Origin of the sequence: Pseudoalteromonas sp. T1lg10 (assembly GCF_002964545.1) — a bacterium.
Lineage (GTDB): Bacteria > Pseudomonadota > Gammaproteobacteria > Enterobacterales > Alteromonadaceae > Pseudoalteromonas.
Window position 1 is genome coordinate 362715 of record NZ_PQBV01000037.1, and the last position, 115343, is coordinate 478057.

The window sequence follows — 115343 nt, forward strand, 5'->3', positions numbered from 1 at the left end:
CACCGAGGCAGGTCTGCCAATACTCGAAGCGGGTAAAGCAGGAAACTAATCTGCTTTTGGGTGAATTGCTAAAACTAGGTAGTTTGTCCAAACTGCTGGATCTTGTCGCGGTGACGACGACACCCAACTAAGAAAACCGTTGCCGATGAGTTGCAACTCACTTACACAAAAAAGGATGCTCGGCGGCATCCTTTCCAGCACAAAGAAATATCAGGGTCGCCAAATAATCCCACAATGGGCTATGGTGCGCATCAAGGCGCGGCGGTAATGCACATTAAACAGCGCCAGGGCGAAGGGGCCACATAATCCGCCGAGTAGAGCCCAGCGCTTGGCTGGCATGCCTTTGGCGGTAGCAACAACAAATAATAAACTGGCAAACACGACGCTTAACAATAAAATCATAATCCCCCCTCATTCTCGGGCGGCGACTTTAACACAAAGCTGCTGCTTAATTAACCATACACCCCACCCTGTTTCTAGAATTCCTAGCTAGGTCATTGGTTAGTAAGTAAACTTTTTCAGTTGATTTTATTTCATCTAGAAGCCGATACGCGCCCAAAAGCCTGAGTACAAAAAAGCGCAGCATATTGCTGCGCTTTTCAATCATGTACTTAGGAGGAGATTAGCTGCGAGCCTGTTCCTTGTCTTGCTCCGCAGCGTCATCGGCAACGTCATCGGCAACGTCATCGGCAACGTCATCGGTAGCGTCCTCGGCAACGTCCTCGACAACGTCCTTGGCAACGTCCTCGGCTGGCTCTTCAGAATCAACAGCTTCGGACTCATCGGCGCTTCCAGCGTCGGCTTTGTCACTAGCCTCAGCCTTGTTCTCAGCTTCAACCTGCTCCTTTGTCTCAACCTCTTCCTCAGCTTCAACCTTGCTTGTAGCCTCGGCGGCCGCCTGCTCCTGCGGGTAATAACTTTCGCCCTGCTCGGCCATGGCCAGTAGGGCCGCCGCTGGGGCAAAACCGTCATTAAACTGCGCATAGGTTGCCAAGGTCGAGCACACTGCACCGGCGCCCAGTTTATCCATATAGCTAAATGGACCACCCAGGAACGGCGGGAAGCCAATGCCAAAGATGGCACCTATGTCGCCATCGCGGGCATTGCTGACGATGCCTTCTTCCAAACAACGAGCCGCTTCGTTGAGCATCTGCATAACACAGCGCTGGGCAATCTCTTCCTTGTTTAGTTTCGGGCTTAGGGTTACACCCAGGAATTCGTAAACCGACTCGTCTACCTTCTTCTGTTTCTTGCTGTAATCGTAGAAGCCTCGGCCCGACTTGCGACCTAGACGCTTGTCGTCGATTAGGCGATTAAACACCTCGGGCGCCTTAAAGCGCTCGCCCAGCTCGGCCTCAAGGATAGGGGCAATCTTAGAGCCGATATCAATTCCTACTTCATCGAGCAGCGCCAAGGGACCAACCGGGAAACCAAACTCCACCAGGGCCTGGTCTATTTTCTCCACAGGCTCACCGGCGAGTAACAGATTTGCCGCCTCGTTCACATAAGGAGCAAGAATACGGTTTACAAAGAAACCAGCCTTGTCTTTAACCACAATTGGCGTTTTACCTTGCTTGCGGGCAAAGCTCACGGTGCGGGCTATGGTTTGCTCACTGGTTTTCTCGTGGGGAATAATTTCCACCAGCGGCATTTTTTCTACCGGCGAGAAGTAGTGTAAACCAATGACATTTTCTGGACGCTGCGCCTGTGCGGCAATTTGCGCTATCGGCAACGAGCTAGTGTTGCTGGCAAAAATGGTGTGCTCTTGGGCGTATTGCTCAACATCGGCGACCATGGCCTGCTTCAAAGAAAGGTCTTCAAATACCGCTTCGATCACCATGTCCACATGCTTAAAACCGCTGTATTCCGTGGTGCCGGTAATGCGGTTCATCTGCTCTTGCAACTCGGCCAGAGACAAGATACGACGCTTACGCTTCTTCTCAAGAATTTTGTAGCTGTAGTTCATGGCACCGGCGATGCCTTGCTGCGCCACGTCTTTTACTCGGGTGCGCACACCCGCCTTAATGGCGCTGACATGGGTAATACCCGCGCCCATCAGGCCACCACCCAACACCGCAACCTTGTCGGTGCTTGGGGCATTATCGGCGCGCCACTCTTTTTTCATTTCCGTGGTGGCAAAGAAGATACCGCGCAGCTTTTTAGAGACATCGCTCATAACCAAGTCGGCAAAGCCTTCGGCCTCGGTCTTATAAGCCTTGAGTTGGTCCAGCTCAACACTGGCACGCACCGCCTTGATAATAAGCTCGGGCGCCGGGTAATGGCCGCCGGTTTTCTTGGCCACATTTTCGGCGGCTTTTTTGAAGATCAGGTTGCGGCCAAAGGGGTTAGACTCCAGCAGCGCCGACATTTTATCGAGCTGAGGTTTCGCCGCTTTCGCTTTGCCTTGTTGGGCAAACTGCACCGCCACATCCAACAAAATCGAGTGCGGCACGCAATCATTTACCAGACCGGCTTTTTTCGCCTGCTTGGCACGTACCTGCTTGCCGGTTAGCATCCATTCCAGAGCCTTCTGAATACCCACCAGCTTAGGCAGGCGCTGAGTACCGCCGCCGCCTGGTAAAAGACCTAGCTGAACTTCTGGCAGACCCATTTTGGTGATGTCGCTGTCGCCACATACACGGTAATCACAGGCCAAAGCAAACTCTAAACCGCCACCTAAAGCAGCGCCGTGAATGGCGGCCACCGTGGGATAAGGCAATTTAGCTAAATCAAAAAAGGCATCGTGACAGGTAGTCGACAGAGCCAGCGCTTCTTCGCGGGTATTGGCCTCATCCAACATGTTGATGTCGGCACCGGCAATAAAGTTATCCGGCTTGGCGCTGATAAATACCAGGCCTTTGACGTTATTTTCGTTGGCTGTGGTGATCACATCCTGCAACTGCTCGGCAAAACTGGCGCGTAATGTGTTCATCTTCTCGCCGGGCACATCTATGGTGACGATACCCACGCGCTCATCATTGAGCTCGAATGTAAATACTGATTCAGTCATTATGCGCTCTCCAATACAAAGGCAGCACCCAGGCCACCGGCGGCACAGGCCGTGGTTAATGCTAAACCACCACCGCGACGATTAAGTTCATGAATACTTTGAGTGATCAAACGCGCACCTGTGGCGGCGAAGGGGTGACCATAAGCCAGTGAGCCACCGTTAACATTGAATTTATCCATATTAATTTCACCAATGGCCTTGTCGCGGCCAAGCTGCTCCTTGGCAAACTTATCCGAGGCAAACATCTTCATATTGGCCAGGGTTTGCGCCGCAAAGGCCTCATGCATTTCAATCAGGTCAAGGTCGCCCAGGGTAATACCGGCACGATCAAGGGCCACAGGCGTTGAATGCGCCGGGCCCATTAGCATGTCCTCATGCACGCCGATGGCGGTAAAGGCATAGCTACGAATATAGCCCAGGATTTCATAACCCATGGCCTTGGCTTTGCTTTCATTCATCAACAGTACCGCCGCGGCACCATCGGTTAAAGGCGTCGCATTGGCGGCGGTAACGCTGCCGTATTTGCGATCGAACACCGGCTTTAACTTGGCGTAACTGGCCAGCTCTGAGTTAGCGCGGATATTGTTATCCTGCTCAATAAAGGACTTATAAGGCGGCACATGAGCGGTCATTACCTCCTGCGCCAGCTTACCCTCGGCCCAGGCCTGACCTGCCAAGGTGTGTGAGCGATGCGCCAAGGCATCCTGATCGGCGCGGCTGATATTATGGGTTTTAGCCATCTGCTCGGCGGTTTGCCCCATGGACAAGCCGGTGGAGTATTCGGCCACAGCTGGCGGCACCGGCAGTAAATCTTTTAGACCCAGCTTTGAGAAAATCTTTAGGCGCTGCGAGAAGGTGCGCGCTTTATTTAAATCGACCAGACTGCCCGCCAGTTTTTTGCTTACACCAATGGGCAAAACAGAGGATGAGTCGGCACCACCGGCAATACCTACTTGTGTGTGGCCGGCCATAATCGACTCGGCAACATTGGCGATGGCCTGGAAGCTGGTTGCACAGGCACGGGAGACCGAATAGGCATCGATATTCACCGGCATGCCGGTTCCGAGCACAATTTCACGAGCAATATTCGGCGCTTCGGGCATTTGTACCACCTGACCAAACACCAGCTGGTCGATTTCCTTGCGGTCGAAATCAAGACGCTCAAGCATTTCGTTAACCACCAGCTTGCCTAAATCCAATGCGGGTACATGATGAAAAGCGGTCGCTTGCTTTGCAAAAGGTGTACGCAGGCCGCTGACAATGGCGATGCGCTCCCCGTTTCGTGTTGTTAGTTTTGTTTGCCCAGACATATAAATGCTTCTCCTGTTGACAGGTCTGACCTGTTATATTTCCTCGATTCTAAAACAACCCTGGGCGCATTGCCAATAGGCTTGTCAAAATTTACCACCCAGCTACAACAATAGTTAACAACTTGAAGCAATTAAAATAAAAAACAAGACTTTAAAACTGAACAATTGTAAGTAAAATCGATCGAACTATTTGGCTGTAGCAATGCCTAACAGGCGTTGTTAGGCGTAACCAAATTATGACACGCGCCCTATTTTTCACTGCATTTAAATATGCCGGCAAGGACAAGTACACTTATGGCAGTTTCTAAGTTTGCACAATTAAAAACCTATTTAGATACCCAAATCATCGGTCAACACCAGCTCACTCAGTCCCTACTTATTGCCGTATTGGCGGACGGTCACCTGCTCGTTGAGGGCCCTCCCGGACTGGCCAAAACCCGCGCGGTAAACGCCCTGGCCAAAGGCCTTGAGGGCAGTTTTCAACGCATTCAGTTTACTCCGGATTTATTGCCGTCGGATGTCACCGGCACGGATATTTATCGCCAACAAACCAGCGAGTTTGTATTTGAGCCGGGCCCGCTGTTCCACAACCTGGTGCTGGCGGACGAAATAAACCGCGCCCCGGCCAAGGTGCAGTCGGCACTGCTGGAGGCCATGGCCGAGCGCCAAATCACAGTAGGCAAGAACACCTACCCACTGGAGCAGCTGTTTATGGTGATGGCGACACAGAACCCGCTGGAGCAAGAAGGCACCTACCCGCTGCCAGAAGCCCAACTTGACCGCTTTTTACTGCACCTCAATATCGATTACCCGGATGCCGAAGCTGAGCTGGCGATTTTACGTCTGACTCGTGGTGAAGCCCTGGCCGGTGAGCAGCTTACTATCGAGCCTATATCTCAGGCCGATTTGTTTGATGCCCGCCAACAGGTATTGGCACTGCATTTGGCCGAGCCGCTAGAACAATATCTGGTGCAGCTGGTCATAGCTACCCGCGATGGTTTGCGCTTTGATGATGAGCTGGCCAACTGGATTGAATACGGCGCCAGCCCAAGGGCCACCATAGCGCTGGACCGGACGGCGCGTGCCCATGCCTGGTTGAATGGCCGCGACTTTGTTAGCCCGGAAGATATTCAGGCGGTCTTTCATAATGTGCTGCGCCACCGCATCATCCTCAGCTACGAAGCCCAGGCCGAGGGGATCAGTAAAGATCAGGTGTTAACGCGCATCTTAGAGCGCGTGGCAGTGCCTTAATGGCTAAGTGGAAGTCAGCACTGAGTGTGCAGCAATGGCTACAGCAGTTACATAGCAACGGCCATAGCCTGGCTTTAAAAGAGCTCACTTATTACAAGAGTAAAACCCAATTGCTGGACTTAGCGGTGCGTAAACGCATTCGCAGCCCCCATAGTGGCCAGTATTTGGCGCCGCATAAGGGCCGAGGCATGGAATTTGCCGAAGTACGCCATTATCAAAGCGGCGATGATGTGCGCAGCATCGACTGGCGTGTCACCGCCCGTACCGGCGAGGCTCATACCAAGCTGTTTCAGGAAGAAAAGGAACGCCCGGTGCTAATGTTGGTGGACTTTAGTGCCAGCATGCAGTTTGGCTCTCAGTTGTTATTTAAATCTGTACAGGCGGCGCACCTTGCAGCCCTTATCGCCTGGTCTGCCTGTGCCCGGGGCGACAAACTCGGCGCCCTGGTTTTCAATGACCAACAACATCATGAGTTTCGCCCACAAAGCCGAGATAAAGCGGTATTAAGGGTGTTTCACGGCCTGCTCGACAGCCATAAACAACAACAGAACCTTATTGATAGCGCCGGTAGTAATGGCTCTGCCAATGCCCCCGCCAATGGTGCCCCCGCCAAGGGTGGCCCCGCCAACACAGGTTTACTGGCCCAGTTACAGCGCTTAAACCAGCTTGCCAAGCCCGGCTGCACCGTTTATCTGCTCAGTGACTTTGCGGTATTACAACAGGGTGACAGCCCGGCCATTGAGCGCGAACTGCAGCGCCTGGCTCGCCATTGTGAAGTGGTCGCCTGTGTGATCAGCGATCCCTTTGAGCAGCACCTGCCACACTATCCAGAAGCGGTGAATGTGCGCAGTCATCAGGGGCAATTTAGCCTGCCCCTGCACGACGCCGGCTTTCGCCGCCGCTTTAACCAGCAGGCACAGCAACTCGGCGCTTTGCGCCAGCAGAAGTTGGCCCGATATTGCCATTCCTTGGTAGAAATCACTGCCGCCAAGGCGCTGGAACAACAGTTTTATGAAGGGAGTTTGTAAATGCAGTCAGCCCCCACATTACCATTGGCCGATGTCATAGTTCCCACTGAGGTTTCCAGTTGGCCACCGGGTCCGGCCTGGTGGCTCTTAGGCGCCCTGCTGATACTCTTGGTTATAGCCGCCGTACTGGTTTATCGTCGCCAACAGCAACACTTGCGCGCCAAACGCCACGCCCTGCAATTGGCAGAGCAGGAAACGGCACTGGGCTTACATCAACTGCTAAAGCGCCTGTGCAAGCATTATTACGGCGCCAAGGTCAGTGCCCTGAGTGGCCAGCAATGGGCCTTAACCCTGTCTCAGTTGAGCGGCCTGAGCTTTAACGCCGATGAACTTAATGCCCTATATCAAGGGAGAAGCGCGCAACATGAGCTGGCGCAGAAACTAAAGCAGGCCCTGGTGCAGTTTAAAACCAAGGAGACTTTGGATGTTTGAGTTTTCCTGGCCCTGGCTGTTTATCCTTGTACCCCTGCCCTGGTTACTGGCCTGGGTGCAAAATAGCAAAAAAACGCACAGCAGCCTGTTGCTGCGTATCGACTCCCTGGCTTATCAGGCTAAGGCAAAAACCCAGACCACCGCCAACAAAAGCTGGCCGCATTGGCTGCTGGCTCTGGCCTGGTTGGCCCTGGTAAGCGCCTTAGCTAACCCCGTGTATCGTGGCGAGCCCATCACTTTAGCCAATGAAGGGCGAGATATTATGCTGGCGGTGGATTTGTCCGGCTCCATGCGCGAGCAGGATATGGCCTATCAAGGGCGCTATGTAGACCGCTTAAGTGTGGTTAAAAGCGTGCTTAGCGACTTTATTAGTGAGCGTCAGGGCGATCAGCTCGGCCTTATTCTTTTTGCCGATACCGCCTTTTTACAAACCCCCCTGACCCGGGATCTGGATACAGTGGCGCAAATGCTTAAAGAAGCGCAAATAGGCCTGGTGGGTCGCGCCACCGCCATCGGCGATGCCCTGGGTTTAGCGGGTAAACGCTTTAATGATAAATCCGCATCCAATAAGGTGGTGATCCTGCTCACCGACGGCCAAAACACCGCCGGCAACCTTACCCCGGAGGAAGCCTTGATACTGGCGAAGGATGCACAAGTGAAGGTGTACACCATAGGCGTCGGCTCCGACGGTAACTTTGGTGGTGGTTTGTTTTCCATGGGTGGTGGTGCGTCCTTGGATGAGCGCCTGCTCACTCATCTGGCCAAGGAAACCGGCGGCCGTTATTTTCGTGCCACCGACACCCGTAGTCTGGCCAATATTTACCGAGAGCTGGACGCCCTGGAGCCGTTAGCAAAAGAAGAGCAAACGGTGCGCCCGGAAGAAGCACTCTTCTACCTTCCCTTATTATTGAGTTTCTTAATACTCTTGTTAGCCACGGTTTGGCACCGCTTTGCATCTGCCCTACAACGTGTTGCAGGAGAGCAATTATGACCGAATTTATTTTCTTACGACCGCAACTATTATGGTTACTGCTACTGCCGGGCTTTTATCTGATCTGGCGCCTGCTTGCCGGTAAGGGCGAGCAACAGCAACAGCCCCTGATCGCCCCCCATTTGGCGGCACAAGTGATGCAAGAAGGCGCTGAGCAACGACAAAACAATGGCCTGCTCAACGCTCTGCTGCTGGCACTTATGGTGGTGGCCATAGCCGGCCCCAGCTTTAGCAAGCAAGAGCTGCCTGTGTATGAGGCGAAAATGGCACGGGTTATGGTGATGGACATGTCCCGCTCCATGTTTAGCACGGATATCAGCCCCAACCGACTGCAACAGGCCCGCTTTAAAGCCCTGGATATGGTGGAGCTGTTTAAAGAAGGTGAAACGGCGCTTATCGCCTATGCCGGCGACGCTTTTACCATTTCGCCGCTGACCTCGGACAGTCAAACCCTGACCAATCTTATCCCCAGCCTAAGCCCGGATATTATGCCGGAGCAAGGCAGTAATGTGATGGCGGCCTTGACCCTGGCACAGGAGCTGCTGGAGCAGGCCGACTACCCGCAAGGGGACATAATTCTTATCAGCGACGGCATAGATAGAGAAGAAGAAGACGATATCCGCTCTTGGCTCAGCAACAATGATTACCGTTTGCATATCTATGCCATCGGCAGTGAGCAAGGTGCTCCCATCAGCCTGCCTGATGGCGGCTTCTTAAAAGACAATCAGGGACAAATCGTCATTCCTAAAACTAACTTTGAGCGCCTGCAACGCCTAACGAGATTGGGAAGCGGTAAACTGATCCGTTATCAGCCAAGCAGTGAAAACCTTGGCGTATTGGCGGTTTCCAAAGGCGAAAAAATGACGCAACAGGCACAAAACCAGCAAACCCTTTGGCGAATCGACGCCGGCATCTATCTGGCGTTATTGGTTCTGCCCTTGCTGCTATGGCAACTGCAACGCCGCGCCATTATGCTATGCGCCGCCTTAGTGCTGATACCGCAAATATGGAGCCCGGCCTATGCCGCCAGCGGCCAGTCCTGGTTTAATAATGCCGAGCAAAACGCCCTGAATGCCTACCATGATAAGGCCTATGAACAGGCGGCACAGGCGCAAAATCCTTTGCTCAGTGGCGCCGCCAAATACCAGCAGCAGGATTACCAAGGTGCCTTGGCGGATTTTAACAAGGATAACTCGGCCACCGGCCTGTATAACCAAGGTAATGCCCTGGCGCAGCTGGGTGATATTGATGCGGCCCTGGAGCGCTATCAGCAGGCTTTGGAGAAAGACCCAAACCTGGAGGCCGCCAAGGCCAATAAGGCGACCCTGGAGCAGTTGAAAAAGCAGCAAGAGCAGCAACAAAATCAACAAGGTGATTCGGGGCAGGAGCAAGGCTCCCAAGACCAGGACTCGCAACAACAGCAGCAAGATGGCCAACAACAAGGTGACGGCCAGCAGCAAGGCACTGAGCAACAAGGTGAGTCGCAACAACAAGACGACTCCGAGCAACAAAATGGTGGCAGCAGCACGCAAAACGAGCGTAACAGCAATGAGCGCAACCGCCCGCAAAACAGCGCCCAAGCCGGAGAGCAATCAGAGCAAAACGAGCAACAAGAAGCGGATGAATCTTCGAGCGAGCAATCTAACGAGCAAGATGCCAAGCAAAAAAATAATGCCGCAGCATCGCCTAAGGAATCGCCCGAAGCCGATAGCTCACAAGAGCAAGAAGGCAAATTACAGCAGCAAGCGTTGAACGAACAAGAGCCTGGCGCCGAAAAGGGAGAGCAGGATGCTGAGCAACAGGCTGCCATGGCCAGTGCCGCACTTAGCCCAGAAGAGCGCGAAAAAGCGCAACAGCTCAATCAACTGCTACGGAAAATCCCCGACAATCCGGAAATCCTGCTGCGCAACAAGATGCAATTAGAAGCTCAGCAACGCCAAAGTCATCGCCGCCGCTTACCACAAGGAGTAGAGAAGTCATGGTAAGAAGTTTTTTATATATTTGCTTTATTTGCTTAAGCCTGCCGACCTTGGCCTTGTCGCAGCTTGAAGCCAGCGTCGATAAAAACCCTGTGTCCGCCGGTGAATACTTTATGCTGACCCTGAGCGCCGATGACACCATAACAGACAGCCAACCAGACACCCAGGTCCTGTTGCAAGACTTTGTGGTCGGCCCTACCTATCGCAGTACCAACACCCAGATCATCAATGGTGTGATCAGCCGTAAAACCAGCTGGCGGGTGGAATTGATGGCCCGTAACCCGGGCCAATATAAGATCCCGGCTTTCGAGATTAAAGGCATTAGCTCCACGCCCTTTACGCTCAATGTGGTCGAAGGTAATGAGGCGCAAGGTGATAGCAATAACGCCTTTATTAAAACCGAGCTCACTCCGGCAAGCTTATATGTGCAACAGGCGGCTATTTATACCGTCAAACTTTATGTTGGCGTCGACCTTATTGATGCGGCCATGTCAGCCCCAGCAATGGGTGACGCGAATGTGGCTCAGTTGGGCCGCGACAGCGAAAGCCAGGAAGTGATTGATGGCCGCCGCTATCGGGTGATCCAGCGCGAGTATCTGATCCAACCGCAAAAAAGCGGCACCTTTGAGCTGCAGGCACCGGTATTCGAAGGTAAAGTCCGTGTAAACTACCGACCAGTGGCCATCAGCGCCCGCGGTACGGATCAGTTAGTGGATATTAAGCCCACCCCGGCACAGTACAGCGGCGCCTGGCTGCCCAGCGAGTTGGTAGATTTAAGCGAGCAATGGCAAGGTCTGGAGCAAGAGGTAAAGGTTGGCACGCCGATCACCCGGACGCTCACGCTCACGGCGCTCAATGTTACCAAGGAGCAATTACCGGATCTAACCAGCACCGACATAGAGGCGGTGCGCAGCTATGCAGATCAATCCGAGCGCACTCATGTGGTTCGCAATGGCCGCATTATCGCCCAGACCAAAACCTCCATCGCCTATGTGCCGCAAAAACCGGGCACCTATACACTGCCGGCAATTTCAATTAACTGGTTTAATACCGTGACTGGGCGTGAGCAGGTGGCCAGTGTCCCCGAGCAAAAAATTACCGTAGTCGCTGCCGATGGCACTAAAGTCGCCGCAAATGAGCCGCCACAAACTGAGCAAACCACCACACCGGATATCGATATGAGTGCGGACGAAAATACCAGTGCAGCTCAAGAGCAACGCGGTTCACTGCCCTGGTGGCTGGCCTTACCCGGCTATCTTCTTTGGCTGGTAACTCTGCTGCTCTGGTGGTTTAGTCACAAGCGCAGCAAGGCACAAACTATAGCTCCAAGCCAGGAAACAGCCCCTATTGCACAGGCAAGTGTGCAATCTATCCAGAACGCCGCGGCTAAGAATGATGGTAAGGCCCTGTATCAGGCCATAGACACCTACGCCAAGTCCCACTATGGCAACATAGATGTTTGGCTTGCTCTGTGGCCACAGGATGCGGTGCAGGAATTTGCCAAGTTGCGCCAGTCCCTGTACAGCCCAAGTACAACCGAGGTTGACTACAGTGCTATCGCCAAGGCTGCAGCCTATACCCCGCGCCCAAGCCATAAACCACAGGCTGAACTAGACTCCTTGTATTAAAACCTTTTTCGCCTGGTTTGCGCTGCGTCGCAAGCCAGGTGCAAAAATTTCCCCTTTTACGAAATAATTTTTCGTCATTACAGGTCTTTATGGGCATGGCAGATAAACAAAAGCGCTATGAAGCGCTGGTGCAGGTCTACCACAAAGAGCTCTATCGTTTTGCCTTTTGGTTAAGCAAGGATGCCACTGTGGCGGAAGACCTGGTCCAAGAAACATTTTTAAGAGCGTGGCGATCGTTGGATTCCTTGCAGGATCAGGGCGCGGCTAAGTCGTGGCTGCTAACCATATTGCGCCGTGAAAACGCCCGCCGCTTTGAACGTAAACAGTTTGATTACAGCGATGTCGAGCAAGACACATTAGTCGATGAGCGCAATACCGCCCTCGATGATGATATGGAGCTCACCGTGCTGCAGCGACATATCATGGCCTTACCAGACGAATACCGGGAGCCCTTGATATTGCAGGTGATGGCCGGATGCAGTGGCGAGGAAATTGCCGACATCCTTAATCTCAACAAGAACACGGTAATGACGCGCTTATATCGGGCTCGCAACCAGCTAAAAGACGCATTAACTCGTAACCCTGACAAATTTAATGAGGCCCCCAATGGATGAACTCGAATTTCGCCGGCGCCTTTTAGCTCAGCCGCAGAATAAAGACAAAGAGCTGCTTGAGTACGCACAGCAAAACCCTGAGCGCATGAGTTTGGTCAATGAACTCAAAAGCTTTGATAAGGAGCTGCACCAAGCCATGAATGTGTCGGTGCCGGAAAACCTGGTCGATAAGATTATTTTTAGGCAAAGCATGAGCGATGATACGAGCGCGAATACCCACCCCCTAAAACGCTCCCCTAATCGTCCCTGGTATCTGGCGCTGGTTGCCAGTGTCGCCCTGGTGTTTACCTTTGCCTTGTATCAGCTTAATAGCCCGACCCTGAGCATAGGCGAGCATGCTCTGGCCCATGTGTACCACGAAATCGACTCGCTGGAGGCCCAAGACCGCCTGGATATGGCCACGGTCAATGCCCGCCTTGCCGAGCTAGGTGGCCAATTAAGCGCCCTGCCCGGTGAAGTGACCTTTGCTCGTTTTTGCCGCTTTAAGGGGCAAAAAAGTCTGCATCTGGTATTTAATTCTCAGTTTGGCCCCATGACGGTATTTATCGTCCCGACCAATAACCAATACCTGGGCGATGACTATTTTTCCGATCAGCGTTTTGCCGGACGGATTTCCCACTTTCCCAAGGGGGATGCCATCTTGGTAGCCGCCGCACAGGCGCCTATAGATGAATATCAAAGTCGCATAAACCAATCGCTGCAATGGCTATAAGGCGGCACTTCCCCAGATAGCAAAAAGCCACCCTTAGCGAACTAAGGGTGGCTTTTTTGTGTCTCTAAGCAAGCGATAAGCCCAGGCTTAATTTAGCTCCGCTTTCAGCGAAGCTTCTACTTCCTCAAAGGTAGCCACCAACTCTTCGCTTGGCTCTTTGGTTGCCAGCGACACCACAAAAATGGCAATACAAGAGAAGATAAAGCCAGGGACAATCTCGTAAATAAGACTGCTCAGGCTCTGACCGTTAATGCTAATTGGCGCATAAATCCAGAACAATACCGTGGCGGCACCCACCACCATACCGGCAATCGCACCTTGCAGGTTCATGCGTTTCCAGTACAGGCTAAACAAGACCAAAGGACCGAACGCAGCACCAAAGCCAGCCCAAGCATTACTAACCAGATCCAAAATAGAGCTGTCGCGGTCATAGGCAAGATAAATGGCACACAGGGCAACCAGCACTACGCTGATACGACCTATCAACACCAACTCTTTCTGTGACGCCTCACGACGCACATAGATGCGGTAGAAGTCCTCGGTCAGCGAGCTTGAGCACACCAACAACTGAGATGAAATGGTACTCATAATGGCCGCCAAAATCGCCGCCAGTAAGAAGCCAGCAATCAAGGGATGGAACAGCAGCTCGGCAAGCACCAGGAATATGGTTTCCTTATCATCGATAGGCATTTGGTTTTCCAGCATATAGGCGGCACCGAATAAACCGGTTAACACCGCACCTATGGCCGAGAGCGTCATCCAGGACATACCGATACGACGCATGGTAGGCATTACCTTCACCGAGCGTACCGACATAAAACGCACAATAATATGCGGCTGACCAAAATAACCTAGGCCCCAGGCCATGGCTGAAATAATGGCAATGGTTGAACCACCGGCAAACCAGTCCATCATATTCAGTGCATGCACTTCGCTGTCTTTGGGCGAGGACAACAGCAAGTCATAACTGGCGTTGCCTAGCGTTTCGAACACCGGCTGATCCAGCATGGTATAAGTGACTAGCGGTACCGCCAGTAAGGACACAAACATGATACAGCCTTGCACGAAGTCCGTCAGGCTCACTGCCAGGAAACCACCGAACAAGGTGTACAGCACCACCACACCGGTAGTCACATACAAGCCGGTTTCATAACTCATACCAAAGGAGTTCTCAAACAGCTTACCACCGGCAACCACGCCGGATGAGGTATAAAGGGTAAAGAAAACTATGATGACGATGGCGGAAATAACGCGAAGAATATTTTTGTTATCGGCGAAGCGATTGGCAAAGTAATCCGGGATGGTAATGGCGTCATTTGCTCTTTCTGTGTACACACGCAAACGCGGTGCAACCAGGAAGTAGTTAGCCCAGGCACCCAGTACCAGGCCTATGGCTATCCATACCTTGCTCAAGCCAAATAAATACATGGCTCCAGGCAAGCCCATAAGTAACCAACCACTCATATCTGAAGCCCCGGCGGACAGGGCGGCAACACTTGGCGACAGATTTCGACCACCGAGCATATAGCCCGACACATCATCCGTCGATTGTTTATAGGCGTACAAGCCTATGCCAAGCATGGCAATAAAATAAAGGGCGAGTGATATTATCGTACCTAATTCCAAACTAGCCTCCAACTTTAGCGCTAAATAGTGCGTGCCTTGGCCACTGGCTCAAAGCTATTTGTTATTGTCTTATTCGGCCATAAACCAAGACCGAGTCGCATACTATAGCATGGCGAGCGGGGGCAACTCCAATTAGTGCGTTTGTCGCCATAATTGCGATAACAAAAGTAAGTATGTTGTTTAAACGTAAAAAGTACTTTTCTGGGGTAACAAAAGTATATAGTACTGGGTGAAAGCCATTTCAATTTCTCATATATTGTTAGAAATACAATAGCTCTGTAATGGACTGGGCCCTAACTGATCAGCAACCGGTATGGATGTAATAAATGAATTTCTACGCTGCGCGACAACCTATTCTAGATAGAGACAAATCCCTGGTAGGCTATGAGCTCCTGTTTCGCGATGGTCTTGATAACGTTTTCCCCCAGATCAATGACGACCAAGCCACCTCACGGCTTATCGAAGGCAGTCAGTTTACTTTTGGTCTTGAAGAGTTAACCGGCAACAAGCCCGCCTATATTAATTTCTCCCTGGAAACCTTGGCCAAGGGCTATGCCACCACCATGGGCAGCGACGAAATCGTCGTGGAAATCCTCGAAACGGTGCAACCGAGCCTGCGCCTGCTGGCTCTGATCAAGGATTTGAAAGAGCGCGGTTATACCCTGGCACTGGATGACTACAAGCATCAAAATGAATGGCGTCACTTTTACCCCTATATCGACATTATAAAAATCGACTATTTGCAAACCCCTGTGGAGCAAATTGAGGAAGTGATTGAAACACTTAAGCCCTTCCCTCATATTAAACTGCTGGCGGAGAAGGTTGAAACCCATGAGCAATATCAACATGCCATGGACCTTGGTTTTAGCTTATTCCAAGGCTTTTTCTTCTCTAAACCGGAAATAGTGCAAAGCAAGGCGCTGCCGCCTTCTGAATTAACTTTGGCTGAGCTGCTTTATCAAACCTTGAACACAGAGTTGGATTTGGCCAAGATCACTGCGGTGTTCGAGCGCGACGTCAACCTTAGCTACAAATTGCTGCGCTATTCCAACTCGGCCATGTTTAAACGTCGTACGGAAATCACCAGTATTAATCAAGCCTTAGTGGTACTGGGTGACAAGGAAATCAAAAAGTTTCTCTCCCTCTTGTATACCGCCCAACTCTCATCGGATAAACCCGCCGAGCTTATACGCCTGTCTTTAACACGCGCTCGTTTTGCCGAGATATTGGCAAAGCAGCATGCGGAGCAAATCGACTCGGAGCGCGCCTTTTTAACGGCCATAATGTCGCTGCTTGATGCCATCTTAGATCTAAGCATGAATGAAGTAGTAGAGCGCTTACCTCTGGCTGACGATATCAAGGAGGCGCTGCTCGACGGCAAGGGGGAATTGGGCGATTACCTGGCCCTGGTTGAACAATACGAGCATGCCCAGTGGCAAGAAGCCAATGCCACCATAGATAAGATGAAGCTTGATGCTAAACGCGTGCCCGATGCTTACCATGAGGCCATTCTATGGGCTCAGGAGCAAATGAAGGCAATTATGTAAGCCACTATGAAGCAATAAAAAAGCCTGCTAAATGCAGGCTTTTTTATTGCTGATTTTTAGAGATTCTCTAGGAAGTCATCGTCGTATTCTTCCGCTTCCGGCTCTTCGACCAGCGGCGGATTACCATCGTGCAGCTCATACAGCTGACGCTGATAATAAACGTCTTTCACAAAAGTATAAGGGTCCAGTGACTCATTCAACAGACTCTCTTGAGGGATCAGGGAGGCACGGGTTTCTACCACTTTCAACACAAATACCAGGATGGTTTCCGGCGTACTCAGGGCGATTTCCGGCAACACAAAGTTATCCACCACATCGCCTGTGAGGTTGCGGGCCGTGCTCGGGCCCATACCCGGCAACATCAAATAGGCACCATCACCTATGCCCCAAACACCCAGGGTCTGACCGAAGTCTTCATCCACATGCTCTAGGCCAAGACTGCTGGCAATATCGAACAAACCACCAATGCCGACCGTGGTATTAACCAAAAAACGCGCCATGGCGATACCGGTGCGATCCGCCTTGCCTTGCAACGCAGCGTTAATGGCATCCGTGGGCGCACCTATATTGTCGGTAAAATTGGCGATCGAGCGACGCACTGGCGCCGGTGTCACTTCCACATAACCGACCGCCACAGGACGTAAAATATAGGCGTCGAGGACATCCATATTAAAGTCATAAATAGGGCGGTTAACACTTTGCAGCGGGTCGCGCGGGTCTTCCTTCTCCGCCGGCACCTGAGCACAGGCGCTTAGCAGCAGTGCCGATAAGGTTATTAGAGTCTTTTTAAGCATCGTCTATCCTACTGAATCAAGGTATCTATGGTCACATCGACACTGGGTTGCTGATGGCGGTTAAAGGGCTGAGATTTACCTTCCAACTCACCCAGTTCAACGGCCACGTCACCATCCTTTGAGATACGGGCAATCACTTGAATTTGCTCAAATTGTTGCAAACTCAATTGCGCCATCATGGCATCTGCCTCACTCAGAGTGACTGTCATGGGCAAAGAGAATTGCTCAAAGCGCTTAACCGCCAATGGCATAGCAGGCCCTTCTGCGGCCTTGGCAAACACAAATAGCACCGCATTAAGAGGAATACGATCGGCTATGTCATCGGCCAGAGTCACCTGTACCTGCACCTTATGCGTCGGTTCGCTGTTTTGCGCTTGCGCCAGACGCGCATCAATTTCTTTAATGCGTTCACTGACCATGGCATAACGGGAGTCTTGCTCATTCATGGTCAACAAGATCAACTCAAAGGCGCTTTTGGCTTCGGCCCAATCCTTACGCTCGTAGGCTATCAAGGCCAGCATGGAAATGGCATCGATATTCTGTGGCTGCACCTGCAGCACCTGCGACAACAGCTTGGCCGCCTGATTCATCGCCATATCATCACCTTTGATCAGCAGCGACTGAGCATAGCTGACCTTGGCACTGATATTTTCAGGGTCCATGGCCAAAACCTTGTCGAACGCCTGCATCGCCATTTCATAATCGTTTAAGGTCATGGCCACACGACCCAGCATCAGCCAGGCCACTGCATCATCACCGTCCTTAGCCAGGCGGGTACGCAAACCAAGCAACAAGGCCTGACGCTCATTGGCATCAAGAGGCTCGCCCTTGCCCATCACCGCGCGCTCACCCAGTTCTGGCAGCTCCACCATGGCCTTTTCCCACGCCTGTAGCTGCGCCTGACTACCGGTGAAATAATAGAACACAGCGCTAAGCAGCACCAAAAATGAAGCACCGGTCAATGCCAAAATTCGGTTATTACCACGGCTTTGCAGCTGTTGCTCCGGCGCCAGATCATTCAACAGGCGTCTTTTAAGTTCCAGTAGCGACTCATTAAAACTTGTTTGCGAAATACGCCCAAGCGCTAAATCATCCGCCAACTCCTGCTGGCGCTGCTCAAAGATATCGATGCGCTCGGCATTAACGCTTGGGTTTGCATCGCTTTCAAAGCGACGGAAAAAAGGCCAGCACACAAATATCAAGGCAGCGAAGGCTAAGGCCGCAAAGGCCCCCCATAATGACAACATTACGCAGACTCCTTGCGCTTATAGCGCGTGATCAACTTTTGCAGTTGTTGCTCATCGGTCTCAGACCAACTTGCTTTTTGCGCCGCCTTTTTCTGGCGCAGAATAATAAAGGCAAAACCACCCACCACGATCAGACCGGGCAGAATCCACAGCAAAATAGTAGCAGGGGTAACAGGCGGCTGATAATGCACAAAGTAACCGTAACGATCGATCATGTAATCAATAACCTGATCCTTGCTCTGCCCTTCTTTAACCAGTTGCTCCACCTTATCGCGAAGATCCTTGGCCACCACGGCATCTGAGTCGGCAATATTCTGGTTTTGACACTTGGGGCAACGCAGCTCCTTGGTCAGCTCGGCAAACAAGGCCGCCTGCTCGTCGTTGGCAAAGTCGTACTTTTCTTCCACCGCGGCAGCGGAAACGGCAAATACCAAGGCCAATAATACAAACACAAAACGCATGTTATTCTCCCAGTAGCGGCGCAAACTTGGCACGCCACACTCGCTCGTTAACATCACCTGTGTGATGCACCAGAACCTTGCCTTCACCATTGACCAGGAAGGTCTCCGGCGCACCTGAGACCCCTAAGTCCAAAATAAACTGGCGGTCTAAATCAAGCATATTGAATTGATAAGGATCGCCGGCACGGGCCAGCATATCCCGCACTTCCTGTTGCAAAGCCGCTAAGTCAAAACGGTCGCCAAAATCCGGGTCGTAACCCTGCTCGTAGTACAAACCCACTATGGTCACGCCGCGCTCACGCAACTCGGTTAAGTAACCCAGCTCCGCCAAGCAGGTTGGACACCAGGTGCCCCAGACGTTGATCAAATAGGTTTGACCGGCCATATCGGCATTGGTCCAACGCTTTTGCGGCTCCATCAGATCCGGCAAATCAAAGGCTGGCAGTGCCTGATTTACCCGGCCACTTTGCAGCTCACGTGGGTCGGAAAACAAACCCTTTAACAGGAACGCGCACAGCAGTATAAATACCGCCAGTGGCGTTAATACGAACCACTTTTTATTCATGCCTGTGCCTCCTTGGGATTACGACGACGATAACGGCGATCAAAGAGGACGATAAAGCCTGCCAAAGCAATCAAGATACCGCCCAACCACATCACCCGTACAAAGGGTTTATGGTAAATGCGCAATGACCAGGCGCCACCGGTGAGCTGCTCGCCCAGTGCCAGATAAAGATCTCGGCTCAGGCCAGCATCTACTGCGGCTTCGGTCATAAACTGCATGCCGATATCGTAGCGACGCTTTTCCGCGTGCAATACGGTTTCCAGCTCACCTTCTTTAAATACGGTCACCACTCCGGCATGGCCGGTGTAGTTTGGTCCGCGAATGGCTTTAACGCCATCGAAACGGAAATCATAACCACCTAAGGCCACCTGCTCGCCGGGCACAACACGTACATCACGCTCGGTTGAATAAGCCGAGGTCAGAGCCACAGACATAATCACCAGCGCTAGGCCGATGTGACCCAATTGCATGGCCCAATAGCTTAAACCTAAGCGCTTGATTGATTGCGCCTGCGCGGTTTTCTGTAGCAGATCCTGAGCGCTCATCACCATGATCCACAGCGCCAATGCGGTTGCCATAAAGGTTAAAGCACTAACCTTGGCAAAGCTGCTAAACAACCAGGCCGCGGTAAGCACCAGGGCAATCACTACGCCTAACCCATATTTACCCGCCACTTGCTTCAGCTTATTTTGCTTCCAACGCAGCAGCGGCGCTGCACCCAGCAATAAGGCAAAAGGCACAATTAAATAGGTAAACATCTGATTGAAGAAGGGTTCACCGATAGAAATCGAGCCCAGACCCAGCTCCTTGTGGATCATCGGCAAGAGCGTACCCAGTAGAACGATAAGCGTCGCCACCACCAGAAGAATATTATTCAGCCACAGCGCTACCTCGCGAGAGAACAGGCTATAGCGCCCCTCACTCGATACATGACCGGCGCGCAGGGCATAAAGCGTTAACCCGCCACCCACGACTATGGCCAAAAAGGCAAGGATAAACATGCCGCGATCCGGATCCGAGGCAAAGGCGTGAACCGAGACAATAATGCCCGAACGCACGATAAAGGTGCCCAATAGACTCAGTGAGAAGGCGGCAATGGCCAAAAGCACTGTCCATGATTTAAAGATACCGCGCTTTTCCGTCACCGCTAATGAATGCAGTAACGCCGTGGCTACCAGCCAAGGCATCAGGGAGGCATTTTCTACCGGATCCCAGAACCACCAGCCACCCCAGCCAAGCTCCGCATAGGCCCACCAACTGCCGATGGTGATACCCAGGGTTAAAAAGCCCCACGCCGCCATGGTCCAGGGGCGCGACCACTTGGCCCAAAGGTTATCCAACTGGCCGGTAAGCAGTGCCGCAATAGCAAAGGCAAAGGAAACTGACAGCCCCACATAGCCCATATACAAAAGTGGCGGGTGAATGATCATGCCCGGGTCTTGCAACAGCGGGTTAAGGTCTCGTCCTTCCACCGGATAATAAGGCAACAGGCGGTCAAATGGACTCGACATCAAGAGGGTGTAAAGCATAAAACCCACGGCCAAAAAGCCCAGCACGCCAAGCACGCGGGCACGCAATGGCCAAGGCAGGGACTTGGACATCAGCGCCACCGCCGCCGTCCAACCTGCCTGCATTACCAACCACAGCAGAATGGCCCCTTCATGACCGCCCCAGGTCGAGGTGATCTTGTAATACCAAGGCAAGGTACTACTTGAGTGATGGGCCACATAGGCCACTGTGAAGTCATCGGTAAGACTGGCGTAAATCAGTGCAGCAAAAGAAAGCAGCACAAAGATAAACTGACCCACCGCCAAGGACGGTGCCGCACGCATCAGGCGTAAATTGCCTGTGTGCGCGCCCCACATGGGAAAAATAAACAACAGCACACAAAGCACCATTGCCAAGGTTAATGAAAAATAACCGAGCTCTGGGATCATAACTTAGTTGCCGTTGTTATTATAAGTAGGTTTGTGGTGCTTAATGCCCTTCACCGCTTCGGCGACTTCCTCAGGCATATATTCTTCATCGTGCTTAGCCAGCACTTCGAATGCCTCGATCACATCGCTTTCAATCAGGGTACCCTGAGCCACTATGCCCTGCCCCTCACGGAACAGATCCGGCAAAATGCCTTTATAGCGAATGGTTACCATGGGGCCGGAATCGATCAACTTAAACTCAACGAATAAAGAGTTATCATCGCGTTTAACCGTACCTGGTACTACCATGCCGCCGATACGCAGCTTTTGTCCCACGCTTGGTTTTTCAAGCTCTGGGCCCTTGCCGTTGATAAGCTCGCTCGGAGTATAGAATAAATTAATATTCTCTTGCAGCGCGTACAAAGTCAGGCCCACGGCGCTAGATAGGCCGAATAACAAAGCGATAATAGTTAATAGGCGTTTTTTACGTCTTGGGTTCATGATTGCGACTCCTGCTGCTTAGCCAGCTTAGCTTTTTCAATACGTTGCTCACGAGCACTCTGTGCCGATACCTGTTGTAATAACTTACGCTTTTCCTGGATAGAGCTAACCACCAGGGCGATAAGAATTAACGCACAGCTGCCGAAGGATAACCACACGTAAAAGGCGTAGCCACCCATGGCAAAAAATTCTGAAAGACTCTCAAACTGCATCTTATTTGCCTCCCGCCAGAGCTTTAACCCAGGGGCGATGTTGCTCGCTTTTTAGGATTTCTGTTTTCAGGCGAATTAGCGTCACCGCCCCCAAGAAACCGGCAAAGCCAAGGATATTGATCATCAAGGGCCAGAACATGCTTGAGTCTATGGCCGAGGTATCAAACTTGGTGATGGTTGCACCTTGGTGCAGGGTGTTCCACCACTCCACCGAGAAATGGATAATCGGCAGATTTACTACGCCAACCAGGGCAAGAATAGACGCCGCCTTACCCCCGGCGCGCTTGTCCTCAAAGGCATGATAAAGAGAAATCACACCCAGGTATAAAAACAACAAAATCAACTCTGAGGTTAAACGGGCATCCCATACCCACCAGGCACCCCACATGGGTTTACCCCAGGCAGCACCGGTCAATAAAGCAATCACAGTCATGGCCGCACCCACAGGAGCAATGGCAATCACCGCCAACTGGGCATTGCGAATTTGCCACACCAGGGCCACTAAGCCAGCGATAGCCATGGACGAATAGGCGCCCATAGACCAGATGGCCGACGGCACATGAATAAAGATGATGCGATAGCTGTCTTTTTGTTGGTAGTCCGCAGGCGCAAAGGCCAGCCCCCATACCCAACCCACCAGGATGCCAAGCACGGCGATCACGGCAAAATAGGGCAGCAGGGTGTTACACAACTGATAGGCCCTTTCGGCCTTAGCGTAGGGATGTAACCACTTCCACATTAGTTAATACTCACTTTCAATGCTGATGAAACGGCAATAGGCGCAAGCACGATAGCCACGGCTAAAAATGCACCTAGAATCGCAAGCTGGCCGCCATAAGCCAGGGACATGCTGGCGGTATCTATGGCGGAGGTCGCGAAAATTAATACGGGTATATAGAGCGGCAGGACCAATAAACTAAGCAGTACCCCACCCTTTTGCAACCCCACGGTGAGCCCGGCGCCGATGGCACCAATCAAGCTCAGCAGCGGCGTGCCAATTAGCAGGGTCAGCATCATGGCGCTTAGAGCCTGCGATTGTAAATTCATCAAAAGCGCAAACAGCGGCGCAAGAATAACCATGGGCAAGCCGGTTATCGTCCAGTGCGCGGCCACCTTAGCCGAGACGCTCAATGACAACGGAAAAGGCGACAGCATCAGCTGCTCCAAGGTACCGTCCAGGTAGTCATCACGAAACATCTTGTCCAAGCCCAACATGGTCGCCAACAGGGCCGCTACCCAGATAATTCCAGGCGCCATGCGCGCCAATAAATTAGGCTCAGGGCCAATGCCCAGCGGGAACAGGGTGATAACGATTAAAAAGAACAATAACGGATTGATAATGTCGCTGCGCTGGCGAAACGCCAAACGAACATCTTTTTTATATACGCTGGCCCACACGCGCCAGTATGAATGGTTCTGTGCTATCAAATGCGATACTCCAGCTGCAACTTGATGAGCTTATCAAAGTGCGCGGTAAGGTCTTGGTGGCTGGTCAGCAAAATAGCACCGCCCGAGGCGAGATGCTCGGCAAAACGCTGTTGCAGCAATTGCACACCCTTTTTATCCACCGCGGTGAAGGGCTCATCCAATAACCACAAGGGCGCACGATTTAACCATAAACGCGCCAGGGCTACGCGGCGCTGCTGCCCGGCAGAAAGCTGGCGCACTGGCACATCTTCAAGACCAACCAGACCCAGGTCAGCAAGTACCTCGTAGAGATCTAAGCCGCTTTCAAGACCATGGGTATTAAGCCAAAAATGACAATTTTCTAAGGCATTAAGCGCAGTGTTGACGCCGGTTTTATGGCCGATAAACAGCACATTCTCGGCGTACTCGTCATAATTACGACCAATACACTGCTGATTAAACTTTACTTGCCCCTGCATAGGCTCGGCGAAGCCCGCTAAAATACGTAATAGCGAGGTTTTTCCGGCACCGTTAGGACCTTCTAACTGCATGATCTCGCCCGACTTTAGGGTAAAACTCAGGTCTTCGAACAAACATCGCTCTTGCTTTATACAAGTGACTGCGTCAACGTGTAGCACAAACAGGGATTCTCAATGCTTAAAATTGGGCGTTAGTCTACCATAATGCTAAGCTAATGCGAAAAATTGCAGGTAAAACTTTGATCTCTAGCAAGGGGGAATATGTCGGGTCCATTTACCCCTTTATTTAACCTGGTCTCAGCGCTGGAAATCACTGCCTCAAGCGCACCAATACTGCAGCCAAAATCACCTTAGAAATAACCCTGGATGGCACACAGGATTCACCTTAAATAGCAGCAAATAACAATGAAAATGCACGTGTCGGGGCGAGTGCAGGCGCCACTAAAACAATTCAAAAAAACGATTACTTCAATCAGTTTAAAGTATTTTAATGATTAAACTTACTTTGGCAAACTAGGCTCATTGATTTAGAGAAGGACTAAAACTAATGAGCCAGTTTAAAAACAGCACAGGCCTACGTGTACCCGATGTCACCTTTGCCATTCGTGAGAATGACCAATGGCAAAAACGCACCAGTGCAGATATTTTTGCCGGTAAAACCGTGATCGTTTTCGCCCTGCCCGGTGCCTTTACGCCAACCTGTTCGTCCACCCATCTGCCCCGCTATAACGAATTAGCCGCGGTGTTTAAACAAAATGGTGTCGATGACATAGTTTGTGTTTCGGTAAATGACACCTTTGTTATGAATGCCTGGGCGCAGCACCAGGAGGCGGGCAATATTACCCTGCTGCCCGATGGCAACGGCGAATTTACCGATGGCATGGGCTTGTTGGTAGATAAGAATGACCTTGGTTTTGGCAAGCGCAGCTGGCGTTATTCCATGCTGGTTAAAGATGGCGTGGTTGAGAAAATGTTTATCGAAGCGGATGTGCCCGGCGACCCCTTTGAGGTGTCCGACGCCGATACCATGCTGGAGTACATTAACCCGCAACAGGTAAAACCTCAACCGGTCAGCCTGTTCAGTAAACCCGGCTGCCCCTTTTGTACCAAGGCAAAGAATCTGCTGACAGAGAAGGGTCTGGCGTTTGAAGAGATCACCCTGGGTAACAGTGTGTCGCTTACCAGCTTAAAGGCTATCACAGGTCGTGAAACCGTACCGCAAGTCTTTATTGGTGGTGAGCATATAGGTGGCAGTGACGATTTAGCGGCCTACTTCGCGGCACAATAATTTAACGGCAAGCGCCACTTTGAGTGTAAAAAAGCTGTGAAAAACAAGCTTAAAAATACAAGATTTTGATTTTTAATGGTTTTTACAGGTTAGATGGCGGCCCCTGCAGGAATCGAACCTGCAACTACCCCTTAGGAGGGGGTTGTTATATCCATTTAACTAAGGGGCCTATCCAAGGTCTATGACCTAGGGCTTGATTATAAAGCTAGGTGTTTGATAATCAAGCCTATTAATTGGACTTAACTGGCTATCCCTAGCCCCAGTTTCTCATGCACCACACGCGCTCTTTAATAGTACGCCGGTCGCTTCAGATTAACGCGATTACAGATAAAACCAGACATCCAGCTTTCATCCTTAGCATTTTCGCTAAGGGATTTTATGCAAAATCCCGATCTAAAGATTCCTAATTGCAGTGCAATGCAGGAGACTAGTTATACGGCAAACGGATAGCGAATAGCCTCATGATGCTGATAACCGGAGATCTCAAAGTCATCCGTGCTCACCCAGGTTTCCAAATCTTCCAGGGATTTGATCTTTGGGTTGATGTGCAGTTGCGGCGAAGGGAAAGGCTCACGCTTTAGCTGCACGTCACGCATCAACTCAAGCTGGTTTTCATAAATATGGGCATTAACGATTTTATGATACGCCATACCCGGCTTATGACCCGTGATCTGCGCCACCAAGGCCAGCAGGGTAAAGACCTGGATCTGGTTGAAGTTTAAGCCCAGTGGCACATCGCATGAGCGCTGATAACTGGTCAGATGCAGGGTGTCACCCAGCAAGGAAAAGGTATGAGTGTGCATGCAAGGACGCAAACAACCCAGTTCAAACTCGCCGGGATTATAAAAAGTGATGATCTCACCGCGGTCATCAACACCACGACTGAGGTTATCAACCACCTTCTTTAACTGGTCCAGATGCGTGCCGTCCGGCTTTTGCCAGCTGCGCCCCTGCACGCCATAAACACGGCCCATATCGTCTTCACCGCGACGATGGGGGTTGTTCAACCAGGCCTGGTTTTCGTTGGCATTGGCATTCCAGGTATTACAGCCGATATCGCGAAACTGGGCGGCACTGCTATAGCCGCGCAAATAGCCAAGCAACTCGGCGATGGCCGCCTTAAAAAAGCTCTTACGAGTGGTGATCAGTGGAAATTCGTTGGCAGCAACATTGTATTCCAAGTCCGCATTAATCACGGTCAAACAACGGATCCCGGTACGCTCATTTTCCACCCAGGTGCCGGTGTCGACGATACGACGGCATAAGTCTAAATACTGTTTCATCTTTGCTTCCTTATTTCTTCGCTGCCGATGCCGCGGCGTTATCCGCTTTGCTGTACGCCCAGTAGATAAACGCACCGCCGATAAGAATCATAGGCAGGGATAAAATCTGCCCCATAGACATAATGCCGCCTAATAAGCCTAAGTGGGCGTCCGGCTCGCGGAAGTATTCAATGGCAAAACGGAAGCTACCGTAACCGAGTAAGAACAGCCCTGAGACACTGCCCGCCGGGCGCGGCTTTTTAATAAACCACTGCAATATAAGGAAGAGCACCAGGCCTTCGAAAAATGCTTCATATAATTGCGACGGGTGACGCGCGTCCGGACCGCCGGTTGGGAACACCATGGCCCAAGGCACGTCCGAAGTGCGCCCCCACAACTCGCCATTAATAAAGTTACCTATGCGTCCCGCCAGCAGGCCAAGCGGCACCAGAGGCGCCACAAAGTCGCCAACGGTAAAAAACGATTTACCGCGCGATTTAGCAAACCAGAATATGGCCGCAATTACCCCAAGCGTGCCGCCATGGAAGGACATGCCGCCTTGGTCAATACGGAATAGGTAAAGTGGGTTTTCCAGGAAATAAGAGAATTGATAAAAGAATACGTAACCCAAACGACCACCGAGGATCACCCCTAGCATGCCGTAAAATAACAGGTCGCTGACTTCTTCTTTGGTCCATCCCGAGCCGGGTTTGGCGGCCTGACGATTTGCCAGCCACATGGCCAGAACAAAGCCAACTAAGTACATCAAGCCATACCAGCGTACGGCCAGCGGCCCTACTTCGAAAATCACCGGGTCAATTTGTGGAAATTCTAAAGCCATAATTTTATTTTTGCCTAGCTAAACACCATACGTAAGGCGATGATCACCAGCAGTAAGGCGAAGATTTTTTTAATATGTGAAACGGGTAAATAATGCGTAGCGCGCGCACCAAAGGGGGCCGTAAACCAGGACGTTGCAACTATGCCGGCCAGCGCGGGAACATAAACAAAGCCAACAAAACCATCGCCGATGTCCTGCACCTGCCACCCGGAGGCAATGTAACCCAAGCAGCCAAACAGCGCAATGGCAATACCACTGACCGCGGCGCAGCCAATGGCCTTTTTCATGTCTACGGAAAAGTAGTTAAGCAAGGGTACGAGAAGCGCGCCACCGCCAATGCCGATCAACCCGGACAGTGCGCCGAGAACCGAGGTTGAACCCAAGATCACCACATCGGATGGCATGGGTCGGGTGCTGGTCGCCCTATGGCTGGAATAGATCATCCGCATAGCGATAAATATGACCGCCACGGCGAAAATTGCTTTCAGTCCCTGCTGGGGTATATAGCTGGCCATAAAGCCGCTGATCAGGGCGCCGGTAGACACACCAAACAGTACCGCTGGCGCCACTTCCCAGGGCACATTTTGGTTGCGATGATGGGCCAGAGCTGAAGACGTTGAGGTAAATAAAATAGAAGCCAGTGAGGTGGCAATGGCTATTACCAATACATGTTCAACATCGGTGACATTAAAATGCACCAGCAGCGCACTGAGCGCGGGTACAATAAGCAGGCCGCCACCTATGCCTAACAGACCGGCGAGAAAACCCACCACACTTCCTAACGCCATGCACAAGATAAAAAGCCAAATAAGATCTGCCATGTATTTTACTTATTCTGTTTTCTTATATGATGAATATATCAGGTTATAAAGAGGATTTCATTGCTTGCCATCATCGTCTTTTTGTCGATATAACAATTGCCCTAGGCCCTGTTCAAGCATGAAATCCCGCACTAAACGGTGCACCTGTTTGGCATGGGCGGCGCTTAAACATTGTGCCAGTAATTGCTTACACTTCTTAAGGCCAACGCGGCGGATAACCCATTTCACCTTATGCAGGGCGCTAAAGTTCATACTTAAGCTGTCAAAGCCCATGGCTATCAACAAAATGGCTCCTTCCGGCTCACCGGCCAGCTCGCCACACAAACTAAAGGGAAAGTTGGCAGCCTGACATTGCTCGGCAATACCGTTTAAGGCGCGCAGAACCGCCGGGTGGTAACAATCGAAGAGATTGGCGACGCGGGAATTTGCTCTGTCCACCGCCAGCAGATATTGAGTCAGGTCGTTGGAGCCGACGGAACAAAAGTCCATTTTGGCGGCAAACTCATGCAGCAAGTACATGCTCGATGGCACTTCGATCATCACCCCAATCAGGGGCTTGTCGATATAGCTGAATTCGTGTGGGAAGTCCTGTTGCAGCTCATAATAAGCGCGCTCAAGCAGGGCTAAAGACTCATCGACCTCCCCTACTTCGCTAACCATGGGCAAGAGAATACGCAGGTTACCCAGGCCGGAATTGGCCTTGATCATGGCCTTAAGCTGATCGAGAAACAACTCGGGATGATCTAGGCTCACGCGAATACCGCGCCATCCCAGAAAAGGGTTTTCTTCCTGAATATCAAAGTAGTCAAGCGCCTTATCACCGCCTATATCCAAGGTGCGCATGGTGACCGGGGCCGGATGATAACTGTTGAGCACCTGGCGATACCATTGCTCTTGTTCATGCTGGGACGGAAAGGTGCCTTTTTGCATAAACCAGGATTCGGTGCGATACAGACCCACGCCGTCGCAATAACGGGCGCTGTCGAGCTCGGTTTGTAGATCCAGACCGGCATTGAGCATCAGGTCGATGGCCTTGCCATCCAGAGTGGTCGAAGGCAGATGGTATTCCGACTCAAACTGGTCGTGTAACTTGGCGTCGCGGTGCTGAATTTGCGCATATTCTTTTTTCAGCGCCTCGCTGGGGCTAAGATACACCCGCCCGGCATAGGCATCGATGATCAGCTCTTTATTATCGAACTGTAACAGCGGAATATCGTTAATGCCCCACACCGTGGGGATATTAAGGGCGCGCGTCAAAATCGAGGCATGGGAGTTGGCGGCGCCATGAACACTGACCACCCCTTTTAAGCGCTCCTTGGGCACCTGCGCTAACATGGCCGGAGTCAGGGTATGGGCCACTAAAATGGTATTTTCCGGATAAGGCTTGGTGGCCTTTTCGGTATTGAGCAGATGAAACAGCACCCGCAGGCCAATGTCTTTTACATCGACGGCACGCTCTTTAATATAAGGGTCCTGCATGGCGTTAAATTGCTGCACCAATCGCTCTATAACCAGCTTTAAGGCGCTTTTGGCACACCAGCCATCGGCAATTTCCAGCTCCACATCGCGACCCAGGCTGCGAGCATCGAGCAATTGCAAATAAACTTCAAAAACAGCGACCGCCTCGCTCGGCAGATGTCCTTGCATGGACACCGCCAAAGTGCTGAACTCCTTGCGGGTGGCTGCCACTGCCTGTAAGAAGAGTTGCTTTTGTTTGAGCTTATCCTCTTCCTTGCGCAGCTCCACGGACGAAAAGTCGACTTTAGGCAGCACCACATAGGCATGGCCCTGGGCGATACCGCCGGAGCTGGAGATCCCCTTGAGCATGGTCGAGCGATGACTGAGGTCGTCCTGCTGCAACAAGGTTTGTATCTGTGCAACCGCCAGTTGCGGCGCCAATTGCGCCGACAAGGTGATCAAAAAGGATTCTTCGTCTTCACTAAATACTCTGGCCGCCGTCTGCTGCACCACAATAACCCCTAGCACCCGTTTTTGATGCACCACGGGCACGGATAAAAAGGCGTTATATTGCTCTTCTTGAACAAGATCTGAGGTTATAAAGTGCGGGTGTGACTTGGCATAGGCAAGGTTGATCGGTTCTTCACGCTGAGCCACCAGGCCCACCAGGCCTTCGGTAAAGCCGAGGCGAAACTTACCCACGGCGGCGGGGTTAAGGCCATCGGTGGCCATCAAGACAAAGTTATCCTGGCTGTAATCGGCAAAATAGATTGAACAGCACTCGGTCTTCATCGCCTTTTTGACCTGGCTGACAAACACCATGAGCGCGCTTTCCAAGCTCGGCTGCTGAGCAACTCGCTCGACGATGGCGCGCATGGTGGCAAGCATATTGAAAACTCTCCTTAACGGCGGTTACGCCACTGCCCCTGGGGCGCTGATTCCTTGCGATTAAATGGCATCGCAATAGGAGCAAATTCTTTCATTACCCGGCGGTAAACGTCGCGTTTAAAGGCCAGACCTGGCGCACCGGATACCAGTAACTCACCCAACGCCAATCATCAAACTCCGGATGATGGGTTTTCAGCAAGTTTACGTCTTCGTCTTTGCATTTTAGTTTCAGCAAGAACCATTTCTGCTTTTGGCCAATACACACAGGGCTCGAATCACGGCGTATTAACCGTTTCGGTAGTTTATAACGCAACCAATGACGCGAGCTGGCAATCACCTCAACATCTTCTGGCAGCAATCCCACTTCTTCATGCAATTCGCGGTACATGGTTTGCTCTGGCGTTTCGCCATCATCTACCCCGCCTTGTGGAAATTGCCATGAATGCTGGCCGTAACGGCGGGCCCAAAATACCTGCCCCTGATTATTGCAGATTACGATTCCGACATTGGCACGAAAACCTTCGGCATCAATCACCTTAGTGCCTCTTTTGTAAGTCGATTTTTATCGATTGTTCCACAATCACCAATTGACAGCAAATAATATTCGCAATTAACACCAAGTTACTCACATGTTGTGCATAACTTTTAATAACTACGGATAAAAATAAAACAAATCCACAATCAGCAGGCCAAAAACAGTATTTCTCCACAGATTCTGTGGATAAATGTGTTTATACATCTGTATTTTGTGGATTAAAACATCACACCAATTGTATGAAATCTTAACAAGCAAGAAAATAACCCATTAAAATCAATTGGTTAAAAATAAAATCAAAGCAAATAGGTGAGCAAAAAAGCATCCAATTTTTTCTGCTCAAAATAGCAACACCCTTGTTCGCCGTACCGAACAAGACTAGGAATTCACCGCGCCTTTGTTACAATCAGGCCTCCACAGCCCTTATCGAGCAGCTATGATTTCTCCACCTACTAACCTTGCCCAATTACGTCAGCGCGTCGATGCCATTGCCGGTATGACCCTAGGGGCGCTTGCCGAGCAATACGGTTTTAAAACCCCGGAACATTTGCAGCGAGAAAAGGGCTGGGTTGGGCAATTGTTGGAATATGTGCTTGGGGCTACCGCTGGCTCTTTGCCGGAACCGGACTTTCCCGCCCTTGGTGTGGAATTAAAAACCTTGCCCATTTCCTATCAGGGCACGCCGCTGGAAACCACCTTTGTCAGCGTCGCCCCCCTTACACAGGTGACCGGGCTGAGTTTCGAGCAAAGTACCGTGTATAAAAAACTCTGTCATGTCTTGTGGTTGCCGATTTTGGCCGAGCGCGATATTCCTGTAGTGGAACGAGTGATAGGCAGTGGCTTTTTATGGCAACCCAATGCGCAGCAATTCGCCCAGCTGAAGCGGGATTGGGAGGAACTCACCGAGATGATAGCTCTGGGGCAAATTGAGCAGGTCAATGGCCATTTTGGCGAGGTGTTACAACTGCGCCCCAAGGCCGCCAACAGCAAAGCCCTGACCGCAGCCATAGGCAAAAATGGCGAGCGCATTCAGACCCTGCCACGGGGCTTTTATTTAAAAACCCAGTTTACCCGGCAGATCCTCGCTCAACAGTTTCAGCCTTAAATTCATTTGTAGGTCGGTGCTTTGCGCCGACAATGCCAATGAATGTGCAATTTGTCGGGGTGAATCCCGACCTACAACGACATATCGCTTGTGACACCTTTGTCGGGGTGAACCCCGACCTACAACGACATATCGCTTGTGGCACCTTTGTCGGGGTGAACCCCGACCTACAACGACGTTTCGCTTGTGGCACCTTTTGTCGGGCTGAAAGCCCGACCTACAACGACATGGTGATAAGGGTGCTCCAAACAGGCATAAAAAAACCGCGGTAAGACCGCGGTTTTTTTATTGGCTAAATAAGCTGGGCTTATTGGCCTTTGATTTCAGAACGGCCTTTATAAACCGCTTTGTCACCAAGTTGTTGTTCGATACGTAGTAGCTGGTTGTACTTAGCTACACGGTCTGAACGACATAGTGAACCAGTTTTGATCTGGCCAGCAGCAGTACCTACCGCAAGGTCGGCGATTGTCGCGTCTTCGGTTTCGCCACTACGGTGTGAAATAACCGCAGTAAAGCCGGCGTCTTTAGCCATCTTGATTGCATCAAGGGTCTCAGACAGTGAACCGATTTGGTTGAACTTGATAAGGATAGAGTTACCAATGTTCTCGTCGATACCACGCTTAAGGATCTTAGTGTTGGTTACGAATAGATCGTCGCCCACTAGCTGCACCTTGTCGCCAATCTTATCGGTTAGAATTTTCCAACCCGCCCAGTCGCTTTCGTCCAGGCCGTCTTCGATTGAAACGATAGGGTAACGTGCCGCTAGGTCTGCAAGGAAGTCGGCGAAACCAGCCGAGTCGAATACCTTGCCTTCGCCTTTAAGGTCGTATTTACCATCGTGGTAGAACTCTGAAGAGGCACAGTCTAGCGCTAGGGTTACGTCTTTGTTTAGCTCGTAACCGGCAGCAGCAACGGCTTCGGCGATCACTTCCAGAGCTTCTTCGTTTGACTTAAGGTCAGGTGCAAAACCACCTTCGTCACCTACCGCAGTGTTTAGGCCGCGTGCGCTTAGTACTTTTTTCAGGCTGTGGAAGATTTCCGCACCCATGCGTAGTGCTTCGCTGAAGCTAGGAGCGCCTACCGGCTGAACCATAAACTCTTGGATATCAACGTTGTTATCCGCGTGCTCACCACCATTGATGATGTTCATCATAGGCACAGGCATTGAATACTGGCCAGATGTACCATTGATGTCGGCGATGTGTTCGAATAACTCAACACCCTTGTCCTGAGCTGCCGCTTTAGCGTTTGCTAGCGATACCGCCAGGATGGCGTTTGCGCCTAGCTTTTCTTTGTTTTCGGTGCCATCAAGCTCAAGCATGATGTTATCGATTGCACGCTGCTCAAGCGCATTTTGGCCTTTAAGGGCGGCGGCGATTTCGTTATTTACATAACCTACGGCCTTCAATACACCCTTGCCCAGGTAACGACTCTTGTCGCCATCGCGTAGCTCAAGCGCTTCGCGTGTACCGGTTGAAGCACCAGAAGGTGCACAAGCACGACCCCAAGCACCGCTGGCTAGGTATACTTCGGCTTCAACAGTTGGGTTACCGCGTGAGTCCATAACTTCACGGCCAATCACTTTAACAATTTCTGACATCTCGAATGATTCCTCTTGTCCCAGGTTTAGTACTCCCTCCCCCCGGGGCCGATTCTTGGCGCCTCTGGGCAAGGGGTATAAAAACGAAAAAGCCGTGCATGGGCACGGCTTAGTACGATCGATTACGAAGACTGCTTCTGGAAGCTGTGTGCAGCCGCCACGAAACCTTCAAATAGTGGGTGACCATCACGTGGCGTTGAGGTGAATTCCGGGTGGAATTGCGCCGCAATAAACCAAGGGTGATCTTTGTTTTCAATGATTTCCACCAGCTTCTTATCTTCGGAAAGACCGGTGAACTCAAGACCCGCTTGCTCAAGCTGCTCAACATAGTTGTTGTTCACTTCATAGCGGTGACGGTGACGCTCAACGATTTGATCATTGCCGTACACTTCACGTACCTTTGAACCTTCTTTCAGATGACAAAGCTGAGCGCCAAGACGCATGGTGCCGCCTAAATCAGACGCTTCGTCACGTACTTCTACGTTACCGTCTTTATCAAGCCATTCGGTGATAAGGCCCACTACAGGATGCGGCGAGTTGGTATCGAACTCGGTTGAGTTCGCTCCTTCAAGACCGGCTACGTTACGCGCATATTCAATTAGCGCCACCTGCATACCTAAACAGATACCTAGATAAGGCACCTTGTTTTCACGGGCATACTTGGCCGCCATGATCTTGCCTTCAACACCACGGCCGCCGAAGCCGCCCGGTACTAAGATGGCATCAAGACCTTTCAGCAGGTCAACGCCCTTGCTTTCGATATCTTGTGAGTCAACGTACTGAATGTTCACTGTCAGGCGGTTTTTCAAACCAGCATGCTTAAGGGCTTCGTTAACCGACTTATAGGCATCCGGTAGTTCGATGTATTTACCCACCATACCGATAGTCACTTCACCAGTAGGGTTCGACTCTTGGTAAAGTACTTGTTCCCACTCGGATAGATCCGCTTCCGGGCAATCCAGGTAGAAACGACGACAAATGATGTTGTCCAGATCCTGCGACTTAAGCAGCGCCGGGATCTTATAAATGCTGTCTACGTCTTGTAGCGAGATAACCGCTTTTTCTTCAACGTTAGTGAACAGGGCAATCTTGGCACGCTCATTACCCGGTAGTTTACAGGCCGAACGACATACCAGGATGTCTGGCTGAATACCGATAGAACGCAGCTCTTTTACAGAGTGCTGAGTCGGCTTGGTTTTCACTTCGCCCGCAGGGCCTAAGAATGGCACCAGCGTTAGGTGCATAAACAAGGCGCGCTCGCGACCGATTTCGGTACCAAGCTGACGAATGGCTTCTAAGAAAGGTTGTGACTCGATGTCACCTACGGTACCGCCGATCTCAACGATGGCGATATCATGACCTTCTGCACCTTCAACTACACGACGTTTAATGTCGTTAGTGATGTGCGGGATAACCTGAATGGTTGCACCCAGGTACTCACCACGACGCTCGCGACGAAGAACATCTTCGTATACACGACCTTGGGTGAAGTTGTTGCGGCTGGTCATCTTGGTGCGAATGAAACGCTCATAGTGACCAAGGTCAAGGTCCGTCTCTGCACCGTCTTCGGTAACGAACACTTCACCGTGTTGAATTGGGCTCATGGTGCCCGGATCAACGTTGATATAAGGATCCAGCTTTAAGATTGTGACTTTTAAGCCACGTGCTTCTAAGATCGCTGCCAATGATGCAGCAGCAATACCTTTACCCAACGAGGAAACCACCCCGCCTGTAACGAAGATAAATTTTGTACTCATGCGAACCCTAAGATATCAGGAAATGGATTAAATTATAGAATCAAGACGGGGCGATAGTATAGCAAAGCCCCCTCGGCCAATCCAGCTAAAATTAATCTCGAAGAGCGCCCTTTGGGGCACCCGAGGGAGCGCCCTTACTCGTGCTCTTTTACCGCCTGCCAGGCCGCTTCCATCTGCTCTAGATCGGCGTTTTCCAGGTTCAGCCCTTGAGCCGCCAGTTGTTCCTCGACGCCATTAAAACGTCGGCTAAACTTGCGGTTGGCCTGACGCAGCAACTGCTCCGGGTCACGACCTAGGTGGCGGGCAACATTTACCGTGGCAAACAGCAGGTCGCCAAGTTCCTCGGCGCAGTGCTCGCTATTTGGGTCATGCTCTATGGCCTCGCGCACCTCAAGTACTTCTTCGGCGACCTTGTCCAGAGCACCATCGACACTGGGCCAGTCAAAGCCTACGGCGGCAACGCGCTTTTGAATTTTATTTGCAGCGCTGAGCGCTGGCAGGTTGGCGGGAATGTCATCGAGCAGATGCGCCTGCCCCTTGGCCTGGCGCTCCTGATGCTTGCGGGTTTCCCAATTATCCCGGGCTTGGCCATCGGCAAAAATATGAGGGTGGCGCTGTTTTAACTTGCTATTGAGCTCGGCAACCACGGCATTAAAGTCAAATAGTTGTTGCTCACTGGCCAGCTGGCTGTAAAAGATGACCTGAAACAGCAAGTCACCCAGTTCCGCCTTGAGTTCATCATAGGCGCCACGCTCTATGGTGTCGGCCACCTCATAGGCCTCTTCCAGGGTGTGCGGCACTATGGTTTTAAAGGTTTGCGCCAGGTCCCAGTCACAACCGGACTCAGGGCAGCGCAACTTGGCCATTATGGCCTGTAGCTCGGCAATGGTGTTGTGACTCATCCACCGGCTCCCACACGAGAGGCATCATACACGCCCTCGATTTGCATCAGCTTAGTCAGTAAGCGGTTGGTACTGCTTAAATCCGACACCGCAATCTTCATATTGAAAATCGCCAGCTGTTTCTCGTCCACCGTATTCACATTCATGCTCAGCACATTGACCTTTTCATTGGCCAGCACCGAGCTGATATCACGAATAAGCCCCTGGCGGTCATTGGCTTCTACCTTAATAGAGAGTGCAAAATCGCTGCTGGTTTTTGCCGACCAGCTGACCTCAACGATGCGCTCCGGGTGGCGCTCCTGTAAGGTGGCGAATTGCTCACAGTCACTGCGGTGCACGGCAATGCCCCGACCCTGGGTGATATAACCACAAATGGAATCGCCGGGCACCGGCTCACAGCAGCCGGCCATATGACTCATCAGGGAGCCGACGCCTTCCACCACTATGCCGTTTTTATCCGCCTTGGTGCTGCGACTGGGCTGTTTAAACTTAATTTGCGGCTCAGGCTCACCCTTGTTTTGCACAAAGTTCAACAGCTGGTTTAGACGCACATCGGCGGCGCCTATGGCCACCAGCAGGTCATCCAGATTGGTGAAGTTAAAGCGCTTAATAGCCGGGTCGAGATCTTTGTAGGTAAGATCCAGCTTCTGCAGCTCGTTATCAAGTATGTCTTTACCAGCCTGCAGGTTTTTATCCCTGTCGAGCTGTTTAAACCAGTGATGGATTTTCGCCCGTGCCCGTGATGAGCGAATATAGCCAAGGGATGGATTGACCCAGTCGCGGCTCGGATTCGGCTCTTTCTGGGTAAGAATTTCCACCTGATCGCCGGTTTGCAACTGATAGGTAAAAGGCACAATTTTGCCAAATACCTTGGCACCAATGCAGCGATGGCCAACATTGGAGTGAATATAGTAGGCAAAGTCCAACGGCGTGGCGCCATAGGGCAAGTCAAAAATATCGCCGCGCGGGGTAAAGACATAGACCCTGTCTTCCACCACCTGGTTTTTCAGTTCATCTGCCAGGTCTGTGCCGTCGACCACTTCCTCTTGCCATTGCAGAATCTTTTGCAGCCAACTGATTTTTTGCTCATAACCGCTGTCGCGACCGCCCAGCGCTCCTTCTTTATACATCCAGTGCGCGGCCACACCGAGCTCGGCATCCTCATGCATCTGCGCGGTGCGAATTTGAATCTCCACGGTTTTGCCCTCGGGGCCAAAAACCACGGTATGAATGGACTGATAACCGTTCGGCTTAGGGGTGGCGACATAATCGTCAAATTCTTTAGGCAGATGGCGCCAGCTGGTATGCACCACACCAAGGGCGCCGTAACAGTCCTGAATTTTATCCACCACGATACGCATGGCGCGAATATCGAAGAGCTGGTCGAACTCATAGTTCTTTTTGCTCATCTTCTTATAGATGCTGTAGATATGCTTAGGGCGGCCATAGACCTCGCCCTTAATGCCGACTTCGTCCAGCTTGGTTTGCACCTGCTTGACCATGTCGCGCATATATTCTTCGCGGTCGAGACGCTTTTCTTCTAATAACTTGGCGATGCGTTTATAGGTTTGCGGGTGCAAATAGCGAAACGCGAGATCTTCGAGCTCCCATTTCAGCTGGCCAATACCCAAACGGTTTGCCAAAGGGGCAAAAATATTACTGGTTTCCTTGGCCGCTATGACCCGCTCTTCTTCGCTGGCATCTTTCACCTCGCGCAGATAACACACCTGCTGCGCCAGCTTGATCACTACGGCACGCACATCTTCCACCATGGCCAGCAGCATGCGGCGGATCTTATCCACCTGCACCTGTCCGCTTGAGGCATGAGCCAGGGTGCTGATGGTGGCCATTTGCTCCACCCCGGTCAGCAACAGGCCGACATCCTTATTGAAGTCCTCGCTAACATCACTGATAGCGATTTTATTGGCGATAAAATAGGGCGTCAGGTAGGCGGTGGCCAAGGAGGTTGCATCAAGGTTGAGTTGCGCCAGAATTTCCACCATTTCCAACGCCAATCGGTCGCTGTCGGCATTGCGGTGCTCACCGCAGTATTCGGTGGCCGCTTTGACCAACTGATACTTGTCGTCACTTAACGCCAGCTGCTTTAGGGCGCTGTCGAAGTTTTCGATATCGGTACGATGCGACTGTCTTGTTGCCACCATGGCGGACTCTACCCCCGTGTAAATAATGCCATTGTTTCGATATGACCTGTGTGCGGGAACATGTTCATAATTCCCAGTTTATTGAGCGAAAAACCCGCTGCCAGTATCGTTTTGCTGTCTCTTGCCAGAGTAACGGGATCACAAGACACGTACAAGACGCGTTTGAACTGTTTGAGCGGTAATTGCGCAAGTATAGCTTCGGCACCCATGCGCGATGGATCAAGCAGCAACACATCAAGGTTTTTATCAAACCAACTCGCCTGCGCCAAGGGCTCGGTTAAATCAAAACAATGAAACTGACAATTATCCAATTCATTGGCCTTGGCATTTAACTGAGCATAGTCCACAGCCGAGGCCACGCCCTCAACACCGACCACTCTTTTTGCCTGCTTAGCTGCCAGCAAGGAGAAGTTGCCGACACCGCAAAACAAATCCAACACCTGCTCATCGGCACCTAACGCCAACCACTGCATGGCCTGGTTAAGCATCTGCTCGTTCACCTCGGCATTGACCTGAATAAAATTATCCAGGCCGAACTGCAAGGACAGTTCACCTTGTTTAATATGATAGCTGGCCGCCGGTAGCACCTGCTCGGTGCTGTGCTGCCAAACCAAGGTCCAGTCATGCTCGCTGGCGGCATCCTGTACTAGTTGCTGCACCTTGTCGACGATGGCCTTAGTATGACGTACTACTATGTAATGGGTGTCTTCTGTGGCCACCAGCTGCAAATGCGATACTGAGCGCAGCGCCGGATGCTGCTCTATCTGAGCGCGGAAAAATGCAAAGACCGCATCAAAGCCCTGCTCCAACACCGGGCAGTGTTCGATATTAACTATCTGCTTGGAACCTTGCTGGCGAAAGCCCACCTGCAGGCCGCGATTCTTATCATGGAAAATACTGATACGGGCACTGCGGCGATAATGCCAGGGCTGACTTTCGATTGGGGCCTGCCAAGGTAATTCGCTTTGGCCGGTAAACTTGGTAAAAAGAGCGCCCACCGCCTGCTGCTTGGCGTCCAGTTGTGCCTGCAGTTCAAGATGCTGCAAGTTACAGCCGCCGCATTGATGATAATGCTGGCACATGGGCTTAACCCGCGCTGCGCTGGGCTCAAGCACCTTAATGCATTGGCCCTCTGCGTAGCTTTTCTTATCGGCATTAATACGTGCCAGAACGCGCTCACCCGCCAGGGCTTCATTAACAAAAACAACCTTGCCGTTATTTTTTGCCACGCCGCGCCCATGGTGATCCATACTCTGGATGCTCAATTCTTGCGTTTGATTTTTAACTTGTTTTTTACTTGGCTTAAAAAAGTTCGCCATGCCCCGCCCTAATTTACATTGATAAAGATCGGTGTAAGCTATAACCTAAACTTAACACAGTCTCATTTATTTGTTTGCTTATGAACCGACTAGGCCTTCGGGATTCAGTCCTGATCCTGACCTTGGTGCCTACCGTGGTGATTGGTCTATTGCTCGGCGGCTATTTTACTATAAATCGCTACCTGGAGTTGGATGAATTTCTCATCGAGCAAGGCAGCACCATAATCGAACCATTAAGTATTGCCATAGAGCAACCCTTAGTTAAAAACGACAAGGCTACGTTAGAGCGCATAGCTCGCCATATTCACAATATGCACTCGCCGCTTGTAAAGTCCGTGGCCATTTTTGACGCCAGCGATTCCTTGGTGGTGACCAGCAATTTACATCGCAATTTTGACCGTCTGACTACTATTCCCCCCGAGGTGCATCAGAGCCTGAATAAGGCCATTCACGACGATGAATTTTTAATTTTTTATCAGGGCGTACTCAACCCCAATACCCCCAGCCATCTGCCGTTTCAAACCGCCGGCACTGTGATGGTGCAATTTAACCGCCAGGCCGCGGTAATAGAGCAACAAAGAGCCATTTTAATCAGTGCCGCTGTGATCTTATTAGCCATCGGCTTTGCCGTGGTGCTCTCCATTCGTCTGAGCCGTATGATCACCCAGCCCTTGTCACGTTTGGTGCGCGCCACCGGCGAAGTAGCCCGGGGCGAAGTGCCGCAAAACATTACCCAGACCATGCAGGGCGAGCTGGAGCAACTGCGCTTAGGCCTAGTGAGCATTACCGAATACATGGCCGATGAAAAAGACGAAATGCAGCGTCATATCGACCAGGCCACCGCCGACTACCAGGAAACCCTAGAGCAGTATGAAACCCAGAATATTCAGCTCAATATCGCCAAACGCGAGGCCCTGGCCGCCAACAAGGTTAAGTCGGACTTCCTGGCGAAGATGAGTCACGAGCTGCGCACCCCGCTCAATGGGGTTATTGGCTTTGCTCGCCAGCTTTATAAAACGCCGCTTAATAAGAGCCAAAAAGATTACCTGGATACCATAGAGGCCTCGGCCAACAGCCTGCTTAGCATCATCAGCGATATTCTCGACTTCTCCAAACTTGAAGCCGGCGCCATGGAGCTGGAAAGCATTCAATTCCAACTGCGCGATGCTGTGAACGAGGTGCTGACCCTGCTCGCCCCCGGCGCCCATGAGAAAAACCTGGAGCTGTCGATTCATGTAAACCCCAATGTGCCCGAGCAACTGTTTGGCGACCCAACCCGCTTTCGACAAATTCTTACCAACCTGGTGAGTAACGCCATTAAGTTTACCGAGCAGGGTGAGATCAATATAGATATCAGCAGTCGCCTGCTGGCCGATGAGCGCACCTCCTTACTGATCTCGGTAAAAGACACCGGCGTCGGCATTGCCATGGATAAACAAGACACCTTGTTTACCCCCTTTGGCCAGGCCGACTCCAGCATCACCCGTAAGTTTGGCGGCACCGGCCTGGGGCTTATGATCACCAAGCATTTGGTTGAAGCCATGGGCGGACGCATCACCTTGAACAGCGCCCCGGGTAAGGGCACCTGCTTTACTTTTAACGCTGTGTTTAAGCTGCCGGACCATCATTTCCAAACCGAACTGCCCTGCGGCTCCTTAGCCACTAAGCGGGTGCTGTATTTCGAGCAAAATGAGCACAGCTACATGGCCACCACCAGCATATTGCATGCCTGGGGTGTGCATGTAAGCGGCTGTCGCAACCTGGAAGAGCTAGAGCAAGTACTCACCGGCTCCTTTAAATTTGATATCTGTGTACTTGGCGATGCCGGCGGTGTCGAGTCCATGGCGCTGATGAAACAGCTCATTTCCATGGTGCGCCCACACAGTGACTATATCTATTTGCTGCTCAATACGGTGTCGCATAATATGCGCGAGGCCTTAGTGGGCAGTGGTGCCGATGGCTGCCTCAGCAAACCCATTAATCATCGCAAGTTTTGCGAAATGATGGCGGCGCCCTATCGTCTTGATCACCCCACCATTCACACCCAGGACCGCAAGGCCAGCCGCCTGCCGTTAAAAGCCCTGGTCGTGGACGATAACGATGCCAACCTGAAACTGATCTGCGCCTTGCTTGAAGAGCAGGTGGAAGAGCTGGATACAGCCCATAACGGTGCCCAGGCGGTGGAGGTCTGTAAAAGCCATAAATACGATATGATCTTTATGGACATACAAATGCCGATTATGGACGGCATTACCGCCTGTAAGCTCATTTGCGAGTCCTCTCTCAATGAAGACACACCAATCATAGCCGTGACCGCCCACGCCCTAAGCGGGGAGAAAGAACAGCTTAAGGAAGTTGGCTTTGCCAGCTACCTGACCAAGCCTTTGGACGAGGACATGCTCCACGAAGTACTTATGGAGCACGGCGCCGATCATAAGCGCCTGCGCGAGCGCCACGTCAACAAGAGCCCCCCAAGCACACCTCCCTTTGCCAGCAATGGCCTGAACTGGGATCTGGCTCTGCAACGCGCCGGTGGCAAGGAAGACCTGGCCCAAGAAATGCTCAACATGCTGCTGCTCAGCATTCCGGAAACCGTCAGCCTGATAGAAGAAGCCATGACCGCCAAGGATCACCAACGCTTACTTTCTATCATCCACAAGTTCCACGGCGCCTGCTGCTATACCGGCGTGCCGAAGCTGAAAAAGCTCGCCGAGCTGATTGAAACGGCCATGAAGGAGCAGGCCAGCATCAATGATATCGAGCCCGAGCTGCTGGAATTGCTGGATGAGCTCAGGAATTTGCTGACGGATGCGGGGTTGGAGAAGAACAACTCGTTGTGACGGATGGTGTGATTACCATCACACCCAAGGGGCGAGTCCCCTTGGAACCCCTGTTTGGCAGAGTTGTGGGTTTCCTACATGACAAAGCCGGTGCTTTAAGCCGACAATGGAGTTGTGGGCGAGGCTTTGCCGCCATGGACGGCGGTACTAGGGTAACGCAGGAGCAGTTACCTAGCAGCCTTGCAAATAGATCTTGTCGCGGTGGCGACGACACCTTAGGGGTGGTTTACGCCAACCACCCCTAAGAACCCCAAGGCGCCCCAACATTGCATTGTTTCCTCACCCCGCTACGAGAAATGAACGTAACCAACATGCACAGGCCTTCCCTGCCCTGAGCATGTTTTCGCCAGCGTCGTGCTGGCGATTACTCTTCTCGTATCGCGCTTCGGATGCAATGTAAGGGGATTAAGCTGATGCACCGACTTTCAAATTTAGGATATCGCAATCTGTTTGATGACTATGAGCGAGGAGCGGAAGCTCAATTGATTTTAAGTCGAGGAAGAGCTTTTCGTATAACGATAAAACTATTTCACCGACACTATACTAGAACCCTTGGCACGCTTGTTTATACTGCTCATCGTATAGCTTTCGACTCACTTGAGTATAGTTGTCGAAGTCCGGGAGGGGGCGCTTATCATATAACCAATCTCTTTGGAGTGAGTTAGAAATAACTGGTTTGTTATTAGCGTAACACCAGTCAATCGTTTTACTAGCTATACCTGAGTAGCCTAAGCTCAAAATTAGCCCTTCTTCAGCCAGTAAAACTTCTGTGTAAATCTCACCAGAGCCAAAACTTAGACATGTACAAGCCCTAATATTTTTTGCTGAAATTTCAAATGAGCCTAGTGGGGTGTTTTTTGTGTCTATATACAAAGCGCCTTGGTTCAACGCGAACCCACCCGTACTGCCCGAGCTTAATAACACGCCAGGGTGATGTATCGATTGAAACAGCAAAGAATCAACTGGTGAAAGCGGTACTTGCGGTTTCTCTTGTTTTGAGTACTTTTCTTTCAGGCTTATAAAAGGTTTGTATACTTCTTCTTTACTGGGTGGAATAAAATCACATCCAGTTAAGTGAACTAAAGCTAGCGCTAAAGGTAAGATACGATATCCATTCATAACAACAGTCCCTCGTTCCAAAAAGTAGCTTCTGTAATATCTGCAATGTAAATCCTATAGATAATGAATATTAGCACCTCTACATGTGATGGCTAAATTAACGAAAATATTTGCCGTCTACTATACACATCCACACATAATTTATTTAATAAGCAAGAGCATCGTTTGATAAACACCAAGAATCACCACAATTCGTTACTTATCTTGAGAGCATGTCGCAGGCATTACAGTTAAAAACAAGTTCTGGAAATATAATTTTGACCAATGTCCCTTCCAGGCAGCCTCGATTAAGCGGAAAACTGACGTTCATACTTCCACCGAAATTACTGGTTATCCATCCATAATCGATGAGTTTCTCCCATAGTCAGGAAAACGACCCAATGGGTCGTTTTTGTCGTGTCCAGGTTTATAGCAATGTAGCGTAACTTCAATGCTGGTAAGTACTTCCTAAATTTGTTATCTATGGTTATAGGACAAAAACGAGACAGATTGCAGTAGAAAAACGACCCAATCGCTCGATATTAAATTGTTAGGCATCAACATGAAGTTCGAGTTTTTACGAAGCGATTGGGTAGGAATTGGGATTGGTTCAGTCATGGGCCTCTATCAAGGTATTGTGGTATTTGATAGTGAGATTGGTCGCGGCTTAGAAAACGCAGCTATTTTGCCGGTGGTTCTTTTCGGTTTGTTCGGCCCCCCGATTTTGGCTTTGCTAAATAGGTTTTTACCCATGCCAATGCCAGGCACGTACAGAGCAATTGGTAAGTACGTCAATACAATTTTCTTAATGGTTGCATTCGGCATATTTACCGGGTTATCTGGTTTTACCTATTATTGGTTGGTAGGCGGCCCAGACAGTGTTCTGTTTTTGCTGTCTTTCTTTAGTTCAGCCGGGGTAGGCTTCTTCTTTGCTTATCTAATTTATCCTGAGCTAGCATTTAGGCCAGAGTCAAATGCCTAACAAATCAATCAAAGGCGCCCCTTCGGGGCTGGACCTCCACTTTGCGGCTTCGCCGCTGCGTGGAGACCCTTTATTGAGGCGTTATGTGAAAGGGGTAAATTCGTGAAGTCAGTATTTAAATACTTAGGTATTGGTGTTCTTTTAGGTCTGGGAATATCTATTGTTGATGAAGCACACTATCACCTAAGTAAAAAAGATCGATTGAATGACTTCGAAGATGCTATGGAAAAAGCGCAGCAGTTAAGAGAGTCGATGACAATCAGCTCTGATGAACTGTTTTTAAGTGATATTCCTGATATGTATTATGACCCGAGCCATGATTTATATTTCAGCATTCAAAGTTATAAAGATATGGGCGATGTGATAGAGATTTCAGGTGTTATAAGTAACAAAGGTAGTAGTACTTGGAAGACTGTGGAGGTTGATTTTGAGGCATATACAGATGAAAAAAAACTAATTGCTAATTGCTCAGCTTGGACTGGTCAACTTGTGCCTCTAAGCACCGATGGTGTTGTAGTACGTTGTGATAAGGTTCAGGAATTTATTTCACAGCCTATATCTGAAGTAACTATGCAAATCAGGTGGAATTTTCATGGAGAACGTGTAATTTCACATAACAAACCACTGAAACGGGACTTGTAACAGTTGGCTTGGCTCCGCTTCGTTTCACATTTTATCCAACAATTACTCACCTCTTGGTGAGGCGTTAGCAGACAAGAGGAAAGCGCTATTAATAAGGAATGGTTTGCATTAGTTCTGCCCACATTTTTTTTAGGTTTCTTCTGGGTGTACTTTTCGTTATTTCCAGCGCTTTATGCTAATTCGGTACTGCCCAAAAAGTTAAAGCAGCTCATCGAGAGTCTTAGGGAGTATGAAGGAACGCCGAGTGCTACGATTATTCCAATGGCATTGTTCTTACCAGTACTGTTCTTAGGTTTTGTTGTTGGCTATTTCCAGAGTAAATCCTCTGACTCAGCAACAAAGTGGATGGGGCATTTTGCAGCCTTTTTAGGCTTGGGGTTTTATTATGGACTGTATCGTCTTTTTGCGTAAGTCTGCTAACAAGACACTTATCGGCCCATCAGCAAATTCTGAAGTAACAGGTATCGACCTTCCCGTTTGGATTCGCGCAGGAGAAATCAGCTTTTGTTGTGGAGTGTGCTTGCAACAACGGAGCATGGAGGCGGAGTTAGGTTTATCGAGGTAGGACACCTCGTTAAACCGCGTTGAAAGCTAAGCGGAACGTTTAACAAAACGCTGAGTTCGGAAGCATAAGCGAATCACGGGTGTCCTAGGAGTTCTTAGAGGAAATGGACAAGCATTTCCTCTAAGTCGAGGTCGGCGACCCGACAAGATCTCAACAAAAACAAAAAAGCCGGCGATAAACACCGGCTTTCCAAAGAAAGTATCTCAATATCAAAACGCCGTCAGCGTCCTGACCCCAAGACCTCTTAGGCCCGCGCCTCTAGCATCAGACGTTTCATATCACGCACGGCCTTTTCCATACCATCAATTGCGGCACGGGCGATGATCGCATGGCCAATGTTAAGCTCATAAATCTCAGGCATGGCTGCGATAGGCTTTACATTGTGATAGTGCAAGCCGTGACCGGCGTTAACCACCAGGCCTTGAGCATGGGCATATTGTACGCCAGCGCGGATGCTCTCAAGCTCTGCCGCTTGCTCGGCGTCGTTTTCGGCATCGGCATAGGCGCCGGTGTGAATTTCGATATAAGGGGCACCGGCTTTGACGCTGGCATCGATTTGCGCTTCATCGGCATCGATAAAGAGGCTTACCTTAATACCGGCATCGCTTAAACGCTTTACCGCATCGGCCACCTTGTCGTACTGCCCTACTACATCCAGGCCGCCTTCTGTGGTCAACTCTTCACGCTTTTCCGGCACCAGGCAGACAAAGGCCGGTTTTACTTCCAGGGCAATGGCGAGCATTTCTTCGGTGACCGCCATTTCCAGGTTCATGCGTGTTTGTATGGTGTCTTTCATCACATAGACGTCACGGTCTTGAATATGACGTCTGTCTTCACGCAGGTGAATGGTGATCCCGTCGGCACCGGCATGCTCGGCGACTGCGGCGGCAAGGGCCGGATCCGGATAAGTGGTGCCACGGGCCTGACGTAAAGTGGCGATATGGTCAACGTTAACGCCTAGTAGAATCTCTTTCATGCTGCCTTACCTTGATTTAAATAGTTCTCTGCTTTTTAGTGGTTTGTTGCCAAGCAAGGGTTTGAGTATATAACGACAAAAATGCTTGGCCGCCCTTTGTATTTGCGGCTCGGAAAAATCATAACGGGCAAACGCGAGAATATGCGCACCGCTAAAACCGTAACCCTGCACCGGTTGTGCCTGGCGTACCCAACCCTGCTCGGGATAGTAATCGTATTGTCCTTTGGCATCAATGGCATCGCCCTGATAGTCGCTGTCAAAGTTGACGCCATAACCCAGGCTCTCCAGCAGCTGTAACTCATAACAGCGTAAGCTGGCACCCAGATCTTTAGCTCCTGCGAGCTCCTGCAAGTGCAGGGAATAGAGGGAGAATATCTGCTCCAGAGGCTCATTGATGGGGATGATGCGCGCTGCCAATTCATTCATATAGAAGCCGCAATAGAGCTTGTCGCCACGCAGTGGCTCCAAGGCGGTGTCGAGTTCAAAGTGTTGCAGGTATTTGAGCTCGCCATTGCCTTGATAGCGAATAAGGAGTGCTTGGAAGGGTTGTAACTGGGCTTTGTGCTTGATCGCCTGCTTACCGCTTAGGCGCGCTATCATGCGCATCAGGCCGCGATTTTCGACCACAAAATCGACCAGCCATTGCGAGTCGCTAATGGCCCGTCGATGCAGTAAAAAGGCGCGCTCAAAGCCCGCGTTCATGGGCTTAGTCTTCGCCGTAACCTAGGCTACGCAGGGCACGTTCATCGTCCGCCCAACCCGATTTCACCTTGACCCACAGCTCAAGGAACACCTTGTTATCGAGCATATCTTCGAGATCGCGACGGGCTTCGCGGCCGATGGTTTTCAGCTTTTCACCCTTGTTACCTATGACCATGCGCTTTTGCGTTTCGCGCTCAACCAGGATCAGGGCGTTAATTTGCCATACGCCGTTGTCTTGCCATTTAAACTGCTCGATTTCCACGGTCACAGAATAGGGTAACTCGTCCCCCATAAAGCGCATGAGCTTTTCACGCACGATCTCCGCCGCCATAAAGCGCATGGAACGGTCTGTAACATAGTCTTCCGGGAAGTAAAATTCGCTTTGTGGTAAGCGCTTACGCACTTCTTTTTTGATCAGGTCAAGATTGCGATTATTCTTGGCGGAAACCGGAATAATACCGGCAAAGTCGCCTTTTTCACTGAGCCAGAGCAGATGCTTGGGGATCAGTTCCTGGTCTTTCACCTGATCGGTTTTATTCATCACCAAGAGCACGGGTGTTTTACCGGCACAGACCTTGTTCAACACCATTTCGTCGTCATTGGTCCAGTGCGTCCCTTCGACCACAAAGATGATCAGCTCAACGTCACCGATGGAGCTTGAGGCGGCGCGGTTCATTAAACGGTTAATGGCGCGCTTCTCTTCCACATGCAGGCCCGGGGTGTCCACATACACGGTTTGATAATTATCTTCGGTATGAATGCCCATAATGCGGTGGCGCGTGGTTTGCGGTTTACGCGAGGTAATACTCACCTTCTGCTCAACAATTTTGTTCAACAAGGTTGATTTACCTACGTTCGGGCGACCTACTATGGCCACCATACCGCAATGCGTTTGTGTGTGCGTATCAGCTGTCATTCTTTAATATCTTTAAGGCTTTTTCTGCGGCTTTTTGCTCCGCCTTACGGCGCGAACTGCCCACAGAGATAATACTTTCCATCCCTTCAACGATACATTCAACCGTGAACGTCTGGTTATGCGCCTGACCCTTGGTATCGATCACCGTATAACCCGGCAGGGGTAACTTACGGGCCTGTAAAAACTCTTGTAACAGAGTCTTAGGGTCTTTTTGATTCATTCCCGGGGAAATAGAGTCCAAGCGCGAGGCGTACCATTGCAGTACCAAGTCGCTGCAGGTGTCGATATCTGAGTCCAGGAATACGGCGCCAATAATGGCCTCTACCGCATCGGCCAGGGTTGACTCGCGGCGATAACCGCCGCTTTTAAGCTCACCCGGGCCCAGGCGCAGGTACTCGCCCAGGTTAAACTCAAGGCCAAATTCGGCCAGGGTTTGGCCGCGCACTAAAGTTGAACGCATGCGGCTCAAATCGCCCTCGCGCGCCTTAGGAAACTTGTGATACAAGGCGTTGGCGATGACAAAGCTTAAAATTGAGTCACCAAGAAACTCCAGGCGCTCGTTATGCTGGCCCTTATGGCTGCGATGAGTCAGGGCTTGCTCAAGCAAGCCCTGGTCAATAAAGCTATATCCTATTTTACTGTACAGTTCTGTTACGTTTTTCTTCATTGTTACTGAATATTACCTAAGCGTTCAAAGCGAACACTGGTTGGCACCCAACTTGGCAAGAAGTCATCGGCTGTGTTTTCAAATTCAAAACTCATCCAAATAAAGACCGCTTTACCTACCAGGTTAGGCTCTGGAACGAATCCCCAAGCGCGACCGTCTTCACTATTGTCGCGGTTGTCGCCCATCATAAAATAATGACCTTCGGGAACAACCCACTCGTCAATCTTGGTGCCTTGTTGTTGGTAGTACTTGCTCTTAAACTCAGGCAGTCTTGGGTTTATTAAAATATCATGCTTAAGGCCGTCGAGGTCTTCTTCAAGACGCACAAGTTGCTGGCTCCCTTGCATAAACTCATCTTTATTAATTATATCTAGTGCAATTTTATTGTATTCGCCACAAAGCAAACTGCCCTGCTCGGCCTGGCCTTGCTCACAATGCGGTTTGATATACAGCTGCTTGTTGCGATACACAATGGTGTCGCCCGGCAGACCGATAACACGCTTGATAAAGTCCAGCTCAGGCTTAGGCGGAAACTTAAACACCGCAATATCACCACGCTCCGGTTTGCCCGTAGCTACCAGCTCAGAGCGCCATACCGGGTCCTTAATACCGTAAGAGTATTTTTGTACCAGGATAAAGTCGCCCACCAACAGAGTTGGCATCATGGAGCCCGATGGGATCTGAAACGGTTCGAACAAAAACGAACGAAATACGGTAATGATGGCTATCATGGGGAAAATCGACTTGGCATGCTCGGTGAGCACAGGCACAGGAGCGATTTCCTCTTTTAATTCCTCGTCCAGCGGCTTACCACTGGTGCCCTCTGCAAGCGCAATAAGCTGCTTGCGCTTGGGGGCATAAACCAGATGATCTATCAACCAGATCAGGCCCGAGGCCAGGGTAAGTAGCACTAAAAATATGGAAAAATATCCAGCCATCAGTGGTGTCCTTTATTGTTATTATTTGCCGACTTTCAAAATCGCCAAGAAGGCATCTTGAGGAACTTCAACGTTACCCAGCTGCTTCATGCGCTTCTTACCTTCTTTCTGCTTTTGCAGTAGCTTTTTCTTACGGCTTACGTCACCACCATAACACTTGGCGATTACGTTTTTACGAAGCTGTTTAACCGTTGAACGGGCAATAACATGGTTGCCGATAGCCGCCTGAATGGCGATGTCGAACATCTGGCGTGGAATAAGCTCACGCAGTGCTTCTGCCAGTTCACGGCCACGGCCTTGAGCGTTGTCGCGGTGACAAATAATGGCCAGGGCATCAACGCGGTCGCCATTGATAAGAATATCCACACGTACCATGTCGGCGGTGCGGAATTCTTTAAAGTTGTAATCCAGTGATGCGAAACCACGGCTGGTTGACTTCAGCTTATCGAAGAAGTCCATCACCACTTCACCCATGGGCAGCTCGTAAGTCACCGCTACCTGGTTGCCGTGATAGTTCATCTTGGTTTGCATACCGCGCTTTTCAATACACAGGGTAATGACGTTACCCAGGTACTCTTGCGGTACGAGAATATTGGCTTCTACGATAGGCTCACGAATTTCAAGAATGTCGTTTACCGGCGGCAGCTCAGACGGGTTATCGATTTGAATCGTGCCATCTTTGGTTACCACCTCATACACTACGGTCGGTGCCGTGGTGATAAGGTCGATATCGTATTCGCGCTCCAGACGCTCCTGGATGATTTCCATGTGTAGCATGCCTAAGAAGCCACAGCGGAAACCAAAGCCCAGGGCCGTTGAGTTTTCAGGCTCGAAGAACAGCGAAGCATCGTTCAGGCTCAGCTTATCAAGGGCATCGCGGAATGATTCATACTCGTCTGAAGAAATAGGGAACATACCGGCGTAAACCTGCGGCTTAACGCGCTGGAAGCCTGGCAGGCGTTCTTGTGCTGAATTACGTGCCAGAGTAATGGTGTCACCCACAGGAGCACCGTGGATTTCTTTGATACCGGCGATAATAAAGCCTACTTCGCCCGTTTTCAGCGCACCCGTGGTGGTCTGCTTCGGGGTGAAGATACCTACTTTATCGGCAATATGAACTTGCTCGTTCGACATGATCTTGATCTTGTCGCCGGCTTTAAGCTCACCTTGCATAATACGTACAAGTGACACAACGCCCTGGTACGGGTCGAACCAAGAATCAATAATAAGTGCTTTTAGCGGGCCATCCACATCACCTTGCGGCGGCGGAATATCACGCACGATACGCTCTAGTACGTCATCGATACCGATACCGGTTTTGGCGCTACACTGCACCGCATCTGTGGCGTCGATGCCGACAATGTCTTCAATTTCTTCGGCCACACGATCAGGATCGGCTTGCGGCAGGTCAATCTTGTTCAAGATTGGCACCACTTCCAGGTCCATTTCGATGGCGGTGTAACAGTTAGCCAGGGTTTGTGCTTCAACACCCTGACCGGCATCAACAACCAGCAGCGCCCCTTCACAGGCCGCCAGAGAGCGTGATACTTCGTATGAGAAATCCACGTGTCCCGGGGTGTCGATAAAGTTTAACTGGTAGGTTTCACCATCTTTGGCGGTGTAGTTAAGAGTTACGCTCTGCGCCTTGATGGTAATACCGCGTTCACGCTCAAGCTCCATTGAGTCCAATACTTGCTGCTGCATTTCGCGGTCGGTTAAGCCGCCACACACTTGGATCAAACGATCGGACAGGGTCGATTTACCATGGTCGATATGGGCGATAATCGAAAAGTTACGGATATGCTTCATAAATTGGATTCTGACTTCTTAAAACTGAGCTCGGGTAAACAAAGGGCCAATTTTACCTGTAATTGACGCTAATCACCATCTCTTTGCGATACTGGCAGGCTAAGAGGGTAAATCTTTATCACTTTCACATCATGAACAACACGCCTAAGCCTATGTTTAGCAAGGATAAAACCAAGAACACCCGCAGCAAATGCGGCGCCTATTTGCAACCCTTCACTAACACCGAAAACAGCCTGCGCGAGCACCGCCGTCACCAAAGCGAATAACAGCGGCCAGATATAAACGACAAATGAACTCATCACTATGTGCGAGTCATCAAGGGCCAGTTTAACCTTTTGACCCACGCTCACAGGCTCGGAAAATTGATAGGGAAAACGCTTTTTGTCTGTGCCGAACAGCTTGGCGAACACTTGCGAGCCGCACTTGCCATTACAACCGGCACAAGCCGGCTTAGGCTCGGCTTGTAAAAACGCGGTGTCGCCCTTGACGGCGACCACGGTAAGAACTTGTTCAATCATGGGCTTAACTACAGAGGTCGCTGTACCGACTCGGCTATATTTTTTGCCGTAGCGACGGGGATATTACCTATCACCGAGACATCGAAGGCGCCGGCGTTATGGATATAAATGGTGGTGGCACCCGAGGTTAACGAGCCGCTCGGACGTTGCCCGGCCAAAGGCCGCTGCACAAATACCGAGACTTCAACCAAGCCATCGGAATACAAATAATAATCTGCCAACTCATTGTTTAAATTGAGTTTATGGCGATCTGACTTAAGCAGCTCGAAGCCTTGGGGTAACCAGCCTATTTGCCAACTGCCCTGATCGCCTGCCTCTTCATTACGAGGCAAGGGGGCCGGGAATTCACGACGGCTGATCTCAAGTAACTCCGGAGCCGGGGTTTCCGAGACATTGATATGACTCAGTTGCAGTTGCTCTAAAAATTCGCCCTGATTGTTCACATAGGCGGACTTAAGCAGTAATGAGGTTTCGGTATCAAGCCAGACCCAGTAGCTGTATTTGTCCTGGTCTTTGGCTTCAATGCGCAAAAGCTGTGCTGGACGACCGGCAATACGGCCCTTGTTACCAAGCACGAAATTATAGTTTTGTGCCAGTTGTTCCACATCGCCAAACAGCACTTCCGGGATGGGACCGCTGATCGCCGAGGTTTTTACCGAATAAGGTTGAGCTTGGGGTTCGTAATAGGTAACACGATCGTCAACGCGCACCATTTCCAGGCCCGCACCATTAAGTAAGGTCAGTAATTCCAGTTCCTGCCCTTCATGAATACCGTGACTCCAGCGGTAAGGCTCCATGGCGCGGTCTTTCACCACCACAAATGAGGCGACGAAGTTGCGCTGTTTAACCGCGGTGGCCATATTGTCCAGCCACTGCTTGGCGGTCATCTCCGACATAGCCTGGGCCGGGAACAGCCACAGGCTCACTAGCACAACATAAAGGTACTTCATTAACTATTATTGTTCCTGTTGTTCTTGCTCATCTTTGTTTGCCGTGTTTGCTAAATGCGCGGCTTCACGGGTCTGACGCTGATGCTCTAACACCAGGGCGCCAATGCGCTGATGTTGTAATTCACGTAAACCACGTTCGGCATTTTCAAGCGCCGGCTCCGAAGAATAACTCACCGGTGAGGCCGCACCAATAAATGGGTTAGACTGCAAGGGCGGTAGTTCATCGGCACCATTGCCCGTCGCACCATATTGCTGGACGCCCAGTACCGCAACCACGGCCACGCTTGCGGCAATGGCGGTTTGCGTAATACCACGCCACCAGGTACCGCGGATGACGTTATCCTGTTGGGGTTGTGCTTCCCTGCTTGACTCAAACTCTTGGCCGAATTGCGCATGAACCGGTTCTTGTTCAAGTTGTTGGGCTACCTGCGCGGCTATATCTAACTGGATGCTAGGTGCTGTTTCGGAGCGCATCACATTGCCAATCAGGCTGTAACGAGCCAATGTATCTGTATCTACATCAGCAACGTTAAGCTTATCGACACTGGCTTCATTGTCCACCAAGGCAGAAATAAAGGCTTTGTCCTGCTCACTACACTTTGCTTTAGTCATAATTACGACTCACCTATTAACGGAGTTAACTTGTTATCTATCGCTTCACGAGCACGGAATATACGTGAACGCACCGTGCCCACTGGGCAATCCATTACCGCGGCGATTTCCTCATAGCTCATCCCTTCAAGTTCTCGTAAAGTGATGGCTGTTTTCAAATCTTCAGGTAGCTTATCAATGGTGGCAAAAATGACGTCTCTGACCTCGTCACTTAACAGCAAATTTTCTGGGCTGGCATTACTACGCAGTGAATCTGCACCTTCATAAAACTCAGCATCATCAGCATCGACATCATTTGCCGGCGGCCTGCGCCCCTGTGCAACCAAATAGTTCTTTGCACAGTTCACGGCAATACGATATAGCCAAGTATAAAACGCGCTGTCGCCCCTAAAATTAGGCAGCGCCCTATACGCCTTAATAAAGGCTTCTTGAGCTACATCTGCAATGTCACCTTGGTTGGCAACATAACGCGATATCAATCCTGCTACTTTGTTCTGATATTTGGCGACCAACAGGTTATAAGCATTTTTATCTCCCTGTTGAACCTTTCTTACCAGCGCTAAATCCAAATCCTGCTCGCTCATTCGAGCCGGTACTCCTCTGCGTTATTTTGCTTTTATCTTGTATCCAAGCTACCAAATACACTCAGTCTGACTGGGTCGAAATGAAAAAGTTCGCAATAACTGCATTTTTTTTCTGTTCTTAGTTAACTTCAGTCGTGCCCAGGCGGCAAATATGATACATATAGAAGCAACATAATAGGTAATATAAACCTCGGCTCAACACTATAACATGAACCCGAATAAACAACATCACAGCGACGTTGCTATCATCGGCAGCGGTGCCGCTGGCCTGTCTTTGGCGCTTTCTCTCGCCAACCATTGTCAAGTAACCGTACTCAGTAAAGGCGCTCTTAACGAGGGCTCCACCCTGTACGCCCAAGGCGGTATTGCGGCGGTATTCGATAAGAAAAACGACAGTATTGAATCCCATGTTGAAGACACCCTCACCGCCGGCGACGGTCTGTGCTCCCGCGAGGCGGTGCACTACACGGCCTCCAATGCCAAAACCTGTATGCGCTGGTTGATTGAGCAGGGTGTGCCCTTCGATATGGAAACCGATGACAAGGGTCATGAGCGCTATCACCTAACCCGTGAAGGCGGCCACAGCCATCGCCGTATTTTGCATGCTGCCGATGCCACCGGCCGCGCGGTGCAAACCACCCTCATTGAGCGGGTGTTGGCCCACCCCAATATTACGCTGTTGGAAAACTACAACGCCATCGACCTGATCACAGATGCCAAGCTCGGCAAAGAAGGCAAGCATTGTCATGGCCTTTACGTATTTAACCGCGCCAAGGAACGGGTCGAGATCATCAGCGCCCGCTTTGTGGCTTTGGCTACCGGCGGCGCCAGTAAAGTTTACCTCTATACCTCCAACCCGGATGTGGCCAGCGGCGATGGTATTGCCATGGCTTGGCGGGCCGGTTGTCGCGTTGCCAATATGGAGTTCAACCAGTTCCACCCCACCAGCCTGTATCATCCTAAGTTGCAAAACTTTTTGATCACCGAGGCGATGCGTGGCGAAGGCGCTTATCTACTGCGCCCGGATGGTACCCGCTTTATGCCGGAATTTGATGAGCGCGCCGAACTGGCGCCGCGTGACGTAGTGGCTCGGGCCATCGACTTTGAGATGAAGCGCCTGGGCGCTAATTGCGTCTACCTGGATATTTCCCATCGCGACAAAGAATTTATTATCGAACACTTCCCCACCATTTATGCCAAGTGCTTAAGTGTAGGGATAGATATTACCAAGGAAGCTATTCCCGTAGTGCCAGCGGCCCATTACACCTGTGGTGGAGTGATGACCGACTTTAACGGCAAAACGGATTTAGACAACCTTTACGCCATCGGCGAAGTCGCCTACACCGGGCTCCATGGCGCCAACCGTATGGCCAGCAACTCATTATTAGAATGTATCGTCTTTGCCCATGCGGCAGCCAAGGACATAGTCGCCAAGCTGAATTTGCCGTATGAGCCCACGGCCTTGCCACAATGGGATGACAGCCGGGTAAGTGACTCGGATGAAGAAGTAGTGATCACCCACAACTGGCATGAACTGCGCCTCTTTATGTGGGATTACGTCGGCATAGTGCGCTCCACCAAACGCCTGGAGCGAGCTCTGCGCCGGGTAGAATTACTGCAGCAGGAAATTTACGAATATTATGCCAACTTCCGCATCAGCAATGATTTGCTGGAGCTGCGCAACCTGGTGCAGGTAGCTGAGCTAATCATCCGCAGTGCCCTGGCGCGCAAAGAAAGCCGTGGCCTGCACTACACCCTGGATTATCCAGAGCACCTACCCGAAGCTCATATTACCGAGCTCAAACCTGGGGCTGACTAAGCGCCAATTGCACCGCCCGGGCACACTCACGAAAGTGTTCGGGCGTCATCGCCCTGGCGGCAATAAAGATATGATGACGTTTCCCGCCCATATCGTCTTGCAGCTGCAAATGAATTAAGCCCGGATAAACCCGGGATTGAGCCAACAGCCTACCGCTAACAGAAGCATTAGCTTGATGCACTTCGGCACGTTGTCCTTGGATCAGCAACTTGCCCTGATGTGGCCAACAGCGACGAAAACGAAACCAAAAATGGCAATAACCTAAGGCCAAAATTAAGGCACTGCACAGCGCCCAAAGCCATTGCGGGTGCGCCAATAAAAAGAGCGCATAGACAAAAACAAACACCGCCATAACCGGGCGGTGTTGTGGGATATTGTTTGAGAAGGCGCCGCTATACACGGACGCGGTCGAGGATGATCTTAACCAGACGCGCCAGCTCAGGGTCCTTACATTGCTCATGGCCCATAAACCAGGCGAACAGATCCGGATCATCCGCCTCCAGCAAACGTTGAAACACCGCCTTGTCTTCGTCATTTAAGGCATCATAGCCCTGCTCGACAAATGGCATAAACCATACATCCAGCTCCAACATGCCGCGACGACATGCCCAACGTAAACGCGCCTTACTATCTAAATTCGCCATGGTTTTCCTCTCAATAGTCTGCTGCCCAGCAGTGTAACAAAATCTCCTCCGGCTCACAGCTATTTTACGCTAAGGCGCTGTCATCAAAGAGGTGCTTAAGTTACACTAAGCACAGTAATTGCTCGTGCACTAAAGGAGTCATGCATGTCCACTTTGTCGGTTTATGTTACCGAAAACACCGCCATTTATGTTCATGGTGATGATGCCAAGTCTTACCTGCAAGGTCAGTTGACGCAAGACGTCATCGATATAGACGCCAACACCTGGCGCTGGGCCGGTCAGTGTAATGCCAAAGGCAAGCTGTGGGCCTGTTTTCGCATTAGCCAGTATCAGCAAGGCTATGTGCTTATTTGCTCAAACACCGAAGCACAATTTGCTCTTGCCGAGTTAAAAAAATACGCGGTATTTAGCAAGGTCGAGATCGAACAGCTCGACGCCCAGATATTGGGAGTGATAGCGCCCAAGGCGGAGTTGGCCAGCCAGTTAAATATCGACATCAGCGGCAATGCCCATCAATGGCAAGAAAACCTAGTGCTCCTCTTGGACGACCAACGCGCCCTCTTTATTGGCGATAACAGCGTTCTGCCCGAGCCGCAACAAGGCGGCGAGTTTGCCTGCGCACAAATTAAAGCTGGCGAGCCAAGCCTGAATGCCGAAGCTATCGATGCCTATGTGCCGCAAATGGTTAACCTGCAGGCCCTAGGTGGTATCAGCTTTAACAAGGGCTGTTACACAGGTCAGGAAACCGTGGCGCGTATGAAGTACCTGGGTAAAAACAAGCGTGCCATGTTTGTACTACGAGCTGAGCATGAGGGCATCTTAGCCCCCGAGCTAGATGCAGAGCAAAACCCACTCGACTTAGAGCGCCAGGTTGGCGATAACTGGCGTCGTGCCGGTAGCTTAATCGCCCAAGCCAGCGCCAATGGCGAACTTTTTGGCCTTGCCGTGTTGCCAAATGATACTGAGCAAGATGTTCAGCTTCGCGCAAAACACGCTCCACAGGTGCTGTTCACCATTGCACCTTTGCCTTACTCACTGACAGAAGATTGATCTGGAATACATTATGAATATAGCTGACAACAAAGTCGTTACTATGCACTACAGTGTGGTCGACAAAGCGGACAACACCATAGACAACACCTTTGATGGCGAGCCACTGGTATTTATCGTAGGTACCGGCTTTTTGATCCCTGGCCTGGAGCAAGCGCTTCAAGGTAAACAGGCTGGCGACACCTTTAGCGTCGAAGTTGAGCCAAAAGACGGCTACGGTGAACGTCATGAGCAACTAATGCAGGCGGTACCTAAGGCCATGTTCGAAGGCATGGATATTGAGGTTGGCATGCAGTTTCGTGCCACCACGGATGACGGCGAGCAAACCGTGATCATCGTTGATATTCAGGGTGAAGATGTGATTGTCGACGGTAACCACCCGCTAGCCGGTATTGCGTTGAAGTTCGACGTCGAAGTAGTTGATGTACGCGATGCGACCGCCGAAGAATTGGCCCATGGTCATGCCCATGGTGCTGGCGGCTGCGGCCACGATCACTAAGAAAGCTTTTTTGTAAGCGAAAAAGGACGCTGATGCGTCCTTTTTTTATGCTTCTTGGCTAGGCGACTGCTTAGTCGAAGGCCCTGGCGAAGGCTCCGGCGAAGGCTCCGGCAAATACCCAGACAAATGCTTGTTGATGGCTTCGGCCAGGTGCTCGGCCTCATTGCTGCCAACCCGATAAAAGGTCCCGTCCTCTAACTCAATAGCCACAGCGGCAAAGCCATTGGCACTGTAGACCCAGCCATCATGGGTAATGCGAATACCGATACCATGACGAAACGAGTTACTGACTACGGCCACGGATTTAATTTCACTAAAGGCCAAACGCTTTTTGCCAACTCCCGGACCAAAAAACCATTCCACACCTTGTTCATCCACTCGTACCGTCAGGCCATGAAATAAAAAGGCACAGACTGCCAGTATTGCCGCAAACATGAGCATGGGGCCATCGCTGCCCATTAGGTAGAACGCCATACCGACAAAGGTGCCGATCCACAAGATTAGGGCCAAAATAGCCCAGGCATATTGTTTATGCTGATACATAGAAATTAAACTCTTTTAGTCAAAACTGTAGACAAAGGTGGCGCTTAGCTCGGAGTCATAGGTGTGTTTTAACGTCTCTGGCTTGGAGTTATAGCGATACAAGTAGGCAAACTTTAGCGAAAGCTGGCCCATAATCTGGCTAATTAAGGAGGTTTCCGACTTTAACCGTGAGTTTAACCCAGACAGGGATTGCTCGGCACTTATAAACTGATTAAAGCGGGTGCGTTTCGACACCTTACGCTCCCACTGCAGGGCAAGGCGCAACAGATAGCCGGTCACATCGCCATCGTTTTGCTCAGCCTCTTCCTCGCCTTCGGCCTCATCAAGGTCAACCTTAGACACATAAAGTCCGGGACCTATATCAAAATCCACGGTATTTTTTACACCGCGATACAGACGATTGCCGTACCCGGTTGCCACCGTAGCCTTAAAATCCAGGCCAGAGAATTCATCATCTTCATAATCGCCGTACAAAAATAAAGAGGCGTCTTCACTGCCCACCTTATAGTTGGATTGCCCGGAGACAAAAAAGCGCTGTGCTGAGATGGTTTCTTCACCGGTTTCGCTGTCGACATCGCGACGATAAAGGGAGTCGAATTTAAACTGGTTTCGCCAATGGGTGAAGTCCTGATAGACGTTGGCGCGCAGTTTAAAACTGGTTGAGTCTGTGTTGCCCCTGGTGACGATAAAGCCAAACTCGGCATCGCCGTAGAACATTTCGCCCTGATGTATTTCATGGATTTCGGCATCCGTTAATTGTCCGTATTCGTGAAAGTCTTCAAACGGATCCACCGCCCAACAACTCAAACTAAAACAACCAAGGAGGACTACCAAAAACCGCATACTAACTACTTACTCTTTCCAAATAACGTGACAAAAAGGGGCGTCCTGATCTCGGCTGATCAACACCCGGGCAAAAACGATATCTTCATTTTCCAGCTCCAGACCTATGGTCACTTCACTGTAAAATTCTGGCTCGATTTCCATTGCCACTATGCTCTGCCAGTCCGCGCTTGGTTCACTTTCTTCAATAAAACCCAGCTCTTCTCTGTGAGCATTAAAGTCATCAATATCCTGTTCGCTCAAATGTTCGGGAGCGAGCTCTAAAAACACTTCATACGCGTGGTGAGTGATCTCTTCGGCGCTAAATAATCTGGGTCCGGACATGCTGGCTTCTTTATTTACTCTTGTTTGTGCCGATAATAACAAAAGTTATGGGCAATGTGCATAGGACCAATAAAAAGCCGGGAAATTCCCGGCTTGTTGATATTTTTTATTCTTGGGGGTTCGGGTCTATGCCGAGCTTACGCTTAACCCCCTCACGCATATTCTGCACATAGGTGTAGAAGAGCGGAACCAATAAGGTACCCAGTACGGTCGCCGCTATCATCCCTGACATTACAGTGACACCCAGAGACACCCGACTGGCGGCACCAGCACCGGTCGCCAATACCAAAGGCAGCACCCCAAGTACAAACGACAAGGCGGTCATGAGTACGGCGCGAAAACGCTGCTCGGCGGCAATTTTCGCGGCTTCGAAAATAGTCTTACCGGCGGCTCTTTGCTCCATGGCAAACTCAACGATCAGAATCGCGGTTTTGGTCGACATACCTATCAATAATACAAAGCCTACCTGAGCATAAATATTATTGGTCATGCCGAGCATATAGAGGGTGCTCATGGAACCGAAAATCGCCAGCGGGACCGCGGCAATAACCGAAAAGGGTATGGTCCAGCTTTCATATTGGGCCACCAGGAACAAGAACACGAACAGCACGGCTAAAGCAAACAAGACACCGGCCAAATCCCCGGCCATGATCTCCTGACGAGTCTGCCCCGCCCAGTCGAACACATAACCGTCAGGCAACCCGGCAGAGAGTTCCTGCATCACCTTAATGGCATCACCGGTGGAATAACCAGGAGCGGCGTTACCTGTGACGCTCACGCTGCGATACAGATTAAAGTGATTCATGCTGGTTGGGCCAAGTATAGGTCGCAAGGTGGCAACCGTGGTCAGCGGCACCATATCCCCTTGGTTATTACGCACATAGTAGTACTGCAAGTCCTCTGGCTTGGCGCGATACTCGGCCTCAGCCTGGATATTCACCTGATAGGTACGACCAAATTGGTTAAAGTCATTGATATACAAGGAGCCCAGCTGAGCCTGCAAGGTAAGGAAGATATTACCTAAAGTGATCCCTTGCGCCTTGGCCTTGTTACGGTCGACCTCCAGGAAGTATTGCGGCGAATTGGCGCGGAAGGTACTGAATACGCTTTGCAGCTCAGGGCGTGAATTAGCCTCGTAAATCAAGCCATTCATCACCCCGGCCAGCTCGGCCGCGTCGCGCCCTTCGGAGTCGAGCAGGCGATATTCAAAGCCGGAGCTGGCGCCCAGGCCCGGGATAGGTGGCACGTTAAAGACCATGGCCTGAGCATCGGGCAGCGCCCATAATTGCCCCTGCAAACGGCTAATAACCTGGTTGATTGATAATTCTGCTGTGGTGCGCTCTTCCCAGTCTTTAAGCACCACAATGCCCAGAGCGTTGTTAGAGCCGGCACCACCCAAGAGTGAGAAGCCCGATACGCCAACAAAGTCTGCGGTCGCCGGATCTTGCGCTATGATGTCACCTATTTTTTGCACCACGGCATCGGTACGCCCTAAGGCCGCCGCATCCGGAAGCTGGATATCGACAAATACGAAACCCTGATCTTCCGGTGGCACAAAACCGGTAGGCACGTTTTTCGCCAACCAGCCGGTGGCCACAAACAGCACTACAACGATAATACCGATACGACCGGCACGCTTAAGTAAAAAGCCGATAATCCCCGTATAGCCCTTGGTCGAGCTGGTGATCACGTTTTCAAATGGACGCAACCATTTAATCGGTTTCATTTTCTCGGCACTAAGCAACAAGGTACAAAGGGCCGGGCTCAGGGTCAGCGCGTTTACCGATGAAATCAGTACCGCAAAGGAGATGGTCACAGAAAACTGCTTATATAGCTCACCCGTGATCCCCGGCATAAAGCCGACAGGCACAAACACCGCCAGCAATACTAAGGTGGTGGCGATAATGGGCCCACCCACCTGAGACATGGCCTTAAAAACCGCATCCTTAATCGGAAGCTTTTCTTCTCGTAAAATACGCTCAACGTTTTCGATAACGATAATGGCGTCATCCACCACTATACCTATGGCCAGTACCAAACCAAACAGGGTGATCAGGTTAATGGAAAAACCCATGGCCAACATGGCGGCAAAGGTGCCGATCAGTGAAACCGGAATAGCCAGGGTGGGGACCAGGGTTGCGCGCCAATTTTGCAAGAATAAGAAGACCACTAAGATCACCAGGCCTACCGCCTGGAACAGAGTCACTTTAACTTCTTCTATAGAGCGGTTGATAAACTTGGTGGTGTCATAAGGGATTTTATATTCAAGCCCGTCGGGGAACTGCTTTGACAGCTCCTCCATCCGCGCTTTAACCTTTTCGGCAACCTCAGTCGCATTGGCGTCGCTAAGCTGATAGATAACGATAAAGCCGGTGTCTTGCTGATTCAACTTGGCCGTACCGGCATAGCTCTTGGCGCCACGCTCAACGCGGGCAATATCCTTTAAGCGAACAAAATCGCCATCTAGGTTGGAGCGAATAATGGTTTCACCGAATTCCTGCGGCGTTATAAAGCGCCCCTGTGCTTGAATAGCATATTCAAATTGCTGATTCGGAAGCGCCGGGGAAGCACCGAGTTTACCGGCGGCCACCAAGGTATTTTGTTCTTCCAGGGCGGTTTTCACTTCTACAACCGTCACCCCAAGAGAGGCCATTTTATCCGGCCTTAACCAGACCCGCATGGAGTAAGTCAAATCACCCATGACACTAGCCTCTGCCACGCCTGGAATACGACTGAGCGGCTCGGTCAGATAGTTAGTGGCATAGTTACTTAAAAAGCTGGAGTCCATATCCGGATTGTCTGAGTACAGACTCACACCCATCAACATGTTGCTCGACATTTTTTTCACCGACACGCCCTGGCGGCGTACTTCTTGCGGCAAGAAAGGTTCGGCTAGGGAGACCCGGTTTTGCACATTCACCTGAGCCATATCGGTATCCGTACCCACCTCAAAATACACGGTTATGGTGGCCGAGCCATTATTGCGGAGGTGGACTCGATATACATCATGCCTTCAACGCCATTGATCTTTTCTTCAATGGGCCGGATCACGGTTTCTTCTATGGTTTGGGCGCTGGCACCAGCGTAAAAAGCCGACACCTGAACCTGGGGCGGGGTAATTTGCGGGTACATGTTGACCGGCAATTGGGTCATGGCAATAAGCCCGGCTAAGGTGATCACAATGGAGATCACCAAAGCCAATTTCGGTCTATAAATAAACGTCTTACTGATCATTGGAGACTCTCTTATTGTTTGTCGCTAAGGGTACCGGTTTTTTTGTCTATCTGCTTTGGCACCGGCTGCACGCTAATACCTGAGCGCACCTTTTGTAAGCCTTCAACTATCACTCGCTCGCCTTGCTCAAGGCCCGAGTCAACAACCCACATGGCATCGATGCGACGGCCCAATTTCACCAAGCGCTGCGCCACGGTATTATCTTCTTTAACCACCAGCACAAAGTTACCCTGCTGATTCACCTGCACCGCCGCTTGCGGCACCAGGGCCTGCTTTTGCTTCTCTTTACTTTCTACAATCAGGGTCACAAACAACCCAGGCATCACTATGCCGTCCGGGTTATCAAACTTGGCACGCAGTTCCACCGTGCCCGTGCTACGATCAATTTTGGTGTCGGCAAAGTCGAGCTCACCGTTTTGCGCAAAATCCGTATTGTTTGGTAAACGCAGGGCCAGATCTAATTGCACCTTACTGGGATCTGCGTTCTTTTGCTGTTGCTGCTGTTGATAGGTAATGTAATCCGCTTCCTCAACCTGGAAGTTAACGTAGATAGGGTCGATATCGGTCAACTCGGCTAACGAGCCGGAGTTAGGGCCAACGATATTACCAACATCGTAATTTACCTTACCTATCATGCCGCTAAAAGGCGCTTGAATTTCGGTATAGCCCAGGTTCAACCTCGCCTTTTCCAATCCGGCTTCACTGGCCTTAACGGCAGCAAGCGCCTGATTGTAGTTGGTTTCTAACTTGTCTAAGTCGGCGGCAGAGATAAAGCCATCGGAGGCAATTTCACGACCACGCTTAAGATCGCGCTCTGCCCTGTCGGCAATGGCCTTATTGCTGCGCAAGGTAGCCTCAAGTTCACTGACGCTGGCACGGTATTCGGAAGGATCAATCTTTAACAGCAACTGCCCTTTTTCAACTTGAGAACCCTCAATAAAGGTGCGTTCAATCAGCTCCCCAGACACCCGCGCCTGAATACTGGCTTCCTGAAATGCCTCGGTGCGAGCCACAAATTCACGATATTGACCAATTTCCTCTACTTGAACATCATAGACCGATACTGCGGGAGCAGGGGCGTTCTGATTGGCGACGGGTTTTTCTGAGCACCCTTGGACCAGTGTTAACGTAGCACCCGTAAGCGCCACGGCTAAGATCTTCTTTGTAAATGAACTTTTATTCGAAGGTACGCCGAGCATACTCCCTCTCCTTGATAGCTAATAATGATAAGCGCGCAATTAATCCCCGCGGAGATTACATCAAGTCGACCTCAATAGCGCTTCTCAGTTCTTTGAAAATATAGACTAATTTGTGACTTACTGTATTTATCCTTAGATTATATAAATACCATGTAAACAAACTTATTGTTGAATAAATTACATACTATCAATGAAGTTGCATAACAAAATGACAGGGCAAACCCTTTGCGTTACATTGCTAGTGGTCAGAGGAGATAATAATGATAACGCTCAGCTTTAAAGAACAAATAGCCCATGTCACCCTAGCACGGCCGCAAAAGCGTAATGCCTTGAATTATGAGATGTTTAAACAGCTTGATAAGGTCATAAAAACCATTAAAAAGCGTAAGGATATACGCGCTGTAATTCTGGATGCCCAAGGCCAGGATTTTTGTAGCGGCCTGGATGTTAAAGGTGTGATGGCCAAGCCGCGTCAGGTAGCGTCGCTACTGTTTAAATGGCTGCCGGGCAATCAGAACCTGGCGCAGCGCGTAACCTTAGGCTGGCAAGAATTAAATGTGCCAGTAATAGCCCTGACGCAAGGGCGCTGTTGGGGCGGCGGCTTGCAAATCGCTCTTGGCGCAGACTTTCGCATTGCCAGTAAGGATGCCAGCTTTGCCATTATGGAGGCACGCTGGGGCTTGTGTCCGGATATGGGCGCCAGCTTGATTATTCCAAGCCTGCTTAAAGCCGATGACTATCAACGCCTGGCGCTGACGGCACAGCCGATTGATGCAGTTCAGGCGCGCGAAATCGGGCTTATCTCTGCCATAGAGGAAAACCCCATGGCCGCGGCAGAGGTGCTGATCGCTGATATCATCGAACGCTCCCCAGATGCTATGGCCGCCATTAAGCGTCTGACCACCAGTGCTTACCGCCAAGGTCACAGGCGCCAATTAGCAAAAGAAACCTGGTCGCAGGTGCGCCTGCTTATGTGTAAAAATACCCGTATCGCCGTTAAAAACGCCAGCAGTGATAAACAATATGACTATCAACACCGCCGCTCTTGGTAAGCATGCCAAAACGGCTTTGCAGCTACTGAGAAGCTGGGCCATTTTAAGCGCCTTTCTCGTTGTTGCACATTTAGTGAGTGACCACTTGGCGCTCACCTTCCCGGCACCGCTCAGCGCCATGTTGGCACTGTTTTTAACCCTGCAGCTTGGGCTAATAAAGTTGCACTGGTTGCTGCCGGGCACACAACCCTTGCTTAATTTTATGCCGCTGTTTTTCGTGCCCGCCGCCGCCAAGGTGGTAGAACATAGCCCGCTTATTAGCGAGCACTGGTTGGTGCTTTTGCTTTGTTTGTTTTTGGTACCGGCGCTGGGCTTAATCAGTATAGGCTTTTTAATGCAAAGGCTAAGGGGCACATCATGATGTGGCTGGCGCTACCTTTGACCATTATCGCTTTTCTGTGTTTACGCCAGCTCCACGCTAAAGTGAACTCACCGCTGTTAAACCCTGTCTTATGGACCATAATTGCGTCCGTTTTATGCCTGCTGCTGTTTGACCTTGATCTGCCCGGCTACAGCCGAGCCACGTCTCCCTTTAATTACCTCTTGGAACTGGCCGTGGTAGCACTGGCGGTGCCCTTGTATAAACAAATACATCAGCTTAAAAAGCAACTGCTGCTGATCCTTATCGCCGTAGCCGTGGGTGTTATTATGGCAACCAGCAGTGCCTATGTTATTGCCACCTTACTTAATGCCCCACAGCAACTAAAGGCATCCTTAGCCAGCCTTTCGGTGACCACACCCATCACCCTGTTAGTGACCGAACAACTGGGCGGCATCGGCAGCATAGCCGCCTCCATGGTGATCCTTATTGGCGTAGTCGGCGCCATCGTCGGCTTTAACCTGTTGCGCCTGTTTGGCATCAAGGAGCGCAGTGCCCAGGGCCTGGCCTTGGGCGGTGCCTGTCATGCCATAGGTACGGCAACCGCCATCGCAGATAACGAGTTAAGTGCTGCCTATGCCTCAGCAGCCATGGCATTAAGCGCCATACTCACACCGCTTTTGGTACCACTTTATTATCCCTGGCTGGTGCACTGGGTAGGATAAGCAACCGCACCCTTAGCTCTCACTCTTACCTTGCTTTCTCACTAGCAAGGTAAGTGCTTACTTACACCTGTGGCAAATATGCTTTACTATCCCCTTGGGCGATATCGACCACTGAGCTTTTTTCATTATTGCTTTTTTATTACACTGAAATCCGAGCAAGGAGTGCCTAGGCGTGCTGTGCTTGTTATTTTTACGTAATTTTATGGGAATCAAAAATGAAAACTAAGCTCCCGCTACTTAGTCTAATTGCCGCGGCAACACTAACCGCTTGTAGTTCAACCAATAATGCTCTGTATTTTGAACGAGCACAGCTGCAGCAGGATATCAGCTACCTGGCCAGCGACGACCTCAAAGGCCGCAAAAGCTTCTCTAAGGAAATTGACGTTGCCGCCGACTACATAGTCGAGCGTTTTACCAGCATAGGTTTGCAACCCATGCCGGGTACCCAAAGTTTTAAACAGCAATTCAATCTGCACTCCGTGATTCCCAAGTCCGTATCGGTCGCGCTAGATGGCCAGCTAATCGCAGCAGAACGAGTCGCTACTGTATCTCAGTCTGCCGGCTTTTCTTGGCAACAAACTCATGAGCTGATTATCACTCATATCTCCGCCGACGCTGACCTTCGTGAACAACTGCGCAAATTAAACCAACAAGGTGGTAATCACCTGGTTCTTATTGATAAAGCTCACGAAGAAGTCTTCAGCCGTTATCAGAACTATTTTAATAATGGCCTGACCAAGCTGGAGCTTAAAGACCAAGGTGCCATGGTCTTGGTGCTAGACCATCAGGGTGAAGTAAAAGATCTGGACGTTAAAGTAGTCAATGAGGTTAAGACGCAGCAACTAACCAATGTTGTTGGCGTGTTACCCGGTAAGCGCAAAGACACCGACATGGTACTTTTTAGCGCTCACTATGATCACCTGGGCGAAAGCAAAGGCGATCAACATGACCATCAGCAAGAAGCGAGCGAAGAGCAGGATACCATTTATAACGGTGCCAACGACAACGCCTCTGGCACGGGCGCCATGTTGAATCTGGCGCAGCATTATGCCCACCTTGGTGATAATGAGCGCACCCTGATGTTTGCCGCCTTCACCGCGGAAGAGATGGGTTTGATCGGCTCAAAACACTTTGCAAAGACGCAAAACCCGGATGCGATTGCCGCCATGATCAACATCGAAATGATCGGTAAACCCTCTCCATTTGGCAGCGGTAAGCTGTGGATGACGGGAGCTGACAAGTCTGACTTACAAGCCCTGTTAAACCAAAGCCTGCCCGAAGAAAATCATATTCAGGCCAACCCCTATCCTAAGCTGAATTTATTTTACCGCTCCGATAATGCCTCATTAGCGGGCATGGGCGTACCCGCACATAGCTTTAGTTCAACGGATATGGCCAATAACGACCACTACCATACACCGAAAGACGAGCTGGCTAACCTGGATTTTGAATCTATTTATAAGTCGGTAACCTTATTGGCCATGGCAAGCGAGCCGCTGGTAAGCGCGAAAGCCACGCCCTCACGCGTAGCCCCGTTAAAGGATGACGCCGAAGGTAAAATTTACTGATCTTAATTAGCTAATTAGTTATAAGGCGGCCTAAGGGCCGCCTTTTTTATATCCGTAAGGTTATTTCAGGCAATAAAAAACCCCGACCATTGCTGATCAGGGTTTGTTTATTAGTGGTGCCCAGAGGCGGATAAAATTGTCCGGAACAATTTTAGACAGCGGCGGCTGGCCGCTTAGCCTTGGATAAGCGGTGAACTACAGGGAGGTAGTTCACAATCGAACCACCGACAATAAAGAGCGTGAGATTACGCCTGGGCCACTAAACGATAGGCAATAAAAAACCCCGACCATTGCTGATCAGGGTTTGTTTATTAGTGGTGCCCAGAGGCGGATAAAATTGTCAGGAACAATTTTAGCCAGCGGCGGCTGGCCGCTTAGCCTTGGATAAGCGGTGAACTACAGGGAGGTAGTTCACCATCGAACCACCGACAATAAAAAGCGTGAGATTGCGCCTGAGCCACTAAATTTCAGGCAATAAAAAACCCCGACCATTGCTGATCAGGGTTTGTTTATTATTGGTGCCCAGAGGCGGAATCGAACCACCGACACGGGGATTTTCAATCCCCTGCTCTACCGACTGAGCTATCTGGGCAAAATACTTTGCTCTGCTTCTAATTCATCCATGAAGCGAGGTCCTGTCGTCATCCTGACTCCACCTCAACGAACTGCGAAGCTTTGCTTCGGTTTCGTTTCGCCCAACTGAGCTATCTGGGCAATAAAAATGGTGCTGTTTAGCACCACATTTAATAATGGTGCCCAGAGGCGGAATCGAACCACCGACACGGGGATTTTCAATCCCCTGCTCTACCGACTGAGCTATCTGGGCAAGAATTAGTTTCTTGTGCTCTAAATTCATCCATGAAGCGAGGTCCTGTCGTCATCCTGACTCCACCTCAACGAACTGCGAAGCTGTGCTTCGGTTTCGTTTCGCCCAACTGAGCTATCTGGGCAAATATAAATGGTGCCTGCTGCCGGAGTCGAACTGGCGACCTACTGATTACAAGTCAGTTGCTCTACCAACTGAGCTAAGCAGGCACACAAAAGTGTGCGTATTCTCGATTAAATCAAAAACACCAAATAATGGTGCCCAGAGGCGGAATCGAACCACCGACACGGGGATTTTCAATCCCCTGCTCTACCGACTGAGCTATCTGGGCGTGCGGCGTATTAAACGGTTTTTAGGGTATCAAGTCAACCATTTTTTAAAATAAACAATTCGTTTGCACACAATTCATGCAAACTGGGATTTTTTGCCGAAAATCCCAGCAAATCGCTTATTTTTCAGGAGGTCTGTAACCTTCGATTTCGACTTCTTTACCCTCGAAAAGGAAGCCCACCATCTGCTCCTCAAGGAAAGTACGATGCTCAGGCTCCATCATATTAAGGTGCTTCTCGTTGATCAGCATGGTTTGCTTTTGCTGCCACTGAGACCAGGCCTCTTTGGAAATATTATTAAAGATTTTCTCGCCCACTTCGCCTGGGTATAACTGATAATCCAGTCCTGGAGCTTCTTTTTGCAATTTTTGGCAAAATACTGTGCGTGCCATATTAATCCTCACCTACGCATCTGCTTATATTTGTCTGTTAGTTTACCCTAATGCACTAGTACTCGCATCTGCCAAGTGACGCTTTAGTTGCTTCAGCAACTTCTTGGTCGGGGCTGCGAGACCAACCTGAGGTTCATCCTCCAGGTCATAATCCAGAAGACCACCATCGGCCAGGGCTGCCGGTACCTTATCCAATTGCACTACCATAGGATTAATATTCAGCTGAAAATGGGAAAATATATGGGTAAATGACTCAAGTTCATGGGCTCTGCCTTGCCACCCTTGCTGTGCCACATATTGCTGCGCCTGATCCTTATCGGCAAATTCTAAAAAGCAATGCAGTCCGCCCCAAATCCCGCTATTGGGCCTTTTCTCCATATAGGTCTGCCCATTGATAACGGGAATAAGCATGGTACAGCTCTTCTTCGGTACCTGTTTTTTCGGCTTAGAGTGAGGAAATTCACCTACCTTATTATGTGTAAACGCCAGGCAGCGGCTTTTAAGCGGGCAGGGTTCGCAATCAAACTTGCTGCGAGAGCAGAGACTTGAGCCCAAATCCATCATGGCCTGATTAAACTGAGTAACACCATCTTTAGGAGTCAGCTGTTCACTAAGCTGCCACAGCTGATTTTCAACCTTTTTAACCCCATACCAGCCCTCAACCATAAAGCAGCGAGCCAACACACGTTTAACGTTACCGTCCAAAATGGGATGATGCTCCCCGCGCGATAAGCTTAAAATGGCGCCGGCGGTGGAGCGACCAATCCCTGGCAGTGCCATCACCTGCTCCAGGGTTTTAGGAAACTCACCCTTATGCTCAGCACAAATCAGCTTAGCGGTTTTATGCAGATTACGAGCTCGGGCGTAATAACCCAGCCCGGTCCAATGATGAAGCACCTCGTCCTCATCGGCCGCAGCCAGCTGCTCTATTGTGGCAAAGCGTGCCATAAAGCGATTAAAGTAGGGGATCACTGTGGCTACCTGGGTTTGTTGTAGCATGATCTCCGAAACCCAAACCTTATAAGGCGTTTTTGCTAATTGCCAAGGCAAGGTTTTACGCCCACATAAGTCGTACCAATCGACAATCTGCTCGGCGAACCAGGTTCGCATTTCTTGAGATAATTCCACTACATTACTCTTTGCTTTTTTAAATTGCGCCCAGTCTATAATTGTGTCGATAAATATCAATAGCCACCGACTTGTACTTAAGCACGCAAGTGGGGATAATACGCACCCATTTTCATTAGGACTGTCACTATCATGAGTGAATCAACACAAGAGGCTCTTGCGCAAGCCGAGCGCGAAGGCAAATACATTCGCAAGGTGCGCAGCTTTGTAAAACGTGAAGGCCGCTTAACCAAAGGTCAGGCAGCATCATTAGAAAAGTGTTGGCCAAGCATGGGCCTAGAGCATAAAAACGGCCTACTTGATTTCACCAAGGTATTTGGCAACGACAACCCAGTTGTGCTGGAAATCGGTTTTGGCATGGGTAAATCATTGGTCGAAATGGCCAAGAACGACCCAAACAGCAACTTTATCGGCATTGAAGTACACCGCCCTGGCGTGGGTGCTTGTTTAATGGATGCCGATGCCCAGGAAGTTACTAACCTGCGCGTATTCGAACACGATGCCGTAGAAGTGCTGGCAGATTGTATCGCCGATGGTTCACTGGCCAAGGTACAGCTGTTCTTCCCGGATCCTTGGCATAAAAAGCGTCACCATAAGCGTCGCATAGTACAGCCTGAGTTTGTCGAGAGCCTACGCAGCAAATTAAAAATCGGTGGTGTTTTCCATATGGCCACCGACTGGGAAAATTACGCCGAGCACATGCTTGAAGTAATGCAGGCAAGCGAAAACTACGCTAACCAGTCGCCTACCAATGACTATATGCCGCGCCCAGACTCGCGTCCCCTTACCAAGTTTGAACAACGCGGTCACCGTCTTGGTCACGGAGTATGGGATCTTATGTTCGAGCGCGTGAAATAAGATGCAGTTGAGTAATCCATCGCAGCTGTTGCTGCGCAGTGATGAGCTATTGAGCGCCGACTCAATTCTAGTGGTTAACTTTAACTGCGATGGTTTCGCTCACCAATTGCGAGCCCTGAACCCGCACGCAAATATTTGCCTGTTTAGTTACAATTTTGCCGACGGTCAGTTTGCAAAAAACCAACTAAGCGGCGCCAATGTCACTACTTTAGTGTCTCATCAGTTGCCGGAGCAAAAGTTTGATCTGGTGATCTACTACTACCCTAAGGCCAAGGCCGAAGCCCTGATGACACTGGATAATATTCGTGCCAGCATCAATGCTGATGCCAGACTTTTAGTCGTAGGCGAGAAAAAAGGTGGCGTTAAGTCTATCGAGAAACAGCTCAAAGATCTGGCTCAAGGTCATAAGCTTGACTCGGCCAAGCATTGCCAGTTGTATCAATACACGGATATCGCTCTGTTAACCGAGTTTGATATTAGCCGTTACCATAAAACCTTTACGCTAACCCGAGATATCGCCGGGCAAAGCATAGAGTGCAAGGTCGTCAGCCTGCCTGGGGTGTTTAACCATGGGCAATTGGACGACGGCACCGCCCTGCTGCTAGATAGCCTACCCGCTTATCCAAAAGCCAAAAGCTTACTGGACTTTGGCTGCGGCGCCGGCATTATTGCCAGCTTCTGTGCCAAGCGAAACCCTAAGGTCAAGGTTACCGGGCTCGACGTTAACGCCCTGGCTGGCTATGCCACGGCGCAAACCTTTGCCGCTAATGATGTAGATGGTGCAGTGTTACTGAGTGACGGCTTAAGTGAAGTGGATAAGCGCTTTGATCTGATCATTAGCAACCCACCGTTCCATACCGGCTTAAAAACCGATTATAAGATCACCGAACGCTTCTTTGCCGCCGCCAAGGATCATTTAAACCGAGGTGGCGAGCTAACCCTGGTGGCCAATAGTTTCCTGGCTTACCCAGAGCAACTGCAAACGCACTTTAAGCATCATGGTACCTTGGCAAAAACCAAACGTTTTGCCGTGTATCAAAACCGCTAAAGTACTTGCGCCCTGTTTAGCCGCGGCAAACCAGGGCGTTTTCGTATTCTACTTGCTAGCGTACAACCTAACTTAAGCTCCCGGCCATCCGCCAACAATAAATACAACACTCCTCGACGCACTAGATACACACCATTTTGCTGAAAGCGCCGCAAATAACCCCACCCCAATTTGGGATTGCAGCGTACAAATACACTGGCCTCACGATATTGCATGCGCTTGTCGCCACCAAAGCCCAGGCTATAACCATGATGCCTAACAGCATCAATCAACAAACCCAGTTGATGACGGTTTTTACGTATTCCTACTTGCCGCCCATAGGGATTACAGGCGGTAATTACACAGCCACTTGTCGCTTTGGGCAAGCGCTGGGCAAAAACAAAATAGGCCTGCGTATAAGCATCAAGGTAGACATCAAGTGATGCCGGAGCAATGTCTTTAACACCTGTTTTGAACATAAGGGTACTTCTCTCCTCACTCATTCTCTTGCTTACAACTTAATCATCTTATTGATAATGATCACACGGGGGCAGCATGGGTGTTTTTTTGTTTAACTAAACGCAACAAAAGTCGGAAAATACGTAAAAAAGCGTTATCAAACGTAAAAAAACACCTAAAAGTATAAAAACGAAGGAACTTTTTCACATAACAGCCATCCCATGCTTTGAAGGTAAAAAAGAGAATGATATACTATCTCCTTGGCTCAAAATTCACCCTTGAATTTATTATTTATTAAAGGTCGATTTTGAGTTTCTCACTCATACCAAAGCCTTAGCTTGGTGAATAATGAGTGAGCAAATTCGATTGTATGTCAACAACGAAGGTCGGCTGAAAAATTAGTGTAAATATTCAGCTAGAATCTTGAGTAAGTCTAAATTTTATCCAAATTGTTTTTACTTGTTAACATTTAGATATACTCCTATAATCGCAAGTATTCGGAAAGTTCCTATTTTCCGTCTTTATGTAAATATTTTATTCCGAAAAGGTTAATAAACAATGCAAACGCCAGTCATTCTGATCGTTGAGGATGAAGATGTTACTCGTCTAAACCTCGTTAGCTTATTTGAAGCTGAAGGCTACAAAGTGATTGAAGCCATTGATGGTGATGATATGCATGACAAACTCACCACCAATGACGATATTAACCTGGTTGTTATGGATATCAACTTACCAGGTAAAAACGGCCTGATCCTCGCGCGCGAGTTACGCCAGAAGCGTAATGTTGGCCTTATTTTCTTGACCGGTCGTGACAACGATGTCGACCGTATTCTAGGCTTAGAAATTGGCGCTGATGACTATATTACCAAGCCATTCAATCCTCGCGAGTTAACCATTCGCGCCCGTAACCTTATTTCTCGCACCGCGGCGAGCAAGGACGATCCGGCGCTAGATTCAGATGGCGTTGTAAACTTTAACGGTTGGGAGCTGGACGAAAACAGTCGCTGCCTTACTTCACCTGCAGGCGAATCTAAGCGCCTACCTAAGGGTGAATACCGTGCCCTACGTCTGATGCTTGATTCACCGGGTCGTATTTTTAGCCGTGAACAGTTAATTAAGCATATGACTGGCCGTGAATTACGTGCCAATGACCGTACCGTGGATGTAACCATTCGCCGAATTCGTAAGCACTTCGAAAGCGACAGCGGCACACCTGAGCTTATCAGCACGATTCATGGTGAAGGCTACCGCTTCATCGGCAAGATTGATAACTAATCATCTGCCAAACTAGATAAGAATGACTGAAGGGCCTCGAGCCCTTCTTTTATTTGCCCGTCTAACTCATCCAGCCAGCTTTGGCGCAACTCCAGCTCAACCTCAAGACACTGGTTTTCCATCTTCTTGGCCTGCAACTGCACCGCCTTTAGACCCACAGAGCCAGCCGCACCCTTAATCTTATGGGCCACGGATTTATACTCTTCAACGTCGTCAGCCACGCTAACAAGCAGTTCTTGCTGATAGCCGGGAGCAAGCTTGGCAAACAGGGCAACACTGCGTGAAAACGCCGTAACTCCCATGGAGTCTATAAACTCACTGATAATTTCCTGGTCGAGCAAACGCTCATCAAGCTTAAGTGTTGGCGCTAGAGTTTGCTGATGCACCAAACGCTCAGCCGCTACCTGTTGCATGCATCCCTCGCCTATCCCAAACAGCTGTGAAAGCATATTGTCGAGCTTGGTGGTGTTGATGGGCTTGGCCAGTGCACCTTGTATATTAATGCCGCGCAGCTCTTCTTCGGCACTGCGCACATTGGCGGTGAGCACCACTATGGGAAGATGGTCGAACTCGCTTTGTTCGCGAATTTCCCTGGCCACCACATCGCCGTTGATATCAGGTAACTGCATATCCAGCAACACCAGGTCGAGATCATCCTCGGTTTCCACAAAGGCCAGCGCATCTTCACCGGTTTCCGCCCAGATCACCTCATGGCCGCGCTGCTCCAGCAGGTTAGTAGCGATTTCGGCGTTGAGCGGCACGTCTTCAACCAGCAGGATATTAAGGCTCTTACACTCATAGCTCTCGACTACCGGAGCAGAAGTCAATTGCAAAGGAATACTCACGGTAAAGCTGCTGCCCTCGCCTGGGCATGAGTTCACCTGAATATCACCACCCATGGCACTCACCAGAGCCTTGGTCACCGCCAGGCCAATCCCCGAACCTATGGCATTAGCGCCGCTGGCATCCGGAGCCTTGTAATACATATCAAAAATATGGCTAAGCTGGTCATCGGGAATGCCAATGCCTGAGTCGCGCACGGTCAGGATCAGGCTATGATTATCGCCCTGTTGCTGATGTTCACAGCTCAAGGCAACCCCGCCCTCGGTGGTAAACTTAACGGCGTTATTAATCAGGTTCCAAAGCACCTGGCGCAAACGCGTCGGGTCAATTTGCGCATATACATGGAGTTCACCCACGCGCTCTATATCGAATGACAGCTCTTTTTGCGCGGCAATTAAGGCACCAAAGTTAACCACATCATTGATAAAGTCGGCGACACTGACCGGCTCGGTCACTATATCCAGTTGCTCCCGGTCGATTTTATCCAGGTCAATAATATCGTTGAAAATATTGCCCAAAGTCTCGGCGCTGGAAAAGACCGTATTACACCAGCTGCGCTGTTGTTTACTGAGCTCGGTATCAAGCAGCATACGGGTTAAACCCACTATGCCATTGAGTGGAGTGCGTAGTTCATGGGACAAGGTAGCAATAAATTTACCCTTGTCCTTAAAGGCTGTTTCAAGGGCCTGCTCGGCTTCTTTACGACTGGTGATATCACGACCGAAAGCCAATAGGCCTATATATTCACCCTTATCATTGATAAACGGCAGCTTGCGCATCTCAAACCACCTCTGTTCGCCATCCACCGGATATTGCACATCCACGGTCACGGCCTCGTGCGAGGACTCGACCTGACGATCGGTTTTAAGCACCGCCGGTAATAATTGTGCTGGATAGATATCTTCGGCCTTCATGCCGATAAGCTGATCAGAACTACGGTCCATCACCTTTTCAAACATCTTGTTGCAGCCAGCAAACACACCTTGGCGGTCACGGTAATAGAAAAGGTCGGGAGAGGAGTCGACTATGGAGCGTAGCAACATGCCCTGCTGCGCCAACTCGACCTGGGTTTTCTTGCGCTCGGCAATTTCCCGACGCAGTTCATCAATTGCACGATATTTGGCATTAAGGGCCATTTTCCGCTCATCGATCTCTGTGTTCAGGAGGCGAATATTGTCTTTTAATGATTGGTTGAGCAGCTTTTCTTGCTTGGTCGCCGTCTCTAAGTATTTTTGCGAGTCTTGTAATTGCGTGATGGATTGCAGCACCACCATGATCACTAAGGGTGCTGCCACGGCGGTAAAAAATACCACGGCCAAAACATCCAGCAACATGATTTCGCCGGTAGCGACATAATAATACATGGCGCTGAAGATCAGTGCGGCAACAATGAACACGCCATAGACTATGGCGCCGGCATACCAAGTCCCGAAGCGTATAAGGAGATTTGTTAAAACACGAACCCAGGGGCTCAGGGAAGAGTCAATCATAAAAAAAGGGGTTTTGCTACAAACCCCTCTATTGTAATCAACTTAGAGTGCCTTTGGCAGTATCTGCGTTGAGATTCTTGCGAATGAGCACACGCCCATGCGTTTTCCGCCTTTAACCAACACCCCTTTACGCATATTGCTGGCGCCGCTGGCGTTTAAGATCAGCTCATAACTTTGGCTGTCTATATCACTGCTACCGCCGGCGGTGGCCGCCCCGGTATTACACTGCATTTGCCCCAGTTTATGATAGTTGGCACGGCTAAAGGGTGTCGATGTATTCACTAGCGGACCGGCACTGGTGGTGTTCACCGCTTGTTTCCAAGAGGCCAGTTCAACATTAACCACGCCACCACGCATGCTGATCTTGTCCTCATGGGTTAGGAAATAACTGTCAAAAGGACCATATTGCATAGCCCCGGACATTGAGTCCTGACTTTGACGCAAGTCGCCTAACCAAAGGCCACCTTCACCAAATACCTGCACCTCAATATCGTCCGTATCGCCGTCGACAACACGCTCAACAGTGGCGTAACTATTACTATCAAGACCAAAGATCATTGAGCTTGAGTTTTGCACGCCAGCCTTAATTAAACGTGGCTGTTTACCGTGACGGGCCACTTGCGTATCCAGGGTGCCCCATGGGAAAAGATCTAACACCCCAGACTGAAGATAGCTAAGCTCACGGTTATTGGTTACGGAAATACAGTCAACGCCTAAGCGACAGGCTTCAAAACCATTGCCATAAATAATTGGCTGTTCCGTTAAGACCTGTACGCCTTCACCAGAAAGAATAGTGGCATTATTGCTACCACCCACCATGGCGTTAACCGACTCGCCTTGCGCAGCTACCAGCAACTGGCCTTTCGCCGTCATTTCTTGGATCTTCTTCAGCAGCTCGCTGGGCTGGTTGGCATTTTTATAAAACGCGTGGTACAGCAGCAAGGGACTGGAGTCGGCGATAAATAACGCATCGGAACGACGCAGCAGATCATAAAGTTGCTCTGGGTCGCGACATAGCTTTTGCTGCTTTTGATATAGCTGCGGGTACAAAACATCACGACGGAAACTTGCCAATCGCGACACCTGATACTCGGCCAGGTTAGCGCATTGCGCCGAATCATTAGTATTATTCAGGGCTTGCATTGCGCCGTCTATGGCCAGCCAGTGCGCTTCAAAACCCAGTTGTTCAAACAGGGTCTGATAATACTCAACATCGCGATACGGGTCGCGGCTACCGCCTGTTACAAAGGCGATACGCGGCTTACGTTTGGCTTCGGCAATACTTTGTGCCGCACTAAAGAGTGTCGCAAAAGCGTCCTTGGTGACCCAATCGCGAGTACCGTTAATATCAACCTGAGGCTTTAAGCGGCGCTTACTATTCCCCTGTTTTTGCTCTAGCAGGTCAAAAAAGTTTTGCTGCTCAAAACCAAACAAGTTAAACCAAAACTCTCGTGCCGTTGTCTCGCTGTTGCTCAACTTAAAGTCGCTGCGACGCAGGTAACGTTCGAATTCTTGTTGGCTAAAGACGTCATCGGCAAAATGTTGTCGTGCCTTGGTTAAGATTTCCACAGCCTGATTACGAATATTCGACTGTTCGGTCCAGGCCATATTAACAATACGCTCCAGGCCTTCATCGGTGATCTTGAAAACCGGCTGTTGTTTATAGCTGTTCTTATTCAAGCGCTCGCGAGATTCGCTATTACAATATTGCAATCGCTCACTGGAGCACACTTGTAGATCATCGGCCATTAGCAATAACTGGGGTGCCGCTTGAGCGCTAACGCTAGAGCTACCTAGTATTGCCATTGAGGCAACTCTTAATAGAAATGATTTCATGGGACTGGTCATTATTATTATTTTGCAAGTTACGGGTTAAAAGCAGGTGTACAGCAATACAGAATATTAACAATGTTTGCAGTGTATGGGAATAGTTACACCTTTAATATTAACAAGAGATACGCTTTTGCATCTGCTGCTAGTTATGGCGCCAGTAAACTCCACATTTGCTAATTTTCAGGTAGAATATCGGGCTTTTCAGTATTACCTATGAGGAAGGCCATGCACAACGCCATGCCAGATATTGCTAACACGAGTTCAGCTCCCGTTCAAGAAACACTAGAATGGGTGGGGATGAGTGATATTGAGCTGCCGCTGCTGGTCGAATCCGACGGCCTTGCGCCCGTGGTCGTAAACGCCAAAGCCCAGGCTTTTGTTAACCTGATCGACAAAAATGCCAAAGGCATTCATATGTCGCGCTTGTTTTTAGCACTTGATGAACTCTCCAGCGCCCCAGCGGTAACGCCGCTAAATATTAAGGCTACACTGGATAAGTTTATCAGCTCGCACTGTGATATCAGTTCACAGGCGCGTATCAGCCTAGCCTTTGACTTACCACTTCGTCGCCCGGCCCTGTTAAGCGATAACAGCGGCTGGAAGTTTTACCCTATCGCCATAGATGCACGCATCAATGAAGGCAAACTGGAGTTTGAAGTCGGCATTAAGGTGACCTATTCGTCAACCTGCCCCTGCTCAGCAGCCCTGGCGCGACAGCTGATTCAGGCCAACTTTGTGCGCGATTTCGATGCCAAAGAACTAAGCTTCGCCGATGTGCATGCCTGGCTTGGCAGCAGTGAAGGGATCAGTGCTACTCCGCATTCTCAGCGCTCGGTCGCCGAGGTGAAGGTGCGCTTGGCTAGCCAGGTTTCAGCATTCAACTTCCTGGCCCTGATCGACGCCATAGAAAACACCCTGAAAACTCCAGTGCAAACCGCGGTAAAACGTGAAGACGAGCAGGAATTTGCTCGCCTTAACGGTGAAAACCTGATGTTCTGTGAGGATGCGGCGCGCAAGATCAAATCGACCCTGAATCAAGACGCCGATGTACAAGACTTCTGGTTGCGTATTAACCACTATGAGTCGCTGCACGCCCATGATGCCGTAGCCATTGCTACTAAAGGCATTGCCGGTGGTTATCAGCCTTAGAGGCTGGATAACAAATCACTCAGCAAGGCTCAAGCTCCTAGCAGTTCGAGCAGGCTTATTGCTCCCAGAGCGTATATGTCAATATTCGCTCTGGAGTAACTCATGAAATTCACTCCCTTCTCAATTCTCGACTTAAGTCCCTGTGCAGCGCTATTTTACTTAAGCTCAGCATAAGCTGAACCAGCCATAAATCGGCCTCCTGCTGTGCTGTCATCGCCACAAGCCAAGGCAAAAATGCAAGGCCCTGTCATTATCACCTCGACCCAGGTGGCGGAGATTTAATGCCATATCGATACAGCCTTTGATATACTAAGGGCTGTTTTTGCCAATAAATTAGAGATGCTATGAAAGTAGGTATTATCGGCGCTATGGAGCCGGAAATTGCAATTTTACGTGAGCAAATGAGTAACGTTGAGGTTCTCGAGCAAGGTGGCTTCACCTTCTATCACGGGCAATTAAACGACCAGGAAGTGACCTTGGTGCAATCGGGTATCGGTAAGGTTGCCTCGGCCGTTGCTACCACTATTTTAGTTGAACAATTCCACCCGGATTGTGTAATCAACACGGGCTCTGCCGGTGGCTTTGATCAACGTCTGGCGGTAGGCGATGTCGCCATTGCCAATGAGTTGCGCCACCATGACGTGGATGTAACCGCTTTTGGTTATGAATTCGGCCAAGTGCCACAAATGCCAGCCGCTTATACTTCTCATCCTGAGCTGGTAAAGGTAGCGGAGCAATCTATTGCCGAGCTGGCGCAGTGTCAGTCTTTGGTTGGTCTGGTTTGTACCGGTGATTCTTTTATGTGTGATCCGGCCCGTATCGAGCAAACCCGAGCGCAATTCCCCACCATGCTGGCGGTAGAAATGGAAGGTGCGGCCATTGCTCAGGCCTGTCACCTACTTAACACTCCTTTTGTAGTGATCCGCTCGCTGTCAGATATTGCCGGTAAAGAATCTCCAGACTCATTTGAGGCCTACCTTGAGGTAGCATCAAAGAACTCATCGGCCATGGTAATGGCCATGCTAACCAAGCTTTCCAACGTTAGCCTATAAATGCCGTTGGCGGCGTTTAGCAATCACCTGAGTAATTGCAGTTATTGGCAGCTGTCGCCTTGCGCGATGGCCGCCACTGCCCCCGCACCACACATTTACCCTGCAGCGGCTCGCTTTTAGTCAATTAATTGCTCGCCTAAAACATGGCATAAAAAAAGCCACCCTGAAGGTGGCTTAGTTATTTTTAGCACTACGGCTTTTTATTAGGCCAGAGTAACCTTGGCAAAGCGACGTTTACCAACCTGGTATACCGCGGTTGTACCTTTGGCTATCATCAGCTTGCTGTCATCAACCTTGGTTTCACCGTCGATTTTTACCGCACCTTGTTTGATCATGCGGATGGCTTCAGATGTACTGGCAACCAAATTCGCATCTTTAAGCAAGGCCGTGATCATCATTTCGGCATCAGCACAGTCCAACGTCTGCTCTTCGATATCATCAGGCAAAGCATTTTTAGAAAAACGCTGGGTGAAATCATCATGAGCCTGCTGCGCCGCCTGCTCATCGTGGAAACGAGTGATAATTTCCTTGGCCAGGGCAATCTTGATATCACGAGGGTTGGTGCCATTGGCAACATCCACCTTTAATGCCTCGACTTGCTCCAGGCTCAAAGCACTTAATAACTCGTAATAACGCCACATTAGATCATCGGAGATAGACATTATTTTGCCGAACATATCCTCAGGCGAGTCTGTGATACCTATATAGTTACCCAAAGATTTCGACATTTTTTGGACGCCATCTGTACCTTCCAGCAATGGCATCATTAGCACGGTTTGCGGCTTTTGACCTTCGTCTTTTTGTAGCTCGCGGCCCATCAGCAGGTTAAAGCGCTGATCGGTACCACCTAGCTCAACATCGGCTTCAAGTGCTACCGAATCCCATCCTTGCACCAAAGGATATAAAAACTCATGAATAGCAATCGCCTGACCATTAGCATAGCGTTTTTTAAAGTCATCACGCTCAAGCATACGTGCTACGGTCTGTTTGGCCGCGAGTTTGATCATTCCCGCTGTACCTAAGTTTTCCATCCACTGTGAGTTAAAGGCAATGGTGGTTTTCTCAGGGTCCAGGATTTTAAAGACTTGCTCTTTATAGGTTTCGGCGTTAGCTAACACATCTTCACGGGTTAAAGGTTTACGGGTCACATTTTTACCCGTTGGATCACCTATCATGCCGGTAAAATCACCGATCAAAAAGATTACTTCATGGCCTAAGTCCTGGAAGGTTTTCATCTTGTTGATAAGCACCGTATGGCCAAGATGAAGATCCGGCGCCGTAGGATCAAAACCAGCCTTAATTCTTAGTTTTTTCCCTGACTTAAGTCGTTCTGCCAACTCGTCTTCGAGTAAAATTTCCTCAGCACCGCGTTTAATTTCTGCCAGTGCCGTCTGCAAGTCTGTCATTTATTTCTCCGATAAAATATGTGCTAACCGCGCGATTCTAGCGCACTTTGGCGCCGGTTTAAATGCACAAAACCCTGGTATTTTGCCAATATTAGATATATGCTCAGCCATTGGTTAGTTTTATTTCCTTTATGGCAAAAAAGGTAGGTTATGGTAAGCGTGGTACACAAGCTCCCCAATAAACACAAAATGCTCATTGTGGGCTTCTTGGTGACTATTGTTACCTTGATGCTTATACCTACGGAACGAGCTACGGCTTCAAAGGATAACGATGCTAAACCACTAGAGGTAGGCAAACGCTACGAGCTACAAGTTAAGCTGGAAGATGAAGAAAAAATTGCCGAGCTTAATTCCGCCGAAGAAGCCCTTACCCTGCCTAGCTACGAACACCAAGACTTTGAAGTAAAAAATGGTGACAGCCTGGCTGTTATCTTTAAGCGCGCCGGCTTTTCCGCACAAACTCTGCACAAACTCGTTAATACCAACGAAGAAACCAAAAAACTAACCAAGATTCATCCCGGTGAAGTGCTTAGCTTTGCAAAAAATGAGCAAGGCGAATTGCAGCAGTTAAAATACGTGCTTAGCAAAACAGATACCCTGTTCGTAACATTAAACAACGAAGGCAGTTACGATACCGCCATCGACTCCAAAGAAATTGAGACCCTGACCAAATCGGCCTCGGGCTCGATTAACGGTAGCTTTTGGACCGCGGGGATCAGCGCCGGTCTAAGCGAAAAACAAATTATGAATTTTGCTACCATTTTTGGTTGGGATGTGGACTTTGCCAACGACCTGCGCAAAGACGATCAATTCAGTTTGATTTATGAAACTCACCATGTGGATGGTGAATATATTGGCACAGGCAAGATCCTTGCAGCCGAATTTATTAACCAAGGCGAGCGTTATGCCGCCGTGCTGCACAGCGATGGTAACTTCTATACACCGCAAGGCCGCAGTATGAAAAAGGCCTTCTTACGTGCCCCGGTTAACTTTAAATATATCAGCTCAAGCTTTAACCCTCGTCGCCTTCACCCGGTAACGAAAACGGTTAAACCGCACCGCGGCATAGATTACGCAGCTAAGACCGGCACGCCTGTGGTTGCCGCGGGTAATGGTCGCGTACTCAAGGCTGGCTATAACCGCTTTAACGGTAACTATGTCTTTATCCAGCACGGTAATACCTATGTTACTAAGTACCTGCACCTGCATAAGCGTAAGGTTAAGCAAGGTGAAAAGGTTAAACAGGGTCAATTAATTGGTACGGTTGGGGCTACAGGTCGCGTTACCGGCGCACACCTGCACTATGAGTTCCTGGTTAACGGTGTTCACCGTAATCCGAAAACCGTTAAGCTGCCTAAGTCAGAGCCGCTACCGGCTAGTGAGCTAGCCAAGTTCAAACCAATTGCCGATACCTTGTTGGCGCAATTGGAGCGTGAGCGCGAAATTCAGCTGGCCATGAACAGCAAATAAGTATTGTGATACGAATAAAAAAAGCACCTCAGGGTGCTTTTTTTATGCCTGCGAACTAGCTAGCGATTAAACACCAAGTACAACAGCTGCAGGATCAGGCTAATTGCTACCAAGGGGATGATGTATTTACGAAACCGCACCATTTTATTGAGCCCCATTTGCTGCTGATAGCGCTCCAATAAAGGCACGGCGATGGCCAAGGCTACAAACAAAGCGAGGATAATCAAAATCGCATTCATGCTTATCTACTCCTTAATTCAATACTTCCCTTATAACATACCAAGCATATTAGCGTCTTGATTGTCTGAGGTTAGTGTTGTGGGTGAGGCTTTACCTGTAGGTCGATGCTTTACGTCGACAATGAGGCAGGGTTTTATCTTTTGTCGGGCTGCTAGGTAACTGCTCCTGCGTTACTCTAGTACCGCCATCCATGGCGGCAAAGCCCACCTACAAGATGGCAAAGGCCGCTCCAGGGTTAATGCTTTACCTGTAGGTCGATGCTTTGCGTCGACAATGAGGCTGGGGGTTATCTTTTGTCGGGCTGAAAGCCCGACCTACAACCATGGCTGAAAGCCCGACCTACAAGGCATAAAAAAGCGCACCTTAGTGAGTTCACAACCAAGGTGCGCAATGGCTAGGAAGAGCCAATTAACCGATTTTAGCCTACCAGGGCAAGCAAGATACCCGCGGCCACCGCACTACCAAGCACCCCGGCGACATTGGGACCCATGGCGTGCATCAATAAGAAGTTATGTGGGTTATTTTCAAGCCCCACCTTGTTAACCACCCGCGCTGCCATGGGCACAGCAGACACTCCCGCAGCGCCAACCAAGGGGTTAATAGGCGTTTTCGAAAAGCGATTTAATGCCTTGGCCATATACACCCCAGAGGCGGTGCCGATGGAAAATGCCAAGGCTCCGAGCGCCAATATGCCCAGGGTTTCCACGGTTAAAAACTTATCCGCCGCCAGTTTAGAGCCCACGCCCAGACCCAAAAAGATGGTAGTGATATTGATCAGCTCGTTTTGCGCCGTGCCGCTGAGACGGTCCACCACTCCACTTTCACGCATCAGGTTGCCCAAACAAAACATCCCGACCAAGGGCGCCGCTGCCGGCAGGAACATGGCGGTAAGCGCCAGCACCATAAGCGGGAAGATGATTTTTTCCTTCTTCGACACAGCCCGCAGTTGCGGCATTTCAATTTTTCGCTCCTGCTCCGATGTTAGCGCCCGCATAATAGGCGGCTGAATAATGGGCACCAGGGCCATATAGGAATAGGCTGCAACGGCAATGGCGCCGAGTAAATCCGGGGCCAATTTTGAAGCCAGGAATATCGCCGTAGGGCCATCTGCACCACCTATAATGGCGATAGCCGAGGCATCTTTAAGAGTAAATTCAAAGCCGGGCACATAGTTCAGGGCTATGGCGCCAAACAAGGTGGCGAAGATACCAAATTGTGCCGCCGCCCCCAGGAGCAACATGCGCGGGTTGGCTATCAGGGCACTAAAATCGGTCAGTGCCCCCACACCCATAAAGATCAACAAGGGAAATATCCCGGTATCTATACCTACATGATAAACGTAATAGAGAATACCGTTAGGGTCGGCCATACCGGCCACAGGGATGTTGGTCAGTAACGCACCAAAGCCTATGGGCACCAAAAGCAAGGGCTCAAAGTTGCGGGCTATCGCCAAATACAAGAGTAAACAGCCCACAGCTATCATGATCAACTGGCCGGCGGAAAAGTTGGCTATGCCCGTGGCCTGCCAAAGATTAACGACTGCTTCCATAGCTCCTCCTAGGCCAGCGCGATAAGCGCATCGCCTGTGCTTACCGAGTCGCCTTCGCGCACCAGTACTTCTGCCACTTTACCGCCATGTAAAGCGCGCACTTCGGTTTCCATCTTCATCGCTTCCATGATGATAACCACATCACCTTCATTAACCTGTTGTCCCGGCTTAACCAGCACCTTGAAGATATTGCCTGTCAGTGGTGCATTTAGGGTTTCGCCACTGCTTATTACCGCACTTTGTGGCGGATTTTCACCCTCACCTGCGATGGCGCGAACACTTTCCAGCTCACCGCCCGGGGCCACAACAACATCATAAACCTTGCCATCAACACTAATGCTGTAGCGCTCAGGCCCGCCTTGTGCAGGCGCTTTAGCATGGGGAGAAACCGCAGGCGCGACCACGTCTTGGTTTATCTCACCGGTAGGTACTGGCTCAAATGCATCAGGATTATTACGGTTCGCCAAGAACTTCAGACCAATTTGCGGGAATAAGGCGTAGGTCAGCACATCGTCTATAACTTCATCGGCAAGCTGCAACTGCTGCGTTTTCGCATGTTCGTCCAGCTCAGCGGTCAGTTTATCCAGCTCCGCATCGATTAAGTCGGCGGGGCGACAGCTAATAGCCTCAGCACCGTTAAGTACCTGCTGTTGCAGCAGGCTATCCACCGGTGCCGGCGTAGCGCCGTATTCACCTTTCAATACCCCGGCGGTTTCCTTGGTGATGGACTTATAACGCTCACCTGTGAGTACATTTAACACCGCCTGCGTACCGACAATTTGCGAAGTTGGCGTAACAAGCGGTAAGTAGCCAAGATCTTTACGTACCTGAGGGATCTCTTTGAGTACCTCATCGAGGCGATCCGCGGCGCCCTGCTCTTTGAGCTGGTTTTCCATATTGGTCAGCATGCCACCAGGTACCTGAGCCAAAAGAATGCGGCCATCCACGCCCTTTAGGCTGCCCTCAAACTGGGCGTATTTTTTACGCACATCGCGAAAATAGGCTGCAATTTCTTCTAACAGCCCCAAGTCTAAGCCCGTATCTCTTGGCGTATCTTCAACTATCGCAACCATGGTTTCGGTGGCACTGTGGCCATAGGTTTGGCTCATACTGGAAACTGCGGTATCGAGCATATCAATACCCGCATCTATGGCCTTTTGATAGGTGGCAGTGCTTAAGCCCGTAGTGGCATGACATTGCATGGCGATAGGCAAGGACACGGTTTGTTTTAATCCGGTGATCAACTCATGGGCATCATAGGGCTTTAATAATCCCGCCATATCCTTAATGCAGATGGAATGACAACCCATGTCTTCAAGTTGTTTGGCCTGGGTTAACCACATATCCAAGGTATGTACCGGCGATACCGTATAGGAAATCGTGCCCTGGGCATGAGCGCCCACATTAACCGCGGCCTTAATGGCCGTTTCCAGGTTGCGCACATCATTCATGGCATCAAAAATACGAAACACATCGACGCCATTGGCGTGTGCACGCTCTACAAACTTGGTCACTACATCATCGCCATAGTGGCGATAACCCAGCAAGTTTTGTCCGCGCAGCAGCATTTGCTGCTTAGTATTTGGCATCGCCTTTTTAAGCTCGCGAATGCGCAGCCAAGGATCTTCACCCAAATAACGAATACATGCATCAAAGGTGGCGCCGCCCCATGATTCAACGGACCAGTATCCTACCTGATCCAGCTTGGCGGCTATGGGCAACATATCGTCCAAGCGCATACGCGTTGCCAGTAAAGACTGGTGCGCATCTCGTAATACCAGCTCTGTTAAATGTAATTTTGACATTCTGTGCCCCTATTATTATTGCTTTCTATACTGGTGAACCGCTGCGGCAATGGCTGCGATATGGGCTTTAGGTATGCCCTCTGTGACTGGCCCTCTGCTTGTCGATAACTGCGCCCCAGTCGACTCATCTTCTTGCAGAAAGTGCGACATCAGCTTTAAGGCGCCAATCAGCAGCAGCAAAAACATAAAAACCACCAGCATCCCAGTGGCCATTAATCCCGCTGCTTCAAGCATCAGTGCTGCAATCTTCATCCTCACTCCAGTGCATTTCTGTTAATTTTGGTAAACGTACAATCAACACCATATCAAATAAAAGTAAATTGTCTACACAATGTAAATTGGTATTACCAATATTTGAGTTTACTCTAAGGCTATTAATTAGCTTTAAAACTAGCCACTTAGAGAGATAACTCAGGTTAAATCCGAATATATGCGATTAAAATATTGGATATAACCATTATTAATAGTGGTTACTGGGAAGAGCTGATTTGGCAGGGCAAGATACCCTACCAGAAAAAGAAATTGGTAAGACCAAAATAATTTGAAACAAGTATTTTGCACCAATATGGCTAAAGCCCTTGGCATTATTGACTTTCAGCGTCTAAGCTTTATTGCGCTAATAGGAACAACCGCAGTTTGATTGTCCCTGATGTATTAGAACTATCTAATAACTAGGGAGAAAGACAATGTTAAAATCCAGACTTGCGCTGGCGCTTCAACTCGCGCTCGGCGTTAGCATTTCCTCTATGGCCTTTATTGCCCCTCAGGCACAAGCCGCGGGCGAAGAAGAGGCCGACAAAGATATCGAAGTGATTGCCGTAACCGGTAGTCGTATCCGTCAACCTGGTGCCGTATCCGCCAGCCCCATTACCTCTATCGGCGAGCAAGAACTTGCTTTTCAACAAGAGCCTGAAGTAGAGCAGGTACTACGTACCTTGCCGTCCACCATTCCCGGTGACGGCAGTAACGTGAACAATGGTTCAGCCGGTGCTGCCACGGTTAACCTGCGTGGTCTTGGCGCGGAACGTTCACTTATCCTGGTCAATGGCCGTCGGATGATCCCCTTTAACTACGATGGCGAGGTAGATACCTCGGTAATCCCTGCAGCTCTGGTAGAGCGTATCGATGTGGTAACTGGTGGTGCCTCGGCTGTATATGGCTCTGATGCTATCGCCGGTGCGGTTAACTTTATCCTTAAAGAGAATTTTGAAGGGATAGCCCTCAATACCTCGCACCAGGAGACCGGTGACAATGATGGCGATAAAGACAATATCTCGCTAACCATAGGTTCTAACCTGGCCGATGATCGCGGTAACGTGGTGTTGTCATTAGATTGGACCAAACGTAAGGAAATCCGCCTGGGTGATCGCCCGCTCGGCCTCTTAGGTATAGAAACCAAAAGCGGTGCCAACTATGAGCAATTCTTAAATGGCGAGCCCCCAATCCCGGCTCCACCTGAGTGTGAGGCACCTAACTCGGTAGAAAGCGGCGGTTCAACAACGGCTATCCCGACACGCTTTGCCATTGTTGGTGGTGGCGCCAGTTCATCGGGACAATTTAGAAACGATGGCACGCTGGCAGCGGATAGCTGTAGTGTATTTAACTTCAACCCTTATAACTTCTATCAAACCCCTTCTGAGCGTTACTCGGGTACCGCGCTGGCGCGCTATAACCTGACCGAAGAACATGAAGTCTATTCATCACTAACCTACAGCTCTATCTCGGTTGATACCCAGGTAGCGCCATCGGGTACCTTTGGTTCGGCATTTCAACTCCCCCTGTTTAACCCTCTGATTGGCGACCAAGCCCGTCAATTTATGATAGATGCAGGGAATGGTGCCTTGGCCAACGGACTACTTGATGGCAGCAATTGGAATGACGTTAACGACAACGGTATGGTGGATGAAGAAGATTATCTTACCGTGCAGCTGCGCCGTCGTACCTTAGAGTTAGGCGCGCGTACCGAGCGTTACGATACATCCTTGTTCCAATTCGTTACCGGTGTGAATGGCTACGTCTTTGACGATTGGCAATATGATGTAAGCTTCCAATACGGCGAGTCAAACCGTACCACGGTGCGTGGCGGTTATACTAACCTGACTAACATCCAGAACGCCTTGGATACCGCTGATGGTGTAACCTGTTTGAATGGCGATGCCACCTGTGTGCCCATCAACCTGTTTGGTGGTTTCGGTACCATTACCGATGAAATGGCCGGCTATGCTACCGCTATTGCCCTACAACAACAGAAATACAGTCAACGTATTGCCACTGCCACCATCAATGGTCCGGTGGAGTTCATCGAAATCCCAGGTGCCGGTGCGCCTTTAGCCATGAGTTTCGGTTATGAGTACCGTAAGGAAAAAGGCCTGTTTGAGCCAGATGAGTGTTTGAAGCTCGCCCCAGCCAGCTGTCAAGGCGGTGCCGGTGGTAACCGACTCCCCATAGAAGGCGGCTTTAGCGTTGATGAGTTCTTCCTTGAGGGTTATCTACCCATACTCGACGGTATGGCCTTTGCTGAAACATTGGATGTTGAGTTTGGTTTCCGCTGGGCCGATTACGATACCGTGGGCTCAAACGAAACCTGGAAACTAGGTGTTAACTGGCGTCCGGTCAGCTCTGTACTGGTACGGGTAATGCAACAACAAGCAACGCGGGCACCAAACGTGGGTGAAATCGCCGCTCCCGTGGTGACAGGTCTGGACAACGCAGGTAGCGATCCATGTTCGGTGACCAATGCAGAAAGATTGGCAACGGATTCAACTTTGCGAGCGCTCTGTGAGTCTACTGGCATGACAGCTGCTCAAGTAGGTAACGTTCAAGATTTTATCTCAGGCCAGGTGCAAGTTATTTCCGGAAGCGATCCAGCTAACCCACCGGGTGCGGAAGATGCTAGCACCTTTACCGCGGGTATTGTCTGGACACCCGAGTTCGATACCTTGGAAAATTTCACCATCAGTCTGGACTACTACGATATAGATATCGACGACATCATAGGTGAGTTCACTGTTGATGAAATTCTTGCTGCCTGTTACACATTAGGCGATGCCGAACAATGTGCCAAGATTCAACGTGTTGGCGGTGGCCTAACCGTTGCCGGTGCAGGTATTGAACAATATACCACTAACCTTAAAAACCTTCGCGCCGAAGGCATAGAGCTTGGTTTTAACTTTGCCTGGCCTATGGATAACTGGGGTGAACTACAGTTCTCAGGTACAGTTAACAAGTACCTGACTCAGGAATCGCAAAGTGCGGAGACGGCCCGTGTTATCGACTGTAAGGGTTACTACAGCACCAACTGCGATCCTCTATCCGAACTGCGTGCGGTACAGCGTACCACCTGGGCCATGGATGACTTTACGGTATCACTACAATGGCGCTATATGGATGGTATAGATGTTGAGCCTTATCGTACCGTCGTACCAAACTATGATCCTAGGTTCAGAAGTATCGGTTCCTACAGCTACTTCGATCTCTATGCCAACTACCATATCACCGACAATATTACCGCCAGCCTAGGCGTGGATAACCTCTTTGAGAAAGAGCCACCGGTTGTAGGTGGTGAGGCAGGTGGCACCAGCTTTAACTCGGGTAACACCTTCCCAAGTAGCTATGACGTACTGGGTCGTAAGTTTAAATTGGGCGTTCGCTTCCAATTCTAAACTCCCGATTTTTACATCCCAAGGCCGCGCTTAAGCGCGGCTTTTTTATTACTCACACTTTGGAATAGCCTGACCAGGCTGAATCAGTGTACTGACCACAAAAGGTTTCGTCTGCGCGTCCTGCACCTGAACCTTGGCAACATCCAATACGCGAAAATCGCCAGGGGCATTGAGATGCCATAACCCGGACTTGCGCTGCGAGAAACAAAACTCAGAGGTATCGCCATGCACCAGCAAAATGGGAAATGCCACTTGCTCGGCCAGGGTATCCAGGTGCTGACGGTATAGCGCTAACGCATCACAGTTTTGCTGTAACTCTTGTGTGCAAGGTGCGCCATAGTTATTGGCGGCATAGATATCCGCCTGCATAAAGATCACCGCAGCGTTAACATCGCCTTCCAGCTCAGATGCGAGCCACTGCATATTGTATTTATCGCGGCGCTCGGCGGCGGCAATAGCGCTTTGTGGCGAGCTTTTTAATATTTGCGAGCGACCATTATTGGTGCCCACCACATGCAGGGTCAGGTACTGTACGCCATCAAAGCGCCAGGCCTGATTTTCCACCTGCTCCTGCTGTCTTTGATAATCAGGCAGCGAAAGCTGGGATTGAGCAAAGTGTTTACGAATATAGGCAAGGCGCTCTAGCTCATCGAAACCGGGCTCCAGAGCCGGCCTGTCACAATCTGTCCAATCATTGTCGCCGGGCGTATAAACAAAGGGCGCACGGGTTAATTGCGCCACCAGGTTATAATTTTTTTGCAGCAAGTCATTGGTGCAAGGCAGGGAGCCGGATTTTAAATCCCCCACATGGGCCACAAATAGGTGTGGGGTTTGCTGTATCGCTTGGTATAATCGCCCATCAGGGGCACTGAGCAGAGCCTCGTCGATGGGTGTATAAGGCATATCACCCAAGACTAAAAATTGCTGCGCTGCGGCGTGAGCCGAGCCGGCCAAGCTTATAAACAGTGCCGCCATAAAAAATAAAATACGCATAACATCCCTTACTTTGCAGTGGCTTAAGCGAGCGAATATGAACTACACCACCACTTACATCTTAGACAAAGACTACTTCCTCGAAAGCTACGAGCAATCGTTACCATTGAGCAATCGCAAACAGCCCAAATATGGTTTAATCCTGCTTTTGGTTGCCCTCGCCCTGTTTAGCATACTAAAGCTGCAAAACAACTATGTAGGCTATTTTTTATTTGCCTTGGCCTTGCTGGAGATGGTGGCGTATCGCTATCAAAAGGCCTGGTGGGTAGCCCGTCAACGCCTTTCTCGCGCCGCCGGTCATGAGGTTGAACTAAAAATCGATGAGCAAGGGATCAGCACCACGGCAAACGGTAAAACCCGCACCTTGGCTTGGACCAATATCAGCGAGACTGTGAGCACAGAGAAAGGCCTAGTCTTGGTGACCAATAAGGGCTACCGCCATTATCTGAGCAACGCCATATTAAATGACCAAGTAAAGGAATTTATACTGGCTCAGAAAAAACAAAAGCCACTTTAAAAGTGGCTTAGTAATCAGCGGTATTATTCATTACCCGGATTCGATGAACCCGATTTTTCCGCTTGTATTCGCATATAAATTTCTTCACGGTGTACAGATACATCTTTAGGCGCATTCACACCAATACGTACCTGGTTACCCTTCACACCTAATACGGTAACCGTGACTTCGTCACCTATCATCAGGGTTTCGCCAACGCGACGAGTAAGAATTAGCATTCTCTTGCTCCCATTATTCCAAATTAGTCAAAAATTCCGTCAACGGCATTTTAATGAATAATTACTATAAAAGTAAGTAAAACTTTGCTTAATTATTCATCTGCCATGCCAAATTTTGCATGCAGTGCCCTTACTGCAAGCTCTAAATATTGCCGTTCGATCAGTACCGAAAGCTTTATCTCTCCAGAGCTTGCAATAAATACCTCGATATTCTCGTCAGCAAAAACTCGAAAGAACTGACTGCTTATCGATGCATTTGTTTTTATACCCACACCCACCAAAGAAAGCATGGCTAAATCGTCCCGAGTGGTGATATTTACGCCAGCTAATTGGTCGCTATTTGATAACGCAACTAGCGCTTCTCGCAACTCTAAGCTGGGTATACTTATAGCATAGTCTACTTTGCCAACTTTTTGATTAACTTGATTAATAACATCGACTTCTATGCCTTTATGGGCCAACAACTCTAGTATATTCGCCAAAGTTGCTGGATTTGCGTCACAATTATTTAGAAAAATGAGCGCTTGTTCCCTTTTAAAGGCAATACCCGACACATTTTGCTGTGGCATTGGCTCGTCCTCATCGCTTAAAACTAAAGTGCCCTGGTCGGGGTCAAAACTGGATAATACCCGTAACGGCACCCGATACTGAGCCGCTGCCTCAACGGCACGGATATGCAGCACCTTGGCCCCTAAGCTGGCCATCTCCAACATAGCTGGTACGCCAATGCTGGTGAGGCGTCGCGCTTTGGGTTCAACACGGGGATCGGTACTGTAGACACCATTAACGTCTGTGTAGATTTGGCATTCTTCGGCGTTAAGCGCCCCGGCAATGGCCACCGCCGAGGTATCGCTGCCGCCACGGCCTAGAGTGGTAATATTACCTTCGCTATCACGACCTTGAAAACCGGCGGCAATAACGATGCGACCATGCTGCAGCTCCTGGCGCAGACGGCGAGTGTCGATATCCAGTATGCGAGCCTTGGTAAAGAGGTTGTCGGTATTCATACCCAGCTGATCGCCGAGCAGGCTTACCGCCGGATAACCGCGGCGGATCAGCGCCATGGACAAGAGCGAGGCAGTTACCTGCTCGCCGGTGCTGACCAGCACATCGAGTTCTCGCGTACTGGGCCTGTCATCCACTTGACCGGCTAATGCCAACAAGCGGTTGGTTTCCCCGGACATGGCCGATACCACGGCCACCACCTGATGACCGAGTTGCCGTTGGCGAATAATAATATCGGCGACCGCCTCAATCCGCTCAATAGAGCCAACCGAGGTGCCGCCGAATTTTTGGACTAAAAGCGCCACTGTGTTTAATACAGCCCGCTATTAACCGCGTTCGCTCACCCAGCCCTCAACACTGGCTAGGGCAGCGTCAAGGTGTTCTGGTTGTGTACCGCCGGCCTGAGCCATATCGGGACGACCACCACCTTTACCACCAACCTGAGCAGCCATATGGTTAACCAGTTCTCCAGCCTTAAATTGACCTGTCAGATCCTTGGTTACACCGGCGATCAAACTAACCTTATCGCCATCGGCAACACCCAGGGCGATAATGCCTGAACCCATTTTGTTTTTCAGATCATCAACCATGCCACGCAGGGCTTTGCTTTCTGTACCGGCCACATTGGCAATCAATACCTTAACGCCATTGATGTCTTTAGCGCCGTCTAGCAGCGAGGCACCAGCAGCGCTAGCAAGCTTGTCGTTGAGCTGAGCTACCTGCTTTTCCAAGCCTTTAGAGCGCTCTAACAGGCCTTGAACCTTATCCAGTACATTGCCGCTATCCGCTTTCAACAGCGCCGCGATTTGCGTTAGCTTCTCTTCTTGCGCCGCAATATGGTTTAGGGCGTCGGCACCGGTCACCGCTTCAATACGACGTACGCCCGCAGCGATACCCGCTTCGGAAACTATCTTGAATAAGCCGATATCACCGGTACGCTCCACGTGAGTACCGCCACACAGCTCAATTGAGTAGTCGCCGATACTAACAACACGCACTTCGTCATCATACTTTTCGCCAAACAGCGCCATGGCACCTTTTTCCTTGGCGGCATCTATGGCCATCAACTCGGTTTGCAGCGCAAAGTTATGACGAATTTCGTCATTCACTTTCTTTTCAACGCGCTGTAATTGCTCTGGCGTCACACCTTCAAAGTGCGAGAAGTCAAAGCGCAGGCGATCCGCTTGCACCAATGAACCTTTCTGGTTTACGTGCTCACCCAACTCCTGACGCAAAGCTTCATGGATAAGGTGAGTCGCAGTGTGGTTTTTCTTAATGCGGTCGCGACGCTCGGCATCGATGCGCGCATCCACCTTGTCGTTCACACCAATCTGCCCTACCACCTTACCGTGGTGAGCAAAGGCATTACCCAGTTTTTGCGTATCGGTAACGATAAACTGACCGTTGGCAGTAGCCAGCACACCTGTGTCGCCCACCTGACCACCAGACTCGGCATAGAAAGGGGTGCGGTTAAGGATCACTATCCCTTCTTCGCCATCGTTAAGCAGGCTGACCTTCTCACCGGCGGCAAACATTTCCACTACCGTGGCGCTGTGCTGCTGAGCATCATAGCCTTTAAATTCGGTCGACTTATCCGAGCGTAATTGATTGTTGTAGTCGGCGCCAAACTTGCCCGCTTGTTGGGCTTTTTTGCGCTGCACATCCATACATTCCTGGAAGCCCTTCTCGTCTATGGTCAAAAAGCGCTCACGCGCCACATCCGCGGTTAAGTCCGCCGGGAAACCATAGGTATCGTAAAGCTTAAAGACCACATCACCCGGGATCACATCCCCTTCTAAGCTGCTCAAGTGCTCCTCAAGAATCGCCAGGCCACGCTCAAGCGTCTTACCAAACTGCTCTTCTTCGATGCGTAATACTTTCTCGATAATGCCCTGCTTCTGGGCCAGCTCAGGGTAAGCATCACCCATTTGTGCCACCAGCTCGGCCACTATCTTGTGGAAGAAGGTGCCCTTGGCGCCCAGCTTATTACCGTGGCGCACGGCGCGACGAATAATACGGCGTAATACATAACCACGACCTTCATTCGAAGGCATAACACCATCGAGTACCAAGAAGGCACATGAACGAATATGGTCGGCGATTACGCGCAGCGACTTGTCTCCATATCCTGAGCATTAGTCACCTTAGCAGCTGAGCTGATCAGGGCCTGGAAAAGGTCGATTTCATAGTTTGAGTGCACGCCCTGTAAGATAGCGGCAATACGCTCAAGGCCCATGCCGGTATCGATAGATGGGTTCGGCAATGGCTCCATGGTACCGTCGGCGTGACGGTTAAATTGCATAAATACCAGGTTCCAGATCTCGATATAACGGTCGCCATCTTCTTCTGGCGTGCCCGGAGGACCACCCCAGACTTCCTCACCGTGATCATAGAAAATTTCTGAACAAGGACCACAAGGACCCGTATCGCCCATAGACCAGAAGTTATCTTTTGCACCTATGCGTGACACGCGCTCTTTAGGCACACCAATTTGGTTAATCCAAATATCGGCGGCTTCGTCATCTTCGGTGAAAACGGTCACCCACAGCTTTTCTTTCGGTAGTTGCAGCTCTTCGGTCAAAAACTTCCAGGCAAAGGCAATGGCCTGCTCTTTAAAGTAATCGCCAAAGCTGAAGTTACCCAGCATTTCAAAAAAGGTATGGTGACGGGCGGTATAACCTACGTTTTCCAGGTCATTGTGCTTACCACCGGCACGAACACAACGCTGAGCACTGGCGGCACGGGTATAAGGACGCTTTTCTGCGCCCAGGAACACGTCTTTAAAAGGCACCATACCGGCGTTGTTGAATAACAAGGTGGGGTCATTGCCCGGCACCAAAGAGGCCGAAGGCACCACCTGATGTTGGTGTTTGGCGAAATAATCTAAGAACTTCTGTCTTAGCTGTGCGGTCGTCAAATGCTGCATTGCGTTTTTCTCACTCGTCTGTCGCTTCACTTGCAAGTGCAAATTCTATTTGTTGGTAGTCAAAACCACGCGCCGTTAAGTAACGAATACGCTTGGCTTTTTCCTTATAATCTAGTTGTTTTCCCAGCGCCTTAAATTTACGCTGGTAGGCCTCTTGAGCCAGTTCGAACCAATCGACGTCCATTTCTGCCAAGGCTCCAGCCACCTGGTCTTTATCCAGACCCTTTTGCTGAGCATCGGCACAAATACGGCGCGGCCCGTGACGCTTATCTATTGCCCGGCGAATAAAGCTGGCGCAATAGCGGTTATCGTCCAAAAATCCCTGTTGCTCGCACCAATCTAACAGCTTGGTGGCAAACTCCTCTGGTACCTGACGTTGCTGCAATTTGCGCTGCAAATCCCTGCGGCTGTATTCCTGCCGCCCCAGTAACCAGAGCACATAATTCTTTTGTTTTTGCTGTTCGCGCTCATCCATTAAGCGTCAAACCGGCCATCGGAAGAATGTGACTCCTGTGGCTTCGCCGGCTCATTTTGAGCCCTATCCACTGCGCCCTTATCACCTTCATGCTGCTGTAATTGCGGCATAAATATCGCCTGAAAGGCGATGAATAAGCTAATGTAGCAAATCGGCATAACAACAAGAAGAGGAATAAGAGACAAAATCGCACAGACCAGCATCAGACCGGCGCCGATCAGGCCATAAACCGTCATCGCCGCCATATTACGGTAAAACGCCAGCAGGCTGGCCTTCATTACCGCCCACATTGACGTATGACCGCCAAAATAAACCAAGGGCACGGCAAAGGCAAAAGCACACAAATAAACGCTAAAGAGGACTAAAATCAGGGCTACCGCAGGGAAGGAGAAGCTTTGCGCTAACTCTTGCAACGCCACTTGCGGGTCGATATCCGGCTGGCTAAGCACAGCCACCGCATCGGCAAACAGCAAGCTGCTCACCATGCCTAACAGCAAGGCCGCGCCCATTTGGTAGAGACCAACACGAAACAGCAACATGCGTCTGCCCTGTTGGGAAAAAACATTCAGGATATCGGCAAAGGCAACCTTATGACCCTTTTGGCGGCGCAAGGCTGCCTGATAAAAACCCGCCAATAAAAATGGCGTGGCCAAGGCCGCCGGAATTTTTAGCAGCGGCAGGACAAAGCCCAGCATGCCCACAGCGGCAATAAACATATACATAAACATAAAAATAAACGGCTGGCGTTGGAAAATATCCAAACCTGCTTTATACCAGCGGGCTCCCGAGCTGGCCTTGTGCACGCGTATTTCTATCGACATGATGACTAATCTTCCTTTTGCGTATTGCGCTTATGATTTCTTAATTTTTTTAATATCCAGCATGTGTGCACCATGGGCTATTTTGGTTTCCAGGTACGCCTGATTACCGGTTTGCCCCACCTTGATATGCGCATGGGTACCAACGACGGCCTTAACCTCTATGCCATTGTTACGCAGGGCATCGAGCTTCTTCGGATTATTGGTCATCAGCTTGACCTGGCTAATGCCAAGCGCCTTAAGCATTAAAACAGCATCGGAGAAATCCCGCAGATCGTCGGCAAAGCCAAGATGATTGTTGGCTTCATAGGTGTTCATGCCCTGAGACTGCAACACATAGGCATCGAGCTTATTGTACAAACCAATGCCGCGACCCTCTTGGCGAAGATAAAGAAGCACCCCACCTTGCTCATGCATAAGCTCGATGCTTTCATTAAGTTGCTCACCGCAATCGCAGCGGCTGGAGTGAAATACATCGCCGGTCAGGCACTCTGAGTGCATACGGATCAGGGGCGTTTGTTGCTCATCCGCTTGGTTAAAAATTAAGGCAACATGTTCCTGACCATCTTTTAATCCACTAAAAGATACGATTTCCGCAGGAATATCACTTTTTTTGCCCACATTTAAATGGACCCTAGCTCTGACTTCGGCCACGACGACTCACTCTGTACAATAAACAATTGTAATAATATAACAAAGCCAACCTCAAAGATCAGCCTGCTTTACTTAGTAAATGGCGGCAATGATAGCACGAAACAAGTGGCCCTCGCGACGTGCAAACACACAATTCAGACCGACAAAAAGTTATGCTATGGTTATTGGCAGCCACAATGTTAAAACATGAAGCTGATGGTAATAGCAGTTGGTTGGGATAAACGGCGCTCAGGCGTTTTAGTAACAAGGGGAAGATCTATGATGAAAAACACCGGCGCGGCGCTTATCGCCGCAATCGCACTTTTTTGCTCGCCCTTAAGTATGGCACAAGGCGAAGCAACAGATATAGCCGCGCAGCAACTCTTGGTTGACCGCTTTAATGCCGAGCCAATGCAGTTATTGGACGTGCGTACCAGTGAAGAATATCAACAAGGGCATATCAAGGGGGCCGTTAACATCAGCCACAATGTGTTGGCGGAGCATGCCGCCGAGCTCGATAAAGAACGCCCCATAGTGGTTTATTGCCGCAGCGGCCGCCGCGCAGCCATGGCCATCAGTACCTTGCAAGAGCTTGGTTTTAAGCAAGTGTACCACCTTGAAGGCGATTGGCTGGGCTGGCAAAAGCAGCAATTGCCAGAGATTACCCAGCCGTGATCAAGGCGCTTAAAGGCACAGGTTCACGCTTACTGATCTGGTTGGCCTGAGCCAAAAACAGCTCAGCGGTAGCCAAGGCATCGCTGAGCGCATCATGGGACGTGTGCGCCATTAAGCCATAACGCGCTCGACAGGCTTCCAAGGACAAGGCATCAAAGGCAATATCCGAGCCCTGGCGTGCCAAGCGCCTTTGCTCAATTTTCAGGGTGTCTAAGGTGATTCGAGGTAACTGCACCTTGTGCTCTTTGCAGACCCGCTGCAAGAAACGGGTATCAAGCAAACTGTTGTGAAACACCAAAATACTGTCGGCACATACGGCACCAAAGCGCTCAAGTATTTGTGCCATGGGTAACCCCTCAAGCTGCAAGCGCTCGGCGGTAATACCGTGGTAAATAGGCGACTGCGCCAGCTCCAATACTCCCTGATGCAACAAATGACCACTTTGACTGAGCTTAATGCTTTGCTGCTCTATCACCACCCAGGCCAGCGACACCACCTCATGCTCCCTGGGGTTTAAACCGGTTAACTCCAGATCCACCACCACATACCTATGACTAGTCCAAGGCCGTGACAAGCCATGGGGATCGAACCCCAACTGCGACTTCACTTGCTGCCACCAGGAATAGGTCATGGTTACAGACTCCCGCGGGCAAATTTAAAGGTTGCCGCTTGCTGTGCCTGGCGCACCAGATAAAAGGCCTCTTTTAATTGATGCCGCTCCAGGGAAGTCAGGCCATCGGGGTTGATACAGTTGCTGGGCAGCGGCTCATTATCAAGCTGAGCGCGCAGGCGCAACTGGGTGAGGTAGCGCCAGCAATCCTTAAGATCAAAAATATCCTTTTTCGACAACCACTGGGTTTTGCTAAGCGCATCGAGGCGCTCCAAGGTACTGGCATGGCGAATATTGGCCTGCAGCGCATAGAGGCGAACAATATCATTGATGATCACTATGCCACGGCGTTTTAAATCTATGTATTTATGGCGCTCGGCATCTGCCTCGGTTTTAAGTTGATTAAACAGACCTATGGGCACCGAGTTTAGATTTAACTCACTGGCCAGGGCGCGGTAGAAGAACTGATCGGGTTTAAGCGCCGATAAGGCCTCGCTAAAGGTGGCGAACAAATCACTCGAGCCGCTGATAAAACGAATATCGAAGAAGATTTTGCAATTCAGCATGGCCTCCGGCGTCGGACTGGACAGCCAGCGGTCAAACTTATCAAGCCAGCCATCCAGACTCAGGCGGCAGGCTTCATTGCTGGCCATAATATTGCCTGGGCAACGCCTGATACCGCACACATCCAACTGCTGGCAAACAAACTCCCCCATGGCCTTAAAATACTCGCGCTGCTCTTCATCCAGACCATTGGGCAAGAGCAGGCCATTATCCTGGTCCGAGTGCAGGGTTTGCTCTTCGCGGGCCTGAGAGCCAAAGCAAATCCAGCTAAAGCGGGCCGGGGCATCGCCGTGGCGCTGCTGAAACAGCTGAATTAAACGTGTGGTCAAGGCATCGCTGATACCACTGAGTAACTTGCCAATCAAACTGATGTCATCAATATGATAGGCAAAACCCTCAAGTAGCTCGGGGACTTCCTGAGCATAACGTTTTAAGTCGGCAACCCCGCTGGCCTTGTAGATGCGACCAATCAATTGCACCGGGTCGCTTTTTTGCTGGCGTAGCAAGTCGGTAGAGGTGACCATGCCGAGCGGCTGATGCAGCTCGTTAAGCACCGGCAAGTGGTGAATATTGTGTTTGAGCATCAAGTGCATGGCCGAAAACACCCGGTTGTTTTCAAAAATAAACTTGGGTTCCACACTCATGATTTCGGCAATGCTGCTCTCTGGGTCCACGCCTTCGGCCAATACCCGCGAGCGTAAATCCCGGTCGGTAACCACACCAATTAAGCGAGCCTCCTGGCCCTCCCCCTGAGTCACCATAACGGAAGACACCCTATGCTCGCTCATGGTCTGCGCGCATTGACGAATACTGGCATCCGGGGTCAGAGTGATGGCCTGACGCGTCATCAACTGGGCAATTTTGCGCTCCGACCAACTATCACCATGGTGCTGATACTTAGACGACAAGAGTCGGTTTGAATGAGCACGCACAAAATATTGTTCAAACGCCTTATATTCGTGGCGCAGATAATCGAAGTCCGCTTGCGAGAGCATATAGACCAGGGCTTCACGCTTCACCTCAATGCGGTTTTTTATACTCTCGCCGCTAAGCAAGGAGGGATAACCAAAATAGTCGCCCCCGGTGAGGCGCGCAATAGGCTCGCCGTCGGCGGCCACCAGCTCAATAACACCGCTGCGAAGTAAAAATAACTTGGGATGGGCAGAATCCAGCCATTGATGCTGATTTTCCCGGGTGACATAAATTACTTCTAAATGATGGGTAAAATAATCGCAGGCAGAGTCTGGCAAGGCGTTAAATGGCGCCTGCTGGCTGACAAAGTCAAAAATATCCTGATGCTGGGCACTCATAGTCCACGTCCTAAACATGTGGTAACAAGACTAAATCTAGGACCTATTCAACAACAAAAAAAGCCCGACCTTGGTCTAAGGTCGGGCTTGTTATCTGCAAGTTAGGTTACTACACCTTAGTGCGAATGGGCCGTTGCAGAACCTTTAGGATTACGAATGCCCTCAACCATTTCTTTGATCTCATCCGGAGTTTCCGCAGTCATGCGTTGCACCACGGCAGCAACAAAGAAGTTGACCAGCATACCCACAAGGCCGATACCTTCAGGTGAGATACCAAATAGCCAATGCTCGACACTGTTTAGCTCTGGGCTAACAAACTTGAAGTAGATGATGTATGCGGCGGTGAAACCTATACCCGTTACCATACCGGCAATGGCACCTTCTTTGTTCATGCGTTTTGAGAAAATCCCCATAATAATGGCTGGGAAGAAACTCGCCGCCGCCAGACCGAAGGCAAAGGCCACCACAGAGGCCACAAAGCCAGGCGGGTTGATACCAAAGTAGGCTGAGATACCAATGGCTACCATGGCCGCCAAACGCGCCGCCAACAGCTCTTGCTTATCGTTGATATCCGGTTTCAAGGTACGTTTTAACAAATCGTGAGAAACCGAGGTAGAAATAACCAGTAACAGGCCTGCGGTTGTCGATAGCGCTGCGGCAATACCACCGGCGGCTACCAAAGCAATAACCCAGGCTGGCAGGTCGGCAATTTCAGGGTTCGCAAGTACCATGATATCGCGGTCAACCTTCACTTCATTGGCGCTGGCTGGATCATTAATGTCACCCGCCGAATAGTTCATACGACCATCTTCATTCTTGTCGTTGAAGGTGATAAGGCCGGTTCTTTCCCAGTTTTTAATCCACTGCGGTGCTTCTTCATACAAGGTACCGCTGCCGTCTTTACCATTGATGGTGTCGATCATGTTCACGCGAGCGAATGATGCAACCGCCGGAGCCGTGGTATAGACGATGGCAATAAAGACCAGGGTCCAAGCCGCCGAGATACGGGTATCACGAACGCGAGGTACAGTGAAGAAGCGTACGATTACATGAGGCAGACCTGCGGTACCCACCATTAGCGCGCCGGTAATGGCAAAGACATCAACCATACTCTTGGAGCCTTCGGTGTATTGGGCAAATCCGAGCTCGGTACTGAGACCGTCAAGCTTATCGAGCAAGTAGAGTCCGGAGCCGTCGGATAAGGTGCCGCCGAAACCGGTTTGTGGCAACAGGTGACCCGTCATCATCAAGGAAATAAAGATAGCAGGTACCAGGTAGGCAAATACCAGCACGCAGTACTGAGCAACCTGGGTGTAGGTAATGCCCTTCATGCCGCCAAGTACGGCGTAGAAGAATACGATCACCATGCCGATATATACACCGGTTTCAATGTCTACTTCCAGGAAGCGCGAGAATACTACGCCCACACCACGCATCTGACCGGCGATGTAGGTAAAGCAGATAAAGATGGCACAGAAAATAGCGACCACACGGGCTGCCTGTGAGTAGTAACGGTCACCGATAAAATCCGGCACCGTAAACTTGCCAAATTTACGCAAATAAGGTGCTAGGCACAGCGCCAGCAGTACATAACCACCGGTCCAACCCATAAGATATACACCGCCATCATAACCGGCAAAGGAGATGATCCCCGCCATGGAAATAAACGAGGCTGCACTCATCCAGTCTGCGGCCGTAGCCATACCATTGGCTAAGGGTGGTACGCCACCACCGGCAACATAGAATTCATTGGTTGAGCCGGCACGCGCCCAAATGGCGATACCTATATAGAGCGCAAAGCTCAGGCCAACAATTAAAAAGGTAAGTCCTTGAACATCCATCATTTTGCTCCTTATTCGTCTACGCCGTATTTCTTATCTAACGCATTCATTTTGTATGCGTAGACAAAAATAAGAGCTACAAAGGTGTAAATTGCGCCTTGTTGTGAAAACCAAAAGCCCAGTTTAAACCCAAAGAATCGTACTTCGTTGAGTACGTCGACTAACAAAATGCCAAAGCCAAAAGAAACGACAAACCACACCACCAGTAATTTAAATACCAGGCTGAGGTTTTCACTCCAATAGGCCTTCGCATGTTCTGCATCTTTAAAAGCCATTTTGTATCCCCTTTACATCACACCCAAAGGCATGAACGGTTGTTATCATCACTTTTGAATCTAGCAATGCTTGGCCAAGAGGAAATTCAGACCTTAGTCGTAACAAAAAGTTAACCTTTAATGGGAGAGAAGAACAAAATAAAAAATAACTAATAAAAACATATGGATAATGAATTTTTTAGCTATTAAGGAAATGGTTGGCACGGCATTTTTTGGCATTTATACATTAGTCTAATAACCCTTAGTCGCATGCCAGTGCGCGACAAAAGCACTGCTATTCGCCATGGGCTTTTGCTATGGTAGAGGTACTTATAAAAATAACCCTTACACCATGACCTTAGCTTTAATTCTTGTATCTCTGGCCTATATCTCCGTGTTGTTTTGGTTAGCCAACTGGGGCGACAAAACCACACCCTGGGCCAAGTACATCAGCCATCACCCCTTTGTGTATGCCTTGGCGATCGGGATCTACTGTACCTCCTGGACCTACTACGGCTCGGTGGGCACAGCCGCCAGTGATGGTTGGCACTACTTGCCAATTTTGCTCGGGCCCATTTTATTGTTTGTCTTCTTTCAGGGCTTCCTGCGCAAACTCGTCTTGGTAAGTAAAAAGCAAAATATCACCACCATTGCCGACTTTATCTCGGCGCGCTACGGCAAACGGCAACTGACGGCGATTTTAGTGACCTTTATCGCCCTGATGGCCACCATTCCCTATATCGCCCTACAGCTTAAGGCGCTCTCCAGCAGCTTTATCTTATTATCGGGAGATTCCAAGATCTCAGGCCCTGTGCTGGCTCTGGGCGGAGCCCTGATCATGGCGGTGTTCGCCATCTTCTTCGGAACCCGCAAGGTGGATGTGACCGAGTACCGCTCCGGTTTGATGCTGGCGGTGGCTTTTGAATCCCTGGTAAAGCTTATTGCCCTGGTCTTTGTCGCCGGTCTCGCTTTATATACCTTTTACAGCCTCCCCCAGAGCGTTTCACTCGATAGCGTATGGCAACACTGGCGGAACTCCCAGGTACTGAGTTTTGGCTTTATCGGCCAGACCCTGATGGCGGCGGCGGCCATCATTTGCTTGCCACGCCAGTTTCATGTCACCGTGGTTGATAACCAGGATATCCGCCATCTGCGCACGGCACGCTGGGCCTTCCCCCTGTATTTACTACTTATTGCGCTGATGATTATTCCCATCGCCAGCGCCGCCATAATGCCGGAAATTGGCCATGGCCATAGCGCCGACAGCTTTGTATTGGCACTGCCGCTGAGCAGCGGTCACAGTGTTTTGACTACCTTTGTTTTTATCGGCGGCCTGTCAGCGGCCACCGCCATGATAGTGGTAGCGACCCTGACCCTGAGCACCATGATCTCCAATGACGTGGTACTGCCGCTGTTACTGAAACGTAAGTTCCGCCGCAGCCATATCAACACCAGCTATCGCTCGCGTATCTTACTGGTGCGACGCTTTACCATAGGCGCCATATTGCTGCTGTCTTATCTCTATCAGCAGTTTTTTGGTCATGGTGAAACCCTGGCCTCCATGGGCTTGGTGGCATTTTCTTTAGTCACCCAGTTACTGCCGGCAATAGTCGGCGGCCTGTATTGGCGTAAGGGCCATGCCTATGGCGTGTATGCGGGCCTGACCGCCGGTGTAGTCTGTTGGACCCTGTTCCTGCTCATCCCTATTCTGAGCGCCACCACGGCACTCGACAGCGGTGCCCAGCAAAATCTAATTACCCAGGGCACCCTCATCGCCCTGTTTGCCAATATCTGCTGCTATATCAGCTTCTCTTTAGGGGCTCAGGAGCGCCTTATCGACCGCATTCAGGCCGCCGCCTTTGTTAATCCCATGGAGCAACTGAACTTTGCCAAGCGTCTGAATAAGAACGTTGATGCCACTGTGTATGACTTTAAAGTGCTGCTGCAAACCTTCCTCGGCGCCCAGCGTAGTACCCAGGTGCTGGCTCATTACAGCCTGAGCGAAGATATAGACGACAACAATGCCCAACCAAGCAATGAATTTATCGCCTATTGCGAGCGCGCCCTGACCGGGGTGCTTGGCGCCTCCTCGGCACAAGCCTTGATACAAACCGTGGCCAGTGGCAAACGCCTGGCCTTTGAAGAAGTGGTCAACTTTTTCGACGAAACCACGCAGGCGCTGCGTTTTAACCAGAACCTCTTGTTTACCTCGTTAGAAAATCTGAGCCAAGGTATTTCCGTCGTCGATAAGGACCTTAATCTGGTGGCCTGGAACAAGCGCTACGCGCAGATGTTTGGCTACCCCGACGGCTTCTTACAGCAAGGTCAGCCCATAGAAGAGGTGATCCGCTATAACGCCATGCGCGGTGAATGCGGCCCCGGCGAAATTGAACAGCATGTGGAAAAACGGGTGCGACACCTGCGTAACGGCACCCCCCATCACTTTATTCGTCATCGCCGCAACGCCCAGGTGTTTGAAATGATTGGTAACCCGCTGCCGGACGGCGGCTTTGTGACCAGTTTTTCCGATATTACCGCACACATGGAGACGCAAAACGCCCTGGAAGAGATCAACATGGATCTGGAAAACCGCATCGAGGCACGGACCCAGGAAGTACGCGCTATGAACCAGGATCTTAAGGCGCAAATCGCCAGCAGGGAGCAAATCGAGCAGGCATTGAAGGCGGCAAAACTAGAAGCGGAACATGCCAACGACAGTAAAACCCGCTTCCTCGCCCTGGCCAGCCACGATATTCTCCAGCCCCTCAATGCCGCGCGCCTGTATCTGGCGTCCATGGACGAGCAGGAGCTAAGCGCCCACAACGCCAATAGCCTGGCCAAGCTCGGTGACAGTCTGGACAGTACAGTGCACCTGATGTCGGCCCTGCTCGATATTGCCAAGCTCGACCAAGGCGCCATGTCGCCCACGCCACGCCACTTTCATATCGACGATATTCTTACGCCCCTGGTCAATGAATACGCCATTTTATGTGCCGACAAGGGTCTGAAACTGACCCTGCGTTCGAGCAATGAGGTGGTCCACAGCGATACCACCTATCTGCGCCGCATCATTCAGAATCTGGTTTCCAACGCGGTGAAATATACCCCAAGCGGCAAGGTGCTGGTTGCCTGTCGCCGCCGTAAACACCATCTCAGTATAGAGGTGTGGGATACGGGTCTGGGCATTTCAGATCATGAACAGAAAAAAATATTCGATGATTTCTATCGCGTTGAGTCCGGCGACAACAAGGGTGTCGGCCTTGGGCTTGGGGTGGTAAAACGCATGGCCGAGCTGCTTTCCCATCCCCTGACCATGCGCTCACAATTCGGTAAGGGCAGTTGCTTTAAGGTAGAAGTGCCCTACGGCTCGCTGGCTCGGATTCAAGGTTCAAGTCTTCCGGCAACCACAGCTGCGGCTCAATCTCATTATGATGTACTGGTGGTCGATGATGAGGCCGCCAATATAGAAGCCATGCGTCATCTACTGAACAAATGGGGCGCCCGCTGTCATGGTTGCCAAGGGGCTGAGCAAGCGCTGGCTGTGGTCGAGAGCGACACCAATATCGATATTATCTTTATGGATTACCAGCTTGGTGAGGGCGATGATGGCCTGGCTCTGATAGCCAAGATCCGGGCCCTGAGAGGCAAAGAGATACCCGCTATTTTGATCACTGCGGTGCGCGACGACCAGTTAAAACTGGCGGCAAAAAATGCCGGTGTGCATTATCTCTCCAAACCGGTTAAGCCCGCTAAACTAAAGGCCCTGCTAAATCATTCCTTATAAAAAAGCACAATTGCCATTATCGCGAAACCCTGAGCATAATGGCAATTCGTGTAACACAAACAGGAATGAGGAATGAAAAAGGTTTTACTGGCGCAGTGCCCGGACCAAGAAGGTCTAATCGCCAAGATCACCGGCCTGTGCTTTGAGCATGGTCTCAATATCACCCGCAACAATGAGTTTGTCGACAAGGCCCATGGCCGCTTTTTTATGCGCACCGAACTCGATGGCGATTTTAGCAATATCGACCTGGAGGCTCAGCTACAAGCAATTTTACCGAGTAACTCCACACTGTCGCTCCATGGCGACGAGCCGGTTAAGGTGGTCTTGTTGGCGACCAAGGAAGCCCATTGCCTTGGCGGGGTATTATTAAAGTGTTTTGAGCAGGCCTTGAATATTCAGGTGCTGGCGGTGATCGCCAATTACCCGGACTTACAACCCCTGGCACAGGGCTTTCATATGCCCTTTCACTGCATCAGCCATGAAGGCTTAAGTCGCAGTGAGCATGACCGCCTGGTGGCAGATAAAATTGCCGAATACAATCCGGATTTGATTGGCCTGGCCAAGTATATGCGCATTTTAAGCCCGGAATTTGTTGCCCGTTTTGCCGGGCGCATTATTAATATTCACCACTCCTTCCTGCCCGCCTTTATTGGTGCCAGGCCCTATCACCAGGCCTTTGAGCGCGGTGTTAAGATCATCGGCGCGACCGCCCACTTTGTAAATAATGAGCTCGACGAAGGACCGATTATTTTGCAGCAGGTAACGAATGTCACCCATGCGGACAGCGCCGAAAGCATGGCGAAAAAAGGACGGGATGTGGAAAAGCTGGTGTTTTGTAAAGCCCTGGAGCTGGCCGCCGAGCATAAGCTCTTTGTTAATGACAACCGCACCGTGGTTTTTGACTAGAGCGGTTTTTGATTAGAGCTGCACTTGCTGGCAAGGCACTCCTGGCCTTGCCTGTTAGCCTTATTCTTCTTTATTGTTGGCTTTCCATGGCCTCAAGCTGCAACTTGGAGGCAATAAGTACCGCCTGAGTGCGGTTATACACCCCGAGTTTACGGAAGATGGCGGTAATATGCGCCTTCACCGTGGCTTCGGAAATATTCAGCTCATAGGCGATTTGCTTATTGAGCAAACCTTCGTGTAAATAACTTAAAACTCTATACTGCTGTGGCGTTAATGATGCAACCTGGGCCGCAAGCTGCTTGTCTTCACCACTGATGGCTTCCACCTTGTCTTTGATATCAGCAGGCAACCACACCTCACCTTCGAGGATTTCATTGATGGCGTCGGCGATTTCCTGAGCCGATGACGACTTGGGAATAAAGCCCATGGCGCCATAACCCATGACCTTAGAAACTACCTGCAAGTCCTCACTGCCAGAGACCACGGCTATGGGTAAATCGGGATAATCTTCACGAATACGGATAAGGCCGTACAAGTCGCCATTGCCCGGCATATGCAAATCCAGCAGCAAGATATCCAGGTCGTCATGCTTATCAAGCACCGCCAAGGTGGTGTCGAAGGTATCCGACTCTAACACTTCCAAGGGCTCAAATTGCTTGGTCAGCGCGCCTTTCAGGGCTTCTCTAAATAATGGGTGATCGTCCGCTATTAAAAACTGACTCATGCTGCGCTCCTAAAAAAATCGGCCATTACCTAAGGTAATAGCCGATAGTCTACGTTTAGAATCATTCTTTAATCAAGCTCTTAACGATTAATTAACGATTCAAGCGGTTTTCAATAAGCTCATCAACCACACTTGGATCGGCCAGAGTTGAGGTATCTCCCAGCTGCTGGTGCTCATTTGCGGCGATCTTACGTAAAATACGGCGCATAATCTTACCCGAGCGCGTTTTCGGCAGACCCGGTGACCATTGGATCATATCCGGCGAGGCAATAGGGCTAAGCTCTTTACGAACCCAATTACGCACCTCTTTGGTCAGCTCGTCGCTCACCACCACCCCCTCGTTAGGGGTGATATACACATAAATACCCTGGCCCTTGATATCGTGCGGATAACCCACCACAGCCGCTTCGGCCACGGCCTCATGGGCAACCAGTGCACTTTCAATTTCCGCCGTACCTAGGCGGTGGCCGGACACGTTCAGTACATCGTCAACACGACCTGTGATCCAGTAATAACCGTCTTCATCGCGGCGACAACCGTCACCGGTAAAGTACACTCCCGGATAAGTAGAGAAATAAGTTTGCTCAAAGCGCTCATGGTCGCCATATACGGTACGTGCCTGCGACGGCCAGCTATCAAGAATAACCAGGTTGCCATCCACGGCTCCCTCAAGGGTATTACCTTCGGCGTCAAATAGCGCCGGGGCGATACCAAAGAAAGGTCTGGTTGCCGATCCCGGCTTCATATCGGTAGCGCCAGGCAATGGCGTGATCATGATGCCGCCGGTTTCCGTTTGCCACCAGGTATCGACGATAGGACACTGGTTGTTACCAATACGCTCATAATACCAGGCCCAGGCTTCCGGGTTGATTGGCTCACCCACAGAGCCCAATACACGCAAACTGGTGCGCGTTGAGCTGGCGGTAGGCTCGTCGCCCTTAGCCATAAGCGCACGAATGGCAGTCGGTGCGGTATATAAAATAGTAACCTGATGTTTATCGACGATTTCACCCATGCGGCCAGCACTTGGGTAAGTAGGCACGCCTTCAAAAATAACCTGAGTACAACCATTCACCATAGGGCCGTAGGCTATATAGCTGTGACCTGTGATCCAACCCACATCGGCGCTGCACCAGTAGATATCGTCCTCATGCAGGTCGAACACATATTCGTGCGTCATGGAGCTGTAAACCAGGTAACCACCTGTGCTGTGTACAACACCTTTAGGTTGACCCGTCGAGCCCGAGGTATAAAGGATAAAGAGCGGGTCTTCGGCATTCATCACTTCCGGCTCGCATGTGCTTGGTAAGTCTGCAACCAGGTCATGCCACCAGATATCAACATCATTCCACTGCACCTCACCACCGGTCAGCTGATGCACAATCACATGCTCTACCGTAGTGACGCCGGCTTGACTCACCGCTTCATCAACATTGGCTTTAAGCGGAACACAATTGCCGCCGCGGCGACCTTCGTCGGAAGTGATTACTACCTTGGCGCCACTGTCTTTAATACGATCGGCAATGGCCGAAGGTGAGAAGCCACCAAACACCACGGAATGCACCGCACCAATGCGGGCACAGGCCTGCATGGCGTAGACTGCTTGTGGTGTCATCGGCATATAGATGGCAACGCGGTCGCCCTTTTGTACGCCGAGCTTGCGCAGGCCATTAGCCAGTTTACACACCTCGTCATGAACTTGTTGATAGCTGATGTGCTCGCTTTGGCTAGGGTCATCCCCTTCCCAAATCAGCGCGGTTTTATCGGCTTTATCTTTTAGATGGCGGTCAATACAGTTGTAAGAAGCGTTTAGTTGCCCGTCTTCAAACCATTTGATGCTGATATGGCCTTTATCGAAAGAGGTATTTTTAACTTTTGAGTAAGGGGTGATCCAATCTAGACGCTGGCCGTGCTCGGCCCAAAATGCTTCTGGGTCGTCGATGGATTGCTGATACATAGCTTGGTATTTTTCGTTATCGACTAATGCGTTGTTTTTGATGTTTTCAAAAACCGGATAAATGCTCTGTGACATAACCGTCTCCATATTTTTTGTTGCCTTTAGGCCTGCCCACAGCATTACCCAGGGCCACGTCTTGCAGTATTAGACCTTAGTATAAAATCTTTATAAACAGCACTGTTTTCGCCAAAACGCCTGCTAAAAATGGTGCGAAATACTTAGCCAAATTAGCCCGCAGAGGCGTTCTTAGTCTCCGCTTCTCTTAGGAAAAACTTCACCTTTTTCGCTCGCTATACCTTAGTCGTACGACCAATAGATAATTGCCTAAAAAGCCATCAAGGACCATTTTTTCTGAGCTAGCTTGCAACAGGATAAGATGATGACAACACAAAAATTAATGATGAAAACACTGACTGCACTTGCGGTATGTACGGCAATTGGCAGTGCCCAGGCTGCCACCATAGGCAATACAGAAGTCAGCTACGGCGGCTATATTAAGCTTGATGCCATGTGGAGCGACTACTCGGCTGGAACCATTTCCGGCGACAGCATTGGCCGCGACTTTTATGTGCCCAGCACCACGCCGGTTGGCGATGATGATGGCAGCGATGCGGTATTTGATATGCATGCGCGCCAATCCCGTTTTAACTTTGGTACCAGCACCAAACTAGACAACGGCAAGAACATAAATACCAAAATAGAGCTGGATTTTATTGCCTCTATTGGCGGTAACGAACGCGTTACCAACTCTTACTCTCCGCGTATTCGTCAGGCTTATATCACTTATGATGGCTGGCTCTTTGGTCAGGCTTGGTCAAACTTCCAAAACGTTTCTGCCCTACCGGAAACCCTAGATTTTGTTGGCCCGGCAGAAGGTACCGTGTTCGTACGTCAGGCGCAGGCACGCTACAGTATCGGTAACTGGGCCTTTTCCGTTGAAAACCCGGAAAGCACCATTACGGTTAACGGCGCCCGTGTCGAAACCGACGATGCCAGCCTACCGGATTTCACCGCCCGTTATAACCATAACGCCGATTGGGGCCAAATCGTGGTTACCGGCTTGGCTCGCCAGCTCACTTACAAGCAAGGCGGCGCCGACGAAGATGAAACCTCTTATGGTGTCAGTGTTTCCGGGCGTTATAACCTGGGTCAAGACAGCATTAAATTTATGCTGACCCATGGTAAGGGTCTGGGTCGCTATATTGGCTTAAACGTGGCCCATGGCGCCGTTTACGATGGTGATGGCTTGGATGCCATAGACTCTACCTCAGGCTTTATCGGCTATCAACACCACTGGAACGAGCAACTGCGCTCTACCTTCCTGTATTCTTTCTTTAGCGCCGACAACAATACTCACCTACTTGCGTATAGCGGCGACCCCACCGAAAGCAGCGTAAGTTACAGTGCTAACCTGCTGTACTCACCGGTGAAAAAACTCACCTTCGGGGTCGAGTTTAAGCATGCCGAGCGCGAAACCGAAAGTGGTGCAGATGGCGACTTAGACCGTCTGCAGTTTTCCGCCAAGTACGCATTTTAACTGCGTTCAGCATAGAGAAGCCGCCATTCCTTTATAAGGGAGGCGGCTTTTTATTTTTTTCTAACATCATAGAACAGGCATAAAAAAACCAGCCCTGGGGCTGGTTTTACTTACTCTTATTCTTTATGCCTTACTCGGCATCCACCTCTTCGGCAAGCGAGTTTACTTCACCCTCTTCCGGCTTAATGGTGGCCTTTAGCAACAGCATTTCACGTAGCTTGCCTTCGATCTCATTGGCAATCTCAACATTCTCTTTTAAGAACTTAATCGAGTTCGACTTACCCTGGCCTACTTTCGAGCCATTGTAGCTATACCAGGCACCTGATTTTTCAATCAACTTATGCTTCACGCCCAGGTCGATAAGCTCACCTTCTTTAGAGATACCCTCACCATACATGATGATAAATTCGGCTTGCTTAAACGGCGGTGCTACCTTGTTCTTCACTACCTTAACGCGGGTTTCGTTACCTACTACTTCGTCACCGTCTTTTACCGAGCCGATGCGACGAATATCAAGGCGAACCGATGAATAAAACTTCAGCGCATTACCACCTGTGGTGGTTTCCGGGTTGCCGAACATCACACCTATCTTCATACGGATTTGGTTGATGAAGATACACAAGGTGTTTGAACGCTTGATATTACCGGTGAGCTTACGCAATGCCTGCGACATCAAACGGGCCTGCAAACCAACGTGGCTGTCACCCATTTCACCTTCAATTTCTGCTTTTGGTGTTAGTGCGGCTACCGAGTCGACGATCACTACATCAACGGCGCCCGAACGTACCAGCATGTCACAAATTTCCAGCGCCTGCTCACCCGTGTCTGGCTGAGAAACAAGCAGCTCATCAACATTTACGCCTAGCTTCTCGGCATAAACCGGGTCAAGGGCGTGCTCGGCGTCAACGAAGGCACAGGTTTTACCCTGGCGCTGGGCTTGAGCAACAACCTGCAAGGTCAATGTGGTTTTACCCGATGATTCCGGACCATAAATTTCCACTACACGGCCGGTAGGCAGACCGCCAATACCCAAGGCAATATCAATACCCAGTGAACCGGTAGAAATGGCTTCAACATCCAAAGCCTGGCTGTCGCCTAGCTTCATGATTGAGCCTTTACCAAATTGGCGCTCAATTTGTGAAAGCGCAGCGCTTAAGGCTTTTTGCTTGTTATCGTTCATTATTTTCTCCAAAATCATTGACCGCCAAGCTCATAATGCTTGGTATTAACGCTTGACTTAATGAACCTTAGTATACTGTATGAAATTACAGTATCAAGCAGATTCTAAAATTTTTACCACCATGCTCAGGGCATGACTGATAGCCTGCTCGCGTACATAGGCGCGGTCCCCCATAAAATAGCGCTCTTCGGTATAGACCTGCTGATCAAAGTACACGGCAAACCATACTAACCCCACCGGCTTATCATCGCTGCCGCCATCCGGACCGGCAATGCCCGATGTCACCACGGCGACATCCGCCTGTGCCGCATGGGCTGCGCCGCGGGCCATTTCCACCACAGTTTGTTCGCTGACGGCGCCAAATTGGGCCAGGGTTTGCGCTGATACACCCAGGCGTTCTTGCTTAGCCTCATTGCTGTAGGTCACCGCGGCTTCGGCAAAATAACGCGAGCTTCCCGGGGTGTCGGTAATGGCATAAGCAATACCGCCGCCGGTACAGGACTCAGCGGTAGTGATCATCATCTGCTTATCCGTTAAAATAACGCCCAGTTGCGCGGCAAGGGTTTGTGTATTGGCAGTAAACCTTTGTTGTAAGTTCATAACCATCCTTATTCGAGTGAGTGCATGTCGGCAAATCTCTATAGTGAAGATAATATAAAACAACAAACCCCCATGATGCAGCAATACTTGCGCATTAAGGCACAACATGCCGATATTTTACTTTTTTATCGCATGGGGGACTTCTATGAAGTGTTTTTCGATGATGCCATTCGCGCAGCAGAATTATTAGATATTTCGCAGACTTACCGAGGAAAAGCCGGTGGCGATCCAATCCCTATGGCGGGTGTACCCTATCATGCGGTAGAAAACTATCTGGCACGCCTGGTACAGCTTGGCGAATCCGTGGCCATTTGCGAGCAGGTTGGCGATCCGGCCACCAGCAAGGGCCCGGTTGAACGCAAGGTAGTGCGTATCGTCACCCCGGGCACGGTAACCGACGAAGCCCTGCTTAACGAGCGTCAGGACAACTTGCTGGTCAGTGTGTGCCAAGGCACTGGCGACTATTTTGGTGTGGCCTATCTGGATATTAATTCCGGGCGTTTTAATATCGTCGAGTGTGCCGACGCCGACGCCTTTAAATCGACCCTGCAACGCCTTAACCCAGCTGAGCTGCTGTATTCGGAAGGCTTCAGCGATATCAGGCTTATTGAGCATATCAAGGGCATGCGCCGTCGCCCGGAATGGGAGTTCGACCTAGACACCGCCATCACTTCCCTGTGCCAGCAGTTTGGCACCCAAGACCTGATTGGTTTTGGCGTTAATGATGCCAAGCTGGGATTAGTGGCGGCCGGTTGCT

General features: G+C 50.3%; 104 protein-coding genes, 5 tRNA genes and 2 pseudogenes (2 of these 111 cut by a window edge). 38 read left to right on the forward strand and 73 right to left on the reverse strand.

The window, feature by feature from the left end; all coding sequences use genetic code 11:
* Positions 1-49: the final stretch of a hypothetical protein gene (locus tag C2M17_RS10465; protein WP_105200707.1), read on the forward strand. 422 nt of this gene lie to the left of the window's left edge; the window shows 49 of its 471 coding nt (coding positions 423-471); the start codon falls outside the window, past its left edge; the stop codon is at positions 47-49.
* Positions 50-210: 161 nt separating this feature from the next.
* On the opposite strand, the gene C2M17_RS10470 is transcribed toward C2M17_RS10465, so the two are convergent.
* From C2M17_RS10470 to fadI, 3 genes are all read right to left on the reverse strand, one after another.
* A complete protein-coding gene (locus tag C2M17_RS10470; RefSeq protein ID WP_105190478.1) occupies positions 211-402 on the reverse strand; it encodes a hypothetical protein in 192 nt (63 codons plus the stop codon).
* Positions 403-622: 220 nt separating this feature from the next.
* Positions 623-3010 carry a fatty acid oxidation complex subunit alpha FadJ gene (gene fadJ, locus C2M17_RS10475; protein ID WP_105200708.1) on the reverse strand — a complete coding sequence of 796 codons (2388 nt, stop codon included), beginning with the start codon at positions 3008-3010 and terminating at the stop codon, positions 623-625.
* Positions 3010-4320, reverse strand: a complete 1311-nt coding sequence (gene fadI / locus C2M17_RS10480; RefSeq protein ID WP_105200709.1) for an acetyl-CoA C-acyltransferase FadI — start codon at positions 4318-4320, stop codon at positions 3010-3012. Before fadI ends, fadJ begins: the two co-directional genes overlap by 1 nt.
* Before the next feature lie 294 nt (positions 4321-4614).
* On the opposite strand from fadI, the gene C2M17_RS10485 reads away from it, so the two are divergent.
* From C2M17_RS10485 to C2M17_RS10520, 8 genes are read left to right on the forward strand one after another with little or no spacing between them, the layout of a single operon-like run.
* Entirely contained in the window at positions 4615-5571 is a 957-nt protein-coding gene (locus tag C2M17_RS10485) for an AAA family ATPase (protein ID WP_105200710.1), read from the forward strand.
* Positions 5571-6599 carry a DUF58 domain-containing protein gene (locus tag C2M17_RS10490; protein WP_105200711.1) on the forward strand — a complete coding sequence of 343 codons (1029 nt, stop codon included), beginning with the start codon at positions 5571-5573 and terminating at the stop codon, positions 6597-6599. Before C2M17_RS10485 ends, C2M17_RS10490 begins: the two co-directional genes overlap by 1 nt.
* Positions 6600-7031, forward strand: a complete 432-nt coding sequence (locus C2M17_RS10495) for a DUF4381 domain-containing protein (protein WP_105200712.1) — start codon at positions 6600-6602, stop codon at positions 7029-7031.
* On the forward strand, positions 7024-8022 hold the full coding sequence (locus C2M17_RS10500; RefSeq protein ID WP_105200713.1) for a vWA domain-containing protein: 999 nt from the start codon (positions 7024-7026) through the stop codon (positions 8020-8022). The genes C2M17_RS10495 and C2M17_RS10500 overlap by 8 nt, the downstream gene beginning before the upstream one ends.
* Positions 8019-10007 (forward strand): VWA domain-containing protein, encoded by a 1989-nt coding sequence (locus tag C2M17_RS10505; RefSeq protein ID WP_105200714.1) that lies wholly within the window; start codon positions 8019-8021, stop codon positions 10005-10007. The genes C2M17_RS10500 and C2M17_RS10505 overlap by 4 nt, the downstream gene beginning before the upstream one ends.
* Entirely contained in the window at positions 10001-11629 is a 1629-nt protein-coding gene (locus tag C2M17_RS10510; RefSeq protein ID WP_105200715.1) for a BatD family protein, read from the forward strand. The genes C2M17_RS10505 and C2M17_RS10510 overlap by 7 nt, the downstream gene beginning before the upstream one ends.
* 38 nt (positions 11630-11667) lie before the next feature.
* The gene (locus tag C2M17_RS10515; protein ID WP_267894348.1) at positions 11668-12243 is read left to right on the forward strand and encodes a sigma-70 family RNA polymerase sigma factor; all 576 of its coding nucleotides are present in this window, start codon (positions 11668-11670) and stop codon (positions 12241-12243) included.
* Positions 12236-12955, forward strand: coding sequence for a DUF3379 family protein (locus C2M17_RS10520; protein ID WP_158681405.1), 720 nt, complete (start codon positions 12236-12238; stop codon positions 12953-12955). Before C2M17_RS10515 ends, C2M17_RS10520 begins: the two co-directional genes overlap by 8 nt.
* 87 nt (positions 12956-13042) lie before the next feature.
* Here the strand turns inward: C2M17_RS10520 and putP are convergent, their stop codons facing one another.
* Positions 13043-14581, reverse strand: coding sequence for a sodium/proline symporter PutP (putP, locus tag C2M17_RS10525; protein WP_105200718.1), 1539 nt, complete (start codon positions 14579-14581; stop codon positions 13043-13045).
* A 326-nt stretch (positions 14582-14907) separates the two neighbouring features.
* Between putP and C2M17_RS10530 the strand changes: the two genes are divergently transcribed.
* The gene (locus C2M17_RS10530) at positions 14908-16128 is read left to right on the forward strand and encodes an EAL and HDOD domain-containing protein (protein ID WP_105200719.1); all 1221 of its coding nucleotides are present in this window, start codon (positions 14908-14910) and stop codon (positions 16126-16128) included.
* Positions 16129-16184: 56 nt separating this feature from the next.
* Here C2M17_RS10530 and C2M17_RS10535 read toward each other — a convergent pair whose 3' ends face one another.
* Genes C2M17_RS10535 through ccmA form a run of 10 tightly spaced genes read right to left on the reverse strand, consistent with a single transcriptional unit; the run spans position 16185 to position 23869 of the window.
* Positions 16185-16922, reverse strand: a complete 738-nt coding sequence (locus C2M17_RS10535) for an MlaA family lipoprotein (RefSeq protein ID WP_105200720.1) — start codon at positions 16920-16922, stop codon at positions 16185-16187.
* An 8-nt stretch (positions 16923-16930) separates the two neighbouring features.
* A complete protein-coding gene (ccmI, locus tag C2M17_RS10540; RefSeq protein WP_105200721.1) occupies positions 16931-18169 on the reverse strand; it encodes a c-type cytochrome biogenesis protein CcmI in 1239 nt (412 codons plus the stop codon).
* Entirely contained in the window at positions 18169-18630 is a 462-nt protein-coding gene (locus tag C2M17_RS10545; protein WP_105200722.1) for a cytochrome c-type biogenesis protein, read from the reverse strand. Before C2M17_RS10545 ends, ccmI begins: the two co-directional genes overlap by 1 nt.
* Position 18631: 1 nt before the next feature.
* Complete coding sequence (locus tag C2M17_RS10550) at positions 18632-19195, reverse strand: redoxin family protein (protein WP_105200723.1); 564 nt, start codon at positions 19193-19195, stop codon at positions 18632-18634.
* Complete coding sequence (locus C2M17_RS10555; RefSeq protein WP_105200724.1) at positions 19192-21132, reverse strand: heme lyase CcmF/NrfE family subunit; 1941 nt, start codon at positions 21130-21132, stop codon at positions 19192-19194. The genes C2M17_RS10550 and C2M17_RS10555 overlap by 4 nt, the downstream gene beginning before the upstream one ends.
* A gap of 3 nt (positions 21133-21135) precedes the next feature.
* A complete protein-coding gene (ccmE, locus tag C2M17_RS10560) occupies positions 21136-21612 on the reverse strand; it encodes a cytochrome c maturation protein CcmE (protein WP_105200725.1) in 477 nt (158 codons plus the stop codon).
* Complete coding sequence (ccmD, locus tag C2M17_RS10565; RefSeq protein WP_105200726.1) at positions 21609-21824, reverse strand: heme exporter protein CcmD; 216 nt, start codon at positions 21822-21824, stop codon at positions 21609-21611. Before ccmD ends, ccmE begins: the two co-directional genes overlap by 4 nt.
* A gap of 1 nt (position 21825) precedes the next feature.
* Positions 21826-22563 (reverse strand): heme ABC transporter permease, encoded by a 738-nt coding sequence (locus tag C2M17_RS10570; RefSeq protein WP_105200727.1) that lies wholly within the window; start codon positions 22561-22563, stop codon positions 21826-21828.
* The gene (gene ccmB, locus C2M17_RS10575) at positions 22563-23249 is read right to left on the reverse strand and encodes a heme exporter protein CcmB (RefSeq protein ID WP_105200863.1); all 687 of its coding nucleotides are present in this window, start codon (positions 23247-23249) and stop codon (positions 22563-22565) included. Before ccmB ends, C2M17_RS10570 begins: the two co-directional genes overlap by 1 nt.
* A complete protein-coding gene (gene ccmA, locus C2M17_RS10580; protein ID WP_105200728.1) occupies positions 23249-23869 on the reverse strand; it encodes a cytochrome c biogenesis heme-transporting ATPase CcmA in 621 nt (206 codons plus the stop codon). Before ccmA ends, ccmB begins: the two co-directional genes overlap by 1 nt.
* 388 nt (positions 23870-24257) lie before the next feature.
* Here ccmA and C2M17_RS10585 point away from each other — a divergent pair, with 388 nt between their 5' ends.
* Positions 24258-24998 (forward strand): glutathione peroxidase, encoded by a 741-nt coding sequence (locus C2M17_RS10585; protein ID WP_105200729.1) that lies wholly within the window; start codon positions 24258-24260, stop codon positions 24996-24998.
* 94 nt (positions 24999-25092) lie between these two features.
* On the opposite strand, the gene C2M17_RS10590 is transcribed toward C2M17_RS10585, so the two are convergent.
* The 6 genes and pseudogenes from C2M17_RS10590 to rppH form a co-directional block, all read right to left on the reverse strand.
* Positions 25093-25167, reverse strand: a tRNA-Arg gene (locus tag C2M17_RS10590).
* A gap of 262 nt (positions 25168-25429) precedes the next feature.
* Entirely contained in the window at positions 25430-26281 is an 852-nt protein-coding gene (locus C2M17_RS10595) for a thymidylate synthase (RefSeq protein ID WP_105200730.1), read from the reverse strand.
* 10 nt (positions 26282-26291) lie between these two features.
* On the reverse strand, positions 26292-27101 hold the full coding sequence (gene lgt / locus C2M17_RS10600; RefSeq protein ID WP_105200731.1) for a prolipoprotein diacylglyceryl transferase: 810 nt from the start codon (positions 27099-27101) through the stop codon (positions 26292-26294).
* A 14-nt stretch (positions 27102-27115) separates the two neighbouring features.
* Positions 27116-27922: a sulfite exporter TauE/SafE family protein gene (locus tag C2M17_RS10605; protein ID WP_105200732.1), complete on the reverse strand. Its 807-nt coding sequence runs from the start codon at positions 27920-27922 to the stop codon at positions 27116-27118.
* Positions 27923-27979: 57 nt separating this feature from the next.
* Positions 27980-30268: a phosphoenolpyruvate--protein phosphotransferase gene (gene ptsP, locus C2M17_RS10610; protein WP_105200733.1), complete on the reverse strand. Its 2289-nt coding sequence runs from the start codon at positions 30266-30268 to the stop codon at positions 27980-27982.
* A gap of 14 nt (positions 30269-30282) precedes the next feature.
* Positions 30283-30803: pseudogene (gene rppH / locus C2M17_RS10615) on the reverse strand (RNA pyrophosphohydrolase).
* A 436-nt stretch (positions 30804-31239) separates the two neighbouring features.
* On the opposite strand from rppH, the gene mutH reads away from it, so the two are divergent.
* Both mutH and C2M17_RS15865 read left to right on the forward strand, forming a co-directional pair.
* The gene (gene mutH, locus C2M17_RS10620; RefSeq protein WP_105200734.1) at positions 31240-31908 is read left to right on the forward strand and encodes a DNA mismatch repair endonuclease MutH; all 669 of its coding nucleotides are present in this window, start codon (positions 31240-31242) and stop codon (positions 31906-31908) included.
* 38 nt (positions 31909-31946) lie between these two features.
* Positions 31947-32180 carry a hypothetical protein gene (locus C2M17_RS15865; RefSeq protein ID WP_233997962.1) on the forward strand — a complete coding sequence of 78 codons (234 nt, stop codon included), beginning with the start codon at positions 31947-31949 and terminating at the stop codon, positions 32178-32180.
* Positions 32181-32215: 35 nt separating this feature from the next.
* On the opposite strand, the gene eno is transcribed toward C2M17_RS15865, so the two are convergent.
* The 5 genes from eno to rlmD all read right to left on the reverse strand — a co-directional run bounded on the left by eno (position 32216) and on the right by rlmD (position 39648).
* Complete coding sequence (eno, locus tag C2M17_RS10625; protein WP_105200735.1) at positions 32216-33508, reverse strand: phosphopyruvate hydratase; 1293 nt, start codon at positions 33506-33508, stop codon at positions 32216-32218.
* A 122-nt stretch (positions 33509-33630) separates the two neighbouring features.
* Positions 33631-35265, reverse strand: coding sequence for a CTP synthase (locus C2M17_RS10630; protein WP_105200736.1), 1635 nt, complete (start codon positions 35263-35265; stop codon positions 33631-33633).
* Between the two features lie 134 nt (positions 35266-35399).
* On the reverse strand, positions 35400-36167 hold the full coding sequence (gene mazG, locus C2M17_RS10635) for a nucleoside triphosphate pyrophosphohydrolase (protein ID WP_105200737.1): 768 nt from the start codon (positions 36165-36167) through the stop codon (positions 35400-35402).
* Positions 36164-38329, reverse strand: a complete 2166-nt coding sequence (gene relA / locus C2M17_RS10640; RefSeq protein WP_105200738.1) for a GTP diphosphokinase — start codon at positions 38327-38329, stop codon at positions 36164-36166. Before relA ends, mazG begins: the two co-directional genes overlap by 4 nt.
* Before the next feature lie 8 nt (positions 38330-38337).
* On the reverse strand, positions 38338-39648 hold the full coding sequence (rlmD, locus tag C2M17_RS10645) for a 23S rRNA (uracil(1939)-C(5))-methyltransferase RlmD (protein ID WP_105200739.1): 1311 nt from the start codon (positions 39646-39648) through the stop codon (positions 38338-38340).
* An 80-nt stretch (positions 39649-39728) separates the two neighbouring features.
* Between rlmD and barA the strand changes: the two genes are divergently transcribed.
* Both barA and C2M17_RS15870 read left to right on the forward strand, forming a co-directional pair.
* Positions 39729-42488, forward strand: a complete 2760-nt coding sequence (gene barA, locus C2M17_RS10650; protein ID WP_105200740.1) for a two-component sensor histidine kinase BarA — start codon at positions 39729-39731, stop codon at positions 42486-42488.
* A 65-nt stretch (positions 42489-42553) separates the two neighbouring features.
* Complete coding sequence (locus tag C2M17_RS15870) at positions 42554-42733, forward strand: hypothetical protein (RefSeq protein WP_233997963.1); 180 nt, start codon at positions 42554-42556, stop codon at positions 42731-42733.
* A gap of 298 nt (positions 42734-43031) precedes the next feature.
* On the opposite strand, the gene C2M17_RS10655 is transcribed toward C2M17_RS15870, so the two are convergent.
* Positions 43032-43607 carry a hypothetical protein gene (locus C2M17_RS10655; protein WP_105200741.1) on the reverse strand — a complete coding sequence of 192 codons (576 nt, stop codon included), beginning with the start codon at positions 43605-43607 and terminating at the stop codon, positions 43032-43034.
* Positions 43608-44148: 541 nt separating this feature from the next.
* Between C2M17_RS10655 and C2M17_RS10660 the strand changes: the two genes are divergently transcribed.
* The 3 genes from C2M17_RS10660 to C2M17_RS10670 all read left to right on the forward strand — a co-directional run bounded on the left by C2M17_RS10660 (position 44149) and on the right by C2M17_RS10670 (position 45621).
* On the forward strand, positions 44149-44568 hold the full coding sequence (locus C2M17_RS10660; protein WP_105200742.1) for a hypothetical protein: 420 nt from the start codon (positions 44149-44151) through the stop codon (positions 44566-44568).
* Between the two features lie 102 nt (positions 44569-44670).
* Entirely contained in the window at positions 44671-45210 is a 540-nt protein-coding gene (locus tag C2M17_RS10665) for a hypothetical protein (RefSeq protein WP_105200743.1), read from the forward strand.
* 144 nt (positions 45211-45354) lie between these two features.
* Positions 45355-45621, forward strand: coding sequence for a hypothetical protein (locus C2M17_RS10670; RefSeq protein ID WP_105200744.1), 267 nt, complete (start codon positions 45355-45357; stop codon positions 45619-45621).
* A gap of 398 nt (positions 45622-46019) precedes the next feature.
* Here the strand turns inward: C2M17_RS10670 and pdxJ are convergent, their stop codons facing one another.
* The 10 genes from pdxJ to rpoE form a co-directional block, all read right to left on the reverse strand.
* The gene (pdxJ, locus tag C2M17_RS10675; RefSeq protein WP_105200745.1) at positions 46020-46751 is read right to left on the reverse strand and encodes a pyridoxine 5'-phosphate synthase; all 732 of its coding nucleotides are present in this window, start codon (positions 46749-46751) and stop codon (positions 46020-46022) included.
* A gap of 6 nt (positions 46752-46757) precedes the next feature.
* Complete coding sequence (gene recO, locus C2M17_RS10680) at positions 46758-47453, reverse strand: DNA repair protein RecO (RefSeq protein ID WP_105200746.1); 696 nt, start codon at positions 47451-47453, stop codon at positions 46758-46760.
* Positions 47454-47457: 4 nt separating this feature from the next.
* Positions 47458-48369, reverse strand: coding sequence for a GTPase Era (gene era, locus C2M17_RS10685; protein ID WP_105200747.1), 912 nt, complete (start codon positions 48367-48369; stop codon positions 47458-47460).
* Positions 48359-49036, reverse strand: a complete 678-nt coding sequence (gene rnc / locus C2M17_RS10690; RefSeq protein WP_105200748.1) for a ribonuclease III — start codon at positions 49034-49036, stop codon at positions 48359-48361. Before rnc ends, era begins: the two co-directional genes overlap by 11 nt.
* Before the next feature lie 2 nt (positions 49037-49038).
* Positions 49039-49974, reverse strand: coding sequence for a signal peptidase I (gene lepB, locus C2M17_RS10695; protein ID WP_105200749.1), 936 nt, complete (start codon positions 49972-49974; stop codon positions 49039-49041).
* A 21-nt stretch (positions 49975-49995) separates the two neighbouring features.
* Complete coding sequence (lepA, locus tag C2M17_RS10700; RefSeq protein ID WP_105200750.1) at positions 49996-51783, reverse strand: translation elongation factor 4; 1788 nt, start codon at positions 51781-51783, stop codon at positions 49996-49998.
* A 68-nt stretch (positions 51784-51851) separates the two neighbouring features.
* Positions 51852-52301, reverse strand: a complete 450-nt coding sequence (locus C2M17_RS10705) for a SoxR reducing system RseC family protein (RefSeq protein ID WP_105200751.1) — start codon at positions 52299-52301, stop codon at positions 51852-51854.
* Positions 52302-52309: 8 nt separating this feature from the next.
* On the reverse strand, positions 52310-53251 hold the full coding sequence (locus tag C2M17_RS10710) for a MucB/RseB C-terminal domain-containing protein (RefSeq protein WP_105200752.1): 942 nt from the start codon (positions 53249-53251) through the stop codon (positions 52310-52312).
* Positions 53252-53257: 6 nt separating this feature from the next.
* Positions 53258-53863, reverse strand: a complete 606-nt coding sequence (locus C2M17_RS10715; RefSeq protein ID WP_105200753.1) for a sigma-E factor negative regulatory protein — start codon at positions 53861-53863, stop codon at positions 53258-53260.
* Positions 53864-53865: 2 nt separating this feature from the next.
* Positions 53866-54447: an RNA polymerase sigma factor RpoE gene (gene rpoE / locus C2M17_RS10720; protein ID WP_105200754.1), complete on the reverse strand. Its 582-nt coding sequence runs from the start codon at positions 54445-54447 to the stop codon at positions 53866-53868.
* Positions 54448-54655: 208 nt separating this feature from the next.
* Between rpoE and nadB the strand changes: the two genes are divergently transcribed.
* Positions 54656-56266 (forward strand): L-aspartate oxidase, encoded by a 1611-nt coding sequence (gene nadB / locus C2M17_RS10725; protein WP_105200755.1) that lies wholly within the window; start codon positions 54656-54658, stop codon positions 56264-56266.
* Here nadB and C2M17_RS10730 read toward each other — a convergent pair.
* Together C2M17_RS10730 and C2M17_RS10735 are read right to left on the reverse strand one after the other, a co-directional pair.
* Positions 56247-56726, reverse strand: coding sequence for a protein YgfX (locus C2M17_RS10730; RefSeq protein ID WP_158684011.1), 480 nt, complete (start codon positions 56724-56726; stop codon positions 56247-56249). The genes nadB and C2M17_RS10730 overlap by 20 nt on opposite strands.
* Positions 56659-56910, reverse strand: coding sequence for an FAD assembly factor SdhE (locus C2M17_RS10735; protein WP_105200757.1), 252 nt, complete (start codon positions 56908-56910; stop codon positions 56659-56661). The genes C2M17_RS10730 and C2M17_RS10735 overlap by 68 nt, the downstream gene beginning before the upstream one ends.
* Before the next feature lie 144 nt (positions 56911-57054).
* On the opposite strand from C2M17_RS10735, the gene ygfZ reads away from it, so the two are divergent.
* Together ygfZ and C2M17_RS10745 are read left to right on the forward strand one after the other, a co-directional pair.
* Positions 57055-57960, forward strand: a complete 906-nt coding sequence (ygfZ, locus tag C2M17_RS10740) for a CAF17-like 4Fe-4S cluster assembly/insertion protein YgfZ (protein ID WP_105200758.1) — start codon at positions 57055-57057, stop codon at positions 57958-57960.
* A gap of 13 nt (positions 57961-57973) precedes the next feature.
* On the forward strand, positions 57974-58459 hold the full coding sequence (locus tag C2M17_RS10745; RefSeq protein WP_105200759.1) for an FKBP-type peptidyl-prolyl cis-trans isomerase: 486 nt from the start codon (positions 57974-57976) through the stop codon (positions 58457-58459).
* A gap of 45 nt (positions 58460-58504) precedes the next feature.
* Here the strand turns inward: C2M17_RS10745 and C2M17_RS10750 are convergent, their stop codons facing one another.
* The 6 genes from C2M17_RS10750 to C2M17_RS10770 form a co-directional block, all read right to left on the reverse strand.
* The gene (locus C2M17_RS10750; RefSeq protein ID WP_233997964.1) at positions 58505-59002 is read right to left on the reverse strand and encodes a hypothetical protein; all 498 of its coding nucleotides are present in this window, start codon (positions 59000-59002) and stop codon (positions 58505-58507) included.
* 15 nt (positions 59003-59017) lie between these two features.
* Positions 59018-59845, reverse strand: coding sequence for a DUF481 domain-containing protein (locus C2M17_RS10755; protein WP_105200760.1), 828 nt, complete (start codon positions 59843-59845; stop codon positions 59018-59020).
* A gap of 9 nt (positions 59846-59854) precedes the next feature.
* Entirely contained in the window at positions 59855-60169 is a 315-nt protein-coding gene (locus C2M17_RS10760) for an HI1450 family dsDNA-mimic protein (RefSeq protein WP_105200761.1), read from the reverse strand.
* Positions 60170-60275: 106 nt separating this feature from the next.
* Positions 60276-63098, reverse strand: a complete 2823-nt coding sequence (locus C2M17_RS10765; RefSeq protein ID WP_325050669.1) for an efflux RND transporter permease subunit — start codon at positions 63096-63098, stop codon at positions 60276-60278.
* A gap of 32 nt (positions 63099-63130) precedes the next feature.
* Complete coding sequence (locus C2M17_RS16175) at positions 63131-63403, reverse strand: efflux RND transporter permease subunit (protein WP_325050670.1); 273 nt, start codon at positions 63401-63403, stop codon at positions 63131-63133.
* An 11-nt stretch (positions 63404-63414) separates the two neighbouring features.
* The gene (locus tag C2M17_RS10770; RefSeq protein ID WP_105200762.1) at positions 63415-64602 is read right to left on the reverse strand and encodes an efflux RND transporter periplasmic adaptor subunit; all 1188 of its coding nucleotides are present in this window, start codon (positions 64600-64602) and stop codon (positions 63415-63417) included.
* A gap of 260 nt (positions 64603-64862) precedes the next feature.
* On the opposite strand from C2M17_RS10770, the gene C2M17_RS10775 reads away from it, so the two are divergent.
* From C2M17_RS10775 to C2M17_RS10790, 4 genes are all read left to right on the forward strand, one after another.
* Positions 64863-65654: a crotonase/enoyl-CoA hydratase family protein gene (locus C2M17_RS10775; RefSeq protein ID WP_105200763.1), complete on the forward strand. Its 792-nt coding sequence runs from the start codon at positions 64863-64865 to the stop codon at positions 65652-65654.
* Positions 65626-66015, forward strand: a complete 390-nt coding sequence (locus C2M17_RS10780) for a CidA/LrgA family protein (protein ID WP_105200764.1) — start codon at positions 65626-65628, stop codon at positions 66013-66015. The genes C2M17_RS10775 and C2M17_RS10780 overlap by 29 nt, the downstream gene beginning before the upstream one ends.
* Positions 66012-66698, forward strand: a complete 687-nt coding sequence (locus tag C2M17_RS10785; RefSeq protein WP_105200765.1) for an LrgB family protein — start codon at positions 66012-66014, stop codon at positions 66696-66698. The genes C2M17_RS10780 and C2M17_RS10785 overlap by 4 nt, the downstream gene beginning before the upstream one ends.
* Positions 66699-66913: 215 nt before the next feature.
* On the forward strand, positions 66914-68266 hold the full coding sequence (locus C2M17_RS10790; protein ID WP_105200766.1) for a M28 family metallopeptidase: 1353 nt from the start codon (positions 66914-66916) through the stop codon (positions 68264-68266).
* 516 nt (positions 68267-68782) lie between these two features.
* Here C2M17_RS10790 and C2M17_RS10795 read toward each other — a convergent pair.
* The 6 genes from C2M17_RS10795 to mutY all read right to left on the reverse strand — a co-directional run bounded on the left by C2M17_RS10795 (position 68783) and on the right by mutY (position 70923).
* Positions 68783-68858: transfer RNA gene (locus C2M17_RS10795), tRNA-Phe, on the reverse strand.
* Positions 68859-69016: 158 nt separating this feature from the next.
* Positions 69017-69092 (reverse strand) — tRNA-Phe (locus C2M17_RS10800).
* Between the two features lie 133 nt (positions 69093-69225).
* Positions 69226-69301, reverse strand: a tRNA-Thr gene (locus C2M17_RS10805).
* Positions 69302-69347: 46 nt separating this feature from the next.
* Positions 69348-69423 (reverse strand) — tRNA-Phe (locus C2M17_RS10810).
* A 117-nt stretch (positions 69424-69540) separates the two neighbouring features.
* A complete protein-coding gene (locus C2M17_RS10815) occupies positions 69541-69813 on the reverse strand; it encodes an oxidative damage protection protein (RefSeq protein WP_105200767.1) in 273 nt (90 codons plus the stop codon).
* 42 nt (positions 69814-69855) lie between these two features.
* On the reverse strand, positions 69856-70923 hold the full coding sequence (mutY, locus tag C2M17_RS10820; RefSeq protein ID WP_105200864.1) for an A/G-specific adenine glycosylase: 1068 nt from the start codon (positions 70921-70923) through the stop codon (positions 69856-69858).
* 150 nt (positions 70924-71073) lie between these two features.
* Here mutY and trmB point away from each other — a divergent pair, with 150 nt between their 5' ends.
* Positions 71074-71799 carry a tRNA (guanosine(46)-N7)-methyltransferase TrmB gene (trmB, locus tag C2M17_RS10825; protein WP_105200768.1) on the forward strand — a complete coding sequence of 242 codons (726 nt, stop codon included), beginning with the start codon at positions 71074-71076 and terminating at the stop codon, positions 71797-71799.
* Between the two features lies 1 nt (position 71800).
* Positions 71801-72847, forward strand: a complete 1047-nt coding sequence (locus C2M17_RS10830) for a methyltransferase (protein WP_105200769.1) — start codon at positions 71801-71803, stop codon at positions 72845-72847.
* Here C2M17_RS10830 and C2M17_RS10835 read toward each other — a convergent pair.
* Entirely contained in the window at positions 72844-73305 is a 462-nt protein-coding gene (locus C2M17_RS10835; RefSeq protein WP_105200770.1) for a DUF3293 domain-containing protein, read from the reverse strand. The genes C2M17_RS10830 and C2M17_RS10835 overlap by 4 nt on opposite strands.
* Before the next feature lie 538 nt (positions 73306-73843).
* Between C2M17_RS10835 and arcA the strand changes: the two genes are divergently transcribed.
* The gene (arcA, locus tag C2M17_RS10840) at positions 73844-74560 is read left to right on the forward strand and encodes a two-component system response regulator ArcA (RefSeq protein ID WP_105200771.1); all 717 of its coding nucleotides are present in this window, start codon (positions 73844-73846) and stop codon (positions 74558-74560) included.
* On the opposite strand, the gene arcB is transcribed toward arcA, so the two are convergent.
* Positions 74557-76893, reverse strand: coding sequence for an aerobic respiration two-component sensor histidine kinase ArcB (arcB, locus tag C2M17_RS10845; protein WP_105200772.1), 2337 nt, complete (start codon positions 76891-76893; stop codon positions 74557-74559). The genes arcA and arcB overlap by 4 nt on opposite strands.
* A gap of 42 nt (positions 76894-76935) precedes the next feature.
* Entirely contained in the window at positions 76936-78699 is a 1764-nt protein-coding gene (locus tag C2M17_RS10850; RefSeq protein WP_105200773.1) for a hypothetical protein, read from the reverse strand.
* Positions 78700-78951: 252 nt separating this feature from the next.
* Between C2M17_RS10850 and folE2 the strand changes: the two genes are divergently transcribed.
* Together folE2 and mtnN are read left to right on the forward strand one after the other, a co-directional pair.
* Positions 78952-79875, forward strand: coding sequence for a GTP cyclohydrolase FolE2 (gene folE2, locus C2M17_RS10855; RefSeq protein ID WP_105200774.1), 924 nt, complete (start codon positions 78952-78954; stop codon positions 79873-79875).
* Positions 79876-80219: 344 nt separating this feature from the next.
* Positions 80220-80927: a 5'-methylthioadenosine/S-adenosylhomocysteine nucleosidase gene (gene mtnN / locus C2M17_RS10860; RefSeq protein WP_105200775.1), complete on the forward strand. Its 708-nt coding sequence runs from the start codon at positions 80220-80222 to the stop codon at positions 80925-80927.
* 203 nt (positions 80928-81130) lie between these two features.
* Here the strand turns inward: mtnN and tyrS are convergent, their stop codons facing one another.
* On the reverse strand, positions 81131-82333 hold the full coding sequence (gene tyrS / locus C2M17_RS10865) for a tyrosine--tRNA ligase (RefSeq protein WP_105200776.1): 1203 nt from the start codon (positions 82331-82333) through the stop codon (positions 81131-81133).
* A 150-nt stretch (positions 82334-82483) separates the two neighbouring features.
* On the opposite strand from tyrS, the gene C2M17_RS10870 reads away from it, so the two are divergent.
* Positions 82484-83803 (forward strand): peptidoglycan DD-metalloendopeptidase family protein, encoded by a 1320-nt coding sequence (locus tag C2M17_RS10870; RefSeq protein ID WP_105200777.1) that lies wholly within the window; start codon positions 82484-82486, stop codon positions 83801-83803.
* A gap of 59 nt (positions 83804-83862) precedes the next feature.
* Here C2M17_RS10870 and C2M17_RS10875 read toward each other — a convergent pair whose 3' ends face one another.
* From C2M17_RS10875 to C2M17_RS10890, 4 genes are all read right to left on the reverse strand, one after another.
* Entirely contained in the window at positions 83863-84042 is a 180-nt protein-coding gene (locus C2M17_RS10875) for a hypothetical protein (protein ID WP_105200778.1), read from the reverse strand.
* 419 nt (positions 84043-84461) lie between these two features.
* On the reverse strand, positions 84462-85592 hold the full coding sequence (locus C2M17_RS10880; protein ID WP_105200779.1) for a sodium ion-translocating decarboxylase subunit beta: 1131 nt from the start codon (positions 85590-85592) through the stop codon (positions 84462-84464).
* Positions 85593-85600: 8 nt separating this feature from the next.
* Positions 85601-87397, reverse strand: a complete 1797-nt coding sequence (gene oadA / locus C2M17_RS10885) for a sodium-extruding oxaloacetate decarboxylase subunit alpha (RefSeq protein WP_105200780.1) — start codon at positions 87395-87397, stop codon at positions 85601-85603.
* Between the two features lie 15 nt (positions 87398-87412).
* Positions 87413-87649, reverse strand: coding sequence for an OadG family transporter subunit (locus tag C2M17_RS10890; RefSeq protein WP_105200781.1), 237 nt, complete (start codon positions 87647-87649; stop codon positions 87413-87415).
* A 434-nt stretch (positions 87650-88083) separates the two neighbouring features.
* Between C2M17_RS10890 and C2M17_RS10895 the strand changes: the two genes are divergently transcribed.
* On the forward strand, positions 88084-91059 hold the full coding sequence (locus C2M17_RS10895) for a TonB-dependent receptor domain-containing protein (protein ID WP_105200782.1): 2976 nt from the start codon (positions 88084-88086) through the stop codon (positions 91057-91059).
* A 48-nt stretch (positions 91060-91107) separates the two neighbouring features.
* Here C2M17_RS10895 and C2M17_RS10900 read toward each other — a convergent pair whose 3' ends face one another.
* A complete protein-coding gene (locus C2M17_RS10900) occupies positions 91108-92052 on the reverse strand; it encodes a hypothetical protein (RefSeq protein ID WP_105200783.1) in 945 nt (314 codons plus the stop codon).
* A gap of 37 nt (positions 92053-92089) precedes the next feature.
* Between C2M17_RS10900 and C2M17_RS10905 the strand changes: the two genes are divergently transcribed.
* A complete protein-coding gene (locus tag C2M17_RS10905; RefSeq protein ID WP_105200784.1) occupies positions 92090-92569 on the forward strand; it encodes a YcxB family protein in 480 nt (159 codons plus the stop codon).
* A gap of 23 nt (positions 92570-92592) precedes the next feature.
* Here C2M17_RS10905 and csrA read toward each other — a convergent pair whose 3' ends face one another.
* The 6 genes and pseudogenes from csrA to C2M17_RS10935 form a co-directional block, all read right to left on the reverse strand.
* The gene (gene csrA / locus C2M17_RS10910; protein WP_105190613.1) at positions 92593-92787 is read right to left on the reverse strand and encodes a carbon storage regulator CsrA; all 195 of its coding nucleotides are present in this window, start codon (positions 92785-92787) and stop codon (positions 92593-92595) included.
* 92 nt (positions 92788-92879) lie between these two features.
* Positions 92880-94097 carry an aspartate kinase gene (locus C2M17_RS10915; RefSeq protein ID WP_105200785.1) on the reverse strand — a complete coding sequence of 406 codons (1218 nt, stop codon included), beginning with the start codon at positions 94095-94097 and terminating at the stop codon, positions 92880-92882.
* A 21-nt stretch (positions 94098-94118) separates the two neighbouring features.
* Positions 94119-96718, reverse strand: a pseudogene (gene alaS, locus C2M17_RS10920) (alanine--tRNA ligase).
* A 10-nt stretch (positions 96719-96728) separates the two neighbouring features.
* On the reverse strand, positions 96729-97193 hold the full coding sequence (locus C2M17_RS10925) for a regulatory protein RecX (protein ID WP_105200786.1): 465 nt from the start codon (positions 97191-97193) through the stop codon (positions 96729-96731).
* Positions 97193-98014: a BPSS1780 family membrane protein gene (locus C2M17_RS10930; RefSeq protein ID WP_105200787.1), complete on the reverse strand. Its 822-nt coding sequence runs from the start codon at positions 98012-98014 to the stop codon at positions 97193-97195. Before C2M17_RS10930 ends, C2M17_RS10925 begins: the two co-directional genes overlap by 1 nt.
* 30 nt (positions 98015-98044) lie before the next feature.
* Positions 98045-98665: a GTP cyclohydrolase II gene (locus tag C2M17_RS10935; RefSeq protein WP_105200788.1), complete on the reverse strand. Its 621-nt coding sequence runs from the start codon at positions 98663-98665 to the stop codon at positions 98045-98047.
* Positions 98666-98923: 258 nt separating this feature from the next.
* On the opposite strand from C2M17_RS10935, the gene C2M17_RS10940 reads away from it, so the two are divergent.
* The gene (locus tag C2M17_RS10940; RefSeq protein ID WP_158677891.1) at positions 98924-99319 is read left to right on the forward strand and encodes a rhodanese-like domain-containing protein; all 396 of its coding nucleotides are present in this window, start codon (positions 98924-98926) and stop codon (positions 99317-99319) included.
* Here the strand turns inward: C2M17_RS10940 and C2M17_RS10945 are convergent.
* The 4 genes from C2M17_RS10945 to C2M17_RS10960 all read right to left on the reverse strand — a co-directional run bounded on the left by C2M17_RS10945 (position 99306) and on the right by C2M17_RS10960 (position 103919).
* Entirely contained in the window at positions 99306-99950 is a 645-nt protein-coding gene (locus C2M17_RS10945; RefSeq protein WP_105200790.1) for a 3'-5' exonuclease, read from the reverse strand. The genes C2M17_RS10940 and C2M17_RS10945 overlap by 14 nt on opposite strands.
* Positions 99951-99952: 2 nt before the next feature.
* A complete protein-coding gene (locus C2M17_RS10950; RefSeq protein WP_105200791.1) occupies positions 99953-101803 on the reverse strand; it encodes a DUF294 nucleotidyltransferase-like domain-containing protein in 1851 nt (616 codons plus the stop codon).
* 116 nt (positions 101804-101919) lie between these two features.
* Positions 101920-103644 carry a sodium:solute symporter family protein gene (locus tag C2M17_RS10955; protein WP_105200792.1) on the reverse strand — a complete coding sequence of 575 codons (1725 nt, stop codon included), beginning with the start codon at positions 103642-103644 and terminating at the stop codon, positions 101920-101922.
* An 11-nt stretch (positions 103645-103655) separates the two neighbouring features.
* On the reverse strand, positions 103656-103919 hold the full coding sequence (locus C2M17_RS10960; RefSeq protein WP_105190622.1) for a DUF4212 domain-containing protein: 264 nt from the start codon (positions 103917-103919) through the stop codon (positions 103656-103658).
* Positions 103920-104250: 331 nt separating this feature from the next.
* Here C2M17_RS10960 and C2M17_RS10965 point away from each other — a divergent pair, with 331 nt between their 5' ends.
* Positions 104251-107682 carry a PAS domain-containing hybrid sensor histidine kinase/response regulator gene (locus C2M17_RS10965; RefSeq protein ID WP_105200865.1) on the forward strand — a complete coding sequence of 1144 codons (3432 nt, stop codon included), beginning with the start codon at positions 104251-104253 and terminating at the stop codon, positions 107680-107682.
* A 72-nt stretch (positions 107683-107754) separates the two neighbouring features.
* Positions 107755-108588 (forward strand): formyltetrahydrofolate deformylase, encoded by an 834-nt coding sequence (gene purU / locus C2M17_RS10970; RefSeq protein WP_105200793.1) that lies wholly within the window; start codon positions 107755-107757, stop codon positions 108586-108588.
* Between the two features lie 70 nt (positions 108589-108658).
* On the opposite strand, the gene C2M17_RS10975 is transcribed toward purU, so the two are convergent.
* Together C2M17_RS10975 and acs are read right to left on the reverse strand one after the other, a co-directional pair.
* A complete protein-coding gene (locus C2M17_RS10975; RefSeq protein WP_105200794.1) occupies positions 108659-109312 on the reverse strand; it encodes a response regulator transcription factor in 654 nt (217 codons plus the stop codon).
* A 91-nt stretch (positions 109313-109403) separates the two neighbouring features.
* Positions 109404-111344, reverse strand: coding sequence for an acetate--CoA ligase (gene acs / locus C2M17_RS10980; RefSeq protein WP_105200795.1), 1941 nt, complete (start codon positions 111342-111344; stop codon positions 109404-109406).
* A 304-nt stretch (positions 111345-111648) separates the two neighbouring features.
* Between acs and C2M17_RS10985 the strand changes: the two genes are divergently transcribed.
* Complete coding sequence (locus tag C2M17_RS10985; protein WP_105200866.1) at positions 111649-112806, forward strand: DcaP family trimeric outer membrane transporter; 1158 nt, start codon at positions 111649-111651, stop codon at positions 112804-112806.
* A 130-nt stretch (positions 112807-112936) separates the two neighbouring features.
* Here C2M17_RS10985 and recA read toward each other — a convergent pair whose 3' ends face one another.
* On the reverse strand, positions 112937-113986 hold the full coding sequence (gene recA, locus C2M17_RS10990) for a recombinase RecA (RefSeq protein WP_105190628.1): 1050 nt from the start codon (positions 113984-113986) through the stop codon (positions 112937-112939).
* 93 nt (positions 113987-114079) lie between these two features.
* The gene (locus tag C2M17_RS10995; RefSeq protein WP_105200796.1) at positions 114080-114586 is read right to left on the reverse strand and encodes a CinA family protein; all 507 of its coding nucleotides are present in this window, start codon (positions 114584-114586) and stop codon (positions 114080-114082) included.
* Positions 114587-114610: 24 nt separating this feature from the next.
* Here C2M17_RS10995 and mutS point away from each other — a divergent pair, with 24 nt between their 5' ends.
* Positions 114611-115343, forward strand: the 5' end (the start) of a protein-coding gene (mutS, locus tag C2M17_RS11000; protein ID WP_105200797.1) for a DNA mismatch repair protein MutS. 1862 nt of this gene lie beyond the right edge of the window; the window shows 733 of its 2595 coding nt (coding positions 1-733); it begins with the start codon at positions 114611-114613; its stop codon lies beyond the right edge, outside the window.

What these genes read in the sequence shown, in the direction of transcription:
- C2M17_RS10955 (WP_105200792.1), bottom strand. Translation starts at nt 103,644, where the DNA reads ATGGATGTTCAAGGACTTACCTTTTTAATTGTTGGCCTGAGCTTTGCG.
- C2M17_RS10790 (WP_105200766.1), top strand. Translation starts at nt 66,914, where the DNA reads ATGAAAACTAAGCTCCCGCTACTTAGTCTAATTGCCGCGGCAACACTA.
- C2M17_RS10545 (WP_105200722.1), bottom strand. Translation starts at nt 18,630, where the DNA reads ATGCGTTTTGTGTTTGTATTATTGGCCTTGGTATTTGCCGTTTCCGCT.
- mazG (WP_105200737.1), bottom strand. Translation starts at nt 36,167, where the DNA reads ATGAGTCACAACACCATTGCCGAGCTACAGGCCATAATGGCCAAGTTG.
- ccmI (WP_105200721.1), bottom strand. Translation starts at nt 18,169, where the DNA reads ATGTTGTCATTATGGGGGGCCTTTGCGGCCTTAGCCTTCGCTGCCTTG.
- fadJ (WP_105200708.1), bottom strand. Translation starts at nt 3,010, where the DNA reads ATGACTGAATCAGTATTTACATTCGAGCTCAATGATGAGCGCGTGGGT.
- mutH (WP_105200734.1), top strand. Translation starts at nt 31,240, where the DNA reads ATGATTTCTCCACCTACTAACCTTGCCCAATTACGTCAGCGCGTCGAT.
- C2M17_RS10945 (WP_105200790.1), bottom strand. Translation starts at nt 99,950, where the DNA reads ATGACCTATTCCTGGTGGCAGCAAGTGAAGTCGCAGTTGGGGTTCGAT.
- C2M17_RS10780 (WP_105200764.1), top strand. Translation starts at nt 65,626, where the DNA reads ATGACTATCAACACCGCCGCTCTTGGTAAGCATGCCAAAACGGCTTTG.
- C2M17_RS10730 (WP_158684011.1), bottom strand. Translation starts at nt 56,726, where the DNA reads ATGAGCAATGTAAGGACCCTGAGCTGGCGCGTCTGGTTAAGATCATCC.
- folE2 (WP_105200774.1), top strand. Translation starts at nt 78,952, where the DNA reads ATGCACAACGCCATGCCAGATATTGCTAACACGAGTTCAGCTCCCGTT.
- C2M17_RS10535 (WP_105200720.1), bottom strand. Translation starts at nt 16,922, where the DNA reads ATGCTTAAAAAGACTCTAATAACCTTATCGGCACTGCTGCTAAGCGCC.
- C2M17_RS10745 (WP_105200759.1), top strand. Translation starts at nt 57,974, where the DNA reads ATGAATATAGCTGACAACAAAGTCGTTACTATGCACTACAGTGTGGTC.
- C2M17_RS10960 (WP_105190622.1), bottom strand. Translation starts at nt 103,919, where the DNA reads ATGGCTTTTAAAGATGCAGAACATGCGAAGGCCTATTGGAGTGAAAAC.
- C2M17_RS10765 (WP_325050669.1), bottom strand. Translation starts at nt 63,098, where the DNA reads ATGGCTCAGGTGAATGTGCAAAACCGGGTCTCCCTAGCCGAACCTTTC.
- rpoE (WP_105200754.1), bottom strand. Translation starts at nt 54,447, where the DNA reads ATGAGCGAGCAGGATTTGGATTTAGCGCTGGTAAGAAAGGTTCAACAG.
- C2M17_RS10530 (WP_105200719.1), top strand. Translation starts at nt 14,908, where the DNA reads ATGAATTTCTACGCTGCGCGACAACCTATTCTAGATAGAGACAAATCC.
- oadA (WP_105200780.1), bottom strand. Translation starts at nt 87,397, where the DNA reads ATGTCAAAATTACATTTAACAGAGCTGGTATTACGAGATGCGCACCAG.
- C2M17_RS10585 (WP_105200729.1), top strand. Translation starts at nt 24,258, where the DNA reads ATGAGCCAGTTTAAAAACAGCACAGGCCTACGTGTACCCGATGTCACC.
- mtnN (WP_105200775.1), top strand. Translation starts at nt 80,220, where the DNA reads ATGAAAGTAGGTATTATCGGCGCTATGGAGCCGGAAATTGCAATTTTA.
- relA (WP_105200738.1), bottom strand. Translation starts at nt 38,329, where the DNA reads ATGGTGGCAACAAGACAGTCGCATCGTACCGATATCGAAAACTTCGAC.
- C2M17_RS10870 (WP_105200777.1), top strand. Translation starts at nt 82,484, where the DNA reads ATGGTAAGCGTGGTACACAAGCTCCCCAATAAACACAAAATGCTCATT.
- C2M17_RS10490 (WP_105200711.1), top strand. Translation starts at nt 5,571, where the DNA reads ATGGCTAAGTGGAAGTCAGCACTGAGTGTGCAGCAATGGCTACAGCAG.
- C2M17_RS15865 (WP_233997962.1), top strand. Translation starts at nt 31,947, where the DNA reads ATGAATGTGCAATTTGTCGGGGTGAATCCCGACCTACAACGACATATC.
- recA (WP_105190628.1), bottom strand. Translation starts at nt 113,986, where the DNA reads ATGAACGATAACAAGCAAAAAGCCTTAAGCGCTGCGCTTTCACAAATT.
- purU (WP_105200793.1), top strand. Translation starts at nt 107,755, where the DNA reads ATGAAAAAGGTTTTACTGGCGCAGTGCCCGGACCAAGAAGGTCTAATC.
- ccmD (WP_105200726.1), bottom strand. Translation starts at nt 21,824, where the DNA reads ATGCAGTTTGAGAGTCTTTCAGAATTTTTTGCCATGGGTGGCTACGCC.
- C2M17_RS10770 (WP_105200762.1), bottom strand. Translation starts at nt 64,602, where the DNA reads ATGCTCGGCGTACCTTCGAATAAAAGTTCATTTACAAAGAAGATCTTA.
- recO (WP_105200746.1), bottom strand. Translation starts at nt 47,453, where the DNA reads ATGAACGCGGGCTTTGAGCGCGCCTTTTTACTGCATCGACGGGCCATT.
- C2M17_RS10975 (WP_105200794.1), bottom strand. Translation starts at nt 109,312, where the DNA reads ATGAGTCAGTTTTTAATAGCGGACGATCACCCATTATTTAGAGAAGCC.
- C2M17_RS10835 (WP_105200770.1), bottom strand. Translation starts at nt 73,305, where the DNA reads ATGTTCAAAACAGGTGTTAAAGACATTGCTCCGGCATCACTTGATGTC.
- C2M17_RS10755 (WP_105200760.1), bottom strand. Translation starts at nt 59,845, where the DNA reads ATGCGGTTTTTGGTAGTCCTCCTTGGTTGTTTTAGTTTGAGTTGTTGG.
- C2M17_RS10660 (WP_105200742.1), top strand. Translation starts at nt 44,149, where the DNA reads ATGAAGTTCGAGTTTTTACGAAGCGATTGGGTAGGAATTGGGATTGGT.
- barA (WP_105200740.1), top strand. Translation starts at nt 39,729, where the DNA reads ATGAACCGACTAGGCCTTCGGGATTCAGTCCTGATCCTGACCTTGGTG.
- C2M17_RS10815 (WP_105200767.1), bottom strand. Translation starts at nt 69,813, where the DNA reads ATGGCACGCACAGTATTTTGCCAAAAATTGCAAAAAGAAGCTCCAGGA.
- pdxJ (WP_105200745.1), bottom strand. Translation starts at nt 46,751, where the DNA reads ATGAAAGAGATTCTACTAGGCGTTAACGTTGACCATATCGCCACTTTA.
- C2M17_RS10715 (WP_105200753.1), bottom strand. Translation starts at nt 53,863, where the DNA reads ATGACTAAAGCAAAGTGTAGTGAGCAGGACAAAGCCTTTATTTCTGCC.
- C2M17_RS10655 (WP_105200741.1), bottom strand. Translation starts at nt 43,607, where the DNA reads ATGAATGGATATCGTATCTTACCTTTAGCGCTAGCTTTAGTTCACTTA.
- C2M17_RS10705 (WP_105200751.1), bottom strand. Translation starts at nt 52,301, where the DNA reads ATGATTGAACAAGTTCTTACCGTGGTCGCCGTCAAGGGCGACACCGCG.
- mutY (WP_105200864.1), bottom strand. Translation starts at nt 70,923, where the DNA reads ATGCGAACCTGGTTCGCCGAGCAGATTGTCGATTGGTACGACTTATGT.
- C2M17_RS10550 (WP_105200723.1), bottom strand. Translation starts at nt 19,195, where the DNA reads ATGAATAAAAAGTGGTTCGTATTAACGCCACTGGCGGTATTTATACTG.
- C2M17_RS10510 (WP_105200715.1), top strand. Translation starts at nt 10,001, where the DNA reads ATGGTAAGAAGTTTTTTATATATTTGCTTTATTTGCTTAAGCCTGCCG.
- era (WP_105200747.1), bottom strand. Translation starts at nt 48,369, where the DNA reads ATGACAGCTGATACGCACACACAAACGCATTGCGGTATGGTGGCCATA.
- C2M17_RS16175 (WP_325050670.1), bottom strand. Translation starts at nt 63,403, where the DNA reads ATGATCAGTAAGACGTTTATTTATAGACCGAAATTGGCTTTGGTGATC.
- tyrS (WP_105200776.1), bottom strand. Translation starts at nt 82,333, where the DNA reads ATGACAGACTTGCAGACGGCACTGGCAGAAATTAAACGCGGTGCTGAG.
- C2M17_RS10495 (WP_105200712.1), top strand. Translation starts at nt 6,600, where the DNA reads ATGCAGTCAGCCCCCACATTACCATTGGCCGATGTCATAGTTCCCACT.
- C2M17_RS10605 (WP_105200732.1), bottom strand. Translation starts at nt 27,922, where the DNA reads ATGGCAGATCTTATTTGGCTTTTTATCTTGTGCATGGCGTTAGGAAGT.
- C2M17_RS10905 (WP_105200784.1), top strand. Translation starts at nt 92,090, where the DNA reads ATGAACTACACCACCACTTACATCTTAGACAAAGACTACTTCCTCGAA.
- ccmE (WP_105200725.1), bottom strand. Translation starts at nt 21,612, where the DNA reads ATGAACCCAAGACGTAAAAAACGCCTATTAACTATTATCGCTTTGTTA.
- nadB (WP_105200755.1), top strand. Translation starts at nt 54,656, where the DNA reads ATGAACCCGAATAAACAACATCACAGCGACGTTGCTATCATCGGCAGC.
- acs (WP_105200795.1), bottom strand. Translation starts at nt 111,344, where the DNA reads ATGTCACAGAGCATTTATCCGGTTTTTGAAAACATCAAAAACAACGCA.
- C2M17_RS10985 (WP_105200866.1), top strand. Translation starts at nt 111,649, where the DNA reads ATGACAACACAAAAATTAATGATGAAAACACTGACTGCACTTGCGGTA.
- arcB (WP_105200772.1), bottom strand. Translation starts at nt 76,893, where the DNA reads ATGATTGACTCTTCCCTGAGCCCCTGGGTTCGTGTTTTAACAAATCTC.
- C2M17_RS10520 (WP_158681405.1), top strand. Translation starts at nt 12,236, where the DNA reads ATGGATGAACTCGAATTTCGCCGGCGCCTTTTAGCTCAGCCGCAGAAT.
- fadI (WP_105200709.1), bottom strand. Translation starts at nt 4,320, where the DNA reads ATGTCTGGGCAAACAAAACTAACAACACGAAACGGGGAGCGCATCGCC.
- C2M17_RS10895 (WP_105200782.1), top strand. Translation starts at nt 88,084, where the DNA reads ATGTTAAAATCCAGACTTGCGCTGGCGCTTCAACTCGCGCTCGGCGTT.
- C2M17_RS10485 (WP_105200710.1), top strand. Translation starts at nt 4,615, where the DNA reads ATGGCAGTTTCTAAGTTTGCACAATTAAAAACCTATTTAGATACCCAA.
- C2M17_RS10760 (WP_105200761.1), bottom strand. Translation starts at nt 60,169, where the DNA reads ATGTCCGGACCCAGATTATTTAGCGCCGAAGAGATCACTCACCACGCG.
- C2M17_RS10890 (WP_105200781.1), bottom strand. Translation starts at nt 87,649, where the DNA reads ATGAAGATTGCAGCACTGATGCTTGAAGCAGCGGGATTAATGGCCACT.
- C2M17_RS10710 (WP_105200752.1), bottom strand. Translation starts at nt 53,251, where the DNA reads ATGAAGTACCTTTATGTTGTGCTAGTGAGCCTGTGGCTGTTCCCGGCC.
- rnc (WP_105200748.1), bottom strand. Translation starts at nt 49,036, where the DNA reads ATGAAGAAAAACGTAACAGAACTGTACAGTAAAATAGGATATAGCTTT.
- C2M17_RS10965 (WP_105200865.1), top strand. Translation starts at nt 104,251, where the DNA reads ATGACCTTAGCTTTAATTCTTGTATCTCTGGCCTATATCTCCGTGTTG.
- C2M17_RS10930 (WP_105200787.1), bottom strand. Translation starts at nt 98,014, where the DNA reads ATGTCGATAGAAATACGCGTGCACAAGGCCAGCTCGGGAGCCCGCTGG.
- ptsP (WP_105200733.1), bottom strand. Translation starts at nt 30,268, where the DNA reads ATGCTTGCCACCATGCGCGCCATCGTCGAGCGAGTTGCTCAGCAGCCG.
- C2M17_RS10995 (WP_105200796.1), bottom strand. Translation starts at nt 114,586, where the DNA reads ATGAACTTACAACAAAGGTTTACTGCCAATACACAAACCCTTGCCGCG.
- C2M17_RS10555 (WP_105200724.1), bottom strand. Translation starts at nt 21,132, where the DNA reads ATGATCCCAGAGCTCGGTTATTTTTCATTAACCTTGGCAATGGTGCTT.
- arcA (WP_105200771.1), top strand. Translation starts at nt 73,844, where the DNA reads ATGCAAACGCCAGTCATTCTGATCGTTGAGGATGAAGATGTTACTCGT.
- C2M17_RS10950 (WP_105200791.1), bottom strand. Translation starts at nt 101,803, where the DNA reads ATGAGTGCCCAGCATCAGGATATTTTTGACTTTGTCAGCCAGCAGGCG.
- C2M17_RS10900 (WP_105200783.1), bottom strand. Translation starts at nt 92,052, where the DNA reads ATGCGTATTTTATTTTTTATGGCGGCACTGTTTATAAGCTTGGCCGGC.
- eno (WP_105200735.1), bottom strand. Translation starts at nt 33,508, where the DNA reads ATGTCAGAAATTGTTAAAGTGATTGGCCGTGAAGTTATGGACTCACGC.
- C2M17_RS10925 (WP_105200786.1), bottom strand. Translation starts at nt 97,193, where the DNA reads ATGGATGAGCGCGAACAGCAAAAACAAAAGAATTATGTGCTCTGGTTA.
- C2M17_RS10880 (WP_105200779.1), bottom strand. Translation starts at nt 85,592, where the DNA reads ATGGAAGCAGTCGTTAATCTTTGGCAGGCCACGGGCATAGCCAACTTT.
- C2M17_RS10630 (WP_105200736.1), bottom strand. Translation starts at nt 35,265, where the DNA reads ATGAGTACAAAATTTATCTTCGTTACAGGCGGGGTGGTTTCCTCGTTG.
- C2M17_RS10470 (WP_105190478.1), bottom strand. Translation starts at nt 402, where the DNA reads ATGATTTTATTGTTAAGCGTCGTGTTTGCCAGTTTATTATTTGTTGTT.
- C2M17_RS10785 (WP_105200765.1), top strand. Translation starts at nt 66,012, where the DNA reads ATGATGTGGCTGGCGCTACCTTTGACCATTATCGCTTTTCTGTGTTTA.
- C2M17_RS10505 (WP_105200714.1), top strand. Translation starts at nt 8,019, where the DNA reads ATGACCGAATTTATTTTCTTACGACCGCAACTATTATGGTTACTGCTA.
- csrA (WP_105190613.1), bottom strand. Translation starts at nt 92,787, where the DNA reads ATGCTAATTCTTACTCGTCGCGTTGGCGAAACCCTGATGATAGGTGAC.
- C2M17_RS10595 (WP_105200730.1), bottom strand. Translation starts at nt 26,281, where the DNA reads ATGAAACAGTATTTAGACTTATGCCGTCGTATCGTCGACACCGGCACC.
- C2M17_RS10940 (WP_158677891.1), top strand. Translation starts at nt 98,924, where the DNA reads ATGATGAAAAACACCGGCGCGGCGCTTATCGCCGCAATCGCACTTTTT.
- lgt (WP_105200731.1), bottom strand. Translation starts at nt 27,101, where the DNA reads ATGGCTTTAGAATTTCCACAAATTGACCCGGTGATTTTCGAAGTAGGG.
- lepB (WP_105200749.1), bottom strand. Translation starts at nt 49,974, where the DNA reads ATGGCTGGATATTTTTCCATATTTTTAGTGCTACTTACCCTGGCCTCG.
- C2M17_RS10830 (WP_105200769.1), top strand. Translation starts at nt 71,801, where the DNA reads ATGCAGTTGAGTAATCCATCGCAGCTGTTGCTGCGCAGTGATGAGCTA.
- lepA (WP_105200750.1), bottom strand. Translation starts at nt 51,783, where the DNA reads ATGAAGCATATCCGTAACTTTTCGATTATCGCCCATATCGACCATGGT.
- C2M17_RS10570 (WP_105200727.1), bottom strand. Translation starts at nt 22,563, where the DNA reads ATGTGGAAGTGGTTACATCCCTACGCTAAGGCCGAAAGGGCCTATCAG.
- C2M17_RS10875 (WP_105200778.1), bottom strand. Translation starts at nt 84,042, where the DNA reads ATGAATGCGATTTTGATTATCCTCGCTTTGTTTGTAGCCTTGGCCATC.
- ygfZ (WP_105200758.1), top strand. Translation starts at nt 57,055, where the DNA reads ATGTCCACTTTGTCGGTTTATGTTACCGAAAACACCGCCATTTATGTT.
- C2M17_RS10735 (WP_105200757.1), bottom strand. Translation starts at nt 56,910, where the DNA reads ATGGCGAATTTAGATAGTAAGGCGCGTTTACGTTGGGCATGTCGTCGC.
- C2M17_RS10775 (WP_105200763.1), top strand. Translation starts at nt 64,863, where the DNA reads ATGATAACGCTCAGCTTTAAAGAACAAATAGCCCATGTCACCCTAGCA.
- trmB (WP_105200768.1), top strand. Translation starts at nt 71,074, where the DNA reads ATGAGTGAATCAACACAAGAGGCTCTTGCGCAAGCCGAGCGCGAAGGC.
- C2M17_RS10850 (WP_105200773.1), bottom strand. Translation starts at nt 78,699, where the DNA reads ATGGCAATACTAGGTAGCTCTAGCGTTAGCGCTCAAGCGGCACCCCAG.
- C2M17_RS10750 (WP_233997964.1), bottom strand. Translation starts at nt 59,002, where the DNA reads ATGTATCAGCATAAACAATATGCCTGGGCTATTTTGGCCCTAATCTTG.
- C2M17_RS10500 (WP_105200713.1), top strand. Translation starts at nt 7,024, where the DNA reads ATGTTTGAGTTTTCCTGGCCCTGGCTGTTTATCCTTGTACCCCTGCCC.
- rlmD (WP_105200739.1), bottom strand. Translation starts at nt 39,648, where the DNA reads ATGGCGAACTTTTTTAAGCCAAGTAAAAAACAAGTTAAAAATCAAACG.